General features: G+C 67.9%; 105 protein-coding genes (1 of these 105 running past the window's edge). 44 read left to right on the forward strand and 61 right to left on the reverse strand.

The window, feature by feature from the left end:
* A protein-coding gene (locus tag LVJ59_RS09795; protein WP_232762854.1) for an SDR family oxidoreductase crosses the window boundary here: on the forward strand, positions 1-114 show its 3' end. The gene continues 1,425 nt to the left of window position 1, outside the view; 114 of the gene's 1,539 nt are visible here — the last part of the coding sequence; its start codon lies off the left edge, out of view; its stop codon occupies positions 112-114.
* 4 nt (positions 115-118) lie between these two features.
* Here LVJ59_RS09795 and LVJ59_RS09800 read toward each other — a convergent pair whose 3' ends face one another.
* The 8 genes from LVJ59_RS09800 to LVJ59_RS09835 form a co-directional block, all read right to left on the reverse strand.
* On the reverse strand, positions 119-2,119 hold the full coding sequence (locus tag LVJ59_RS09800) for a BCCT family transporter (protein ID WP_232762855.1): 2,001 nt from the start codon (positions 2,117-2,119) through the stop codon (positions 119-121).
* A gap of 137 nt (positions 2,120-2,256) precedes the next feature.
* Positions 2,257-3,987, reverse strand: a complete 1,731-nt coding sequence (locus LVJ59_RS09805) for an AarF/ABC1/UbiB kinase family protein (protein WP_232762856.1) — start codon at positions 3,985-3,987, stop codon at positions 2,257-2,259.
* Positions 3,988-4,035: 48 nt separating this feature from the next.
* Entirely contained in the window at positions 4,036-4,716 is a 681-nt protein-coding gene (locus tag LVJ59_RS09810) for a PadR family transcriptional regulator (RefSeq protein ID WP_232762857.1), read from the reverse strand.
* 43 nt (positions 4,717-4,759) lie between these two features.
* Positions 4,760-5,731: an ROK family protein gene (locus LVJ59_RS09815; protein WP_232762858.1), complete on the reverse strand. Its 972-nt coding sequence runs from the start codon at positions 5,729-5,731 to the stop codon at positions 4,760-4,762.
* Positions 5,728-6,411 (reverse strand): putative N-acetylmannosamine-6-phosphate 2-epimerase, encoded by a 684-nt coding sequence (locus LVJ59_RS09820; protein ID WP_232762859.1) that lies wholly within the window; start codon positions 6,409-6,411, stop codon positions 5,728-5,730. Before LVJ59_RS09820 ends, LVJ59_RS09815 begins: the two co-directional genes overlap by 4 nt.
* Positions 6,408-7,274 (reverse strand): carbohydrate ABC transporter permease, encoded by an 867-nt coding sequence (locus LVJ59_RS09825; protein WP_232762860.1) that lies wholly within the window; start codon positions 7,272-7,274, stop codon positions 6,408-6,410. Before LVJ59_RS09825 ends, LVJ59_RS09820 begins: the two co-directional genes overlap by 4 nt.
* A complete protein-coding gene (locus tag LVJ59_RS09830; RefSeq protein ID WP_232762861.1) occupies positions 7,261-8,229 on the reverse strand; it encodes a carbohydrate ABC transporter permease in 969 nt (322 codons plus the stop codon). The genes LVJ59_RS09825 and LVJ59_RS09830 overlap by 14 nt, the downstream gene beginning before the upstream one ends.
* 10 nt (positions 8,230-8,239) lie before the next feature.
* Complete coding sequence (locus tag LVJ59_RS09835; protein ID WP_232762862.1) at positions 8,240-9,529, reverse strand: ABC transporter substrate-binding protein; 1,290 nt, start codon at positions 9,527-9,529, stop codon at positions 8,240-8,242.
* Between the two features lie 129 nt (positions 9,530-9,658).
* On the opposite strand from LVJ59_RS09835, the gene LVJ59_RS09840 reads away from it, so the two are divergent.
* Complete coding sequence (locus LVJ59_RS09840) at positions 9,659-10,375, forward strand: GntR family transcriptional regulator (RefSeq protein ID WP_232762863.1); 717 nt, start codon at positions 9,659-9,661, stop codon at positions 10,373-10,375.
* Positions 10,376-10,447: 72 nt separating this feature from the next.
* Positions 10,448-11,950: a DUF4127 family protein gene (locus LVJ59_RS09845; RefSeq protein WP_232762864.1), complete on the forward strand. Its 1,503-nt coding sequence runs from the start codon at positions 10,448-10,450 to the stop codon at positions 11,948-11,950.
* A gap of 72 nt (positions 11,951-12,022) precedes the next feature.
* On the opposite strand, the gene LVJ59_RS09850 is transcribed toward LVJ59_RS09845, so the two are convergent.
* The 7 genes from LVJ59_RS09850 to LVJ59_RS09880 form a co-directional block, all read right to left on the reverse strand.
* Positions 12,023-13,414: an HNH endonuclease signature motif containing protein gene (locus LVJ59_RS09850; protein WP_232762865.1), complete on the reverse strand. Its 1,392-nt coding sequence runs from the start codon at positions 13,412-13,414 to the stop codon at positions 12,023-12,025.
* Between the two features lie 97 nt (positions 13,415-13,511).
* Positions 13,512-14,381: a 3-methyl-2-oxobutanoate hydroxymethyltransferase gene (gene panB, locus LVJ59_RS09855; protein WP_232762866.1), complete on the reverse strand. Its 870-nt coding sequence runs from the start codon at positions 14,379-14,381 to the stop codon at positions 13,512-13,514.
* Positions 14,378-15,265, reverse strand: a complete 888-nt coding sequence (panC, locus tag LVJ59_RS09860) for a pantoate--beta-alanine ligase (RefSeq protein ID WP_232762867.1) — start codon at positions 15,263-15,265, stop codon at positions 14,378-14,380. Before panC ends, panB begins: the two co-directional genes overlap by 4 nt.
* Positions 15,262-16,113 (reverse strand): DUF2520 domain-containing protein, encoded by an 852-nt coding sequence (locus LVJ59_RS09865; RefSeq protein WP_232762868.1) that lies wholly within the window; start codon positions 16,111-16,113, stop codon positions 15,262-15,264. Before LVJ59_RS09865 ends, panC begins: the two co-directional genes overlap by 4 nt.
* 223 nt (positions 16,114-16,336) lie before the next feature.
* Positions 16,337-17,755 (reverse strand): MFS transporter, encoded by a 1,419-nt coding sequence (locus tag LVJ59_RS09870; RefSeq protein ID WP_232762869.1) that lies wholly within the window; start codon positions 17,753-17,755, stop codon positions 16,337-16,339.
* A gap of 99 nt (positions 17,756-17,854) precedes the next feature.
* Positions 17,855-18,421, reverse strand: coding sequence for a TetR/AcrR family transcriptional regulator (locus tag LVJ59_RS09875; protein ID WP_232762870.1), 567 nt, complete (start codon positions 18,419-18,421; stop codon positions 17,855-17,857).
* 65 nt (positions 18,422-18,486) lie between these two features.
* Complete coding sequence (locus LVJ59_RS09880; protein ID WP_232762871.1) at positions 18,487-18,795, reverse strand: helix-turn-helix transcriptional regulator; 309 nt, start codon at positions 18,793-18,795, stop codon at positions 18,487-18,489.
* Between the two features lie 82 nt (positions 18,796-18,877).
* Between LVJ59_RS09880 and LVJ59_RS09885 the strand changes: the two genes are divergently transcribed.
* Positions 18,878-20,107 (forward strand): MFS transporter, encoded by a 1,230-nt coding sequence (locus tag LVJ59_RS09885; protein ID WP_232762872.1) that lies wholly within the window; start codon positions 18,878-18,880, stop codon positions 20,105-20,107.
* A 19-nt stretch (positions 20,108-20,126) separates the two neighbouring features.
* On the opposite strand, the gene LVJ59_RS09890 is transcribed toward LVJ59_RS09885, so the two are convergent.
* Together LVJ59_RS09890 and LVJ59_RS09895 are read right to left on the reverse strand one after the other, a co-directional pair.
* Positions 20,127-20,642 carry a hypothetical protein gene (locus LVJ59_RS09890; protein WP_232762873.1) on the reverse strand — a complete coding sequence of 172 codons (516 nt, stop codon included), beginning with the start codon at positions 20,640-20,642 and terminating at the stop codon, positions 20,127-20,129.
* Between the two features lie 115 nt (positions 20,643-20,757).
* The gene (locus tag LVJ59_RS09895) at positions 20,758-21,273 is read right to left on the reverse strand and encodes a hypothetical protein (protein ID WP_232762874.1); all 516 of its coding nucleotides are present in this window, start codon (positions 21,271-21,273) and stop codon (positions 20,758-20,760) included.
* 152 nt (positions 21,274-21,425) lie between these two features.
* Between LVJ59_RS09895 and LVJ59_RS09900 the strand changes: the two genes are divergently transcribed.
* The 6 genes from LVJ59_RS09900 to LVJ59_RS09925 all read left to right on the forward strand — a co-directional run bounded on the left by LVJ59_RS09900 (position 21,426) and on the right by LVJ59_RS09925 (position 32,180).
* Positions 21,426-22,715 carry a hypothetical protein gene (locus LVJ59_RS09900; RefSeq protein WP_232762875.1) on the forward strand — a complete coding sequence of 430 codons (1,290 nt, stop codon included), beginning with the start codon at positions 21,426-21,428 and terminating at the stop codon, positions 22,713-22,715.
* A 142-nt stretch (positions 22,716-22,857) separates the two neighbouring features.
* Positions 22,858-24,996 carry an AAA family ATPase gene (locus LVJ59_RS09905; protein ID WP_232762876.1) on the forward strand — a complete coding sequence of 713 codons (2,139 nt, stop codon included), beginning with the start codon at positions 22,858-22,860 and terminating at the stop codon, positions 24,994-24,996.
* 8 nt (positions 24,997-25,004) lie between these two features.
* Entirely contained in the window at positions 25,005-26,225 is a 1,221-nt protein-coding gene (locus LVJ59_RS09910; protein WP_232762877.1) for an McrC family protein, read from the forward strand.
* Positions 26,226-26,281: 56 nt separating this feature from the next.
* Positions 26,282-27,850: a type I restriction-modification system subunit M gene (locus LVJ59_RS09915; protein WP_232762878.1), complete on the forward strand. Its 1,569-nt coding sequence runs from the start codon at positions 26,282-26,284 to the stop codon at positions 27,848-27,850.
* Positions 27,847-29,079 carry a restriction endonuclease subunit S gene (locus LVJ59_RS09920; RefSeq protein WP_232762879.1) on the forward strand — a complete coding sequence of 411 codons (1,233 nt, stop codon included), beginning with the start codon at positions 27,847-27,849 and terminating at the stop codon, positions 29,077-29,079. The genes LVJ59_RS09915 and LVJ59_RS09920 overlap by 4 nt, the downstream gene beginning before the upstream one ends.
* Entirely contained in the window at positions 29,076-32,180 is a 3,105-nt protein-coding gene (locus LVJ59_RS09925; protein ID WP_232762880.1) for a type I restriction endonuclease subunit R, read from the forward strand. The genes LVJ59_RS09920 and LVJ59_RS09925 overlap by 4 nt, the downstream gene beginning before the upstream one ends.
* A 3-nt stretch (positions 32,181-32,183) precedes the next feature.
* On the opposite strand, the gene LVJ59_RS09930 is transcribed toward LVJ59_RS09925, so the two are convergent.
* A complete protein-coding gene (locus LVJ59_RS09930) occupies positions 32,184-32,810 on the reverse strand; it encodes a MerR family transcriptional regulator (protein ID WP_232762881.1) in 627 nt (208 codons plus the stop codon).
* 70 nt (positions 32,811-32,880) lie between these two features.
* Here LVJ59_RS09930 and LVJ59_RS09935 point away from each other — a divergent pair, with 70 nt between their 5' ends.
* The 4 genes from LVJ59_RS09935 to LVJ59_RS09950 all read left to right on the forward strand — a co-directional run bounded on the left by LVJ59_RS09935 (position 32,881) and on the right by LVJ59_RS09950 (position 35,503).
* Positions 32,881-33,396, forward strand: coding sequence for a DUF4188 domain-containing protein (locus LVJ59_RS09935; protein ID WP_232762882.1), 516 nt, complete (start codon positions 32,881-32,883; stop codon positions 33,394-33,396).
* A gap of 73 nt (positions 33,397-33,469) precedes the next feature.
* Positions 33,470-34,429 (forward strand): hypothetical protein, encoded by a 960-nt coding sequence (locus tag LVJ59_RS09940; protein ID WP_232762883.1) that lies wholly within the window; start codon positions 33,470-33,472, stop codon positions 34,427-34,429.
* Positions 34,430-34,598: 169 nt separating this feature from the next.
* Positions 34,599-35,120 (forward strand): hypothetical protein, encoded by a 522-nt coding sequence (locus LVJ59_RS09945; RefSeq protein ID WP_232762884.1) that lies wholly within the window; start codon positions 34,599-34,601, stop codon positions 35,118-35,120.
* Between the two features lie 17 nt (positions 35,121-35,137).
* On the forward strand, positions 35,138-35,503 hold the full coding sequence (locus tag LVJ59_RS09950; protein WP_232762885.1) for a hypothetical protein: 366 nt from the start codon (positions 35,138-35,140) through the stop codon (positions 35,501-35,503).
* Between the two features lie 20 nt (positions 35,504-35,523).
* Here LVJ59_RS09950 and LVJ59_RS09955 read toward each other — a convergent pair whose 3' ends face one another.
* Positions 35,524-36,105 (reverse strand): TetR/AcrR family transcriptional regulator, encoded by a 582-nt coding sequence (locus LVJ59_RS09955; protein ID WP_232762886.1) that lies wholly within the window; start codon positions 36,103-36,105, stop codon positions 35,524-35,526.
* A gap of 75 nt (positions 36,106-36,180) precedes the next feature.
* Between LVJ59_RS09955 and LVJ59_RS09960 the strand changes: the two genes are divergently transcribed.
* Positions 36,181-37,182 carry an SDR family NAD(P)-dependent oxidoreductase gene (locus tag LVJ59_RS09960; RefSeq protein ID WP_047523662.1) on the forward strand — a complete coding sequence of 334 codons (1,002 nt, stop codon included), beginning with the start codon at positions 36,181-36,183 and terminating at the stop codon, positions 37,180-37,182.
* Between the two features lie 61 nt (positions 37,183-37,243).
* Here the strand turns inward: LVJ59_RS09960 and LVJ59_RS09965 are convergent, their stop codons facing one another.
* Positions 37,244-37,540 (reverse strand): hypothetical protein, encoded by a 297-nt coding sequence (locus LVJ59_RS09965; protein WP_232762887.1) that lies wholly within the window; start codon positions 37,538-37,540, stop codon positions 37,244-37,246.
* Between the two features lie 72 nt (positions 37,541-37,612).
* Here LVJ59_RS09965 and LVJ59_RS09970 point away from each other — a divergent pair, with 72 nt between their 5' ends.
* Positions 37,613-38,008, forward strand: coding sequence for a VOC family protein (locus LVJ59_RS09970; RefSeq protein WP_232762888.1), 396 nt, complete (start codon positions 37,613-37,615; stop codon positions 38,006-38,008).
* Here LVJ59_RS09970 and LVJ59_RS09975 read toward each other — a convergent pair.
* The 6 genes from LVJ59_RS09975 to LVJ59_RS10000 all read right to left on the reverse strand — a co-directional run bounded on the left by LVJ59_RS09975 (position 37,995) and on the right by LVJ59_RS10000 (position 42,053).
* Positions 37,995-38,471 carry a hypothetical protein gene (locus tag LVJ59_RS09975; protein WP_232762889.1) on the reverse strand — a complete coding sequence of 159 codons (477 nt, stop codon included), beginning with the start codon at positions 38,469-38,471 and terminating at the stop codon, positions 37,995-37,997. The two genes, LVJ59_RS09970 and LVJ59_RS09975, sit on opposite strands and share 14 nt — an antisense overlap.
* A 77-nt stretch (positions 38,472-38,548) precedes the next feature.
* Entirely contained in the window at positions 38,549-39,481 is a 933-nt protein-coding gene (locus tag LVJ59_RS09980; protein ID WP_232762890.1) for a hypothetical protein, read from the reverse strand.
* 96 nt (positions 39,482-39,577) lie between these two features.
* Positions 39,578-39,736, reverse strand: coding sequence for a hypothetical protein (locus LVJ59_RS09985; protein WP_153243347.1), 159 nt, complete (start codon positions 39,734-39,736; stop codon positions 39,578-39,580).
* A gap of 35 nt (positions 39,737-39,771) precedes the next feature.
* Entirely contained in the window at positions 39,772-40,494 is a 723-nt protein-coding gene (locus LVJ59_RS09990; RefSeq protein ID WP_232762891.1) for a 3-keto-5-aminohexanoate cleavage protein, read from the reverse strand.
* Between the two features lie 47 nt (positions 40,495-40,541).
* Entirely contained in the window at positions 40,542-40,769 is a 228-nt protein-coding gene (locus LVJ59_RS09995) for a hypothetical protein (RefSeq protein ID WP_047523674.1), read from the reverse strand.
* A 96-nt stretch (positions 40,770-40,865) separates the two neighbouring features.
* The gene (locus tag LVJ59_RS10000; protein WP_232762892.1) at positions 40,866-42,053 is read right to left on the reverse strand and encodes a MalY/PatB family protein; all 1,188 of its coding nucleotides are present in this window, start codon (positions 42,051-42,053) and stop codon (positions 40,866-40,868) included.
* A gap of 262 nt (positions 42,054-42,315) precedes the next feature.
* On the opposite strand from LVJ59_RS10000, the gene LVJ59_RS10005 reads away from it, so the two are divergent.
* The 10 genes from LVJ59_RS10005 to LVJ59_RS18090 all read left to right on the forward strand — a co-directional run bounded on the left by LVJ59_RS10005 (position 42,316) and on the right by LVJ59_RS18090 (position 54,489).
* Positions 42,316-43,338, forward strand: coding sequence for a LacI family DNA-binding transcriptional regulator (locus tag LVJ59_RS10005; RefSeq protein ID WP_232762893.1), 1,023 nt, complete (start codon positions 42,316-42,318; stop codon positions 43,336-43,338).
* Positions 43,339-43,641: 303 nt separating this feature from the next.
* Entirely contained in the window at positions 43,642-44,523 is an 882-nt protein-coding gene (locus tag LVJ59_RS10010) for an ROK family protein (protein ID WP_232762894.1), read from the forward strand.
* Positions 44,520-46,358, forward strand: a complete 1,839-nt coding sequence (locus LVJ59_RS10015) for a class I mannose-6-phosphate isomerase (protein WP_232762895.1) — start codon at positions 44,520-44,522, stop codon at positions 46,356-46,358. The genes LVJ59_RS10010 and LVJ59_RS10015 overlap by 4 nt, the downstream gene beginning before the upstream one ends.
* Positions 46,359-46,487: 129 nt before the next feature.
* Positions 46,488-47,756, forward strand: a complete 1,269-nt coding sequence (locus tag LVJ59_RS10020; RefSeq protein ID WP_232762896.1) for an ABC transporter substrate-binding protein — start codon at positions 46,488-46,490, stop codon at positions 47,754-47,756.
* A gap of 8 nt (positions 47,757-47,764) precedes the next feature.
* The gene (locus LVJ59_RS10025; protein WP_047523679.1) at positions 47,765-48,640 is read left to right on the forward strand and encodes a carbohydrate ABC transporter permease; all 876 of its coding nucleotides are present in this window, start codon (positions 47,765-47,767) and stop codon (positions 48,638-48,640) included.
* Positions 48,640-49,452: a carbohydrate ABC transporter permease gene (locus tag LVJ59_RS10030; protein WP_047523681.1), complete on the forward strand. Its 813-nt coding sequence runs from the start codon at positions 48,640-48,642 to the stop codon at positions 49,450-49,452. Before LVJ59_RS10025 ends, LVJ59_RS10030 begins: the two co-directional genes overlap by 1 nt.
* Before the next feature lie 32 nt (positions 49,453-49,484).
* Positions 49,485-51,602, forward strand: a complete 2,118-nt coding sequence (locus tag LVJ59_RS10035; RefSeq protein WP_232762897.1) for a hypothetical protein — start codon at positions 49,485-49,487, stop codon at positions 51,600-51,602.
* Positions 51,603-51,651: 49 nt separating this feature from the next.
* Positions 51,652-52,839 carry a DUF4185 domain-containing protein gene (locus LVJ59_RS10040; RefSeq protein WP_232762898.1) on the forward strand — a complete coding sequence of 396 codons (1,188 nt, stop codon included), beginning with the start codon at positions 51,652-51,654 and terminating at the stop codon, positions 52,837-52,839.
* Positions 52,836-53,564, forward strand: coding sequence for an SGNH/GDSL hydrolase family protein (locus tag LVJ59_RS10045; protein WP_232762899.1), 729 nt, complete (start codon positions 52,836-52,838; stop codon positions 53,562-53,564). The genes LVJ59_RS10040 and LVJ59_RS10045 overlap by 4 nt, the downstream gene beginning before the upstream one ends.
* A 274-nt stretch (positions 53,565-53,838) precedes the next feature.
* Positions 53,839-54,489 (forward strand): TetR/AcrR family transcriptional regulator, encoded by a 651-nt coding sequence (locus LVJ59_RS18090; RefSeq protein WP_153243340.1) that lies wholly within the window; start codon positions 53,839-53,841, stop codon positions 54,487-54,489.
* Between the two features lie 6 nt (positions 54,490-54,495).
* On the opposite strand, the gene LVJ59_RS10055 is transcribed toward LVJ59_RS18090, so the two are convergent.
* The 5 genes from LVJ59_RS10055 to LVJ59_RS10075 are packed head-to-tail and all read right to left on the reverse strand — an operon-like array spanning position 54,496 to position 62,356.
* A complete protein-coding gene (locus tag LVJ59_RS10055; protein ID WP_232762900.1) occupies positions 54,496-57,612 on the reverse strand; it encodes a cellobiose phosphorylase in 3,117 nt (1,038 codons plus the stop codon).
* Between the two features lie 41 nt (positions 57,613-57,653).
* A complete protein-coding gene (locus tag LVJ59_RS10060; protein WP_047523687.1) occupies positions 57,654-58,475 on the reverse strand; it encodes a carbohydrate ABC transporter permease in 822 nt (273 codons plus the stop codon).
* The gene (locus LVJ59_RS10065; protein ID WP_081997053.1) at positions 58,475-59,395 is read right to left on the reverse strand and encodes a carbohydrate ABC transporter permease; all 921 of its coding nucleotides are present in this window, start codon (positions 59,393-59,395) and stop codon (positions 58,475-58,477) included. The genes LVJ59_RS10060 and LVJ59_RS10065 overlap by 1 nt, the downstream gene beginning before the upstream one ends.
* Positions 59,392-60,672 (reverse strand): sugar ABC transporter substrate-binding protein, encoded by a 1,281-nt coding sequence (locus LVJ59_RS10070; protein WP_153243338.1) that lies wholly within the window; start codon positions 60,670-60,672, stop codon positions 59,392-59,394. Before LVJ59_RS10070 ends, LVJ59_RS10065 begins: the two co-directional genes overlap by 4 nt.
* Before the next feature lie 58 nt (positions 60,673-60,730).
* Positions 60,731-62,356 (reverse strand): glucoamylase family protein, encoded by a 1,626-nt coding sequence (locus LVJ59_RS10075; RefSeq protein WP_232762901.1) that lies wholly within the window; start codon positions 62,354-62,356, stop codon positions 60,731-60,733.
* Positions 62,357-62,618: 262 nt separating this feature from the next.
* Between LVJ59_RS10075 and purL the strand changes: the two genes are divergently transcribed.
* Positions 62,619-64,949: a phosphoribosylformylglycinamidine synthase subunit PurL gene (purL, locus tag LVJ59_RS10080; protein WP_131493049.1), complete on the forward strand. Its 2,331-nt coding sequence runs from the start codon at positions 62,619-62,621 to the stop codon at positions 64,947-64,949.
* Positions 64,946-65,086 (forward strand): hypothetical protein, encoded by a 141-nt coding sequence (locus tag LVJ59_RS10085; protein ID WP_165875457.1) that lies wholly within the window; start codon positions 64,946-64,948, stop codon positions 65,084-65,086. Before purL ends, LVJ59_RS10085 begins: the two co-directional genes overlap by 4 nt.
* Before the next feature lie 15 nt (positions 65,087-65,101).
* Here LVJ59_RS10085 and LVJ59_RS10090 read toward each other — a convergent pair whose 3' ends face one another.
* Complete coding sequence (locus tag LVJ59_RS10090; protein WP_308191512.1) at positions 65,102-65,644, reverse strand: AAA family ATPase; 543 nt, start codon at positions 65,642-65,644, stop codon at positions 65,102-65,104.
* A 152-nt stretch (positions 65,645-65,796) separates the two neighbouring features.
* Positions 65,797-66,369: a TetR/AcrR family transcriptional regulator gene (locus LVJ59_RS10095; protein WP_131493047.1), complete on the reverse strand. Its 573-nt coding sequence runs from the start codon at positions 66,367-66,369 to the stop codon at positions 65,797-65,799.
* A gap of 69 nt (positions 66,370-66,438) precedes the next feature.
* Between LVJ59_RS10095 and LVJ59_RS10100 the strand changes: the two genes are divergently transcribed.
* The 3 genes from LVJ59_RS10100 (at position 66,439) to LVJ59_RS10110 (ending at position 69,915) form a co-directional block, all read left to right on the forward strand.
* Complete coding sequence (locus LVJ59_RS10100) at positions 66,439-68,985, forward strand: MMPL family transporter (protein WP_232762902.1); 2,547 nt, start codon at positions 66,439-66,441, stop codon at positions 68,983-68,985.
* Between the two features lie 104 nt (positions 68,986-69,089).
* Positions 69,090-69,440 (forward strand): TraR/DksA C4-type zinc finger protein, encoded by a 351-nt coding sequence (locus LVJ59_RS10105; RefSeq protein WP_232762903.1) that lies wholly within the window; start codon positions 69,090-69,092, stop codon positions 69,438-69,440.
* 37 nt (positions 69,441-69,477) lie between these two features.
* Positions 69,478-69,915, forward strand: coding sequence for a VOC family protein (locus LVJ59_RS10110; protein WP_232762904.1), 438 nt, complete (start codon positions 69,478-69,480; stop codon positions 69,913-69,915).
* A gap of 80 nt (positions 69,916-69,995) precedes the next feature.
* Here the strand turns inward: LVJ59_RS10110 and LVJ59_RS10115 are convergent, their stop codons facing one another.
* The 12 genes from LVJ59_RS10115 to LVJ59_RS10170 form a co-directional block, all read right to left on the reverse strand.
* Complete coding sequence (locus LVJ59_RS10115) at positions 69,996-70,625, reverse strand: TetR/AcrR family transcriptional regulator (RefSeq protein WP_232762905.1); 630 nt, start codon at positions 70,623-70,625, stop codon at positions 69,996-69,998.
* Complete coding sequence (locus LVJ59_RS10120) at positions 70,622-71,389, reverse strand: tyrosine-protein phosphatase (RefSeq protein WP_232762906.1); 768 nt, start codon at positions 71,387-71,389, stop codon at positions 70,622-70,624. Before LVJ59_RS10120 ends, LVJ59_RS10115 begins: the two co-directional genes overlap by 4 nt.
* Positions 71,386-72,255 carry a phosphonate ABC transporter, permease protein PhnE gene (gene phnE, locus LVJ59_RS10125; RefSeq protein ID WP_232762907.1) on the reverse strand — a complete coding sequence of 290 codons (870 nt, stop codon included), beginning with the start codon at positions 72,253-72,255 and terminating at the stop codon, positions 71,386-71,388. Before phnE ends, LVJ59_RS10120 begins: the two co-directional genes overlap by 4 nt.
* A complete protein-coding gene (locus LVJ59_RS10130; RefSeq protein WP_232762908.1) occupies positions 72,239-73,135 on the reverse strand; it encodes a phosphonate ABC transporter ATP-binding protein in 897 nt (298 codons plus the stop codon). The genes phnE and LVJ59_RS10130 overlap by 17 nt, the downstream gene beginning before the upstream one ends.
* Positions 73,132-74,034 carry a phosphate/phosphite/phosphonate ABC transporter substrate-binding protein gene (phnD, locus tag LVJ59_RS10135; protein WP_131493034.1) on the reverse strand — a complete coding sequence of 301 codons (903 nt, stop codon included), beginning with the start codon at positions 74,032-74,034 and terminating at the stop codon, positions 73,132-73,134. Before phnD ends, LVJ59_RS10130 begins: the two co-directional genes overlap by 4 nt.
* A gap of 149 nt (positions 74,035-74,183) precedes the next feature.
* Positions 74,184-75,269: a tartrate dehydrogenase gene (locus LVJ59_RS10140; protein WP_232762909.1), complete on the reverse strand. Its 1,086-nt coding sequence runs from the start codon at positions 75,267-75,269 to the stop codon at positions 74,184-74,186.
* A 101-nt stretch (positions 75,270-75,370) separates the two neighbouring features.
* Positions 75,371-76,396, reverse strand: a complete 1,026-nt coding sequence (locus LVJ59_RS10145; protein ID WP_232762910.1) for an ABC transporter ATP-binding protein — start codon at positions 76,394-76,396, stop codon at positions 75,371-75,373.
* Positions 76,393-77,400: an ABC transporter ATP-binding protein gene (locus LVJ59_RS18095; protein WP_232762911.1), complete on the reverse strand. Its 1,008-nt coding sequence runs from the start codon at positions 77,398-77,400 to the stop codon at positions 76,393-76,395. The genes LVJ59_RS10145 and LVJ59_RS18095 overlap by 4 nt, the downstream gene beginning before the upstream one ends.
* On the reverse strand, positions 77,397-78,299 hold the full coding sequence (locus LVJ59_RS10155; RefSeq protein ID WP_131492742.1) for an ABC transporter permease: 903 nt from the start codon (positions 78,297-78,299) through the stop codon (positions 77,397-77,399). Before LVJ59_RS10155 ends, LVJ59_RS18095 begins: the two co-directional genes overlap by 4 nt.
* A complete protein-coding gene (locus tag LVJ59_RS10160; RefSeq protein WP_232762912.1) occupies positions 78,296-79,261 on the reverse strand; it encodes an ABC transporter permease in 966 nt (321 codons plus the stop codon). The genes LVJ59_RS10155 and LVJ59_RS10160 overlap by 4 nt, the downstream gene beginning before the upstream one ends.
* A gap of 43 nt (positions 79,262-79,304) precedes the next feature.
* Positions 79,305-81,005, reverse strand: a complete 1,701-nt coding sequence (locus tag LVJ59_RS10165; RefSeq protein WP_232762913.1) for an ABC transporter substrate-binding protein — start codon at positions 81,003-81,005, stop codon at positions 79,305-79,307.
* Positions 81,006-81,124: 119 nt separating this feature from the next.
* Entirely contained in the window at positions 81,125-82,969 is a 1,845-nt protein-coding gene (locus tag LVJ59_RS10170; RefSeq protein WP_232762914.1) for a S9 family peptidase, read from the reverse strand.
* A gap of 162 nt (positions 82,970-83,131) precedes the next feature.
* Here LVJ59_RS10170 and LVJ59_RS10175 point away from each other — a divergent pair, with 162 nt between their 5' ends.
* The gene (locus LVJ59_RS10175) at positions 83,132-83,848 is read left to right on the forward strand and encodes a TetR/AcrR family transcriptional regulator (protein WP_232762915.1); all 717 of its coding nucleotides are present in this window, start codon (positions 83,132-83,134) and stop codon (positions 83,846-83,848) included.
* A gap of 200 nt (positions 83,849-84,048) precedes the next feature.
* On the opposite strand, the gene LVJ59_RS10180 is transcribed toward LVJ59_RS10175, so the two are convergent.
* From LVJ59_RS10180 to LVJ59_RS10190, 3 genes are all read right to left on the reverse strand, one after another.
* Positions 84,049-85,155 (reverse strand): M20 family metallopeptidase, encoded by a 1,107-nt coding sequence (locus LVJ59_RS10180; RefSeq protein WP_232762916.1) that lies wholly within the window; start codon positions 85,153-85,155, stop codon positions 84,049-84,051.
* Positions 85,152-86,027 (reverse strand): alpha/beta fold hydrolase, encoded by an 876-nt coding sequence (locus tag LVJ59_RS10185; protein ID WP_232762917.1) that lies wholly within the window; start codon positions 86,025-86,027, stop codon positions 85,152-85,154. Before LVJ59_RS10185 ends, LVJ59_RS10180 begins: the two co-directional genes overlap by 4 nt.
* A 166-nt stretch (positions 86,028-86,193) precedes the next feature.
* Entirely contained in the window at positions 86,194-87,852 is a 1,659-nt protein-coding gene (locus LVJ59_RS10190; RefSeq protein ID WP_232762918.1) for a hypothetical protein, read from the reverse strand.
* Between the two features lie 230 nt (positions 87,853-88,082).
* On the opposite strand from LVJ59_RS10190, the gene LVJ59_RS10195 reads away from it, so the two are divergent.
* Both LVJ59_RS10195 and LVJ59_RS18100 read left to right on the forward strand, forming a co-directional pair.
* On the forward strand, positions 88,083-89,204 hold the full coding sequence (locus LVJ59_RS10195; protein WP_232762919.1) for a substrate-binding domain-containing protein: 1,122 nt from the start codon (positions 88,083-88,085) through the stop codon (positions 89,202-89,204).
* Positions 89,205-89,253: 49 nt separating this feature from the next.
* Positions 89,254-90,606 (forward strand): mannitol dehydrogenase family protein, encoded by a 1,353-nt coding sequence (locus tag LVJ59_RS18100; RefSeq protein WP_232762920.1) that lies wholly within the window; start codon positions 89,254-89,256, stop codon positions 90,604-90,606.
* 76 nt (positions 90,607-90,682) lie between these two features.
* Here the strand turns inward: LVJ59_RS18100 and LVJ59_RS10205 are convergent, their stop codons facing one another.
* The 7 genes from LVJ59_RS10205 to LVJ59_RS10235 form a co-directional block, all read right to left on the reverse strand.
* On the reverse strand, positions 90,683-91,588 hold the full coding sequence (locus tag LVJ59_RS10205) for a carbohydrate ABC transporter permease (RefSeq protein WP_081997056.1): 906 nt from the start codon (positions 91,586-91,588) through the stop codon (positions 90,683-90,685).
* Positions 91,585-92,565, reverse strand: a complete 981-nt coding sequence (locus tag LVJ59_RS10210) for a carbohydrate ABC transporter permease (protein WP_231555067.1) — start codon at positions 92,563-92,565, stop codon at positions 91,585-91,587. Before LVJ59_RS10210 ends, LVJ59_RS10205 begins: the two co-directional genes overlap by 4 nt.
* Positions 92,565-93,842 (reverse strand): extracellular solute-binding protein, encoded by a 1,278-nt coding sequence (locus LVJ59_RS10215; protein WP_232762921.1) that lies wholly within the window; start codon positions 93,840-93,842, stop codon positions 92,565-92,567. Before LVJ59_RS10215 ends, LVJ59_RS10210 begins: the two co-directional genes overlap by 1 nt.
* A gap of 234 nt (positions 93,843-94,076) precedes the next feature.
* Entirely contained in the window at positions 94,077-94,940 is an 864-nt protein-coding gene (locus tag LVJ59_RS10220; RefSeq protein ID WP_232762922.1) for a Gfo/Idh/MocA family protein, read from the reverse strand.
* Between the two features lie 15 nt (positions 94,941-94,955).
* Positions 94,956-95,987 (reverse strand): Gfo/Idh/MocA family protein, encoded by a 1,032-nt coding sequence (locus LVJ59_RS10225; protein WP_232762923.1) that lies wholly within the window; start codon positions 95,985-95,987, stop codon positions 94,956-94,958.
* Positions 95,988-96,021: 34 nt separating this feature from the next.
* Positions 96,022-97,023, reverse strand: a complete 1,002-nt coding sequence (locus tag LVJ59_RS10230; protein ID WP_232762924.1) for a Gfo/Idh/MocA family protein — start codon at positions 97,021-97,023, stop codon at positions 96,022-96,024.
* Positions 97,024-97,067: 44 nt separating this feature from the next.
* On the reverse strand, positions 97,068-98,084 hold the full coding sequence (locus LVJ59_RS10235; RefSeq protein WP_232762925.1) for a LacI family DNA-binding transcriptional regulator: 1,017 nt from the start codon (positions 98,082-98,084) through the stop codon (positions 97,068-97,070).
* Positions 98,085-98,222: 138 nt separating this feature from the next.
* Between LVJ59_RS10235 and LVJ59_RS10240 the strand changes: the two genes are divergently transcribed.
* The 6 genes from LVJ59_RS10240 to LVJ59_RS10265 all read left to right on the forward strand — a co-directional run bounded on the left by LVJ59_RS10240 (position 98,223) and on the right by LVJ59_RS10265 (position 104,572).
* On the forward strand, positions 98,223-99,005 hold the full coding sequence (locus LVJ59_RS10240) for a 6-phosphogluconolactonase (RefSeq protein WP_232762926.1): 783 nt from the start codon (positions 98,223-98,225) through the stop codon (positions 99,003-99,005).
* Positions 99,002-100,186 (forward strand): N-acetylglucosamine-6-phosphate deacetylase, encoded by a 1,185-nt coding sequence (locus LVJ59_RS10245; protein WP_232762927.1) that lies wholly within the window; start codon positions 99,002-99,004, stop codon positions 100,184-100,186. Before LVJ59_RS10240 ends, LVJ59_RS10245 begins: the two co-directional genes overlap by 4 nt.
* A complete protein-coding gene (manD, locus tag LVJ59_RS10250; protein WP_232762928.1) occupies positions 100,183-101,421 on the forward strand; it encodes a D-mannonate dehydratase ManD in 1,239 nt (412 codons plus the stop codon). Before LVJ59_RS10245 ends, manD begins: the two co-directional genes overlap by 4 nt.
* 43 nt (positions 101,422-101,464) lie before the next feature.
* The gene (locus LVJ59_RS10255) at positions 101,465-102,340 is read left to right on the forward strand and encodes a hypothetical protein (RefSeq protein WP_232762929.1); all 876 of its coding nucleotides are present in this window, start codon (positions 101,465-101,467) and stop codon (positions 102,338-102,340) included.
* Positions 102,337-103,218 carry an SDR family NAD(P)-dependent oxidoreductase gene (locus LVJ59_RS10260; protein ID WP_232762930.1) on the forward strand — a complete coding sequence of 294 codons (882 nt, stop codon included), beginning with the start codon at positions 102,337-102,339 and terminating at the stop codon, positions 103,216-103,218. Before LVJ59_RS10255 ends, LVJ59_RS10260 begins: the two co-directional genes overlap by 4 nt.
* Positions 103,219-103,567: 349 nt before the next feature.
* Positions 103,568-104,572, forward strand: a complete 1,005-nt coding sequence (locus LVJ59_RS10265) for a magnesium and cobalt transport protein CorA (RefSeq protein ID WP_047523995.1) — start codon at positions 103,568-103,570, stop codon at positions 104,570-104,572.
* Here the strand turns inward: LVJ59_RS10265 and LVJ59_RS10270 are convergent.
* Genes LVJ59_RS10270 through LVJ59_RS10290 form a run of 5 tightly spaced genes read right to left on the reverse strand, consistent with a single transcriptional unit; the run spans position 104,550 to position 109,397 of the window.
* Positions 104,550-105,014 (reverse strand): hypothetical protein, encoded by a 465-nt coding sequence (locus LVJ59_RS10270; RefSeq protein WP_232762931.1) that lies wholly within the window; start codon positions 105,012-105,014, stop codon positions 104,550-104,552. The two genes, LVJ59_RS10265 and LVJ59_RS10270, sit on opposite strands and share 23 nt — an antisense overlap.
* Complete coding sequence (locus LVJ59_RS10275) at positions 105,011-105,919, reverse strand: LssY C-terminal domain-containing protein (protein ID WP_232762932.1); 909 nt, start codon at positions 105,917-105,919, stop codon at positions 105,011-105,013. The genes LVJ59_RS10270 and LVJ59_RS10275 overlap by 4 nt, the downstream gene beginning before the upstream one ends.
* A 37-nt stretch (positions 105,920-105,956) precedes the next feature.
* Positions 105,957-107,753, reverse strand: coding sequence for a glycoside hydrolase family 15 protein (locus tag LVJ59_RS10280; protein ID WP_232762933.1), 1,797 nt, complete (start codon positions 107,751-107,753; stop codon positions 105,957-105,959).
* On the reverse strand, positions 107,750-108,226 hold the full coding sequence (locus LVJ59_RS10285; protein ID WP_131492822.1) for a cytochrome C5: 477 nt from the start codon (positions 108,224-108,226) through the stop codon (positions 107,750-107,752). The genes LVJ59_RS10280 and LVJ59_RS10285 overlap by 4 nt, the downstream gene beginning before the upstream one ends.
* A 4-nt stretch (positions 108,227-108,230) precedes the next feature.
* Positions 108,231-109,397 carry an MFS transporter gene (locus LVJ59_RS10290; RefSeq protein WP_232762934.1) on the reverse strand — a complete coding sequence of 389 codons (1,167 nt, stop codon included), beginning with the start codon at positions 109,395-109,397 and terminating at the stop codon, positions 108,231-108,233.
* A 195-nt stretch (positions 109,398-109,592) separates the two neighbouring features.
* Between LVJ59_RS10290 and LVJ59_RS10295 the strand changes: the two genes are divergently transcribed.
* Entirely contained in the window at positions 109,593-110,315 is a 723-nt protein-coding gene (locus LVJ59_RS10295; protein ID WP_232762935.1) for a GDSL-type esterase/lipase family protein, read from the forward strand.
* 10 nt (positions 110,316-110,325) lie between these two features.
* Here LVJ59_RS10295 and LVJ59_RS10300 read toward each other — a convergent pair whose 3' ends face one another.
* Entirely contained in the window at positions 110,326-110,721 is a 396-nt protein-coding gene (locus LVJ59_RS10300) for a MerR family transcriptional regulator (RefSeq protein ID WP_232762936.1), read from the reverse strand.
* Positions 110,722-110,777: 56 nt separating this feature from the next.
* Between LVJ59_RS10300 and LVJ59_RS10305 the strand changes: the two genes are divergently transcribed.
* The 3 genes from LVJ59_RS10305 to LVJ59_RS10315 all read left to right on the forward strand — a co-directional run bounded on the left by LVJ59_RS10305 (position 110,778) and on the right by LVJ59_RS10315 (position 113,911).
* Positions 110,778-111,653, forward strand: a complete 876-nt coding sequence (locus tag LVJ59_RS10305; protein ID WP_232762937.1) for an alpha/beta fold hydrolase — start codon at positions 110,778-110,780, stop codon at positions 111,651-111,653.
* Between the two features lie 165 nt (positions 111,654-111,818).
* Positions 111,819-112,559 carry a peptidase E gene (locus LVJ59_RS10310; protein WP_232762938.1) on the forward strand — a complete coding sequence of 247 codons (741 nt, stop codon included), beginning with the start codon at positions 111,819-111,821 and terminating at the stop codon, positions 112,557-112,559.
* Positions 112,556-113,911 (forward strand): anaerobic C4-dicarboxylate transporter family protein, encoded by a 1,356-nt coding sequence (locus LVJ59_RS10315; protein ID WP_232762939.1) that lies wholly within the window; start codon positions 112,556-112,558, stop codon positions 113,909-113,911. The genes LVJ59_RS10310 and LVJ59_RS10315 overlap by 4 nt, the downstream gene beginning before the upstream one ends.
* Positions 113,912-113,967 lie beyond the last annotated feature (56 nt).

Below are 113,967 nucleotides of genomic sequence, written 5' to 3' on the forward strand. Positions count from 1 at the left end.
TTCCCCCGCGGACTGAGCGGACGCCTGTACTGGCTCGCCGTGCTGCCCTTCCACGGGCTGATCTTCGCCGGGATGGCCGCCCGCATCACCGCTGCCGCCGAGGAGGCGTCCTAGCGGATCAGTCCGTGCGGGGCTGGTCCGGGGCAGCCGTCGGGTCCGGGGCGGCCGTCGGGTCCGTGATCGACGCATCGACGACCGCATCCACCTCGGCGGGCGGGATGATGTCGATCGCCTCGGTCGCGGCCTCGTACACCTCGGCGAGCGTCTCGTCGACGGTCGACTCGTCGATCCAGTCGAGGTCGTCCTCGGAGTGGTCGTACTCGACCGGCACGAGCGCGAAGTCGTCGCCGTACTCCTCGAGACCGGCCATGACGCTGTGCCGGACGGCCGCGCGGGCATAACGCTCACGAAGGATCAGCGGATCGCGTCGAAGATCCTTCATGAAGGCGATCATCATGAACCCCATGATGATCGCGAAAGGCAGCGCGGCGATGATCGTGACGTTCTGCAGCGATCGCAGACCACTGCCCTCCTCGCCGATGACGAGCAGCACGGCGGCGATCGCTCCGACCAGCACACCCCACACGACGGCGACCCAGCGCGACGGCTCCGGCCTGCCCTGCTGAGACAGCGTGCCCATGACGAGGGAGGCCGAATCCGCTCCCGTGACGAAGAAGATGGCGATCAGCACGATGAGGATGATGCTCGTGATGAGCGAGAACGGCAGGTTCTCGAGCACGCCGAACAGGACTTCCTCCGGCGGGTCGACCGTGAGGTTCGCGCCGTCCATCTGCTGCTGGATCGCCGTGGTGCCGAAGATCGCGAACCAGACGAGAGAGATGGCCGACGGCACCACGATCACGACGGAGACGAACTGACGAAGGCTGCGCCCGCGCGAGATCTTGGCGATGAACATGCCGACGAACGGCGACCAGGAGATCCACCACGCCCAGTAGAAGATCGTCCAGCCCGACAGGAACGTCTCAGCCGCTTCGCCCTGCGATGCCGAGCGGCCGATCATCTGCGGGAGGTCGCCGATGAACTGCACGGCGACCGACGGGATCACGTTGAGGATGAGCAGCGTCGGCCCCACGAAGAACACGAAGAAGGCGAGCAGGAGCGCGACGACCGCGTTGATGTTCGACAGCGCGCGGATGCCCTTCGAGACCCCCGAGACGGCCGACGCGATGAAGCAGGCCGTGAGCACGGCGATCACGGCGATCAGGACCCCGTTGCCGAGCGGACCTGCGCCGCTGACGATCTCGACGCCGTGGCCGATCTGCAGAGCGCCCAGCCCCAGCGACGCTGCCGTGCCGAACAGCGTGACGATGATCGAGAAGACGTCGATCGTGCGGCCGAGCGGACCGGTCGTGCGCCCCTCGCCGAGCAGCGGCGCGAAGATCGAGGAGATGAGGGGCGTGCGGCCGCGGCGATAGGCGCCGTAGGCGATCGCCCCACCGACGAGCGCATAGAACGCCCAGGCCTGCGGGCCCCAGTGATACAGCACCTGCGTCTGCGCGGTGTGCATGGCGTCGAGGGTATTCGCCTCGACCGTGCCCGGCGGCGGGCTCTCGAAGAAGGTGAGCGGCTCGGCGGCACCCCAGAACACGAGGCCGATGCCCATCCCGGCGGCGAAGAGCATCGAGATCCAGGAGAACATCGAGTACTCGGGCTCTTCGTCGTCGCGCCCGAGCGGGATGCGCCCGTAGCGGCTGAAGCCGATGAACAGCATGAACACCAGAATGACGGTGGCGATGGTGGTGAAGAAGAATCCGAAGTACTGGACGACCCAGTCGAGGACCGTGCGGGTGGTGCCGGCGAGGTTGTCGCCCGCGAACACGCCCCAGGCGATGAAGGCGAGGGTCAGGGTCGCCGCCACGCCGAACACGAGCGGGTCGGTGCGGTACGTGCGACCGGTCTCCTCGACCGAGACGCCCGGGACGAGCGCCGGATGGACGCTGCGCGGGGGGACCGCCGCGATGTCGCGGACGATCTTCTTGGCGGTCTCGGTGGCTTTGGCCGGCAGTCGGTTCACGCCCGTGCCGACGGCGCCTGTCCGGGTGCTCGGAGGGGTCTTTCCTGCGGAGCGTTCATCGGGCTTCTCGTCAGGGGTCTCCATGGCATCCCATCCTGTCACGCGCGGCGCCGCCCCCTCATTGTGCGATATGCCGGAACATCCGCCCGATCCCCGGCGCGCCGGGCCTCCGGGGGCGCGAGTGCATGCTCGACGGTGCGGGTTTCTCGGGCGTGCCGCGCCTACCGCGGGCCCCGTCGGCCGACGCCGGCGAACAGGGAGTGCAGCAGGGGGAGCGCCGAGACGCAGATCAGTGTGATGCCCAGCGCGGGCACCGCCGGCACGAGCAGTGCACCGCCGATGAGCATCGCCGCGAAGAGCACGCCCGAGGCGATCCGCCGGGCGATGCCCTCGAGCCGATCGAGGCGGCGTTCCAGGCGCGAAGTGTCGAACGAGACGGTGCCGTCGTCGACGCGGGTGATGATGTCGTCGATGCGCTTCGGCAGGCGCCAGGTCGTGTTCATCGTGTCCATCGCCTGGCTCGCGAACGCCTGCACGATGTTGCCGCTCTCGTCGCGCAGCAGACGGCCGGCGTAGGGTTCGGCGGCGTCCCAGACGTTGAACGCGGGGTCGAGGCTGCTGCACATGCCCGAGGTCAGCGAGACGGCGCGGATCAGCAGCAGCATGTTCTCGGGCAGTTGCAGCGGGAGCGAGCGCACCATGTCGCCGAACTCCTCCGCGAAGTCACGGAACTCGCGGGGGTCGACCTTGCTGAGCTCGGCGAAACCCATGCCCCCGAACCGGGCGAACAGGGCGGTGAGGGCGCGTTCGAGTTCGCGGGTGTCGGCGGAGGGCAACAGGACCCCGATCTCCTGGGCCGCCGCGACGAGGCCCCGGCTGTCGCGGCCGGTGACCGCGATCAGGAGGGTGCGCAGGCCGTCGCGGAGGCTCGCCGGGATCTCGGCCATCATGCCGAAGTCGATGAACGTGAGCCGGAAGCCGCCGGGCGTCGCATCTGTCGTATCCGCCGTCGGCGTGGTCGGCGGGGTCGGAGAGGTCGGCGTGACGAAGATGTTGCCGGGGTGCGGATCGGCGTGCACGAAACTGTGCGTGAAGACCTGGTCGAACATGACCTCGGCGAACACCTCGGCGACCTGGGCGGGGTCGATGCCGGCGGCCCGCAGCGCATCCGTGTCGTTGATCTTGATGGCGGTGACGTCGGACAGCGTGAGCACGCGGCGGGTCGATCGCTCCCACACGATCTCCGGCATGCCGACCCGGGGGTCGTCGGCGAAGTTCTCGCGGAACCGTTCGGCGCTCGCGGCTTCGTGCAGGTAGTCGATCTCCTCGCGGCTGGTCTCGGCGAACTCCTCGACGAGCGCGGGCGCGTCGACGCGGTCGGCGACGAGGCGCACGCGGGTCAGCCAGCGTGCGACCCGACGGAGCGCCGCGAGGTCGACGGCGACGATCTCGTCGATCCCGGGGCGCTGCACCTTGACCACGACGTCTTCGAGGCCGGTGTCGGCCGCGTCGAGTGCGGAGAGTCGGGCACGGTGCACCTGGCCGAGTGAGGCCGCCGCGACCGGGGTGTCGTCGAACCAGGCGTAGGCGCGTTCAAGCGGGATGCCCAGTTCGGCCTCGGCGAGCGCGCGGATCGCCGAGGTGGGGACGGCGGGGACTTCGTCCTGCAGCCCTTCGAGCTCCTTGGTGATCTCCGGAGGGAGCACGTCGAGGCGCGACGACATGAACTGTCCGACCTTGATCATGAGTCCGCCGAGTTCCACGGCGAGCGTGTGGAAGCGGCGCGCGAACGTCTGCATCCGTGGCCCGCGTGTGCGCTCGGCGACCCTGCTCATGCCGAGGCGCGGGAGGACGAGCTCGAACCACCAGATCTTGAGGAACTCCCGGCCGGCGAACGACAGGATGCGGCGGTACCGGGCGCGGTGGGCACCCCGTGCCGCAGCATCCGTCATCGTGTGGCCCTTTCGCAGGTCCTCACTCGATGCCGCCGCACTGCGCGGTCAGTCCTGCGCGAGGATCGAGTACAGCCTACGGCGGGCTTCGTCGAGGACCTCGATCGTCTGCTGCACCTGCTCGGGCGAGCCGCTTCGTCCGACCTGGGCGGCAGCGGCGGCGAGGTCGACGCCCGCCTTCGGGAGTGCGTTGAACCGGGCGCTGTCGCGGTGTCCGTCCTTGCCGGACGACGACTCCCACGGGGCCGGGGTCTCGGAGCTCTCGTCGGCGACGGCGCGACCGGCCTCGGTGAGCGAGTAGGTCTTGCGGCCGTTCTGCTCCTCGGCCTCGATGAGTCCTTCGTCGGCGAGCAGCTGCAGAGTGGGGTACACGGAGCCGGCGCTCGGCTTCCAGGTGCCGCCGCTGCGCTCGGCGATCTCGTTGATGATCTGGTAGCCGTGCATGGGCTTCTCGGCGAGGAGTGAGAGCACGGCGGCGCGGACGTCGCCGCGGGCCATGCGCGAGCCGCCGGACGGGCGGGACTCGAACGACTTGCGGAGCTGGTCCATTGCTTCGACGATCGCGGCGGCGGGCCCGCCGGGGCCTGCGCCGAACCCGGAACCAGATCCGAACCCGGAGGCGGATCCGAACCCGGAGCCGCCGAAGATTCCGCCCGGTCCGCCGGAGCCGCCGTTGTTCCCGGAGCCGCCGTTGCCGCCGAACGGGTTGGAGGGGAATGCGTTGTTCATAATGACCTCCTGCTGTGGTGAACGATACTCAACGATATATCGTTCAGGCTGGAGGTTGGGTGGGAGTTTCCCTGCTGCGCTCGACCAGTGCAGCCCCCAGGAGTGCGGCTCCCGTGAGCGCGGCGTCGATCCCCAACTCCGCCGGCACCACGTGCGCCCGTGACGGCCCGGGCATCGCCGCCTCGCGATAGGACAGTCGAACCTCTGCCACGTAGCTCTCGCCGATCTCGGCCACGCCTCCGCCGACCACGATCGTCCCCACATCGAGCGCGGCGTTGGCGCTGGCCAGTGCCCGTCCGAGGTAGCGCGCGCCGTCGAGGATGATCCGTTCGGCGAGCGCATCCCCACGGGTCGCCGCCGCATGCACCTCACGCAGCGGGAGGAAACCGCCGCTCTCTTCGAGGTACGTCTGCTCCAGACCCGGCCCCGAGGCCACTGCTTCGACGTGCCCGACTCCTCCGCAGGGACAACCACGCTCGGCGAGCTGCGGGGGAAGCGACAGCTCCATGTGCCCGACGGATCCCGCTGTGCCGGTGACGCCGCGACGCAGACCGTCGGGCAGCACGACCGCCCCGCCGACGCCCGTTCCGACGGCGACCATGAGGATCCCGCCGGCGCCTCGTCCTGCCCCCTGTTCAGCCTCGGCGATCCCGGCCGCGTGCACGTCGTTGACCACCGCGACCGGCGCTTCGAGGGCGTCGGCCAGCGCCTCGCGCAGCGCGAATCCGACCCATCCGCTGATCGCGTCCGTCGCCGACGTGATCGAGCCGTCGGGGCCGACGACACCGGCCGTGCCGACTCCGACCGCCTCGACCGCCTCGACCGACACGACCGGCGACAGCCCCCGCACCTCGCGCACAGCCTGCACCACCGCCGAGACCACCGCCGGCCCACCCGCCCGCGACGGGGTGGGAAGCGTACGCACCTCGGTGATCCTCGTCAACCGATCGCGCTCATCGCCCGCGAAACCGGCGACCGCGATCTTCGTGCCGCCGATGTCGACGCCGATGATCATGCGGGACTCCGCACCGCCGGGGTCACCGCGACGAAGCGTCGGGTGATCGCGATCGGATCCGTGATCGCACCGCCGACCACCACGGCGAGCGCACCGGCGTCGAAGGCCGCGCGCACCTGATCGGGAGACTGATACCGCCCTTCGGCGATGGTCGGGACACCCGCCGCCGCCAGCTCCGCGACCAGCTGAAGATCGGGACCCTCCTGATGCGCGGAGTGCGGCGTGTACCCCGACAGCGTCGTACCGACCACCGCCGCCCCTGCCTCCCACGCGCGCATGCCCTCGTCGAAAGTGGAGACGTCGGCCATCACGGGTCGGGCCGTGGCCTCGCCGATCTCGCCCAGCAGGGCGAAGCTCTCGCCCAGCTGCTCGATGGTGGCATCCACGGCGATGATGTCGGCACCGGCCTCGGCGAGGCCCGCGGCCAGAGCGACGTCGGGCGTGATGATGTTGCGCACGCCGTTCCACACCTTGTGCAGTCCGATGATCGGCGCCGACGTCGACGAGCGCATCCGCCGGATGTCGTCCGGGCTGTTCAGACGCAGACCGCTCGCGCCGCCGAGCAATGCCGCGCCAGCGAGCGCGGCGATCACCTCGGTGTCGCGCACCGGGCTCCCGGCCGGCGCCTGCACGGACGCGATGAGACGCCCGGCGATGAGTTCGAGGGGGGCATATGTCATTTGAGAGCTCCTGCGCTGGCACCGCCGATGAAGAACTTCTGGCCGATGAGGAAGATCACCACGGCCGGCAGCGTGAACATGACGCACGCGGCCATCAGCGGCCCCCAGGCGACATCGTTCTCACCGAAGAAGGCGTACAGACCGATCGAAAGCGTATAGGTCGACTGGTCGTTCAGATAGATGAGGGGATTGAGGAAGTCCGTCCACGCCCAGACGAACTGGAAGATCGCGGCGGTCACGATCGCGGGGCGGGCGAGCGGCAGCACGATCGTCGCGTATGTGCGGAACTCGGAGGCACCGTCCAGACGCGCGGCTTCGATCAGCTCATCCGGCACGGCGAGCAGGAACTGACGGATCATGAAAATGAAGAACGGGGTGCCGAGGAACGCGGGGACGATCAGCGGCAGGTACGTGTTCGTCGCCTCGAGTCCGTTCCACACGAGGAACAGCGGGATGAGCGTGACCTGCGGCGGGAGCATCATGGTGGCGAGCACCAGGACGAGCAGCGGACGGGCTCCGGGCCACCGCACCTTCGCGAGCGCGTAGGCCACGAGCGGACACGAGATCACCGTGCCCAGGATGCTCATCCCCGAGACGAACAGCGTGTTGCCGAGGTAGCGCCACACCGGGATCTGTTCGAACGCCTCCGCGAAGTTGTCCATGGTCCAGTCGGCGGGCAGCAGCGACGGCGGCGACGAGAACACATCGCCCGGGGTCTTGAACGCGGTCGACAGCATGACCAGCAGCGGAAACAGGAACAGCAGCGCGAGCAGCGCCACCGACACCTGCTGTCGGATCCTCCGCATCGTGCGGCGCGTCCGACGCGGGCGCTTGCGGATGACGGTGGCGTCAGCGTGTGCCATCGTGCACCCACTTCCTCGAGGTCGCGAGCACGATCAGGCTCACGACCAGCGTGATGATGAACAGCGTCCAGGCCATGGCTGAGGCGTACCCCATCTTCAGGAAGACGAAGGCGTTCTGATACAGGTACATCGCATACGAGAGCATCGACTGCCCGGGCCCTGAACCCGCTTGGTTGAGCCGCTCCTGCGACAGGATGTACGGCTGCGTGAAGATCTGCAGGAAACCGATGATGCTCACGATCACCTGGAACAGGGTGACCGGCGAGACGGTCGGCCAGGTGACGCTGGTGAAGCGGCGCCACATTCCGGCACCGTCGAGTTCGGCGGCTTCGTAGAGTTCCTTCGGAACCTCCTGGAGCGCCGCGAGATAGATGATCATGGTGCCGCCGACGGTCCACAGCGACATCAGGATGATGGCCGGCTTGGTCCATTCGGGCTGCTGCAACCATGCCGGGCCGTCGATGCCGAACCACGACAGGAAGTAGTTGATGAAGCCGTACTGCGCGTTGAGCAGCCAGCGCCAGAGGTAGCCGCCGACGACCACGGGGACGATCGAGGGCAGGTACACGAGCGCGCGGTACAGCGGCTGCCCGCGCACCGGGGTGTTCAGCAGGTGCGCTCCGGCGAGCGCGATGCCGATAGCCAGCGGCACTCCGAAGACCGTCAGGACGGCTGTGTTCGCGAGCGACTTCCAGAACACGCCGTCGTTGAACATCTGGACGTAGTTGGCGAGCCCCACCCATTCCGGAGACTGGAACAGGTTGAAGTCGGTGAAGCTGTAGTACGCCGATGCCGCGATCGGGTAGGCGAAGAGGAAGAGGAAGCCGACGATGAACGGCGCCGCGAAGGCGAGACCGATCAACGTCGACCGGCGGCTGCGCCGACGTCGGGCGCGACCGCCGGGTCCGGCAGGAGTGTCGTCCTGCCGGACCCGCAGTGCTGTTGCAGAGGTCACGTGGCCTCGATCACTTGGTGGAGTAGTTGGCCATGCGCTCTTCGACCGTCGCAATCGCCTCTTCGGGGCTGGCCGTGAGACGTACGACCTCGTCGAAGGCGGTCGCGAGGTCGGTAGCGTACTCAGCGCTGTACGGAAGGCTCGAAAGCGACTTCGCGTTCGGGGAGGATGCCGCGTCGGCCCATACATCGAAGTCCTGCAGGCTGTCGAAGGCAGCACTGCCGGCGAGCGACGTGCGTCCGGCGAGGTTGCCGAGGGCGACGGCGAACTTCTCCATCGGCTCCGGGCTCACGAGGTAGGCGAGGAACGTGGCTGCCTCCTCCTTGTGCTTCGAGTTCGCGGGGATGAACAGCGTGCTGGCAGTGACCTGCGTGCTGTTCTCCAGATCGGCGGATGCGGCGGGAATCGCGGTGACGCCCCACTCGAAGTCCGGGGCCACCTTCGCCGCACTGGCCGAACGCCACTCGCCGTCGATGATCATCGCGACCTTGCCGCTGAAGAACGGGTCCTGTGCCGAGAGATACTCGCCCTGGCCCGAGACGAAGGTCGCCATGGCCTCCGCGCCGACGGGTTCGATCACGTTGTCCTGATACCACTGGAGGGCTTCGAGGTTGCCGGGGTCGGCAGGTGTGGGCCCGTCCTCCCCGTCCCAGCTGCCGCCGAACGCGTAACCGAGGGTGGTCAGGGTTGTGCTGTCGTTGGCAGATCCCAGACCGAGCTGGGTGATCTTGCCGGAGTCGTCGACCACGGTGAGCTTTTCGATCGCGGCGGCAAGCTCGTCCATGGTGGTCGGCGGGGTGACGCCCGCCTCGGCCAGGAGCTGCGTGTTGTAGAGCAGCTGGAAGCTGTGGATGGCGATCGGCAGCGAGTAGATCTTGCCGTCGTAGGTCATCTGCTCCATCGCGCTGGGTACGAAGTCGTCGACGTCGATGTTCTCGGCCTTGATCGCATCGTCGAGGGGCGCCAGGATTCCCTTCGACGCCCAAGCACCGACCGTGTTGCCGAAGTTGTCGGAGATGTCGAACGACCCGTTCGACGACGACATCGAGGTGAGCTGCTTCTGCGTGTCCGGGCTGGAGACCCCCTTGACGACGATCTCGTCCTGACTGTCGTTGAAGTCGGCGATGATCTGCTCGAGCGCTTTGGCCTCCTCGCCGCCCCAGAGGTACGAGAACGTGATCTCGGTGGGGCCGTCGGCGTCGCCGCCTCCGGTACCGCATCCGCTCAGGGCGACGGCCGTGGTTGTGGCCAGAGCGCCGGCGACCAGGGCGCGCCGTCGCATGTGCTGCTTCATGTGCATGGGGATTCTCCGCTCATCGTTGACCTTGCAAAAGGATTGGAATAGACCAATTCGGAACCGCTGAGAACAGACATTGACACATCCGGGGGTGATCGTCAAGATTGGGTTAGTCCAAATGAGGAGGAGTGCATGTCGTCGATCGAAGGCGTGACGAAGCACGAGCGGGTGCGGCGGCACCTCGAGGAGGTCATCCAGCAAGGGTTGGCCCCGCACGAGAAGCTGCCGACGGAGCGGGATCTCGCCGAGTCGCTGGAGGTCAACCGTCAGACCGTGCGGCGCGCTCTCGACGAGCTGGAGCGTGACGGGGTCGTGTATCGCCTGCAGGGGGCTGGCACGTTCGTGAGCGCCTCCCGCATCAGCAAGACCTTCGAGCTGACCTCGTTCTCGGAGGACATGCACACGCGCAACATGCGTCCGGGGTCACTGTCGGTCGACGTCGCCACGGCATCCGCAGGGCAGACCGCGGGTTACGCCCTGAACCTCAGCCCGCAGTCGCTCGTCGTCCGCATCCGCCGGGTGCGCACGGCCGACGACATCCCCATCTGCCTCGAGGTCTGCTCGATCGCCGCCGAGACCGTGCCCGGCCTTGAGGACGGCATCCTCGGAGACTCGCTGTATGAGGATCTGCGCTCCCGCTTCGGCATCTCCGCCGTCCGCGCCGACCAGGAGATCCACGCCGTCGTCCTCGACGAAGAGCAGGCGGCCGCGCTGCAGACCCCGCCGTACTCCCCCGCCTTCCTCGTCAAGCGCACGACGTACGACGCGCGCAGCCGTCCGATCGAGTACGCCGAGTCGGTGTACCGCGGGGACCGCTACTCGTACCTCGTCTCGATCTCGCGCCCCTGATATTCCCGACGCTCCTCCGCACTCCCGTACTCCCGTACTCCCCGGCCTCCGGCCCGATGAAAGGCAGTCCCCATGCCCGAGACGCTCCCGCGCCCCCGCATCGCCCTCCTTCCGCTCGACGACCGACCGGTGAACGTGCGGCTCCCCGGCGACGTCGCCGCGGTCGCCGGCGTCATCCTCGACGTGCCGCCGGCCGAGATCCTGCCGTCCTATCGCGAGGCCGGCGATGCGGACGCGCTGGGAGCGTGGCTGCTCGATCGCGCAGCCGATCCGGAGACCGTGCACGTGGTGGTGTCGATCGACATGCTGCTCTACGGCGGACTCATCGCGAGCCGGACGAGCGCCGACACGACCCGCGAGGTGCTGGCGCGTCTCGACGTGCTTCGCGAAGTGCGTCGCCGTCGCCCCGACCTCCCGATCTCGGCCGTCTCCCTCGTGACCCGGGCGAGCAATTCCTATTCGGCCGCCGAGGAGCCGCCGTACTGGACGACGCACGGCAGGGAGATCCACGCGCTCGGCGGTGACGCGCACCGACTGCTCGATGACGCCGACGTGCTGCCCCTGTCGGAGCTGACGTCCGTGCCGGGCGAGATCGTCTCCGATTACTCGATGCGACGTCTGCGCAATCACATCGCGAACCTGTCGACGCTCGGACTCGTCGAAGATGCGACGCTCGACTTCCTCGCGATCACCGCCGACGACACCGCGCCGTTCGCCGCGGGTAGCGCGGAGCAGGTGTGGTTGCGGCACTGGATGCGGATGCTGCCGTCGGGCCGCGAGGTGCTGATGTATCCCGGTGCTGACGAGGTCGGCGCCGCATTGGTCGCCAGGGCTCTGGCCGCGAACGCTGGCGCGACCGCATCTTTCACGGTCGCCTGCGCAGACGCGGAGGGGATGACGCGCATCCCGCCCTACGAGAACATGTCCCTCGCCGCATCCGCGAGCCGGCAGATCCGTGCTGCCGGGGCCGCCGAGGTCGCCGAGCACGGAGATGTGACTCTCGTCCTGCATGCGCCCGACCCCGCGCGGCATGACATGTTCCGCGGGCGTCCGGAGACTGTGGATACGGATGCCGTCTCCGGCACGGTCGCACTGATCCGCGAGCGACTCGACGCGGGAGAGCACGTCGCGCTCGCGGACGTGCGCTATCCGAACGGAGCGGACGAGGCGCTCGTGCGCGCCCTCGCGGACGCGGATCTTCTGGGCCGCCTCGAGGCGTTCGGTGGCTGGAACACGGCCGGCAACACGCTCGGCAGCGTGGTCGCGGTCGCGGCGGCGGCGGTCGTCGGCCGGGCCACCGGCACGTTCGATGAGCGCGCTGCCCGCATCGCCCTGCTGACCCGGTTGCTGGACGACTTCGCCTACCAGGCAGTCGTGCGCACCGACACGGGACCCTCGCTCTTTCCCGACATCTACCCGATGGACGACGACGCGCTCGTCGCGACTGCGGAACGCACCATCCGCGACGAGCTGGCGGCGTTGCTCGCATCGATGCTCCCCGCCGAAGACGTGCGCATCCAGGAGCTCACCCTGCCGTGGCGTCGATCGTTCGAGATCGGGCTCGTACTGGGCTGAGATCGGGCTCGGGCTGGGCTGAGATCGGGCTCGTACTGGGCTGAGATCGGGCTCGGGCTGGGCTGAGTGGGGTCACGCCGCGGCGGTGACGCCCCCGGCGATCACGGTCGCGCGAGTCTGCTCTTCAGCAGCGACGTCGAAGCGCGCTCGCCCGCCGAGCCTGGGGGTCCGTTCCGGGTCGACGTAGCCGGGCGGGATGAACCACACCCGTCCGACCGAGACGCCTCCGTCGATGCGGATCTCCCACCCGTTGTCGTGGATGCGATGGTGGCACGTCTCACACAGCAGCACCCCGTTGGACAGGTCGGTGGGCCCGTGATCGCGGCGCCACCAACGGATGTGATGCGCCTTCGTCATCTCCGGCGGCAACCCGCACATCGCGCATCCGCCATCTCGTTCGACCAGCGCCAACCGTTGCGCCCGGGTGAACAACCGCTTCTCTCTGCCCCAGTCGAGCACTTCGCTCGCGGCTCCGAGCACGCACGGGATCACGCCTCCCCCAGCCGCCATCCGCCGAGCCGCACCCACACTCACGGGCTGATCGATTCCGTCGATCGTCGCCGCCCCGGCGCCGGCCCCCAGGTCGTCCAGCGTCATCCGCACGACGATAGTCGCACCGGCGACCGGCATCCGCCTATCGCAGTCGAGCACGTGTCCGCAGAACACCGCCAGCGCATCCGCCTGGATCATCGGCACGGTCCGCCGGTCGGCATCCCCTGCGCCAGCATCCGTCGCATCGCGTCGCGCCGCGAACGCCGCCGTCACGTATCCACGGATCGCCGTCACCACCGGAGCAGCCGTCTCGGCATCTAGCACCGCATTCAGATGCACCATGCCGTCGCGTTCGAAGATCGACAGCGCACGCTTGCCACGACGCTCTTCTTCTCTCGACTCCACTCCATCGGGATCGAGCCAGGGTTCGGCTCGCAGGACGAGCCTCCGCACGTCGTCGAGCGCCAAACCCGCAGCCTTCTCGACCAGCACCCGCTCCGCTTCGGAGGTGCGGGCAACACCCGCCGCGACCCTGCACCGATCCAGCAGCGCGACGATCACAGCCGCCGCCTGCGCACTGAGCCCGCCGGAGGCGAGAGCTTCCTGCACCAGCGGATACTTCGCCGGGAGCCGCGCACCGAGAAGATCAGCACGCGGCGCCGTCGCCTCGCCGACCTTCACCAGGCGCAGCGCCTCTCCTGTCGAAACCCCCGTCGCCGCGGCGATCAGCTTCGCCGGCGTTCGGAACCCCTGCTGTTTCGCCAGGCTCTCGGCCCCGAGCTCGGGGCGCGACTCCCGCGAGATTCCCGCTGCCACCCCGACGTGCACGGCATCCAGCTGCCGCTGCACCAGACCGATCGCGTGGTTCACCGCAATGAGCTGCGCGCGCGACAGATCACCCGAGTCTCCGGCACCCGACCAGGCCGCATCAAGGCGAGCGATCGCCTCGTGTAAGCCGGTGAGTGTGGACATGCCTCATTCTATCCCGGCGACCCCTGACATTCGAAGTTTTGTACGATATGAATTCCGGAATTCCAGCATGACCGCGCACCCCGCGAGCAGCACCCCTTCATCGCGTCGCGAGCATCTCCTCCAGGCGCGCCGCCTCACCGCGCGCCATCGTGTAGCCGTGCTCCGCCGAGGGATACACACCGCTGCGCACCTCCCGCGCGTATGCCTCGACGCCGTCGATGGCCGCACTGCGCAGATCGGCGTAGCGCTTGACGAACTTTGCTGCCCCGCCGTCATAGAGCCCGAGGAGGTCGTGGAAGACGAGCACCTGCCCATCGGCATCCGCTCCGGCGCCGATACCGATCACCGGGATGTCGAGGCGCGGCATGAGGACTGCGGTCACTTCGGAGGGCACTGCCTCGATCACGAGCATCGCGCACCCGGCATCCTGCAGGGCGAGGGCATCATCGATCACGGCGAGCGCGGCTTCGGCGGTGCGGCCCTGCGCGCGGTAGCCGCCGAGAGCCGTCGCGGTCTGCGGGGTGAGTCCGACGTGCCCGACCACGGGAATGCCGGCTCGCACCAGGGCCCGAGCGCGGTCGACGGTCGTGCCGCCGCGCTCGATCTTCACGAGGTCGCAGCCGGCCTCCTTGATGAAGCGCTGTGCCGTCGCGAGGGCGAGTTCGTCAGAGGCTTCATACGACCCGAAGGGCAGGTCGCCGATGAGCAGCGGGGAGGTCAATCCGCGGCGAACAGCCTTGGTGAGCATGAGCATCTCGTCGACCGTGACCGGCACCGTGCTGTCGTAGCCGAGCACGGTCATCGCGGCCGAGTCGCCCACGAGAACGATGTCGACCCCGGCAGCTTCCACGATCTGCGCGCTGGGGTGGTCATACGCGGTGACCATGACGAGCGCTTCGCCCGCGTCCTTCTTCGCGGCGAGGGTAGCGAGGGTGACACGGGGGTGGGAAGCAGCTTGGGCACTCATGCGCGGACCTCCGTCGCGGTGGGGCCGGCGGCAACGTCGCCCCCGGAGAGGATGTGGTTGTCGATGAGCCGAGCGGCCCCGATGTGCGCAGCCACGGCGAGAAGAGCGTCACGGTCGACGCGCGCGAGAGGGCGCAGAGTCTCGGCATCGCGGAGCTCGAGGTACTCCGGATCGATGTCGGCCTCGTCCAGCACGCGACGAGCGGTCGACAGGATGCTGCCGGCGTCACGGGCACCGCCGTCGAACACCGCGGTCGCTTCGTCGAGGGCACGGTTGAGCGCAGTCGCCTGAGTACGGGCGTCCGCATCGAGGTAGACGTTGCGCGAGCTCATCGCGAGCCCGTCGGCCTCGCGCACGATCGGGCAGGCGACGATCCGCACGTCCAGGTCGAGGTCGCTTACGACGCGGCGGACGACCAGCACCTGCTGCGCATCCTTCTGTCCGAAGTAGGCGGCATCAGGGCGGACGATCCCGAACAGCTTCGTGACGACCGTGGCGACGCCGTCGAAGTGATGTGCGCCGCGACTCGCACCGTCGAGAACATCGGTGAGGCCGGCGACGTGGATGTTCGTCGCGAACCCGTCGGGGTAGATCTCGGATGCCGCGGGGGCGAAGAGGATATCCACGCCCTCGGCTTCGGCGAGCGCGGCGTCTCGCGCCTCGTCGCGCGGGTAGGTGCTGAGGTCTTCGTTCGCGCCGAATTGCGTCGGGTTGACGAAGAGCGAGACGACGACGAGATCAGAAGCCGTTCGGGCCGCACGCATGAGCGAGAGGTGCCCGTCATGGAACGCCCCCATCGTGGGGACGAGCCCAACTGACGAGTCCGTGCGCCGAGCGTCGCGAACGGCCGCCCGAACCTCGGTGATCGTGCGGAGGATCCTCATACAGAAGACTCCTTCTCTTCGCCGGCAACATCTCGCGACGCCATCTCACCCGCCCCCTCCCGGGGCACCCCCTCCCGCGACACCGCCTCCCGCGACGGCACCCCTGGCGACCCCGCCTCCCGCGAGGCGATCGTTCGGGTGGCCACGGCGAGGGCGTCGAACAGTGCCTGAAGGTCGTGTTCCTCCGCAGCTGACCTCTGACGCGCGACCGTGGCTTCATCTCCTCGGGCGATCGGTCCGGTGAGAGCGTCCTGCGCTCCGACGCGTGCCCAGTTCTCGATGGTGCGACCGACGAGCGGGGTGAGGAGTTCGCGGGCCTCACCCTCGGGGATACCGGCGGCGACGGCGAGTTGCTCGGCCGCATCGAGCACCGTCAGCACGAAGTTCGAGGCGAACGATGCGGCCGCGTGATAGCTCACGCGGTGCTCGTCGTCGACCGTGAACGGACGAGCCCCGAGCACGCGGGCCAGCTGCTCGGCGACAGAGCGGGCTTCGTCGGTGCGGCCGGCGACTGCGGCGCCGATGCCGTGGAACACGTCGGGCGGCTCGGTCCCCGTGAAGGTCTGCAGGGGGTGGAAACGGAAGTCGACGTCGTCGAGCGAGGTGGCACCCGAGACGTGTCCGACGAACCGCACATGCGGTCGTGCGACGAACGCGACCGCCGGGATGGCTCGGTCCGGCACGCAGAGCAGCGCGATCTCCGCTTTCGGCATCGATTGGTCGCGCCGGAGGGGTCCGAGGACGTCGAACCCGGCCGCGCGCAGAGCCCCGGCGAGCACACGTCCGACACGACCGGCGCCGACGATGGCGATGGTCGTTCCTGGCGCGAGTGCGGTGGAGGTCTGCATGTCGATTCCCCCAGCCGATTCACGACGGCCGGGATGCCAGAAGTATCCGCCCATCTCGGCATCCGTTCCAAATCTGAGGCCAGAATGACAAACAAACCGCAACGAACACTTGTCATTACCGTGAACCTCAGCGATCTCAGACGGTCATTTCGATCCCGCCCACGCGAACGAGCCCGTGGAGAACGTGCCCTGCGCCGTCGTCCACGGGCTCGCTCCGACACCCTCAGTCGCGTCGCCAGACCGCGACGATCGCCGCGCCGACGACCGCCAGTCCTGCCGCGCCGAGGAAGAGCCAGGAGAACCCGCCCGTGAGGGCCTCGGCGTGGGAGGACTCTTCCGCCGAGAGTGCCGCGGTGCGGAGCCCGGCCACCGCGCCGAGCACCGCGAGCCCGATCGCGCCACCGAACTGCTGGCTGGTGTTGACGAGTCCACCCGCGAGTCCGGCCTCTCCGCCCTCGACGCCGTCGACGGCGAGCTGGGTGGTCGCGACGACCGCGCCGCCGAGTCCGACGCCGATCAGGAGAGTCGGACCGAGCAGGTGCGTGAGGAACGCGGCATCCGCCGGAGATGCGGAGAGCCACACGAGCCCTGCCGCGAGGAGGAGCAGCGCCCCGATCAGCACCGGCCGTGTGCCGACGCGGGCGATCACGGCAGGGACCACGCCGGCGACGAGCACGAGCACACCGGCGAGGGGCAGCTGCGTGAGGCCTGCGGTCAGGGCGTCATAGCCGAGCACGGCCTGCATGTAGACCGAGAGGGCGAAGAAGAGGGCGACCATGGTGGCCCCGCCCAGCAGCATGACGATGTTGCCGAGCGCGAGGTTGCGGTTCCGGAACACGCGGAGCGGGACGAGAGGAGCGGCGGCGAGGCGCTCGATCGCCACGAAGACCCCGCCGAGCACCAGCGCGAGGGCGAGCAGACCCAGCGGCAACGGATGCACGAACCCGACCTGCTCGACCGCGCTCAGGGCACCGACGAGCGACACCAGTGCGGCAGTGACGGTCACGGCGCCGGCAACGTCCAGTCGACCGGAGACACGGAGGCCGTCGCGGGTGATGAGCAGCGGGATCGCGATGAGCACGAGCGCACCGATCGGCACGTTCACGAAGAACACCGACTGCCAGCCGAGGGTCGCCGCGAGCACGCCACCGAGCAGCACCCCTGCGGCGGATCCGGCGCCGGCGACCGCTCCCCACACGCCCAGCGCCTTGGTGCGTTCGGCGTCGTCCGGGAACAGCTGGGTCAGCAGCGCGAGGGCCGCCGGGGCGAGGAGCGCGGCCGACACCCCCTGCAGGGCGCGGGCGGAGAGGAGCATCTCGCTCGAGAAGGAGAAACCGGCGAGCGCGGATGCTGCCACGAACCCGGCCGCTCCGAGGAGGAACACCCGGCGGTGCCCGTATCGGTCGGCAAGGCGTCCACCGAGGAGGAGCAGGCCACCGAACGCGAGCACGTAGGCGGTGATCACCCACGAGAGGGTGGCGGTATCCATGCCCAGCTGCCGCCCGATGACGGGGAGGGCGATGTTCACGATCGAAGCGTCGAGCACCACGAGGAATTGGGCGAGGGCGAGGACGCTGAGGGCGAGCCAGCGACGCGTGCCGCGCGGTGCGGCGACCGCGGGGAGGGAAGTGAGGGTGGTCATGACGTGCTCCGTTCTGGATTCTTGTGGGTGGAGGAGGTGCTGAGTGATTGCTCACTCACTCTTGAGGACGCGGAAAAGGACCCGCCTCCGACAGAAGCATCAGTCGGGGTGCGTGATCCCCTTGGTCAGCAGGGCGACCCAGTCCCCCGGGCGCCCGTCGAGCTGCGTCGTGACGATCAGGTGACAGAGCTGCCCGTACGCGATGAAGCGCTGCACGTCGTCGTCGCTCGCCCGAGAACGGGTCTTCGCGAACGTCGTGACGCGTTCGAGCCCTTGCCGCAGCGCCCCACCGACGGCGGGGATCTCGGCGACCGATTGCGCGTGCACCTGCAACATCAACAGCGTCCGGTCGGAGATGAGGTGCGCGTAGGCGTCACCCATCGCGTCGAGCACGCCTTCCGGCGAGGTGTCGGCGGCGGCATCCGCCCCTTCCTCGAGGGCGGCGAGGATCGCGTCGAAGCAGGCTTCGAGCGCCACGACGAACAACGCCTCCTTGCCGGAGTACAGCTTGAAGACGTAGGCCGGCGAGATCTTGGCCTCGCGAGCCACGTCGGCGACGGTCGTGCCGTGATAGCCACCGCGCGCGAACGCCGCCAGCGCTGCCGCGGCGACGAGGGGTCGACGGGCGTCGGCTGTCGAGAGGATGGAACTGCGAGTGCCGGACATATGAGTGACTATACACTCACTCTCACGGGTGGGCAAGATATCCCGGCTCGACGACCGGCGGGCGATCACGGAGCGCGCAGCACCGAATCCAACAGGCCCGGGAAGAGCGCGTCGAGGTCGTCGCGTCGGAGCGTCAGCATCCGCCGGCGTCCGTTGGGCTCGTTGCGGATGACTCCGGCTTCGCGCAGCACCTTCATGAAGTGCGACTTGGTCGACTTCGGGAGGTTGGGATCAGTGGCGTGGCAGGCGGCCATGTCGAGCGGTCCGTCGGCGAGCTGGCGCGCGATCGCGAGGCGCTCGGGGTCGCTGAGCGCGAAGAGCACATCCGTGAGCTGGATCTCGGAGCGCTCCGGGTGAGGGAGATCGCCAGGCATGGTTCGAGAATAGTTGAACGATCGCGGGATGGCGAGTACGCTCCGATAGTTCGATGATTCTCGAACCTTATGAGGAGTCGCCATGACCAGCACCGCGCCGATCATCCGTCCGTCGATGGCAGGCAACACCGCGCCCGGCGCAGTCCCCCGGGCGCGGTTCGGGTTCGTGCTGGCGATCGTGGCGCAGATCCTGATGATGGTCGGGGCGAGTGCGCCGTCGCCGTTCTATCCGGTGCTCGCGCAGGACATCGGGTTCCCGGCTGTGGTGATCAGCGCCGTGTTCGCGGTGTACGCGGTGGCGCTGCTTCTCACACTCCTCACCGCCGGTTCGGTCTCGGATCACGTGGGTCGTCGTCCGGTCGCGATCGCCGGGTTCCTGCTGCTGGCCGGGAGCATGTTCCTCTTCTGGCACGCCGATGCCGTCGCGGTGCTGTTCCTCGCGCGCATCCTGCAGGGCGTGGCGAGTGGTCTGCTGATCTCGGCCCTGTCGGCGACGGTGCTCGACTTCGCACCGGGTGGGCGCGCCGGGGTCGCGGCGCTGTGGAACGCACTGAGCCCCGGGATCGGACTCGCGCTCGGGGCACTTGCGTCCGGGGTGATGCTCGACGTGAGCGGCGAGGCCCTGCTCGACGTGTTCGCGCCCTTGAGCTCGGTCTACCTCGTACTGGCGGCGCTGTTCCTGCTGGTGCCGGAGACCGCGCCGCGCACGCCCGGAGTGTGGGCGTCGCTGAGCTTCCGACTGTCGATCCCTCCGGCGATTCGGGCCGACTTCTGGCGTGGAGCTCCGGCCGTGATCGCGGGGTGGGCGACGGGTGGACTCTTCCTGTCGCTCGGCGCGAACATCGTGCGGGGCGAGCTCGGCGGGGAGGCGCACGTGTGGCAGGGGCTCGGCGTCGTGCTGCTCGCCGGTGTCGGTGCGGTGACGGCCTTCGTGCTGCGGCGGATCTCCGCGCGATCGATGGTGCTGTTCGGCACGTCGGCGCTCGGGGTCGGGACACTGCTGTCGCTGATCGCGCTGGGGGTGGGGTCGCTGCCGTTCTACCTCGTCGCGGCGGCGGTCACCGGCATGGGCTTCGGAACCGCGTTCTCAGGAGTCGTCGCGTCGTTGGCTCCGCGGATCCCGGCGACGCAGCGGGCCGACACCTTCGCCGTCCTGTATGTGCTGGCGTATCTGGCCTTCGGAGTGCCGGCCGTGGTCGCCGGTGCGCTGGTCGGGGTGTTCGGGCTCGAAGCGGTGTGCGTCGGGTACGGGATCGTGGTGATCGCGCTCGCGGGGATCGCATTCGGACTGCGGGTGCGAGCGGGGCGGTAGCGAGGTCGGCGCCCGATCATCACCAGCAGAAGTCTTCTGCGAACCGCTCGAATTCCTCGGGACTCACGACGGGGTCATCCGAAGAGTCGTAGATGTCGGACGCGAACATCCCGATGGGCGTGAGCACCTCGCCAGGTTTCACGGCCGCCAGCTCGCTCGCGCTGAAGAGGCCGGACTCCGCGTTCTCGCCGTTGTCGCCGAACGCCTTCACTGCGAAGAGGACGTCTTTCCCGAGTGTCTGCTCGCGGAACGGCATCGCCACCTCACCCTCGCCGCTGATCGGCTCCGACAGGTTGAACTCCTTCGTCTTGACGTTGGTCCACCCATCGGGATCGCCGTCTTGGTTGGGAGGGAAGGAGTTGACGGCACGGAGCTCGAGGAAATCGACCGAGCCGTGGCACAGGCGCACGAGGACTTCGAGTGAGCCGTCCCGCTGCCGGAGCAGGCCCAGGGTTCCGGTGGCGGCAGGCGTGCACGCCGTCACTGCCAGCATCGGCGCAAGGAGCAGGATCGCAATACCGCGCCGACGTTTCATGAAGGCACGCTAACCTGACGCGTGCGCCCGAGGCGTGAACGTGCCGCAATCGTGATGGCGGGCTTTCGAGTGCCCGAAGATCCGATCTAGAGGTAGAACACCTGCCGCCCGGGCGTCAGGGCCCCGTCATCGGCTCAGTCACGACGTCGATGACCCCGAGTGGGAAGGGGCTGAAGACGGACCAGGAGCCGGACGAGAACTGCTCGAGCGGAATCAGCTGGAACCACACGTGCGAGACCACGAGGGCTATGGCGACGAGCAGGCCGGATCCTTGGATCGCACGTTCCAGTGTCCTCAGGGCGGCACGCTCATCCGATGCCTTGGTGACGCGCCCAATCGCGATCAGGACGATCAGCGCGATGCCGACATAGACGAACACGCTGGGACGGAGTGCCAACGAGACGCACATCGGAGCCTGCTCGACCGACCGACCCTCGGCGTCGATGAACCCGCCCTCAGCATCGATTCCTCCCGGGCAGAATCCCTTGCTGCCGCTCGTGAAGACGGAGTAGAGGACTCCCGCGACGAGGGCCCAGATGAGGAGCCGTCGGATGCCTATGATCACCACAGCTCCGGGGAGCCTGGCAGCAGTGGTTTCGGGCTGCGGCGCCGGGGGCGAGGTGAGTGACACGGCGGACTCCTTCGAGGTCGGTCCTCTTCATCATGTCGGAGGAACCGGGGGTGGGGGAAGGGCGGCAGGAGGTGCGCAGTGTCGCGTTGTCGTGCGCATACGCCATGATCTTCATAGGCGCGCATGGGGTTTCGCACGAAAGGGCATCACGTATGGACGACGTAGATCTCTCCGAGATCGAGCTGATCACCGACGGGGATGGGCTCGCGCTGATCGGCCCAGCGTCCAGCGTGGAACAGTTCTTGACATCCAATCGCCTCGAGTCTCGCGATCTTGAACTTCCGCGGCTTGGGAGCGCCTTCGGAGGTGGCGCCGCTGCTCTCAAGGCAGGCTCCGAGCTCACAGCGAACTCCGGGCGCTGGATGAAGCTGACTGAGGAGTCGTGGGCTGCTGCTCAGAAGCTACCCAAGGTGACGAACTCCTCAAGCGGAAACCTGCACGCAACTCTCCGTGCTCCCAATGGGCAGTTCGCGAAGAATTTGCAGTTTCTCAAGACACCGGGATCGATGCTGACTAACCCAGCCATGCTGGCGGGCGTCGCGGGAATCATGGCCCAGGTCGCGATGCAGCAGACCATGGAAGAGATCACCGACTATCTCGCCGTCATAGATGAGAAGGTCGATGACGTGCTCCGAGCGCAGAAAGATGCTGTGCTCGCGGACATGATCGGCGTGGACATGATGCTCGAAGAGGCGCTGACCATCCGAAAGGAAGTCGGTGGCGTTTCAGACGTGACTTGGTCAAAGGTGCAGGGATCGGCGATGACGATCGCGCGCACCCAGGCATACGCCTTGCGCCAGATCGATGCCCTTGCGGAAAAGCTAGAAAGCAAGTCCGTCAATGAACTCGCCGACCTGTCGAAGAACGTCGACCGTCACGTGCAGGATTGGCTCGCTGTGCTCGCACACTGCTTCTACCTGCAGGAGGCGACAGGGGTCATCGAACTCGACCGCGTCCTCCAGACATCTCCCGAGGAACTCGACCGTCACCGAATCGCGCTCCGGACGGCTCGCGCCAACCGCGCGGAGGTGATCACACAAGCCACGCGGCAGCTCCTCAATCGCATGGATGTGGCGGCGTCGCTTGCGAACTCGAAGGTGCTCTTCAATCCGATCGAGTCTCCGGCGATTGTTCGGTCGAGGAACGCAGTCAATGACTCTGTCGGAACTTTCCACGATCGCCTCGGCGTCGAAGCCGCCCCAGACGAGCTTGAGTCCCGGCGTTGGTCGGCCGCAGTTGCGGACACCCGCGATGACTTGCTCCGAGCCGGCAGCGACGGCGTAGACACTGCGCTCCGCCTCGGCACCGAAGGCATCGAGGCGGCGACACGCATCGGCGCTGAGGGCGTGGACAAGGCCAAGGAGATCGCGGGATCGTTCGCCGACTTCGCCGGACGCACATTCAGACGCCGCAGCGCGAAGGGCGAGGTGGGCGAGTCGTGAGCATTGCCAAGCTGAGATCCGGCGGTGAGGCGCAGCGCCTCTAGCGCGGCTACCATCGGCAGCCGCCACCGATTCGAGGCCCTGAGCGGCGCGACGTTCGAGCTCTCCTAGACTCGCAACCATCGGAACAGTGAGGAGCACGATGGACAAGGACGTCAAGCGCGCGGAGCGTTCCCGCGCCGTGTTGGAAGTCCTCGCGGAACAGGCGCCCGACGGTAGCTACCTTCACCTCGCAGACCTCTGGGCTGCCTGCGTCGATCGGTTTCCGTTGACGCCGCATGAGGCCGAGATCGGCTCGCACGATCGACCACGTGGCGAAAACGATTGGCGTTGGGCGAGCGCTTATCTTGTTGCGGCAGGTTGGTTGCGTAAGAAACCGTCAGGGAATGGTGAGTGGGCGATCACGCAAGACGGTCTTGCCGCTCTGCGTAGCCATGCCGGAAACGGACTCCTGCAGGAGGCACAGCGGATCTACGCGACCGAACGGGCCCGGTTGCGCGACGAGATCGAGCTGTCCCTTCCCGAAAGGTGGGTCAGTACTGACCCGGCTCAGCGCAAGCTGCTCGCTGCCGCCGAGGTGATCGTCGAAGAAGGGCTTCGCAAAGGCCTCTCCGCGTTCTCACCCGGTCGCGAAATATGGACCAGCGCGAACGTTCTGGCACTCAACGAGTTGTGGCGATCTGCGAAGGCTGTTGATGGCAAGAGCTTCAACGCGAATCTCGCGATCCAGCTTGCCGACACGAGCGACGACCTGAGGCTGCTCATGGCCGAGATCATCGCATTTCAACTGCTCCCCATCGCGCGGGTCATGGGACACGCGAAGAAACGAGAACGGGTCGAGTCGGCGCTTGGCACGATGACCCACCCCGTCGAGATTCCGCAGATCTTCGACGATGCGTTCAGCGGCGGTGCCTTCAACCCGGGTCAAGGAATGCAATCGCATATCCATCACGCGATTACGGTTGTTCTCGATGTCCTCCTCGGGTGGACGGAGCTATCGGAAGATGAACAGCAGGCGGCTCTCGATGACCCGCTCTTGTGGCGCCACCTCGTGATGGGTCTCGATGAAGACTTTCCGACTCAGCGATACGCCTTGCTCTACCTCGTGCATCCTGGTTTCTTCGGCCCCATCGTTTCGACCGACCATCGCACGCGCATCCGAGAGACGTTCATCGGTGAGATCGGCGGCGATTTCTCGGAAGATGCGGATGTCGATCTGCAGAAGATCGTGATCGCTCTCCAACTGAAGTCGGGCAATCCGATCGACTTCTACAGCGACGCTTTGGAGTCGCGCTGGCACAAGAATCCGCCTTCCATCAGCACTCCATCCGTCAGCACTCCGTCCGTCAGCGACGAGGACTCTGCTCCTGACCCACGCGGCTTCGTCCCGAGCGAAATCGACCTCGCCGAGCTCGCCGGCGCGACCCATCTGCATGAAGCATGGCTCGGAAAGGTCACGAGCGCCCTCCACCGCCGCGGTCAGGTGATCCTCTACGGCCCGCCTGGCACCGGCAAGACGTACGTGGCTCGCGCGCTAGCCGACCGGCTCGGCAAGCCCGGCAGCGTCGTGAAGCGCATTCAGTTCCACCCGTCTTACACGTACGAAGACTTCTTCGCCGGCTACCGTCCGGTGACAGATGCAGCGGGACAGTTGTCGTTCTCCCTCACGCGCGGGCCGCTCCGCGAGATCGCAGACGAGGCGCGCAAGAACCCCGATGTTCCGCACGTGCTGATGATCGATGAGATCAACCGCGCGAACCTCAGCAAGGTGTTCGGCGAACTGTACTATCTGCTCGAGTACCGCGACGACGCGATCGACGTGCTCTATGCGGGGTCTGGCGACGATGGCGGGAAGTCGTTCAGCCTGCCCGCGAACGTCTTGATCATCGGCACTATGAACACGGCCGACAGGTCGATCGCGCTGCTCGACTCAGCGATGCGCCGCCGCTTCGCATTCTTCGAGCTGCATCCGGACGTCGCTCCGGTGAAGGGCATCCTGGGGCGGTGGTCCGAGCAACATCCGCAGTCGCTGCCGGTGGCTGCGCTGTTCGAGCTGTTGAACGAGAGCATCCGCGACCGTGAAGACCGCATCGGCCCGAGCCACCTGCTCCGGGCCGACGACCTCAGTCTGGAAGACCTGCGCGCTGTATGGGAGGAGAGCATCCTGCCCCTGCTTGAAGAGCGGCACATCGGCACGGGCGTCGACGTGCACGTGAAGTACGGCCTGGACATTCTGCTCACCAACGTCTCCACGGGCACGGACGCAACGCCCGAGACATGAACTCGGTCATGGTCGAGCCTCGCGTCGAGGACATCGCCGAGAACGGCGAGTCCTTCGTCGCGCTCACCTCGTCGCAGGCTGCACGCCTGCAGGAGCTGAAGTTCTGTCGGGTCTCACCGACGTCGGATTCGGGCGTATGGCGCGTCACGGACGTGACGCGCGTCGGTGTGGTCGCAATCGATGACGTGCGTTTGATCGTGCGGCCGAAGACGCCGCTGCGGAGTCTCATCTTCATGGCCTCGTATTCCGGCCTGCAGGCCGAGGTGGATGACGCGTCATTCGCGTTCGAAGCCGATCAGGATCTGCCTGCCGCGCTCGCATTGGCACTAATACAGGCGGTGTTGAAGGCGACGGCTCGGGGGCTGCTCAAGGGATACGTCTCGGTCGAAGAGACAGGTACTGTAATCCGCGGTCGCTGGGACATCGCGCGGCAGCTCAAGGCGCGTCCGGGTATCCCCGTGCCGGTGGAACTCACCTATGACGACTACACCGAGGACGTCGCGGAGAACAGGATCCTCAAGTCAGCACTGCGCGCGTTGGTACGGCTGGAACAGCTACCGCGGCGGGTCGTCGACAAGCTCGGACCGCTGCTCGGGCTGTTCTCCGAGGTGACGGACCTGCGTGCAGCAGGGCCTGTCCTGCTGCCCGCGGAGTCCCGATTGAACGCGCACTACCAACCGGCGCTCCGGCTCGCACGATGGGTACTCGAGGCAACCTCGTGGGCACACGCGGAGGGTGCGAGCTCGGGCTCCGCCTTCTTGCTGAACGTGGCGAAGGTCTATGAGGACTTCTTCGGGCGCGTTCTTCAGGCGACGCTCCGTCCCGAGGGATACGACGTCGATTTGCAAGTTTCAGACTGGCGGTTGGACACCGAAGGAAAGATCCTGATGCGACCGGACATCGTGATCTCGCGGCACGGGCGAGTGGTTGCAGTCGCAGATACGAAGTACAAGGTTTGGGGCGCGAACGACGGGTCGCCACCCAACGCGGATGTGTATCAGGCGCTCGCGTACGCCGTGACGGCGGGGGTGCGGGAGGTGCACCTGCTGTATGTGTCGGGGGATGTGGAGCCGCGGCGGTATGAGATTGCCGCGACGGGGACAGTGGTCGTGGCGCATGCGATGGATGTGAGCGGAAAGCCGGGGGAGCTGGTGACGCGGGTCAAGAAACTCAGCGCGACGCTAGCTCCCGCTGTGGCACTCCCGCCTGGTGTCCGTATCGACCGATAGCTTGGGTGTGAGCGTGACTATACGAATCGCGCCACCCTGCGCAGGAGATGAACACCATGGCACCGACCACCAAAGAGGGCCAGCGCGCCGAGCTACACAAGACGATCTGGCGGATCGCGAACGATCTTCGTGGATCCGTCGACGGCTGGGACTTCAAGTCCTATGTGCTCGGCATGCTCTTCTACCGATTCATCTCCGAGAACCTGACGGCATATATCAACAAGGGCGAGCACGAGGCGGGCGACGCTGAGTTTGACTACTCTCGGCTCCCGGACACTGCTGCCGAGTTCGGTCGGGCAGAGACGGTGGCCGAGAAAGGCTTCTACATCGTCCCGTCGGAGCTCTTCGCGAACGTCCGCGCCCGGGCGGCGTCGGATGAGAACCTCAATGAGACTCTGGAGCGGGTCTTCAGGAACATCGAGGGCTCGGCTCTCGGCACGGACAGCGAAGATGACGTCAAGGGGCTTTTCGACGACCTCGACGTCAACAGCAACAAACTCGGCGCGACGGTGCCGAAGCGAAACAAGACGCTGGTCAAACTGCTGGATGCCATCGGGGATCTGCCACTCGGTGATCTTCAGGACAACTCGATCGACCTGTTCGGCGACGCCTACGAGTACCTCATGCAGATGTACGCGGCCAACGCCGGAAAGTCGGGCGGCGAGTACTACACGCCGCAGGAAGTCTCTGAGCTGCTGGCACGGATCACCGTGCTCGGCAAGACCTCAGTGAACAAGGTCTACGACCCGGCTGCCGGTTCAGGCTCGTTGCTGCTGAAGTTCGCGAAGGTGCTCGGCAAGGAGAACGTCCGCGACGGCTTTTTCGGTCAGGAGATCAACCTGACGACGTACAACCTCGCGCGGATCAACATGTTCCTCCACGACATCAACTACTCCGACTTCAACCTCGCGCACGGCGACACTCTTATCGACCCGGCTCACTGGGACGATGAGCCGTTCGAGGCGATCGTGTCCAATCCTCCGTACTCGATCAAGTGGGAAGGCGACGCAAACCCGCTCCTGATCAACGACGAACGGTACGCGCCGGCCGGTGTGCTCGCGCCCAAGTCAAAGGCCGACCTGGCCTTCACAATGCACATTCTCAGCTGGCTCGCAGTGAACGGCACCGCTGCCATCGTCGAGTTCCCCGGAGTGCTCTATCGCGGTGGAGCGGAGCAGAAAATCCGGAAATACCTCATCGACAACAACTACGTCGATGCCGTCATTCAGTTGCCGCCGGACCTCTTCTTCGGCACGACCATCGCAACGTGCATCATCGTGCTCAAGAAATCCAAGACGGACAACTCCGTCCTGTTTATCGATGCCTCGGCTGCGTTCACTCGCGTCGGCAACAAGAACAAGCTGACGCCTGACCACCAGCAGAACCTTCTGAAGACCCTCGAAGGCCGCGTCGAGGAAGCGCACTACTCCGCTCTGGTCTCGAATACCGACATCGCAACTAACGGGTACAACATTGCCGTCTCGTCCTACGTCGAGGCAGAGGACACTCGCGAAGTCGTAGACATCACGGAGCTGAACGCCGAGATCGCTCGGATCGTGGCTCGCCAGGCGGAACTCCGAGCGTCGATTGACACGATCGTGGCGGACCTGGAGAGCTCCAGGTGAGTCGCATCGACGAACTGATGGCCAAACTCGCCTCGGGCGCAGTTGAATATAAGCGGCTTGGTGACATCGCCGAGCTTGTGCGCGGAAACGGGATGCCGAAGGCCGTTCTGACCGAGGAGGGAGTTGGAGCGGTTCACTACGGGCAGATCTACACTCGCTACGGCGCCTGGGCAACCGAAACGGTGTCGTATGTGTTGCCCGAGACGGCAGTCAAGCTCGCCAAGGTGGATCCAGGCGACCTGATCATCACAAACACGAGCGAGAACATCGACGACGTTGGCAAGGCAGTCGCCTGGCTCGGCAAGCGACAGATCGTTACGGGCGGTCACGCAACCGTGATAAAGCACCAGCTCGAGCCGAAGTACCTGGCGTACTGGTTCGCTTCGGAATCGTTCGACCGCCAGAAGCGCAAACTCTCGTCCGGCACCAAGGTCATCGACGTGTCAGCAAAGCAGCTCGAGAAGGTCCACATTCCCGTGCCGCCAGCGGAGGTGCAGCGCGAGATCGTGCGGATACTAGATCATTTCACAGATCAGTTCACAGAGCTGGAGGCGGAGCTGGAGGCGGAGGTGGAGGCCCGTCGGCAGCAGTACGCACACTACCGGGACTCACTGGTGGCTGCCGTCGATGGTCGAGCGATCGCAATGGGCGAGATTGGGACGTTCATACGAGGTCGGCGGTTTACCAAGAACGACGTCGTAGATGAAGGAATTCCGAGCATCCACTACGGCGAGATCTACACCGACTATGGCGTGTCCGCGTCGCGCGCGAATCAAGAAGTCCGTTCAGAAATGGCCAGCCAACTTCGGTACGCACAGCCGTACGATGTGATTTTTGCAGGCGTTAGCGAGACTGTCGAAGACGTTGGTAAGGCGGTCGCGTGGTTGGGAGATGGGCCGGTCGCGGTGCACGATGACACGTTCTCGTTCACATCGAAGCTCGACCCGATGTATGTCGCTTACGCGGTTCAGACCAACGATTTCCATAGACAGAAGGCGAACTACGTTGCACGCGGCAAGGTGAAGCGACTCTCCTCAGCCGGACTCGCCAAGATCACGATCCCCGTACCGAGCGTCGCGGAACAGAAGCGCATCGTAGCGACACTCGACTCATTTGACGCCCTCGTGAACAAGCTCAGCAGCGAGCTCTCCGCCGAGCTCGCCGCTCGTCGTAAGCAGTACGAGTACTACCGTGACAAGCTCCTAGCCTTCCCCGTGGCAGCGTCATGAGCGACGCACGTGGCCGCAAATACGAACAGATCGCCGTCTCCGCGGAGAGCACGGTCGTTGCGGAGTATGTTCCTGATCCGACCCATGGGACGGCATATCAGTCGGAGGCTGATCTCGAACGCGAGATGATTCGCCTACTGCAGTCGCAGGCGTACGAATGCCTTCCGATCACGACGGAGGCGCAACTCATCGCGAACCTCCGCACGCAGCTGGAAGCGCTGAACGGCCTCACGTTCAGTGACTGGGAGTGGGACGACTTCTTCAGGAACAAGGTTGCGAGCCAGAACGACGGGATCGCCGAGAAAACGATCCGCGTCCAGGAGGATCACATTCAGATCCTGACGCGCGAAGACGGTTCGGCAAAGAACGTGATGCTCATCGACAAGAAGAACATCCACAACAACCGGCTGCAGGTCATCAACCAGTACGAGATCGGACAGAACGAGGGTGGCGCGACACACGCCAACCGCTACGACGTCACCGTGCTCGTCAACGGGCTCCCGATGGTGCACGTTGAGCTCAAGCGCCGCGGCGTCGACATCCGTGAAGCGTTCAACCAGATCAACCGCTACCAACGGAACAGCTTCTGGGCCGGTTCCGGTCTCTTCGAATACGTCCAGCTGTTCGTGATCAGCAACGGCACGCTGACGAAGTACTACTCCAACACCACTCGCAACCGTCACATCGACGAGAACAAGAAGAGCTCAGGAAGCAAGAGGAAGACCAGCAACAGCTTCGAGTTCACGTCGTGGTGGGCCGACGCGCAGAACCGGCCGATTCAGGAACTCACCGCATTCGTGAAGACCTTCTTCGCGAAGCACGCGCTGCTGAACGTCCTCACGAAGTACTGCGTGCTCACCGTCGACCGCGACCTGCTGGTCATGCGCCCCTACCAGATCGTCGCTACCGAGCGGATCCTCCAGCGCATCGACATTGCGACAAACTACAAGCGCCTCGGCACGGTGGACGCCGGCGGCTACGTCTGGCACACAACTGGTTCGGGCAAGACCCTCACGTCGTTCAAGACCGCGCAGCTCGCATCGAAGCTGGCCAGCATAGACAAGGTGCTGTTCGTCGTCGACCGAAAGGACCTCGACTATCAGACGATGCGCGAGTACGACCGCTTCGAGAAGGGCGCCGCGAACTCGAACGCGTCGACCGCTGTGCTGAAGAAGCAGCTCGAGGACTCGAACGCGCGAATCATCATCACAACGATCCAGAAGCTCTCGAACTTCATCCGCGCAAACAAGGGCCACGAGATCTACTCGGGCCACGTCGTGATCATCTTTGACGAGTGCCACCGCTCGCAGTTCGGCGACATGCACAGCGACATCACCCGCGCGTTCAAGCGCTACAACCTCTTCGGGTTCACCGGCACCCCAATCTTCGCCGCGAACTCAGGGACGGGTGGCAATCCCCAGCTCAAGACCACCGAGCAGGCATTCGGCGACAAGCTGCACACCTACACGATCGTCGACGCGATCACGGACAAGAACGTCCTGCCGTTCCGGATCGACTACATCAATACCGTCAAGATCGGCAACCCAGACGACAAGCAAGTGTCGTCCATCGATACCGAGAAAGCACTACTCGACTCACGGCGTATCAGCGAGATCGTCAGGTACACGCTGGAACACTTCGATCAGAAGACAAAGCGTGCGTCGAGCTACGAACACTCCGTTGTGACGAACGTCGCTGAGTCGGTCCGCACCAGTCGGCGTGCTGAGGCATTGCGGGAGAAGAAGCGAGTCCGCGGCTTCAACGCGATCTTCGCAACAGCATCAATCGAGGCCGCCCGCCGCTACTACAACCACTTCCAGCTTCAGCAGCAGGACCTGACACCGGATCGTCGCCTGAAGGTCGGCATCATCTTCTCCTACGGCGCCAACGACGCTCCGGATGAGGACATCCTCGATGATGAGGCGTTCGACACCGATGCGCTCTCGACTGACAATCGCGAGTTCTTGGAAGATGCGATCCAGGACTACAACGACACGTTCGGAACGAGCTACGACACGAGTGCGGACAAGTTCCAGAACTACTACAAGGACCTATCGCAGCGGATGAAGAACCGCGAGATCGACCTGGTCATCGTCGTCAACATGTTCCTGACTGGCTTCGATGCCACGACGCTCAACACGCTCTTCGTCGACAAGAACCTCCGGTCGCACGGCCTCATCCAGGCGTACTCGCGCACAAATCGCATCCTGAACTCCGTCAAGACCTACGGCAACATCGTCTCGTTCCGGAACCTCGAGGACGCGACGAACGCTGCCCTCGAGCTATTCGGCAACAAGGATGCCCGCGGAGTCGTTCTCCTCAAGCCGTACCAGGACTACTACGGCGACTACGTCGAGAAGGTCACGGAGCTCTTGCAGCGTTTCCCGCTCGGCATCCAGATCATCGGCGAGTCCGCACAGAAGGACTTCATTGCGCTGTTCGGTGCCATCCTTCGGCTCCAGAACATCCTCACCTCGTTCGATGACTTCGCCGGTCAGGATCCACTGACCGAGCGGCAGGCGCAGGACTATCGCAGTTGGTATCTCGACTTCTACGCAGAGTTCCGCAGAGACCGTGACTCGGACAAAGAACTCATCAACGACGATGTCGTGTTCGAGATCGAGCTGATCAAACAGGTCGAGATCAATGTCGACTACATCCTGATGCTCGTCGAGAAGTACCGCGCCAGCTTCGGGGACGGCGAAGACAAGGAGATTCGCGCAGAGATCTCCCGGGCGGTGGATGCCAGCCCGAGCCTTCGTAGCAAGCGCGACCTTGTCGAGGACTTCGTCGACTCGGTCTCTGTGACCGGCGCCGTTGACGAACAGTGGAAGGCGTTCGTGGCCGCGAAGCGCACTGCGGAGCTTGAAACACTGATCGCCGACCAGAAGCTCCGACCCGATGAAACGCGTGCGTTCATCGAGGCAGCGTTTCGCGACGGTCAGCTCCGGACGACGGGAACCGCCATCACGAGAATCCTTCCGCCGGTATCACGGTTCGCTGCGGACGGTGGACACGGCGAGAAGAAGCGGACTGCCGTCGAAGCGCTTGCGCGCTTCTTCGACCGATTCTTCGGGTTGGGCTCGGGGAGCGACTCCTGAGATCTAGCGATCGCTAGCGACCCGAACACCCCCAAACCGCTCCCCCGAGCTCACCTGCTGCGCCACCCGCCGCAGGGCCAACAACAACGGCTCCACCAGCACCGACCCCAGCACCACGTACCGCACGGCCGCTTCCGCAGACTCCTCGGGCACCCCGGCGATCTCCGCGTCCGCGATCCGCCGCATGCTCGCGAGGTACTCCGCCATCACCGCGTCCGGCACGGTGAACCCGACACGCTCCAGCCCCTGCATCGCGCGCGCGACCGCGTGCAGCACCGCCTGATCGCACATCCCCGGCTTCCACCCGAGCCCGGCGACCAGCGCCTCCGCTTCCGCCAGATCCAGTGAGTCCTCGACCGGCGGAGTGATCGCCGCGTGCGCCGTGCCGAGCAGGTCATGGGCATTCGCCGGCGGATCGCCCAGCGCCCCGAGCACCCGCCGCGTCTCGGCGATGCTCACCCCGGCGTCGAGCAGCGCCCGGATCACCCGCAACCGCTCCACGTGCTTCTCGCCATAGGCGGCCTGCGTCGGCGACGTCCGCTCGCCCTCGGGCAGCAGCCCTTCGCGCAGGTAGTACTTGATCGTCGGCACGGTCACGCCGGCCTCGGCTGACAGTTCGGAAATTCTCATGGCCACCTCTTGACATCGATAGTAGCGCTATCCATTATGGATAGTGACGCTATCTAATCAAGGAGACTCCATGTCGAAAGTCATCACGGGTCGCATGACCCACCGCCACGAGGGCGAGCTCGTCGTGTTTCACATCGGGATGCAGATCAACCGCTGGTGGCGCCCCGACCTGTGGATGCCGGCCTTCGTCGCCATGCCTCGGATGCTGCGCGAACTCAGCACCGACCCCGACTCGGGCCTGCTCGGCTACCACCTGCTCCTCGGCTCGGGCGGACCCTACGTCGTGCAGTACTGGTCGTCCGTCGACAAGCTCTACGCCTACGCCTCCAGCCCGAACCAGGAGCACCGCCCCGCCTGGACCGCCTTCAACCGCGCAGCCCGCAAGGCTCCGGGAGCCGTGGGTGTCTGGCACGAGACCTTCCGCGTCGACACCGCAGAGAGCGTGTACGTCTCGACCAAGCCGATGGGGCTGCCGAAGGCCACAGAGCTGGTCCCCGTCGGCAAGCGGCACGACCGGGCCCAGGCGCGATTCGCGGACGGACGCACCGCCGCCTCAACCACCACTCCAGCCACCGCCGGATCCTGACGCCGAGTCCTGACGCAGCTCCCGTCGGCAGCACCCCTTCCGGAGCACCCGGAGTTCTGCCAGCATGAGCCCCATGACGGCGGACACCCCTCCCACCTCTGAGTCCAAGCCTGCGCCCGGCCGGCTCGAAAAGCTCCACGACTGGCTGACGAGCCCCGGCGGACGGGTCCTCCGCTACCTCCTCGTCCTCGTCATCGTCGGGCTGGCCGTCTACCTGTCGCTCACCGGATGGTTCCAGGTGTGCGAAGTGGTCGACTCCGAGAAGGACGGCATCACCCGCACCTGCTCCGGCCCGAATCTGACGAGCGCGGGTGTGCTCGCCGCGGTGATCTTCGTTCTCCTGCTGCTCTGGCCCGACCTCTCGGAGTTCAGCGCGTTCGGCGTCACGCTCAAGAAGCTGGTCGAGAAGGTCGAGGAGAAGGTCACCGAGACCCGTGACAAGACCACCCACATCGACGACACGACCACCGCCACCCGGTCACGCCTGGAAGATCTGCAAGCCACCGTCACCACCCAGGGCGGGGACATCAGCGAACGCCTCTCCCTCATCCAGTCCGGCCTGACGTCGCTGAACGAACGCGAGGCGGAGCGCGAAGCCGCAGCGCCACCCCACACAGAGACCGTCGGGGTTCCCTCAGACCCTCCTCCGCTCGCCCCTGCACCGCGGTGGGACGCCTTCGACCGCGACAACTTCGTGCACGCCTGCGAGGAACTCTTCGATGCGGAAACGCTCGAGAGCGTCCTGGCGAGCCTGGACGAATCCGTCGATCGCCAGACGTGGGAGCGCGCCGCGGCGGCCGGGATCGACACCGGCACCACCACCTATGCAGGAGTCACTCTCGAACTATTCCGCTCGTTCCGTGAGCACTGGGACAGGATCCGGCACGACCGCCCGCACGCGCGCCAGGTGGACGGGATCCTCCGTTCCATCGAATGGATGCTCCTCGCAATGGTCAGCGGAAGACGCGTAGACGACAAATCGCTCCGCTTCGCTGCCGCAGCACTCGTCCTCTTCCACCGGTACGAGCTCTAGCTGCGCGCTCCAGGCCGTCCTTGCAGGTATCGTCTCGATATTCTGGCATGCTGTCGTCGCACGTATTGTTTATGTCCTCATATGTGTCTTAGATGTGAGTATCACTCGATGACGGAAGCCTCCGCCTCCGTCTCCCGATCTCCGAAGAACACGAGGCAAAGGGGTCGTCTTGTCCGCTCTCACCCGCTATTCCGGCCGCCGCCGTTCCCTACTCTTCGCCATCGGCGTCCTGTGCATCGGCGTCTTCACGATGGCCACGACTCAGACGGCGGATGCGGCCTCGTACCGCTACAACGTCATCAGCAAGACATCCCAGAAGAACTACACAGGCGCGGTGTTCGCGAGTTGCAAGATCACGTCAACGGGCGGGACGTGCACGATCACCACCGGCAAGACAGTGACGAGGACGATCGGGGTGACCCTCGGAGCAACCCGAAGCGAGGTCTCGCTCGGATTGAACATCAGTTCCGCGGACAGCGTGACGACCACGGTGGCATGCGCCTCCCCCGCCCTCAAGGCCGGACAAGTATGGAAGGCACGCGCGATGGGCACCCGTTACACGTACAAGGTGCAGAAGCAGGAGGGGATCCGACCTCGAATCGGGGGAGGAGTGATCTGGAACACCATCGGAACGAGCGGAACCCTGTCCGCCTTCGACCCCTCACGCTCAGCGATCTCGTGCGGTCTGTAGTCAGAGCGTCAGCAACCGTGGCCGTCACCATGACCCTCATGGTGACGGCCACGGCCTGCTCGGGAGAACCGGCCGTGGAGACCGGCGAGGCCGTGGGGCAGCCCCTCAGTTGGGTGACGGAAACCGCGCCCACGGACACGGAGTTCCTGATCCAGGACTCCTCCCCGCGTGTGGGTGAATCCGCATCCTTCAACCTCTCGACGTCGGATCCGACGAAGTGGATCGTCGTGGCGATCTGCGCCGACGATCCTCACCTCGACACTGCAGGTGCCGCCGAGATCTCGATCATCCCGAAGAGCGCGTACACGGCATCGGTGAAGGTCGAGGTCGAAGACGGAGAGTTCCGCGATGCCGTGACGTGCGAGGGCCTCACCCACCGCTGACGGCCACCGTCGCTGGTCACTCAACCGGCGGAACGCGCCGTGATCCCCCGCAGCAACACCGCCACCGTCGCGTCCACCTGTCCATCGCTCAACGGACGGCCGAGCAACGCCGCATAGCTGGCCATCGCGATGAACTGATCCGCGATGGCCGCCGCATCCGCATCGGCCCGCACGTCTCCGGCTTCGACCGCTCGCGCGACCCGCGCCGCGACCCACTCGCGGATCGGCGCCGCGAGCTTCTCGTTCAACGCCAGCCCGAGGTCGGGATCCGACGCGGTCACCAGGATCAACGCGCGAGCCACCGCGACGCCCTCCGGATCCGCCAGCGCGGCACTCATCGCCGAGAACCACGCCCGCAGGTCCGCCCCGAGATCGGCCGTCATCGGGACCGACACCTCGGCACCCGGCAATCCGCCCTCGAGCAGCGCCTCACCGAGGATCGCGGCCTTCGACGGCCACCACCGGTAGATCGTCTGCTTCGAGACCTCCGCAGCCTCCGCGAGCCCTTCGATGGTCACGGCGTCGTAGCCACCCGCGGCGAGCGCGCGCCGCATCGCCTCCAGCACGGATTGGCGGGCTCTTTCACTACGAGGACGAGGCACCTTCCGAGCGTACTCAGGCGTACACTGGAACATAAGTAGACGCACCGTTGCGTAACCCGAACAAGGAGAACGAGCATGGCCCTCACCGCACACTCCACCATCGGCGACTGGATGAACGACCCGACCGGCGGGCCCCTCATCCGCGGACTCTTCGAGAAGACCGGCGCCGATCCCGAGCTCCTCACCCCGGTGCTCGGCCTCCCCCTTCAGCAGCTCGTCGCAATGAGCCAGGGCCAGCTCCCCCAGTCGGTCGTCGACGACCTCGTCCGCGCGGCCAACGGCGGCGAGATCCCCGAAGACGACGCCTCCGAGGGCTGGACCGAGAAGCCCACATCCGGTCGCTTCGCCGGCAAGACCGTGATCGTCACCGGCGCAGCCTCCGGGATCGGCAAGGCCACCGCCGCGCGCATCGCCCGCGAAGGCGGACGCGTGATCGCCAGCGACATCGCCGCCGAGAAGCTCGACGCCCTCAAGACCGAACTTCCGGACGCCGACATCGTCACGGTTGCGGGCGATCTCACGAAGCAGGACGCGATCGACGCCGTCCTCGCCGCCGCCGGCGACCGCATCGACGGTCTCGCCAACGTCGCCGGCATCAACGACGACTTCTCCCCCGCGGGAGAGACCCCCGACGCCGTCTGGGACCGCGTGATCGCGATCAACCTGACCGCTCCGTTCAAGCTCATGCGCGCGGTCATCCCCGTCATGGAGGCGGCCGGTCGCGGCGCGATCCTCAACGTCTCGAGCGAGGCGGGCCTGCGCGGCAACGCCTCGGGCAACGCCTACACGGCCAGCAAGCACGGCATCATCGGCGTCACCAAGTCGGCAGCCTTCATGTACGGGCCGAAGGGCATCCGCGTGAACTCCGTGGCCCCGGGCGGAGTCGCGACCGGCATCCCGATGCCGCCGCACATGTCGGAGTACGGCTCCGGCCGCCTCGCCCCGTTCCAGCAGGCCATCCCGACTGTGGCGACGGCCGAGCACCTCGCGGCATCCATCACTTTCCTGCTGTCGGACGATGCCGTGAACATCAACGGCGCGATCCTCGCCTCGGACGGCGGATGGTCGGTGCAGTAAGCCGCACCCGCGAGACCGACGCCCCCGCCGACCCGAACGGCGGGGGCGTTTCGCGTCTGGGCTAGGAGGAGCGCTTCGTCGTGAGCACCGCGGCAGTGAGAGCCGTCGCGGTCAGACTGAGCAGCCCGACGCTGAGCAGCACGAGGCCGGCGGGCCAGACGGCGAGCATGACGACGTCGTACATGTCATCGCCGAGCGAGTTCCACTGCTCGATCGTCCCGGTGCTCGTGAGCGCGATGCCGACGATCGTCGCGATCAGCGGAAGGCCGACGGCAACCGTCCACGACCAGCGGCGGATGATCGTCCGCTGCGCTTCCTCCGCTGAGACGGTCGCTGCATCACCCTGTGTCGCTTCCATGCCTGCACCCTATCGGGGGCGAGGCGCGATTTCGCCGATGTGACCAGGGCAGGCCCGCCCTACACTCGACCCATGCTGAAGCTCACGTCGATCGTGATCCGCGTCGAAGACCTCCCCGCACAGATGCACTTCTGGAAAGAAGCGCTCGACTACATCGAACGCGACCCGGCGGAGGATGACTGGGTAGTGCTCAAGCCTCGCGATGCCGAGACTCCGTGCATCTCCCTCGACGCGCACCACTCCGAACGGGCGCTGCCGCCGCGTATCCATCTCGACATCTACGCCGACGACCAGTCCGCCGAGGTCCAGCGGCTCACCGGACTCGGCGCCCGTGAGGTGCATTGGGATGGTCGCCCCGCCGACGCCGACTACGTGATCATGGAGGACCCGGAAGGCAACCGCTTCTGCATCGTCGACCGCGCCGACTGGACCGGATGGGAACCCTCGCGCGACGTCACTCCTGCGTGAGTCGCACCGTCATCGTCGTCCCCATAGCCGTGACGTCGTAAGACAGCTCACCGTTGTCGAACGTGAACGTCTTGGTGTCATCACCCGAGGCGAGAATCGCCGAATCGGTCTTGCTCTTGTCATTGGCCGATTCCCACGTGAAAGACGTCGAACCGTCTTCCGGAACCGCGACCGTGCCCGCCCAGTAGAGCGACTTCGTATCCGGCGCGTTCCAGAAGACCTCGATCGTGTCGTCGGTGATGGTCGCCGTCTGGAAGCTCTCCGGGTCGTTGGAGTTGGTCTGCTTCCACTCACCGGTCAGGTCCACGGGCTCAGGCACCTCCTGCTTCTCTTCCACGGTCGATGACTTCGTGTCGCCCTTGGTCCCGTTCGATGCCGGCTCGCCGGAACACCCCACAGCGCCCACGCCCAGCAGAGCAAGGAGGGCGAGAGCGGACACGGTCTTGGCAGCGGCAGCGTTCATGGTTTCTTTCTGGGGAGGGAGTCGAGCGACGTCTGCGACGCTAGCAGACCCCGGGGGAGTACCTATTCCCGGCCCTTTCAGAGCACGCGCTCGCGGGCGACCTCACGCGGACGGTCGCGCTCCACCACCATCCGAACCACCGTCCCGACCACCGCGATCACGAGAGCCACGACCACCGGCAGCCACACCTCCGCGAGCACCATCGGGAACAACTGCACCGAGACCCGTGCCATTTCTGCGACATCACCGTCGAGCACCCGCATCCCGAGCCCGTACTGGATCGCCGTGAACAGCGCGGGCACCAGCCACAGCGAGAGCAGCGCCACCACCCACACCACGATCCGCGACGCCGGCCGCACCCCGCACCAGACGAGTGCAGCGCCGACCACGATCGCCGGGATCCACCGCAGCAGTTCGGGCAGGAACACGGGCGGAAACACCTCGCCGGTGAAAGCCAGGAACCACCGGCCGGCCCAGCTCCCGAACGGCACGGCCGCAAGCGCGACACCGAGCGCAGCGACACCGACCGAGCGGCGCGAGGTCATCCACACGCCGAGCTGCGCCAGGAGGGCGGCCACGATCACGCCGCCCAGGATGCCGGCGAAGTAGAGCATCGCGCGCGAGTCACCCCCACGGCCGAGCCCGAGCCCTCCGGCCAACACGCCGAAGCTCTGCATGATCGCGACCAGATGCACGAGCGCGACGCCGAGAGCCGCCGGCCAGACAGCGACGTCGCGGCGCCGCGCGACCACGTGCACCGCGATGCCGGCGAACACCCCGCCGAGCAGCACCAGGGAGAAGAGCAGCGTCGCCTGATATTGACTGAGCGGCAGCAGCACGAACGGCATGTCCTCCGGCATCGTCGGCGACGCCCACAAGTTCTGCAACGGCAACGTGCCGGCAATCGCCCACGGCAAGAGGCCCAGCACGGCACCACCGATGCCGAGGAAGAGCGGCAGAGCGCGCGACCGCTCGATCGGATCGGCAGCGACGACGGGCGATTCAGTCATAGAGAAGAACGTGTCACACGCAGGCCGGGCTCCCGGGAAGACACGACCGAGTCCGCCCGGGTGGCGACCGTGCAGTTCAGCCGAAGAGCCCGGAGATCAGACCTGACCCGGACGCCCGTCACGCGCCATCGCCTGCCGATGCGAGGAGAGAGCCGCACGCACGGCCGAGTAGATCACCAGCCACGAGATGAGGATGCCGCTGAGGAACACGGCCGCCCAGAACAGGATGAAGAGAAGCACGTTTTCACCGAACATGACCCCAGGATGCCCCCGAGGCGCTGCCGGGTCGGTCAGACTCCCCGCATCCGCTCGATAGCCACCCGCACCAGCGCCGCATTGCCGGGCGCCGTGCTGCCGTCGGGAAGGAGGAGCGTGTCCTCCAGCCCGATCCGTGCGGCCAGGCCGAGTTCGACCGCCAGATCGAACACGGGCCAGGTCGACCTCTCCTCGCCGTGGAGCAGGATCGGCATGTCAGGTTCCTCCAGCCGGACGTGCGCGATCATCGCCTCGGCATGCGCGCGCACGGTCTCCGCCGGCTCATCCGGCAACTCGATCAGCACCCGCAAGCACTCGCCCCGGACGGGCGAACGCTTCCACACCTCGAATCCGGACGCATCCCACAGCCCCGCTTCCACCGCGATGCCACGGCGCAGCAGCGAAGCCGCCACCTCGTCAGCACCGACCTCGTGCCAGTTCACGGAGGCATGATGGGGCGCCTCCGTCCAGGACGCGATCGCAGCCAGACGACGTTCGACATCGGGTTCCGCCCACGCCCCGGTCGTGACCCCCACCGGGACACCGGGCTGCGCCGCGCGGACGGCTGCGACCCACCGCGAGACATCCGGCGCTGCGAGGCTGTCCTGCCCGCGCGCGTTCTTCGGGTGCACATGCAACTCCTGCGCGCCCGCATCCACAGCCCGCGCCGCATCCTCGGCGACAACGCTCGCATCCGCACTCAACCACGGATGCTCGACCGGATCGCGGGCACCGTTGACACATGCCTGCAGCAGCATCCCTCCTTCGGACTCCTGGCGCGAAGGCGGATCCGAGGGCGCCCCGATCACCCGATCAGCTCACGCGGGTGGAGATCGTAGATGTGCGCCTCCGGCGAGGGCCCCTCCTCCGTGCGCACGGTGTGCGCGACCTGGCGCGCGACCGCCGCGCTGCGACCGACCTTCACCGCCTCGGCCTCATCTTCGAAGCTGCTGCCCAACGTCTGCGATTCACCCTCGATGCGGTTGAACCAGATGCCGTTGCGGTGGAACGTCTCGATATCGCCGGCGGCCATGCGGAATCCCTTCTCTCGCATTCCTTTCTACGCCAGACCACTGACACCGGCAGAGCCCCTTGACACCCTCTTGACAGGAGCTCGAGGCGGACGCCGTCAGCGCAGGAGACCGGCTTCCCGGACCGCCGCACCCATCGCCGTGACAGCCTCCGCGAGGATGGGACGGGGCGTCGCGAACACGACTCGCACATGGCTCTCCGCACCGCGACCCAACAGCCGCCCCTCGGTGAGTACGACCCCCGCCCGCTCGCGGAAGAACTCGGCGGGCGGCCCCGGGATCCGCAGGGCAGCGGTATCGATCCAGCCGATGTATGTCGCCTCGGGAATGCGGTACACCGCACCGGGCAGGTGTTCGTCCACCAGCGCCGCGAGCGCATGCCGCGACCCGTCGAGGTACGAGGTCACGTCCGACAGCCATGGCCCACCGTGACGGTATGCGGCGGTCGAGGCCACCACCCCCAGGGTCGACGCACCGTGCTGCACCGCGAAGCCGACCCGTCGATACCGCGCCTGGTCGGCGTCGTTCGAGGTGATCAGCTGCGCCGACTTCAGTCCGGGGATGTTCCACGCCTTCGAGGCACTCGTCCCCGTGACGGTGTGCGCGGCGGTGGCATCCGAGATCGAGGCATACGGCACGAACGGGGCGCCGTCATAGCGGAGCGGGGCGTGGATCTCGTCCGCGAAGACCCGTCCGCCGTGCCTCTCCACCACCTCCGCGATCGCCTCGAGTTCTTTGCGACCGAGGAGCGTGCCGATGGGATTGTGCGGATTGCAGAGCACGAGCGTGCGCGCTCCTGCAGCGAAGGCCTCGTCGATGCGCTGCAGGTCGTGGTGCCACCGCCCGTCGACCTCGACACCCGGAATCTCGATGACCGGATGGCCGATCGCCGGAAGATATGTCAGGAAGGGCATGTACGCCGGAGTGGGCACGATCACGGGCGACCCCGCGGGCGCATACTCCCGCACCGCGACGCCGAGAGCCGCCATCACATCCGACACCGGGTGCACGCGCTCCGGGTCGACCGCCCAGCCGTACTCGTCCTGCATCCACGCGGCGGTGGCCTCTCCGAGTTCTGCGGCCTGCGGGGGCGACAGGTAGCCGAGGTTCTCGTCATCGATCGCACGGTGCAGGGCGTCGGCGATCTCGGGCGCGATCCCGAAGTCCATCTCCGCCACCCACGCGCCGATCCGACCGGGATGCAGGCTCCACTTGCGGCTCTGCGGACGATCGAGGTGCACTCGAGTGCGCGCATCGAACGGATGCGACGGACAGTCGTCAGGCATGGTCTCCTCCCGGGCAGGATCCGACCAATCTACGGACGGCCGCGCGCCGGTGCAGGTCAGATTTCGGTGCGTGACGACGTCCGGGGCGTGGGGCTCGGGTCTGCAGCGTTCACAACTCCGCAAAATTCAGCCCATTCGGCGCAGAGCAGGGCGGGGAAGACTGCAACGACAGGATTCTTGAGGAGTTGTGAACGCGACGCGCCGCGGCTGCCCCGCTGGTAACGTTCCCTTGATCGGCGACACCACACCTCGGAGGGCAGTGATGAGCGAACGAGCGCGCCGCCCGACCGTCAAGGAAGTCGCGACCCGAGCGGGCGTGAGCCCCATGACCGTGTCGCGCACCCTCTCCGGCGGACTCAACGTGAAGCCCGACGTGCAGCAGCGCGTCATGGAGGCCGTCGCCGAGCTCGGCTACCACCGCAACGAGAACGCCCGCAGCATCCGCCCCGGCCACAGCAGCGGACTCATCGGCGTCGCGATCACGAACATCGCCAACCCGTACTACAGCACCTTCGCGCTGGGCGTCGAGGAGGAAGCCGCCCTGACGGGCCGTCGCATCCTCCTCGGGAACACGTCCGAGGACGCCGCACGCGAGGCCGACCTCGTGGGCGACTTCCTCGGCCGCCGCGTCGACGGGCTCATCGTGGTCCCCGCCGGCACCTCGTCCGCGCACCTCGCCCATTCCCAGAGTCAGGGTGTCCCCGTGGTCCTCGCCTCCCGCCGCATCGAAGGACTCGCCGCCGACAGCGTCGTGCTCGCAGACGACGACGGCGCCCACCGCGGAACCAGCGCGCTCATCGAGCACGGCCACACCCGCATCGGCTACCTCGGCAACGCGCTCTCGATCTTCACCGGTGAGCGCCGCTACGCCGGCTTCGTCCGCGCCCTGTCGGAACACGGTCTGACCGTCGACCCGGACATCGTCGCCACGAACCAGCAGACCGTCGACCAGGCCCGCGACGCCACCCGCGCCCTCCTCGACGCCGCGCATCCCCCCACCGCGATCTTCTGCGCCAACAACCGCAACGCGATCGGTGCCTTGAAGGAGATCAGCGCCCAGTTGAACGCCGGATCCCGTCGTGCCACCGACTTCCCGGAGATCGTGAGCTTCGATGACTTCGAGCTCGCCGAGCTCTCGCCGGTGCCGATCAGCGTGATCGACCACGATCCGCGCGAACTGGGCCGAGCCGCCACGCGTCTGTTGCTCGACCGTCTCGACGGGGGGAAGCTCGACGCCTCGACCCGCGAGATCGAGCTGCCGGTCTCACTCCGCGGCGTGCGCTGACTCCCTCCGCGCACCTCGCCCCTCGCACCTCGCCCCTCGCCCCTCGCCCCTCGCCCCTCGCCCCTCGCCCCTCGCCCCTCGCCCCTCGCCCCTTCCGGATGCATGATCCCGCACCGGATGCATGAGCGTGCGCTCACACCGCGTCATGCACGCGTCCGCGAGTCATGCATCCGGCACCGAACCACCGACACCAGCGCCACCGCACCCGCACCCGCCCCCGGCACCGACACCGCCACCGGTACCGAGGTGTTGACACCCCTCCACCGCATTGATAACGTTACCAATCATCGACGAGGAGGACCGATGGAGCTGTGCATCGACTTCGGGGGCACCGAGATCAAACTCGCCCTGATCGACGGCAGCCGTGTCGTCGCAGCACGCAGCGTCCGCATCGAAGGAACGACCGCCGACCTCTCCGTAGCCGCCGCGCAAGCCCACCGTCTCCTCGACGACGCGCACCGCCCCGCGGAGGCCGTCGGCATCGCGGTCCCCGGCGTCGTCGACCCGCACTCCGGGCGGATGCTGCACGCCAACGCGAAATACGACTTCCTCCGCGACTTCGACCTGAGCGCCTGGTCCCTGACCGAGTTCGGGCTCCCCGCCACGGTCGAGAACGACGCCAGGGCCGCCCTCATCGGCGAGACGTCGTCGGGCAGCGCACCCGGAGAGCGCGATGCGGTGCTCGTCACCCTCGGCACCGGGATCGGCACGGCGGCCATGATCGACGGCACACCTCTGCGCGGACGCACCGGGCACGCCGGCATCCTCGGTGGACACCTCACGGTCGACCTCGACGGGCCCCTCTGTCCCTGCGGCAACGTCGGCTGCGGAGAAGCCCTCGCGAGCACACGTGCCCTCCCGGAGGCCGTCACGATGACCGAGGTCTTCACCACCGACGCGCATGCGGCACTCCGGGCGAGGTTCCTGCACGTGTGGGGCGCGGTCGTCACGTCGCTCGCGCATTCCTACGACCCGGCCGTGGTGATCCTCTCCGGCGGGATCCTCCGTGCAGGAGACGCGGTCCGTGCGCCGATCGAAACCCACGTCCGCACACACCTCTGGCCCTCGATGACGCCCCCGCGCTTCGTCGTCCCGCCGGAGCCCGAGCTCTCGGTAGCCCGCGGACTCAGCGTCCTGGCCCGTTCGACGACCACCCACACCGCAACACCGCAGGAGGAAAAGTGACCACCCCGATCAGCGACATGCACGAAGGGCACACGACCCGAGGTCGCTACGACACCCAGCCCACCGTGGCCCTGCCGGAGGGCGAGCGCATCCTCCGAGGCGCCGAGGGCTGGGAAGCAGCGGCCGAGCTCGCCGAAGCCTGTGCACGCGTGACCGGCACCGCTCCCGTGCTCCTCGTGGACACGTACCCGGGCGTCGACCTCCCGACCCTGACGGCACAGGTGCGATCCGCCCTGCCGGAGTGGACCGTGCAGGATGTCGAGACCGCCGCTCGCCCGGTCGCCGAGGTCGAACAGCTGATCGCGCCGAACCTCACCGACGACCGGGTCTTCGGCGTCATGAGCCACTTCACCCTCGCCGACTTCTACGACGCCGCGCAGCTCGACGCCCTCGCCGCCGGCATCACGCAGACCCCGACCGTCGTGATCGGCTGGGGCGCCGCTCTCCTGGCGCCGCGCCTGGACGGCTCCGCCGCGACGGTGCTCGTCGACATGGCCCGCTGGGAGATCCAGCTGCGCCAGCGCAAGGGTGCCACCAACTGGCGCGCCGACAACGCGGCGGAAGACAACCTGCGCAAGTACAAGCGCGGCTTCTTCGTGGAGTGGCGCGTCGCCGACCGTCACAAGCGCAGCCTCTTCGAGACACTCGACTTCGTCCTCGACGGCAACGCGATCGCCCCGGCCGAGCCGCATCCGGATTCCCCGGAGGCGGGCATGATCACGGGCACCGCCTTCCGGCAGGCGCTGAAGGATGCCGCGTCCCGGCCGTTCCGCGTCGTGCCGTTCTTCGACCCCGGCGTCTGGGGTGGGCAGTGGATGAAGAACCTCATCGGACTCGACCCCTCGAAGGACAACTACGCGTGGTGCTTCGACTGCGTCCCCGAGGAGAACTCGCTGCTGCTCGAAGGCGAGGGCGGAGTGGTCGAGATCCCCGCGCTCGACCTCGTGTTCAGCCGCCCGGTCGATCTGCTCGGCGCGAAGACCTTCTCCCGCTTCGGCGCGGAGTTCCCGATCCGCTTCGACTTCCTCGACACGATGGACGGCGGCAACCTCAGCCTGCAGGTGCATCCGCTGACCGACTACATCCAGAACACGTTCGGCATGCACTACACGCAGGACGAGAGCTACTACATGCTCGACGTCGGCGACGACGCCGTGGTCTACCTGGGTACCAAGGAGGGCATCGACCGCGCCGAGATGCTGCAGGACCTGGCCACCGCGCAGGACGGCGAGCACCCCTTCCCGGCGGAGAAGTACGTCAACTCGTTCCCGGCCCGCAAGCACGACCACTTCGCGATCCCGGCGGGCACCATCCACTGCTCGGGCGCGAACTCGATGGTTCTCGAGATCTCGGCGACGCCGTTCATCTTCACCTTCAAGCTCTGGGACTGGGGCCGTGTCGGCCTCGACGGCGTGCCTCGTCCCGTGCACCTCGACCACGGCGCCCGCAACATCCAATGGGACCGCGACACGACGTGGGTCGGCGACAACCTCATCGACCAGGTCGAGACCATCCGCACCGACGGTGACGTCATCGAGGAGAGCACCGGCCTGCACGAACTGGAGTTCATCGAGGTGCGCCGGCACTGGTTCGAACAGGGCGCCGACCACGACACCGAGGGCACGGTCAACGTGCTCAACCTGGTCGAGGGGGACGAGGTGCGCGTGGTGAGCCCGACCGACGCCTTCGCGCCCTTCGTGATCCACTACGCCGAGACGTTCATCGTCCCGGCCGCGGTGGGCGCGTACCGGATCGAACGGACCGAGAACTCGCGCAGCGCCCGCTTCGCGACCGTCAAGGCCTACGTGCGCGGCTCGCGCACGAGTGACAACTGAACACCGCGCACCATGCAGCATCCATCGCCGGGGACTCCCACCACAGGAATCCCTTGCACCGCATCCATCACCTTGGTAGCGTGAATCCAGATTTCTGGTAACGATACCAAACGAACAAGGGAGTTCTGAATGATTTCGCGACGCACGATCGCCGCAGCCGCGGCCGGTCTCCTCCTCGGCACCCTGGCGCTCGCCGGGTGCGCCGGCGACTCCGGTTCCGGAGAGGCCGGAGAGGTGACCGGCACGCTCAACTTCTACACCGACAAGGCAGCGTGGAAGCCCGACTTCGAGTCGCTCAACGAGGTCAGCGGCGACGCCGTCGACATCACGCTGAAGACCACCGGGTACTCCGACGCCAACCAGTACGACGCCTTCATCAAGCAGTCGTTCCGCACCGACAAGTCGCCCGGCCTGTTCACCTGGCACACCGGTGACTCGCTCAAGCAGCTGGTCGACGAGGGACTGGTCGCCGAGACCACCGACATCTGGTCCCAGGCCGTCGACGCGGGCTGGGTGAGCGAAGACCTGCGCGACAGCTACACCTTCGACGGCAAGCAGTACTGCGTGCCGATGAACATCGCCTACTGGATCATGTTCTACAACAAGGCCGCCTTCGCCGACAACGGCGTCGAGGTGCCCACCACCTGGGACGAGCTGAACACCGCCGCCGAGACGCTGAAGGAGGGCGGGGTCACCCCGTACTACCAGACCAGCGTGCTGTTCACCTTCCAGTGGTTCCAGCACCTGGTCGCCTCCACCGATCCCGACCTGTACGCCGGGCTCACCACGGGCGACGTCAAGTACACCGACCCCGAAATCGTCGACATCATGAACGTGTGGCTCGACGAGCAGAAGGCCGGCTGGTTCAGCGACGCGGGGAGCACGACCGACCCCGCCGTCGGCCTCAAGCAGGGCGACTACGCCATGATCAACTTCGGCACGTTCTTCGCGGGCAACCTCGAGGGCGCCGGCATGACAACCGATGACTACGGGATGTTCGCGATCCCGGCCGTCAACGACAGCCTCGACACCACTCCGGTGGCGGTCGAGTCCGGTCCGATCTGCACGGCCGAGAACTCGAAGCAGCGCGACCTCGGTCTCGCCTACGCCGAGTGGTGGATGTCGCCCGATGCCCAGACGGCCTGGAACGATGCGCACGGCGACGTCGCGTTCAACCCGAAGGCCACGGTGTCCGACCCCGCCCTGGCCGAGATCGGGGAGCAGATCGCCGGCGACGGCTATTCGCTCTACGACCGGTTCTTCGAAGCCATGCCCACCGAGATCGTGACCACCGCGATCGAGCAGTTCGGCGCCTTCAACGCCAACCCCGGTGACCCGATGCCGTTCCTGGAGAAGATCCAGGCCACGGCGGACAAGTACTGGGCAGAGCAGGAGTAAGCGAGCGGATGGCGCACCAGAAGACGCCGTACCAGTGGTCCGCCCGGGGCTTCGTCGCCCCGGGCGTGATCCTGGTCGCAGTCCTGCTCTACCTCCCGCTGCTGTGGACGGTGTTCCTCAGCTTCACGAAGTACAACGGGCTCGGCAGCCCGACCTGGATCGGCCTCGACAACTATGTCGAGATGTTCACCGACGGCGACTTCGTGGGCTCGGCCCTGAACACCGTGCTCTGGGTGATCGGCACCCTGATCATCCCGGTCGGCATCGGTCTCGCGATCGCTCTGCTCACCTGGAACCTCGGCGGCGGCATCTGGCTGCGCCTCCCCTTCCTCATCCCCTACGCCCTCTCCGGTATCGGCGTCGGCGTGGTGTGGTCATTCATCCTCTCCTCGGGCGGCGCGCTCGACCAGGCGCTCGCGGCGTTCGGCATCACGGACCCGCCCCGATGGCTGCTGGATGCTCCGCTCAACACGATCGTCATGATCATCGCCTCCTCGTGGCAGGGCGTCGGCGTGAACGCGCTGCTGTTCACCATCGGACTGCAGGCGATCCCGAAGGAACCGTTGGAGGCCGCACGCATCGACGGCGCCGGCGGTCCGCGCCTGTTCACCAGCATCCTGTGGCCGATGCTGCGTCCGCTCACGGCGGTGGTCGTCGGACTCTCGATCGTCGCGAGCCTGAAGACCTTCGACATCGTGTGGGGCATGACCAAGGGCGGACCGGGCACGGTCTCGGAGACCCTGGCGCTGACCATGTACAAGGAGACCTTCGTGAACAGCGACTACGGACTCGGCTCCGCGATCGCCGTGTTCCTGACGGTCATCACCCTGATCGCCTCGGTGCTGTACCTGCGCCAGCAGCTCTCCCCGAAGAAGGAGATGTGATGTCGAAGATCATCAGAACGGCCGTGCTCGTCCTCCTGGGGATCGTGTGGCTGCTGCCGGCGTACCTCCTCGTGGTGAATGCGATGAAGGACCCGCTGACCTTCACGTCGAAGGAGTCCTGGATCCCGACCGACTTCCACCTGTTCGAGAACTTCGGCCAGGCGCTGGAGCTCTCGGGCATCGGCGACAGCATCGTGAGCACCCTCATCTACTCGATCGTCTCGCCGACCATCGCGGTGCTCGTCGGTGCCGCCGCCGGGTTCGCGATCGTGGCCCTGCGGCTCAAGCGCGGCTTCCTCTGGTTCGTCGTGATCTTCGGCGGAACCGTGTTCCCGCTGCAGATGGTGCTGCTGCCGCTGTTCGACGCGTACTCCCGCACCGGCCTGTTCGACACCCGCCTGGGGATGATCATGATCTACACCGTGATCTCGATCCCGTTCTCGGCATTCGTGATGCGCAACTTCTTCACCGGCGTCGCGCACAACGTGTTCGAGGCCGCGGTGCTCGACGGTGCCACCACCTGGCGCATCTTCACGCGCATGTACCTGCCGATGGCGTCGAGCGCCCTCGTGGCGATCTTCATCCTGCAGGCGACCTTCGTGTGGAACGACCTGCTGCTCGGCCTCACGCTCAGCCAGTCCGACGACATCCGCCCCATCATCACGACCCTGTCCGGCATGCAGAGCACCTACGGCGGTGCGCAGATGTCGGTCGTGCTCGCCGCGGCCGTGCTCGTCTCGCTCCCCACCGTAGTGCTGTTCCTGTGCACGCAGCGCTTCTTCGCCAAGGGCCTCGCACTCGGGCAGTACTGACCCCACACGCTTCCCGCCCCTCGAAAGGCATCATGCATCCCCTCATCCCCACCGTCGATGACCTCGCCGCCGATGCGGTGACCCACCACTTCGACGACATGATCGCGCCGACCGGCCTCACCAACATGCTCGGCACGGTGCGCGTGGACCACGATCTGACCGCGGTGAGCGCCGTGCAGTTCCCACCCGTGTCGCAGGGACTCACCCAGACGGCGGTGCTGTTCGTGGACGGCCGACTGTTCGCCTCTTGCGGAGCGCCCGTCACGCACGAGTGGCGTCCGGACCGGGTGGTGCGGCGGGCGACCGTCGGCGACCTGGAGATCGAGACCACCACCGTGTGCGTGCCGGGGAGGACGGCGGTCGCGATCGACATCGTCGTACACAACACCGGGGCGATGGACAGGGTGGTGCGACTCGGACTCTCGGCCGCCGCTCGGGCGACGCGCTCGGACACAGCCTGGCTCGACGCCGAGTCCCCCTCGGAGCGCGACACCGCGACCGTCGACGGCGAGCGCCTCGTGTTCTCCTCGGCGGATGGCACGGCGTGGAGCGTGCAGGGGATCGTGGGGGGATCCGCTGCCCTGAGCGGTGTCGCCGAGCTGCCGGACGCCTTCGACGCCGGCATCGGAGGCAACGGCCGCGGCGGAGAGCTCACCGCGTCGCTCGCCGTGCCGGCCGGAGGAAGCAGCCGCACCGGATACGTGCAGGCGATCGGGACCTCCGCGGCCGACGCCACCCGCACCTTCGACCTCGTCACGGCCGACGTCCCCGGCGCGGTGACCGACGCCGAGGAGTTCTGGAATCGCCAGCTGCACGCCGCTTTCGACCCCGACGACGCAGAGTTCACCGGCGCGCTGCCCGTGCTCGAGACGACCTCCGCTCCGCTGCGGCGCCTGTACTGGTGGGCCGCTCTGGGCGTGATCTGGTTCCGCCGGGACTTCGCGGGCAACGTGCTCGGGCGCTCGTACGACACCCTGATGCCCAACTACTGGGGCACCACCACGTTCATCTGGGACTACAGCCTGAGCTCCGTGAGCCACGCACTGCTAGACCCGGGCGAGATGCGCTCCCAGCTGCGGCACTGGATCTCCCTCGACATCCACTCGCACTTCGGCACCTCGTCCCTCACCGGCGGACCGGTCGGCCGGTGGTATTCCGTCAACGACTACGCGATGACACGGCTCGTGCACGACTATGTGCGCTTCACCGGGGACACGGCGTTCCTCGACGAGGTCGTCGGCGGCCAGACCGTCGCCGAATCCGTCCGGGAATGGGCGACCGCCTGGAAGGACCTGCGCCGAGGGACACCCCTGGCCGACTACGGAGAGATCGACAACCTGCTCGAGTGCGTGAGTTCGTACACGCACGAGGTCGCGAGTCTCAACGCCGCGAACGTGTGGAGCATGCGCACGGCGGCCTCGCTCGCCGAGCTCCAGGGCGACGGCGCCTCCGCGGCCGACCTGCGCGCCGAGGCCGAGGCCCTGCTGCCCGCGGTGATCGCGCGCTACGTCCCCGGCGAGGGCATCTTCACCGCCGGACAGCCCGACGGCACGCAGCTCCCGGTCCGGCACTGCTACGACTTCAGCGTGGTCGGGACCACGATCGCCGACGACCTGACCCCCGGTGTGCGCGACGACATGGTCTCGTTCTTCCAGCGCGAGCTGCAGACCGACAACTGGATGCGCGCCCTCTCCCCGTGGGATGCCGACGCCAGCTACAGCCCGAGGCCCGACCACCAATGGAACGGCGCCTACCCCGCCTGGCCTGCGGATGCCGGTCGCGCGCTCGCCGCCCTCGGTGCCCCCGAGGTGCTCACCTCCTGGGTCGAGGGCTTGTCGCGCACCGCGAACCAGGGTCCGATGGGGCAGGCGCACTTCGTCGAGGAGGCCGTGCCCGGCATCAACGGCGGCGCCCGCAAAGCCCCGCCGCAGCTGCCGTACATCATCGACTGGTCGTGCTCCTCATCCGGCGCCTGGATCGAGCTCGTGATCGAGGCCCTGTTCGGCGTCTCGGTCGCCGCGGACGGGACGGTGCGCGCCGCGGGCTGCGTCGCCGCGCTCGACCCGCAGGCGGTGCTGCGAGGGTTGCGCGTCGGCGAGCGCCACTACGACATCCACGCCTCCGGAGGCATCACCGAGACCGCGGGCTGAGCCCCCGACCACCACGCAGTACCCACACGAACACGAAGGAGTGATCGAGATGAGAAGACGCATGATCGCGGCCGGCCTGGCCGTCGCCTCCCTGTGCGCGGGAGCCCTGTTCGCCGCCCCGGCGAGCGCGGCCGTCCCCGCCGGCGGAGGGCACGGCAACGGGCACGGACACGGCACCGGGAACGGGCAGTGTTCGCTGGTCGACAAGACGCTCACGGCGACGGCGAGCGTGAACCAGGATCTGACGGAGACGTTCACGACGTACGGGAACACCGGTGGGGAGTGGACCGGCGGTGACAGCACCTACTCGCTGCCCCTCGGCAAGGGGAAGACCGGCTGGTTCTTCTCGGACACCTTCCTCGGCACGGTGAACCCCGACGGATCACGTCCCACCGACTCGCCCTTCGTGAACAACTCCGTCGTGGTGCAGGACCGCCGCGGCGACCTCACGACCATCACGGGCGGCACGCCGGAGGACCCGGCCGGCATCATCCCGCCCGAGCCCGACGGCAAGTGGTACTGGATCGGCGACCCGACGCCCGGCCGTCACGGCACCGTGCAAGTTCCGCTGCTGCAGTTCGCGCGCACCGGTACCGGGCAGTGGGACTTCGCGTGGACGGCGAACAGGCTCGCGACGCTCGACGGGCGGACGCTGCAGCTCGACAGCATCGTGGATCTGCCCTCGGCGACCGGCATCAACTGGGGATCGTGGACGCTCGAGGAACGCGGCACGACCTACATCTACGGCATCGCCGACCCCGGCGGGGTGCGCTCGGCCTACGTCGCCAAGGTGCAGGGCAAAGACGGTCTCACGGGCACGTGGACCTACTGGAACGGTACGGCCTGGTCGGCGTCCGAGGCCGATGCCGTACCCGTGGTGCCGTATGTGGCGAACGAGTTCAGCGTGGCGCCGTTCCGCGACGGCTACCTGCTCGTCACGCAGGACACCTCCGAGCTGTTCAGCACCCGCATCGTCGCACGCACCTCCTGCTCGCCGACCGGACCGTTCACCGATCCGGTCGAGCTGTACCGCACCCCGGAGACCGGCGCGCTCGGCAGCTACGCAGACCCCGACGTGTTCACCTACAACGCGCACGAGCACCCGAACCTGCGACACGGCAACCGCATCCTCGTGTCGTACAACGTGAACACCTTCGACAACGTCGGCGACGTGTACGACGACGCCTCGATCTACCGTCCGCGGTTCATCGACGTGCAGCTGAAGGTCACCGGATGACCGATGACCTTCCGGTGCTCCGGGGGCTGCTCGCCTCCGGAGCACCGCTCACCTGGGTGTTCACGGGCGACTCGATCACGCACGGCCTCATCCACACCCGCGGCGCCCGCAACTACGTCGACCACCTGCACGAGCTGATCCGCGGTGATGCCGGTCGGGTGCAGGACACGGTGCTCAACACGGCGATCACGGGATGGCGGGCCGACCTGATCCTCGGCGACTTCCCGCGCCGTGTAAAGCACTGGCGGCCCGACGTCGTCACGCTCATGATCGGCACGAACGACTGCACCACACAATGGCTCGACCCCGTGATCGAGGTGACGGCGTTCGCGGCCGCGATCACGGAGGTCGTCCGGCGCGTCCGGGACGACGGCGGGATCCCCGTGCTGCAGACCCCGCCGACCGTGGACCTGCATCACGCACCCGACCGCGCCCGCATCGGCGAGTTCGCGCAGGCGGTCCGTGACGTGGCCGCGCGCGAAGGGGTGATCCTGGTCGACCAGCACGCCGCGTTCACCGCCTTCTCCGAGGGGACCGGCCCCGGCAACGACGACATGGCGTGGGGGCTGCTCGACGACGCGTTCCACCCGAACGCGGCCGGACACGCACTCCTGGCGCTCGGGTGGGCCGATGCCCTCGGGTTCGACGCCGCGTCCTCGCCCGTCCGCACGGACCTCGCCGCACGCGTGGCCGTGGCCCGGCATCCGCAGTGGCCGCCCGCGTGACGGTCTCCGCGCGGCCGCGTGCATAACTCCTCAAAAACGTGCGTGTTCGACGCCGGATGGCCGTCTGCAGACCGAAGCGACCCCGCACTTGAGGAGTTGTTCACCGCGACAGCCGTTCACAACTCAGGAAGAGCGTCGCCCTCCTCCCCGGATCGACCCCCGCGGGCTAAATCGGCGCGACTTTTCCTGAGTTGTGAACCGCGGCATCGGGCGACCGCTGCAAAGCCGTTCGGGTGTTAGGTTTTGAGTCGGGTATCGAGGCGGGAGCGCAGCGGTGGACAAAGGCGACACGGAGCAGCGGGGAACCGCGGCGGAGCAGCGCAAAGGCTACGCGAAGGGCCAGGCGCGGCGGCAGGCGATCGTCGACGAAGCGCTGGAGCTGTTCTCGCGCACCGGGTATCGAAACAGCTCGATGCGTGAGATCGCCCGGCGGGTCGGGCTCACTCAGTCCGGACTGATGCACCACTTCGCCGACAAGGAGGAACTCTTCGCCGAGGTGCTGCACCAACGCGACGAGACCGTCCGCGGAGCCGCAGGAGAGCCCGCCGAGCACACGCTCATCGATCAGGCCGGCAAGGTCGTCGCGCACAACCAGTCATCCCGCGGCCTCGCATCGCTGTATGCGATCGTGTCGGCGGAGGCCTCCGACCCGGATCACCCCCTGCACGACGAGTTCGTCGACCGCTACCGCTCTGCAGCCGACCGGGCGGGAGACCTCCTCCGCCGGGCGCAGGAGGCGGGCGAAGTGCGCACCGACCTCGACCCGGACCTCGCGGGGCGGCTGATCAGTGCGGTGATGGACGGGATCCAGCTGCAGTGGCTGCTCGACGAGTCCGTCGACATGGTGCCGCTCTTCGAGGAGTTCGTGCGCGGATACTTCCTCCCGTCGGATGCCCCGGAGGAATCGCCCGCTGCGGAGGGGTGACAGGGATCAGCCCACCTCGATCGTGAGCCGCACCTCACCGGCCTCCTGCGCCTCCCAGGTCGCGCGCGGAATCAACACCCCGCCCCGCCGGTATCGTCGCGGCACAGGGGTCGTGTCGACGGGGCGTCCATCGAGCAGCACGCGCCGCACACCGTGCCCTTCCCCCGTGACCCGGTAGGTCGCGATGACGTCTCTGCCCCCGCACCGTATCTGCGCCGAGGAGCCGTCGAACACCTCGGGGAGCACGGGGTCGACCTGCAGCCCGTTCACGGTCCACCGGCATCCGAGCACCTCTTCGACCAGGATCCGCAGGATGAGCCCCGGCCCGGACGAATACACACGCCACCCTCCCTCAAACGAGAACTCCGGATCGAAGAGACGGTCCGGGTGCTCCTGCGCCTCATAGCGGTCGGCGAACCCCGCATCGGAGGACGAGTAGTAGCAATCCGACTGCCGCGCCGCGGCTCCGGGCACAGCCGATCGCACCCCCTGCGGTATCAGCAGTTGCAACGCGTTCCACGCCCGGTCCGCCAACCCGAGTCGCAGCAGCGCCTGCACCCACCGGATGTGGGCATGCGAGTACATGAGGCCAATCTCGCGCCCCCAGAACGACGCCGCCTCAGCCCGCAGGAACGTCCGCGTGACACCACCGTGATAGGGAAGGGGCCGGTCGAAAAGGTAGATGCCGGTGGGGCCGTCGAGGTGCCGGTCGACGAGGGCGAGGTGGTGCGAGGCCTCCTCGGGGGTGAGCAGCTCGTCGCCGATCGCGTGGATCACCTGCAGGGATCCGTGCCCGATGTGCGTCCGGTCGTCCGCGGGGTGCACGAGCGGCTCGAGTCCGTCCGAGGTGATGATCGAGTACCCGCACAGCTCCCCGTCCACGAGGAGGCGCTCGCGAAACGCGCTGCGCGTGCCGGCCGCGAGCGACGCCATCTGGTCGGCCAGTTCGGGGGCGGCATCGGCGAGACGGGGTCCGAGCGTCTCGAGTGCCTTGATCTCCAGCTCGGTCGTCCAGGTCGAGCACAGCGAGGCCGCGAGGGCGGGGCTGGCGGGCTGAAGGGCGTCGTTCCAGTCTCCGTGCCCATAGGCAGGCAGGCGCGGGTCGGCGCTGCGGCGTGAGGCCAGTCGTCCGAACGCCGCCTCCACGTGATCGAGGATCGATGAGGGCGGCGACAGCTCGTCCGTCCCGACGGACGACACCCGCTCGTGCAGGATGCCGTCGTCCCCCGTCGCCTCCAGGTACTCCCCCAGCGCCAGGAGCGGCCAATAGACCACGTCGCCGTGGCTGTCCCGATGCCCGGGTGCACGGTGGTCACGGAGGTACTGGAACCACTGGGGCCAGTCACCGTCGGTCTGCTGCGCGGAGAACACCGTGAGCAGCACGTCGCGCAGCACTGCCGGACTGTCGGTGGCCAGGAGCAGTCCCACCGGGCCCTGACTGACGTCACGGGTACCCCATGCGCCGCCCGTGAACTGCTCGAGCCCTCGCGGCGCCTGGTAGTGAACGGCCGCGTCCGCGACGAACGACGGCAGGATGCGGTTCAGGCGGCGGATGCTCTCGTCATCGCCGTGAAGCTCGGGGGCACGCCACAGCGCCTCACGCTCACCCGCGTCCGCCTGATCGACGAGCACGATGCGGTGCCGGAAGACCGTCCCCGAGGGGTGGACGCTCGCCCGCCACCGGTCGTCACGGCTGCGGCCGTCGGCGAACAGCGAGCCGTCCTCTCCGGAGGCCGTGACCGCATCGGCATGGGCCGATACGAGGAGCTCGATGGGCGGGCCTTCGACGACCTCCACCTCGACGATCAGCTCCCGCAGGGTCAGTGTGCTGACCACCTCGATGCGCCGTCCATCCCACCGATAGACCCAGCGGACCCGGGGGCCGTCGACGATCCACGCGCTCGGGGTGCCGAGCATCAGCCACGGGCCGGTGGTTCCGCGGACGAAGAGCCGCAGCCCATCCGCGCACTTGAGCCCGACGGCGCTGCGCCGCACCGAGAGGAGCGGCGCAGCGCTGGCATGCCCGATCGTGAGCTGCGAGGCGAAGACACCGTTCATCCACGCCGTGGAGGCGACCGTGAGATCAGCGGGATGCGGGCCCGCCGACACCCGCGAGATGTGACCGTGCGGACGCATCACGGCACGCTCCTTCGGGCCGGACACGACGTGGCGGCCGCCCGCCCAGTACGCCCAGGCGCCGGCCGGCCCGTCTTCCACCCCCTCGGCGTGCGCGCCGCCCACCGCGAGGAAGTCCTCCTCGGACAGGTCCTCGACGATCGCCGTGCGCGCCGGGCTGAAGAGCGTCGGCACGACGGCGGCGAGGGGTCCGAGCTGCGGCGGCTCCGTTCGCCACGGCGTTCCTCCATCGATCGCGTCCACGAACGCCAGGTCACTCGCGTCCGTCCGGCCGGGATGGTCGTCCACGACCACGACGGGAAACCTCAACGCACGGGTCTCGCCGCACGCCAGCGTCCGAGTCTCCGTCTGCAGGCCCAGCAACGTGTGCTCGCCCTGCAAGCGGCGGGACGGAAGGTCCCGCGAGAGATCGAGTCCTCCGTCAGGGAACGCCAGTTGTCGGGCATCCGTGCACCACCCCACCACCCGCTCAGTGCTCCCCACGGCCATCCACGGATTCCTCGGTCCCGGCATGCTCTGCCGGACGGCGAGCCACGCGACCTCCGGCTCGCCGAGCGGCTGGACATCGAGGTAGTTCGACACGTAGAACTCGTTCTCACGCAGGCTCTCGGCCGCGGTCAATGCCGGATCGATCAGGTGCACGACGTCCAGCGCGACCGGCTCAGACCCGGCGTTGCGGAGGTGGACGCTCCAGCCGGCAACACCGTCTGCGGGGTGCTCCCACCACACCTGCCACTCCACTCCGCGGATCGTCCCCGAGACCAGCGCCGAGCCGTCACCGCGAGCGACCCGGCCCTCGCACGCGGGACCGGTGAGCGGATGCGCGTGCACCCCCTCCGCGCTGCGGAACCGGAGCCAGACCTGGTGCGGCCCCGGTTCGAGCTCGCTGGCCGGATACTGCAGCAGACTGAGGGGCCCGGCCTGCAGAGAGCCCAGGGCTCCTGCCGACGTGAACTGCGCTCGGATGACGGGGAGGGAGTAGTGCACTTTCCTTCAATCTCTCTGAGGTGTGGGCGGCGCGACGACGATCACTTGATGCCGCTGGTGGCGATGCCCTCGATGATGAATCGCTGGAAGAAGAGGAAGACGACCAGGACCGGCAGCACGACGACCGTCGCGCCCGCGAGCAGCAAGCCGAAGTCCGTCGCGTTCTGCCCCGTCGACACCAGCGACAGCGCGACCGGCAGCGTGTAGGTCTTCTCACTGCTGGCGACGACGAGCGGCCAGAGGAAGTTGTTCCAGGAGCCGAGGAAGGTGAGGGTCGCGAGCGTGGCGATGGCGGGGCCCGCCAGCGGCAGGTACACACGGAAGAAGATCCGGAACTCCCCCGCGCCGTCGAGTCGCGCCGCCTCCAGGAGGTCGCGCGGAGTGCCCAGGAAGAACTGTCGCATCAGGAACACCCCGAACGCGCCGGCGAGGAACGGGATGAACAACGCCGTCAGCGTGTCGGCGAGTCCGAGATTGACCACGAGGACGAACTGCGGGATGAACACGACCAGCCCCGGGATCATCAAGGTGCCGAGCACCGCGATGAAGATCGCCTTCTTGCCCGGGAAGTCCAGCATCGCCAGTGCGTACCCGAGCATCGAACAGAAGAGGATGTTGCCCGTGGTGACGACGACCGCCACGGTCGCCGAGTTGAAGAAGAACCGTCCGAAGTCGAGCCGCTCGAACAGTCGTACGAAGTTGTCGAACGTCGGGTTCGCCGGCCACCAGGTCGGCGGCGACGCGAGGAGCTCGCCCTGAGTCTTGAACGCGCCGAGCACCATCCAGAGGAACGGCATCACGACGATCACGAAAGCGAGGATCACCGCGATGTAGATCCACACCCTGTTCCGGGATGCGCGCATCAGCTCTTCTCCCTACTCACACGGAACTGGATGAAGGTGACGACGATGACGACGATGAATGTGATGTACGCCATCGCGCCCGCGAGCCCGAAGTTGCCGAATCCGAACTGCCGGTAGGTGTACAGAGACACGGAGAGGGTGCTGTTGAGCGGACCGCCGTCGGTCATGACGAACGGTTCCTCGAAGAACTGCAGATAGCCGATCGTGGTGGTGACGACGACGAACAGCATCGTCGGCCGCAGCGTCGGCAACGTGATGTGCCAGAAGCGCTTCCATGCTCCGGCGCCGTCGAGGGAGCCTGCCTCCAGGAGCGACGGCGGCACAGCCTGCAGGCCCGCGAGGAAGATGATCATCCCGGTGCCGAAGTTCCGCCACACAGCCATGACGATCAGCGATGCCAGCGCGGTGCGCTGGTCTCCGAGCCAGTGCGGCCCGTCGATCCCCACCCACCCGAGCACCGTGTTGATGAGACCGTTGTCCGGCTGATAGAGGAACTTCCACACCACCGCGACCGCCACGATGCTGGTGATCACGGGCGTGTAGAAGCCCACCCGGAAGAAGTTGCGGAAGCGCTTGATGCCCTTGTCGAGCACGACGGCCGCGAGCAGCGCCACCGCTATCGTCAGCGGGACCCCGACCGCCACGAACACGGCGGTGTTGGTGGCGGCGCGTAGGAACAGCGGGTCTCCGAGAGCCTTGGCGTAGTTGTCCAGGCCGACGAAGCCGACGTTGAACGGAGTCTTGATGTCGGTCACCCGAGTATCGGTGAAGCTCATGAACATCGACTGGAACACGGGCCAGACGGTGAAGACCCCGAACAGGAGGCAGAAGGGGAGGGCGAGGATCAGGCCCGCCCGTGCCTCGCTCGAGCGGAAGCTCCTGCTTCGACCCGAGCGAGGCTGCCGAGCGGCGACGGTCATTCGCCGCCGAACCCGATCGATGTGGCCTCCTGCTGCACGGCTCGGAGCGCCTCCGCCGGATCCGACCCGGTCTTGGTGACGGCCTCCACCTGCGCGTCGAGGCTCGTCGCGATCTGCTCCCAGGTCGTGATCGACGGCGGTGCCTTCGCGGTCTCGAGCTGCGTCCCGAAGACGGCGAGCTTCTCATCCGACTTCAATGCATCGGTCGTCCATGCCCCCTTGACGGAAGGCAGGTCGCCGACGATGTCGAACCACGAGGCCTGGGTCTCCTCCTCGGTGAGGAACTGCACGAGCTTCCACGCGGCATCCCGGTTCTTCGTGTTCGAGAACACGCCGAGGTTCGAGCCGCCGACGAACGAAGCCTCCTTCTGGGCAGAGGGCATCACCGCGACGCCGTATTTGTCAGCGAACCCCTCGCCGCCCAGCGCTTCGACGCTGCCGATCATCCAGGGACCGGAGATGAACATCGGCACACGGCCATCGACGAAATCCGCCTCCGTCGTGCCCTCGGTGGGGGCGCTGTCGGCGAGACCGTCGGTGAAGAACGACTGGTAATAGGACAACGCGTCCGCGTTCTCCGGAGAGTCGAACGTGAACTCGGTCAGGGCGTCGTTCGTGATGTCGCCGCCCGCCTGCCACATGAACGGGAGCAGTGTCTGCCAGGAACCGGTTCCGCCGGGCTGCAGGCTGATGCCCCAGTCCACTCCCGGCTGCGTCTTCATGGCGGCCGCCATGTCGTGCAGTCCGTCCCAGTCCGTCGGCGGCTCGGTGATGCCGGCGGCCTCGGCGATGTCGGTGCGGTAGAACACGACGCGGGTCTCGACGTACCACGGCACGCCGTAGGAGACGCCGTCCACCAGGTTCGTGGCGTTCGCGCCCTCGAAGAAGACGCTGTCGTCGATCTGCGCGGGCACCGGGTCGAGCGCGTTCAGGCCGGCGAACTCACCCATCCAGGTCGTGCCCACCTGAGCCACGTCCGGTGTGGTGCCTGACGCGATCGCGGCGATGAACTTGTCGTGCGCAGAACCCCAGGGCACCGCGGTGACCTCGACGTCGACGTCGGGGTTCTGTTCCTCGAAGGTCTTCGTCAGCTCGTCGAGGTTCTCCCCCTCGGCTCCCATGGCCCAGACCGTGAGGCTACCGGTGGCTGGTCCGTCGGAGATGTCCTCCGCTCCTCCGCCCTCCGCGGGCCCGGCATCCGCCCTCCCGCAGGCCGTCAATGTCGCCAGTGTCACGCCGACGAGCGCGAACGCCGCCAGTCTCTTGTTGATTCTCATGTGATCGCCTTCCGATCTGATGGGGTCTTGCTTCTCGTCGACGCCTGGCGGACGCTGCTCAGGCGCGTCCGGCACCGAACCTCTCGATACCGATGACCGGGCGGAGCCGGCTTTCGACGGCCCGCGTCGCGAAGCCTCGACGGACGACGCCGTCACAGAGCACGTTGCCGATCGCGCCCATCACCATCGCCTGATCGAGCGAGAGGTGACGACGGGCGACCGTGCCCGATCGCACGGCGACGGCGTCGAAGAAGCCGCCGCGCCCGTACGCGTCGAAGTCCCGCTGGATGTTCACGAGGTTCGTGAACGCCTCCGCCGGCTCGTGCATCATCGCGAGGAACGCGGCGTGCGGGGTGACCACGCCGTCTCCGTACGTCGGTTTCGGGTTCGTCGCCGGCCGGCAGTCGCCGAAGCCGGGGTCGAAATTCGTTCCCTCCTGGTCGGACAGGTAGCCGTCGGGATTGAGTCCGAGCGCGTCGACGCCGTACTCGCGGTACCCGCCTGCGGGGTTGCTCGACGGGCTGAACCCCCAATAGCCGTAGCCGGCCTCTTCGAGACCGTGCTCGCGCTGCGCCCGCACGTGCAGCGGGTGATTGCGCCCCCAGCTCCCGGGTGCCCACCGAGCCTCCGGCACGAACACGTCGGGCATGAGCTCCTCGAACATGCTGCCGCCCCAGCCGGGCACGATGCGCATCCCGCGGTAGGTGTACGCGCCTTCGTAGACATCGAGACCGAAGTAGGTGCGACTCTCACCCACGGGCTGCATCTCGTGCCACGACCAGTCACAGGAGGCCGGGAAGGTGCGCCAGGACGCGTAGTACTGCTTTCCGGGGATCTGTCCCGTGATGATCCCGAGATAGGTGGTGATGCGCGTCTCGGACACCACGGTGTCGTAGTGGTGCGTGGTCAGCCACACCGGTTCGCGGCCGACGTGCGTGCCCCGGTAGACGCCGCCCGGCCGGTCGTGGTCGAAGGGGAAGAAGCCGCCGTGGATGAGTCCGCCCTCGCGCACCGGGTGCTCGGGGTCGCTGTTGTCGTTGTAGAACGCGTCCCAGCGCATCCGGTCGAAGACCTTGGACGCCCAGTGCGCCGCGCCCCGATCCGCGTTCTTCACCGTGAGCAGCGCGGCACCCAGCCATCCGTTGTCGACGCTGGAGCAGAAAGGATGGATGGCATCGCCCGAATCGGGCCACGTTCGCAGCGCCTTGCCCGTGGCTTCGTCGTACCAGTTGTAGTACATGCCGCTCGGGGCGTGATGCTCCATGCGGTCGAGGGTCTTCAGGGTGCGGATGAGACGCCCGGTCGCTTCGCCCCGCGAGATGAGGCCGAGCTCTCGGGCGACGAGCGTCGACCACAGATAGCCACCGATGTTCGTCGGAGACGTGTAGCCGGAGCGCTCCCCGGCGCTGAGTCCCTCGGTGATGTTGTCGGCGGGGAGGCCGGTGCTCCGGTCGGTCATCGCGACGAGGCTCCGCCAGGTGTCGGCCGCCCACCCCCGCACCTGGCGCGTGTCGAATCTGCGTGTCTGCGCGTTCAGGCCGCCGCGAAGAAGAGCGGGCGCCGCGACCGGCGACTCGACGGGTGCGGCAGCAGCCGGGAGCGCGGGAGTCATCGCGACGGTCGCCAGCGAGGCCGCCCCGGCCACGAGAAAGGTGCGCCGGTCGAAGGCTCGACGGTCGTTCATGTGCTCTGCTCCGTTCCACAGGACAGCTCTGCCCCGCTCAGGCGACGCCTCGCTGCGCCGTGCACCGACCATAGCGTAGAAAACCGTTCATGTGAACGGTTTTCTCGCTACAACCCCCATTCCAGGGGATCCGTCGACCCGTGGCGGGATCGAAAACGCTCCGGACACGGCCTTCCACGGAGCGTTGTTGCACCCGCAATGCACGCCGAACCCGCGCCGGTAGACTGAACATGCCCCGCCGGCCCCTTCCCTTGGAGTGCGCGTGACCACCGCCCCTGCACCTTCCCCCCAGCACGTCCCCGACTCCGTCGAGAACGCGATCGCGACGCCCGAGAAGGAGCAGCCCTACGGGGCCCTCGGACTCAAGCCCGATGAGTACGAGCGCATCAAGGAGATCCTCGGCCGTCGCCCCACTTCGGGCGAGCTGGCGATGTACTCCGTGATGTGGTCGGAGCACTGCTCCTACAAGTCGTCGAAGAACTACCTGCGCCGCTTCGGCCAGAAGGTCTCCGACGAGATGAAGGAACGCCTCATGGTCGGCATGGGCCAGAACGCGGGCGTCGTTGACGTCGGCGAGGGCTGGGCCGTCACCTTCAAGGCCGAGTCGCACAACCACCCGTCGTTCATCGAGCCCTTCCAGGGTGCGGCGACCGGCGTCGGCGGCATCGTCCGCGACATCATCTCGATGGGCGCCCGCCCGGTCGCGGTCATGGACGCCCTGCGCTTCGGTGCGGTCGACCATCCTGACACCGCCCGCGTCGTGCATGGTGTGACCAGCGGCATCAGCTTCTACGGCAACTGCCTGGGCCTCCCGAACATCGGCGGCGAGACGGTCTTCGACGCCGTCTACCAGGCCAACCCGCTCGTGAACGCGCTCGCGGTGGGCGTCCTGCGTCACGAGGACCTCAAGCTCGCCAACGCGACCGGCGTCGGCAACAAGGTCGTCCTGTTCGGTGCCCGCACGGGTGGCGACGGCATCGGCGGCGCGAGCATCCTCGCCTCCGACTCCTTCGACTCCACCGGGCCGACCAAGCGCCCCGCGGTGCAGGTGGGCGACCCCTTCGCCGAGAAGGTGCTGATCGAGTGCTGCCTCGAGCTGTACCGCGGCGAGCTCGTCGAGGCGATCCAGGACCTGGGCGCCGCCGGCATCTCCTGCGCGACCAGCGAGCTGGCGGCCAACGGCAACAGCGGCATGAAGGTCTCGCTCGACAACGTCCTGCTGCGCGACCCCACGCTCACGGCTGAGGAGATCCTCATGTCGGAGTCGCAGGAGCGCATGATGGCGATCGTCGCGCCCGAGAAGCTCGACGCGTTCCTCGAGGTCGTGAACAAGTGGGAGGTCGAAACCTCCGTGCTCGGCGAGGTCACCGGTGACGGACGCCTCATCATCGACTGGCAGGGCGAGCGCATCGTCGACGTCGACCCCTCGACGGTCGCGGTCGACGGCCCCGTCTACGACCGCCCGGTCGCGTACCCGACATGGATCGACGCCCTCCAGGCGGACGCCGCCGAGAACCTCCCCCGCTCGAACGACCCGGAGACGCTGCGCGAGCAGTTCCTCGACATCGTCGCCTCGCCGAACCTCGCCGACACGAGCTGGATCACCAACCAGTACGACTACTACGTGCTCGGCAACACCGCACTGAGCTTCCCCGACGACGCCGGCATGATCCGCGTCGACGAGGAGTCCGGCCTCGGCTTCGCGGTCTCGACCGACGCCAACGGCCGCTACTGCCAGCTCGACCCGTACGCAGGAGCGCAGTTGGCCCTCGCCGAGGCGTACCGCAACGTCGCCGTCACCGGTGCTGTGCCGACCGCGATCACCGACTGCCTCAACTTCGGCTCGCCCGAGAACCCCGAGGTCATGTGGCAGTTCGGCCAGACGGTCGACGGCCTGGCCGACGGATGCTACGAGCTGGGAACCCCGGTCACCGGCGGCAACGTCTCGTTCTACAACCAGACCGGCGACGTGCCGATCCACCCGACCCCGCTGGTCGGCGTGCTCGGCATCATCGACGACGTCTCGCGCCGCATCCCCTCCGGCTGGCAGGACGAGGGCCAGAACATCTACCTGCTCGGCACCACCTCGACCGAGCTCTCGGGTTCCGCGTGGGCGGACGTGGTTCACCAGCACCTCGGCGGTCTGCCGCCTGCGGTCGACCTCGCGGCGGAGAAGCGCCTCGCCGGTCTGCTCTCCGCAGCTCGCGACGAGTGGCTGATCTCCTCGGCGCACGACCTCTCCGAGGGTGGCCTCGCGCAGGCCCTCGCCGAGGGCGTCATGCGTTTCGGCGTCGGCGCCCGCGTCTGGCTGAACGAGATCATCGAGCGCGATGGGGTGGATGCCGCATCCGCGCTGTTCTCCGAGTCGACCGGCCGCGTGCTGGTGACCGTGCCCCGTGAGGACGACGTGAAGTTCCGCGGCCTCTGCGAGGGACGCGACTACCCGGTGATGCGCATCGGCGTGACGGACGACGAGGGCGCGAAGCTCGAGGTCCAGGGCGTCTTCACCGTCTCGGTCGCCGAGCTCCGCGAGCGCTCGCAGGCCACGCTCCCGTCCTACTTCGGTCCGACCGTCACGGAGGTCAGCGCATGAGCGACAACCTGAGCGAGGACTACGGCGACCTCGGCGAGAAGCGCAACCGGCGCATCCGCATCGTCGCGTGGACGGTCATCATCGCGCTGATCCTCGCCGGTGGCGGCGCGACGGTGCTGACGCTGCTCCTCGGCTGAGGACGAGCCCGCCTGTCACTTGCCCAGCGATGGTAGAGCTACGACGTTGACTCCGTCCACACGCCATCCACCGACGGCCATACGGGTCAGAAGACCGTCGAAGTCGAGAGGTGCCGCACCCTGCCGCGGGGCCTCCCCAGAAAGAAGACGACGGAGGGACACAGCAGCGTCGCCGTCGGCGCTTTCCGCGAGCGTCATCGTCCTCATCCGCAGTCGAGCGAAACGGCCGGCCCCTGAATGCCTGCGTGCGTCCGACGCCGGGGCGGTCGAGCCGGTCAGGATGAATTGTCCTCGTCGCGATCTCTCGTCGACTTCTCTCCGTACGGCGTCCCAGAGCCTCGGTTGCAATTGCCATTCATCCAGGAGACGAGGAACTTCGCCTTCGAGAACCAGCGAAGGATCCACCGCCATCTGTGCGGAGACGGCGGGGTCTGCATCTATATGAACGACGCTGTTCGCCCGGCGCTTTGCCGTAGCTGTCTTCCCACACGCTTTCGGGCCTTCGATGAGAACAGCACCCGCGCGCGACAGCGCGGCATCGAGCTCTTCGTCGACGATGCGATAGCAAACGAGTCGTCAGTTTGAGAGGCTATCAGTCGTCAGTTTGGGAGACAATCAGTCGTCAGTTTGTGAGATCTTGACAGGCCGAATCCTCGGCTCGGGTCGTCACAGGGTGGTCGGCAATCACATCCGCACGGCACGCGCGCGACTCAGCGCGTGAAGAGGTACCGGATCAGCTCGATGATCCCGCCGGGTCCGTGGCTCTCGCGGCCGAGCGACTCCACGATGATCGCCCCGAGGATCGCCCGACCGATCTGCGTGACAGGCGCGTCTTCCGGCAGCTCGCCGTCGCGGATCCCGCCGCGCAGACGCTCGGAGAGATGCTGCTCGACGCCGAGGCTCCCCCCGAGGTGAGCGCCGACCGCGGCATCCTCCGCGGCGGCGGCGACCAGCGACTGCAGCAACGCCTGACCCTGCGTCGTCTCGAGGATTCGGAAGACCGACTGCAGCCATGCTTCGACGTCGGCGAACAGGTCACCCGTGTCCGGCACGACGAAATCGACGGGGATGAGGCGCCCGTCGACCAGGCAGTCCGCGATCAGCGCACCCCGCGACGGCCACCAGCGGTAGATGGTCTGCTTGCCCACCCCGGCTTCCTTGGCGATGCCCTCGATCGTGAGCCGGTCGTACCCCTGGGCGTGGAACAGGCGGGAGGTCGCGTCGAGGATCGCTTCGCGCGCCGCTGTGCTGCGCACGGGCCCGCTGCGATGCTCGTTGACCATGGACTCAGGATAGCCACAGATCCCTAGACGAGACGTGCCGTATGATCTTTGAGTCTGAAGGAGACCACTGTGGCATCACTGCTGTACCGTCTGGGTTCGTTCGCTGCGCGCAAGGCCTGGAAGGTGATCGTCTCGTGGGTCGTGATCCTCGGCCTCGGCGTCGGTGCCTTCCTCACCCTCGGCGGCACGCTGAGCAACAGCTTCGACATCCCCGGCACCGCCTCCGGCGCCGTGACCGACGAGCTCGCTGACAAGCTCCCCGACACCGCCGGCGGCACGGGCACCGTCGTCTACCGGACCGAAGACGGATCGCCGTTCACCGACGAGCAGAAGCAGGAGATCTCCGACCTCGCCGTGAGCGCGGAGGACCTCGACGGCGTCGCCCGGGTGATCGACCCCTTCGACGCGCAGCAGCAGCAGGACGAGCAGGCGCAGAAGCTCGCCGACGGTCAGGCGCAGATCACCGACGGCCGCACGCAGCTGGATGCGGCCCAGACCCAGCTCGATGACGGCAGGGCTCAGCTCGATGCCGGGATCGCGCAGCTCACCGCCGCCCGCGCCCAGGCGGAGCAGTCCGGAGCCGGCCCCGAGCAGCTGGCCGCCCTCGATGCGCAGCTGGCCGCGCTGAACGCACAGGTGGCCGAACTCGAGGCCCAGCAGGCGACTCTCGCGTCGAAGAGAATCGAACTGGACGAGAACTCCGATCAGGTCGAGCTGGGCACGACCCTCCTCGACCTCTCGGACGGCATCGGCGTGGTCTCCGAAGACGGATCGACCGCCATCGTCAACATCTCCTTCGTCGACCCGCGTCTCGAGCTCTCCGAAGAGGTGAAGCAGGGCGCGATCGACCACTTCGAGTCCGCACCGATCGACGGCGTCGACGTCGACTTCGGCACCGACATCGCACAGGGCGTCCCGGAGATCTTCGGCGTCGGAGAGGCTGTCGGTCTCGCGTTCGCCGCGATCGTCCTCATCGTGATGCTGGGCTCGCTCCTCGCCGCCGCCCTCCCGATCGTCACGGCCATCGTCGGTGTGGGCGTCGGCGTGACGGCATCCCTCGCGTTCTCGGGCGTGGTGAACATGGCCTCGGTGACCCCGGTCCTCGGTGTCATGCTCGGCCTCGCGGTGGGCATCGACTACTCCCTGTTCATCGTGAACCGACACCGCAAGCAACTGCTCGCCGGTGTCCCGGTGCGCGAGTCGATCGGGCTCGCGACGGGAACCTCCGGCACGGCCGTCGTCTTCGCCGGCACGACCGTGATCGTCGCCCTCCTCGCTCTCAACGTCACCGGCGTCCCCTTCCTCGGCCTCATGGGAACGGTCGGCGCGGTGTGCGTCGCGGTGGCCGTGCTCGTCGCGATCACCCTCGCCCCCGCCATCCTCGGCCTCGTCGGTCCGCGCCTGCTCAGCCGCCGCGCGCGCGGCACGATCGGCGAGGAGCACGCCGCGGGCAAGCCGGTGAAGCGCATGTCGACGCTCCGAGCCGTGGTCACCGCCGTCGTGAGTGTCGTCGCCCTGCTGATCATCGCGATCCCCGCGATGTCGATGCGACTCGGACTGCCGGACGGTTCGAGCGAGCCGAGCGACTCCACCAGCTACCGCGCCTTCCAGACCGTCGACGAACAGTTCGGCGCGGGCGCGAACGGCCCTCTGCTCGTCACCGCGACCCTGGACGATGCGGTCAGCGACGACGACCTGCTCGCCACGCAGGTCACGATCGCGCAGGCCATCGCCGACCAGGATGACGTGGTCGCCGTCGCACCGATCGCGACCTCCGACGACAACACCCTGCTCGCGTTCCAGGTCGTGCCGGAGGAGGGACCGAACAGCGCGTCGACCGAGACACTCGTGCAGGACCTGCGCTCGATGCCGGCGATCGACGACGGGATCACCCTCGGTGTGGCAGGTCAGGCCGCGATCAACATCGACATCTCGGAAGCCCTGGCGGGAGTCCTGCCTCTGTACCTCGTGGTCGTGGTCGGGCTCTCCCTGCTCATCATGATCGTGGTATTCCGGTCGCTGCTCGTGCCGATCATCGCCACGGGCGGGTTCGTCCTCTCCCTGTTCGCGACCTACGGGCTGATCGTGGCCGTGTTCCAGTTCGGCTGGGGCGCCGAGATCATCGGGCTGCACAGCACCGGACCGATCCTGAGCTTCCTGCCCGTGATCCTCGTCGGCATCCTGTTCGGGCTCGCCATGGACTATCAGCTGTTCCTCGCTTCCGGCATGCGCGAGGCGTATGTGCACGGGGCCTCGGCGCGGGATGCCGTCGCCCAGGGCTTCCGCGCCGGCCGCTCGGTTGTGATCGCTGCCGCGCTCATCATGGTGTCGGTGTTCGGCGGGTTCATCTTCTCGGAGTCGACGATCATCCGCTCGATCGGATTCGGGTTGGCGTTCGGCGTGCTGCTCGACGCCTTCGTGGTGCGGATGCTGCTCATGCCCGCCCTCATGCACCTGCTCGGACGCTCGGCGTGGTGGCTGCCGCGCTGGCTCGACCGCCTGCTGCCGAACGTCGACATGGAAGGTGCCGCGCTCGAACGCGACCACCCCGGCATGAAGGCGGTGGCCGTGCCGACCACGACCGACTCGGTACCGACGCGAACCCCGACGGTGTAGCTTCTCCCGCCGTTCGAATCGCGTGAATGGTTCGATCCCGGCGCAGTATCGAGCCCGTTGCGCGATTCGAGCCGAGGGCAGCCCCCGGTGCCTAGAGTGGTCGAATGACCGCCGACGCCCGTGATCGCCTGCTCGCACTGCGCGCTCGGGCCGAGGCGCGCGTGCAGGCCACCGCTGCGACGCTCGACGAGCTCACGCACGACCGTGAGGGCTCCAACGACGACGACGAGCACGACCCCGAGGGCGTCACCCTGTCGTCGGAGTGGTCGCGCCTGACCGGACTCGCCGAGGCCGCGGCATCCGAACTCCGGCAGGTCGACGACGCGCTGGCCCGGGTGGGTGCCGGAACCTACGGCCTCTGCGCGAACTGCGGACGCCCCATCCCCGCGGGCCGCCTCGAGGCACGGCCCTTCGCCGAGTACTGCGTCGCCTGCGCCGAGAAACTCGGAGGCTAGCCCTGACGTGCGCGGCGATCCCGAGTAGCATCCCGTCATGCCCATCACCCTCGAGAACGTCGGCATCGCGGTCCGCGACCTGGAAGCCACCATCTCCTTCTTCACCGACCTCGGTCTCACCGTGCTCGGCCGCGACGAAGTCAGCGGAGAGTGGGCGGCGACCGCCGTCGGGCTCGACGGCAACCACGCCAAGATCGCGGTACTGCAGACACCGGACGGACGCGGCCAGATCGAGCTGTTCGAGTACATCCACCCCGATGCGATCGACACGAACCCGACGCTTCCGAACGAGATCGGGATGCACCGTATCGCGTTCTCCGTCGACGACATCGACGAGTCCCTCGCCATCGCCGCCCGCCACGGATTCCACCCGCTCCGCGGCGTCGCGACATATCAGGACCTCTACAAGCTCACGTACCTGCGCGGCCCGAGCGGCATCCTCGTGATGTTCGCGCAAGACCTTACGAAGAGCTGAGCGCGGCCGTTGCGGGATCAAAACCGCACCGGAAACCCCCGGCGGAGGCGCGTTTTCGATCCCGCAACGAGGCACTCACGTCAGGCAGCGACCATCCCGCGCCAGATCACCTCGATCGCGGCGCGCATCCGCTCGACCACCGCAGGATCGCTGACCCGGTCGCCGCGCACGACGAGCTGGTAGTACGCGACACCGGCGATGGCGTCGAAGCAGGCCTCCACATCGAGGTCGGCCCGCAGCTCGCCGCGCGCGATGCCCGTCCGTAGCGCGTTCTGCAGCGGTACCCGGCGCCGCGAGACATGCGACTGCCAGTACGTCTTCTGCAGCGCACGATCGGCCATCACCAGACGGATGCGCTGCCGGAATCGCGCCTCGGAGTAGCCGGGGGCCGAGGGCGCCACACCGTCGGCCCCGAGCCCGAGCCCCGCGAGCAGGATCTCGTGCAGATCGGCATCGACCGGGTACTCCGGCGGCACCTCGCGCCCGACGTCGAGCGCGGCGGCGATCAGCAGCGTCAGAGAGGGCCAGCGTCGGTACAGCGCCGCCCGACTCACTCCGCTGCGGGCGACCACACGCGACACCGTGACCTCCTCGCCCGCATCGATGATCTCGAGCGTCGCCGTGACGATCTGCCCATCGAGCTCCTCGTCACGCGGTCGACCGGGGCGGCGGCGGACCGCAGCCCCGGCCTCCCTCTCCAAGACGGTCACGCGGCCAGGGCCTTGGCACGGAGTCGGGCGATCGTGGCATCGGAGAGTCCCGCGGCGCGCAGCGGCGTCAGCGGGTCACCGTGCTGCGCGCGGAGGGTGTCCAGCAGACTGCGCATCGACACGTCCATCGAGCCCTCCAACAACGACGACGTCTTCTCGAGGGCATCGGCGTCGAAGCCGAGTGCCTTCCACATCGCCCCCATCACCGGGGCCGTGCGCGCCATGATCGCGACCATGTTGTCGCCGGTGCGCGCGTAGTCCGCGACGATGTCGTCGTCGGCCGCGCCGAGCACGAGCAGCAGCATGGCCGCGAGCACACCGGTGCGGTCTCGGCCGGCGGCGCAGTGGAAGGCGACCGCACCGGGCGTGTGCGCGATCACGTTGAGCGCGATCACCAGCTGGGGCGCCGCGCTCTCGGCCATGCGCTGATACATGAGTCCCATCGCCTCATGCGTGAGCGCCGGCTGCTCGCGATCCATCGTCTCCCCCACATCCGCGATGAGCGGCAGGTGGTGGTACGCGACCGGATGCGCGCCGAGCGGGCCACGGCCGGTGAGGGAAGCCTCCCGCGGCGAGCGCAGATCGATGATCGCGGTGAGCCCACGATCGATGAGCTGGTCCGCGGCCTGCGGGGTCACGTAGGCGAGGTCGTCGGCGCGGATGGCGACCCCCTCACGGAGCACACCGCCGTCGATCGCGATGCCTCCGAGATCGCGCAGGTTGACCGGGGCACTGAGGACGAGGTCGGTGTCGATGAGGGTCATGTGATTCTCCTTCGGATGAGGGCGCTGCCCTGGTCGATCACCGTGACGAGCACGATGATGCAGATGATGATGGCGCTGAGGTGGCCGTAGTCGTACATGCGCATGGCCGTGGTCAGTTCGAGCCCGATGCCTCCGGCGCCGACGAGTCCGAGGATGGTCGCGCCGCGCACGTTGCCCTCGAACAGCAGCAGCGTGTAGGAGGTGAGCAGGGGCGCGGCCTGCGGCAGGACGCCGTACTGGATGACCTGCCGCTTCGAGGCGCCGACCGCTTGCATGGCGACCACCGGTCCGCGGTCGACCTGCTCCATCGCCTCGGCGAAGATCTTGCCGATCGACCCGATGGAACCGAGCGTCATGGCCAGGATGCCCGCGAACGGACCCAGCCCGACAGCCGAGACGAACATGAGCGCGAACACCAGGTCGGGGACCGAGCGGATGATGTTCATCACCCAGCGTGTGGGGTAGTACAGCCACCTGGGCGCGAGGGTCGACGTGGCTCCGAACGCGACGATCAGCGAGAGGACCGCACCGAGGACCGTGCCGACCACGGCCATCTGGAACGTCTCCAGCAGGAGGGCGAGGATGGTGCCGATCTTCGAGAAGTCGGGCGGGAACAGGCGCGACAGGAACTCGCCCATGTTGACCGCGCCCTCACCAAGTTTCACGAAGTTGAACTGGGCGCCGTTGAACGACCAGATCAGCAGCAGGACGGCGACCGGCAGCCCGATCAGGAAGCGGGCGCGCGGCACCCGGAACGCCGCTTCGAGGCGGGCGCGCTCCGCCGAGTCGAGGTGCGGACGGTCGGTGCGGTCGGTCCGGTCGGTCCGGGGTGTACCGGGTGTGCGGGGCTCAGTGGTCGTCGTCATCGCCGTGCTCCTCGTCGTCGTACAGGGCTTCCAACGCCGTGGCATCCAGCCCCGAGGTTGCCCCGGATACGAGCATCTCGCCGTGGCGCAGTCCCACGATCCGGTCGCTGTGCGCGAGGGCGAGGGGCAGCACGTGCAGGCTCACCAGCACCGGGATGCCGTCCTGCGTCGCGATCTCCCGCAGCAGGTCGAGCACCGAGCCGGCGAGCCGGGGGTCGAGCGAGGCGACCGGTTCATCGGCCAGGATCACCGTGGGCTGCTGCATGAGCGCTCGGGCGATCGCGACGCGCTGCTGTTGCCCGCCTGAGAGCGAGCGCGCGGGAGCGGACGCCTTGTGGGCGATGCCGACCCGATCGAGGAGTTCGAGCGCCCGTCGGCGATGGGCCCCGGTGAAACCGCCGGCGAGGTTGATCGGTCCCGCGCCGTGCAGTGCCCCCGTGAGCACGTTCGTCATCACGCTGAGCCGCGGGATCAGGTTGAACTGCTGGAACACCTGGCCGACCCCCGAGCGGAGGGTGCGCAGTTCGCCGCGACCGAGGTTCGTGACGTCATAGCCCGCGACCCGCACTGTGCCGGCCGAGATCGGGGCGAACCCGGTGAGGCTGCGCATGAGTGTCGACTTGCCCGAACCCGACGCACCGAGCAGGGCGACCATCTCGCCGGGGAACAGGTCGAGGTCGACTCCGCGGAGCACCGTCGTCGTGTCATACGCGACTCGCAGGCCGCGCACCGTGACGACGGGCCCTTCGGCGCGGGCGTCGGTGCCGAAACGCAGATCAGTTGCGCGCGCCTGGGCGTGTCGATCCGCAACACGCCCGTCGGCGGCGGAACCCTCTCCGTTTGCGCCGCGCAGCCGCGCGGCCGGGGCGGCCACCGTCACTTCAGGTCCTCGAGCTCGACACCCGCAACCGCGGCGATCTCGGCGAACGAGGTGAAGGCGGATGCCTTCGGGTCGACGGTCTGCGGGGCGGCGGCGAAAGCCCCGTACGCGCCCAGACGCTCGGCGTTGGCGGGCGAGAACACCTCGGCGATGCCGTCCTGGATGACCTTGCGCGTCTCGGCGTCCAGGGACGGACGCCCCAGCACGGCTCCCTGGATGTCCATCGCAGGGCTCTCGCCGACCGCGCGCCACTCGCCATCCGCGAAGGGGAACATCGGCGCACCGAGTTCGGTGAGCATGATGGCGGTGCACGCGGCGTCCACCTGCCCCTGCTCGAGCGCGGCGAAGCTGCCCTCATGTCCGCCCGCGAAGATCGCCTCGTAGTCGGTGCCCTGCTCGAGTCCCGCTTCGTGCAGCATGTACACGGGCATGAAGTAGCCGGAGCTGGAGGCCTGGTCGGCGAAGGCGACGGTCGCACCCTCGAGATCCTCGACGGTCTGGATGGGCGAGTCCTCCCGCACCACGCAGGTCGAGACCGGCTTGCCGTCGCCCTCGAACGCGACCAGCGCATCCACCTCACCCGTGTTCACGGCGAGTGCGGACGGGAAACCGCTCATGATGCCGATGTCGACGTGATCGGCGCGGATGGCCTCGACGACGCTGAGGTAGTCGGGCACGTCGGTGATCTCGACCGTGCGACCGGTGGCCTCTTCCAGCAGCTCGGCGAACACCTCGATCGGGTTCTCGGCGGTGGGGTCGTCTCCGACCGGGATCGTGGCGATCGTGAGAGGGGCGTCGGGATCGGCGGGTGCAGCCTCGGCGGTCGAGCCCTGGCAGGCGGTGAGGGTGAGGGCGGCCACGCCCAGGAGGCCGACGACGGGCAGGGTGAAGCGGCGCATGATGACCTTTCGGGAGGGAGATGCCTCGGAATTCCGAGAACATCGGTATTCCAACTCCCGAAGGTGACGGGCAATTACGAGACCGCCGTACTCCGAAAGGAACGATTCGTGAACGGCTGGTGTCGGCCGGTCGGCGTGCAGCGATCCGCTCAGACGGTGGCGACGGCCTCCGCGATCGCCGCGCCCAGCTCCGTCGTCGTGGCCGTGCCGCCGAGGTCCGGCGTGAACGGTGCCGCATCCGCGCCACGAGCCAGCACGTCTTCGATCCCGGCGAGCACGGCGGCCCCGGCCTCCGGATATCCGAGGTGGTCGAGCATCATCGCGCCGCACCAGATCTGGCCGATCGGGTTGGCGATGCCCTGGCCCGCGATGTCGGGCGCGGAGCCGTGCACCGGTTCGAAGAGGCTGGGGAAGACCCCTTCGGGGTTGATGTTGGCGCTCGGGGCGATGCCGATCGTGCCGGTGCAGGCGGGTCCGAGGTCGGACAGGATGTCGCCGAACAGGTTGCTGGCCACGACCACGTCGAACCAGTCGGGGTGCAGCACGAAGTTCGCGGTGAGGATGTCGATGTGGAACTGGTCGCGGCGCACGTCGGGGTAGTCGGCACCCACCGCGGCCACCCGCTCGTCCCAGTACGGCATCGAGATGGAGATGCCGTTGCTCTTGGTCGCCGAGGTCAGGTGCTTCGCCTCACGGCGCTGCGCCAGGTCGTACGCGTAGCGCAGCACCCGGTCGACGCCGGTGCGGGTCATCACGGTCTCCTGCAGCACGAACTCACGGTCGGTGCCCTCGAACATGCGTCCGCCGATCGAGGAGTACTCGCCCTCGGTGTTCTCGCGCACGACGTAGAAGTCGATGTCTCCGGGGGCGCGTCCGGCGAGCGGGGAGACCACCCCGGGCATGAGCCGGACCGGGCGCAGGTTCACGTACTGGTCGAACGCCCGGCGGAACTGGATCAGACTCCCCCACAGGGACACGTGATCGGGCACGACATCGGGCCAGCCGACCGCGCCGAAGAAGATCGCGTCGAATCCGCGGAGGGTCTCGAACCAGTCGTCCGGCAGCATCTGTCCGTGACTTTGCCAGTACGCGGCACTCGCGAAGTCGAACTCCTCGAACTCGAGCGCGATGCCGAAGCGGGCGGCCGCGGTTCGCAGCACCCTCAGCCCCTCGGGCATGACCTCGGGGCCGATGCCGTCTCCGGCGATCACGGCGATGCGGTGTGTGGTCGTCATGGGTGGTTCCTTCCGGGACATTCCCTCTGCTCCGGGCGCGATATGTCACCTGATTCGGGCTTTTTGGGTGACATATCGCGACCGGAACACACGGGGCGGGGTCAGAGGACGTCGCGCTCGGCAGGGTGGTGGCAGGCGACGCGATGGGTGGGGGCGGAGGTCAGAACCGTCGGCGCTTCGAGAACGGGCACGACCTCGGCGCAGATCTCGGTGGCCTTCCAACAGCGGGTGCGGAAGCGGCATCCGCTCGGGGGCGACACCGGGCTCGGCACGTCACCGGTGAGCACGATGCGCTCGCGTGCCCGCTCGGCTCGGGGATCGGGCACCGGGATGGCCGAAAGCAATGCCTGGGTGTAGGGATGCAGCGGCCGCTCGTACAGCTCGTCGACGGGTCCTTCCTCGACGAGTCGGCCGAGGTACATGACCCCGACCCGGTCGCTGAGGTGCCGCACCACGGAGAGGTCGTGCGCGATGAAGAGGTACGTGAGCCCGAGGTCGCGCTGCAGATCGTCGAGCAGGTTGAGCACGCCCGCCTGCACGCTGACGTCGAGCGCACTGACCGGCTCGTCGAGCACGATCACCTCGGGTTCCACGGCGAGCGCCCTGGCGATGCCGAGACGCTGCCGTTGTCCGCCCGAGAACTCATGCGGGAACCGGTCGGCGTGCGCGGGGTCGAGCCCGACCTGCGCGAGGAGTTCTTCGACGCGGCGGTCGTGGTCCCCACGGTGCAGCCCGTGGATCACGAGCGGTTCGGTGAGGGTCGCCCGCACCGACTTGCGCGGGTTCAGCGAGGCGTACGGGTCTTGGAACACGAACTGCACGCGGCGACGCAGGGCCCGCAGGCGCGTCCCCTCGACCCGGGTGATGTCGTCCTCGCCGAGACGGATCGACCCGCCGTCGCTGGACTGCAGACGGGCGACGCTGCGTCCGAGGGACGACTTACCGCATCCGGACTCGCCCACGAGCCCGAAGGTCTGCCCGCCCTCGATCGACAGACTCACCTCCGACACGGCCTGCACCACATCACGGGTCCGACCGAACAGACCACCGCCGACGCGGTACTCCTTGACGAGGTCCTGCACGGTGAGGCCCGCGCTGCGGACCGGGACGCTGAGGGGCGCGCTCATGAGACGATCTCCTTCTGCCACTCGCCGACCCGCACGCAGGCGGCCGTGTGCTCTTCACCGACCGCGACCGGTGCGGGCACGGCCACGTCGCAGAGGCCGACCACGGCGTGGGCGCAGCGCGGTGCGAAGCGGCATCCGACCGGCCAGGCCGTCGCCACCGGGGGTTGCCCGGCGATCTGATAAAGCCGTTCGTCCCGCGACGCCCGCCGGTCGATGCGCGGCAGCGAGGCGAGCAGTCCCGCGGTGTACGGGTGCGCGGTCTCGTAGAACAGCGGGTCGACGTCGGCCGTCTCGACCAGCCCGCCCGCGTACATCACGAGCACGCGGTCGGCGGTGCCGGCGACGACCCCGAGGTCGTGCGTGATGAGCAGCACCGTGGTGCCGGTCCGGCGCTGGACCTCGCGCAGCACCTCGAGCACCTGCGCCTGCACCGTCACATCGAGCGCGGTCGTGGGCTCGTCGGCGATCAGCAGGTCGGGTTCGTTCGCGATGCTCATCGCGATCATGACGCGCTGCCGCATGCCGCCGGAGAACTCGTGCGGATAGCGGTCGACGCGCAGGTCGGGCGAGGGGATGCCGACCAGGTCGAGCAGCTCGACCGCCCTGGTCCTGCGCTCGGCCGCCGTCGACTCCGGCCGGTGCACGCGCACGGCCTCGATCAGCTGGTCCCCGACGCGCATGACGGGGTTGAGCGCGGTCAGGGCGTCCTGGAACACGATCGCGATGTCGTTGCCGCGGATCTCCCTGAGCTCCTCATCCGAGAGCCCGACGAGCTCCTGTCCGCGGAAACGGATCGACCCGGTGACGACGGCCTTCTTCGGCAGCAGGCCCATGATCGCCATCGCGGTCATCGACTTGCCTGAGCCCGACTCCCCCACGATGCCGACCGTTTCGCCCTCGTGCAGCACGAAGGAGACTTCTTCGACCGCTTTGGCGAGCCCGGCATCGGTCGGGAAGCTGATCGACACGTCCTCGACCGCGAGGAGCACCTCCCGCCCGCTCACAAGTTCTTCCCCTGCGGGTCGAGCGCATCGCGCAGTCCGTCGCCGATGAAATTCACGCACAGCACCGTCACGAGGATGAACAGTCCGGGGAAGTACAGCAGGTACACCTGGGGGGTTCCGACGTAGCCGGCGGCCTGGCTCAGCATCGAACCCCAGCTGGTCTGCGGCGGCTGCACCCCGAAGCCGAGGAAGCTGAGCGTCGACTCGGCGATGATCGAGGAGGCCACGGCCAGACTCATCGCGACGGCGATCACGCCCGCGAGGTTCGGAAGCAGGTGCGAGATGACGATGCGCGGGCCCGACGCGCCGATGCCCCTGGCCGCGTCGATGAAGTCCTTCTCCCGCAGCGAGAGCACCTGCGCGCGGACGACGCGGGCGATGTACGTCCACCCCAGCGCCGTGAGCGCGAACACGATCGTCGTGGGTGACGGCCCGAGCCCCTGCAGGATCACGGCGAGCAGCGCGATCGCCGGGACGATCAGGAACAGGTCGGTGATGCGCATGAGCAGTTCGCCGATCCAGCCGCCGACGTAGCCGGCGATCGCCCCGACCGCCGTGCCGACGAGCGTGGCGAGCAACGCCACCGCAAGCCCGATCGCGAGGGACACCTGACCGGCGAAGAGGATCTCGCTGAAGTAGTCGCGCCCGAGCTCGTCGGTTCCGAGCCAGTGCTCCGCCGACGGCGGCGTGGGTCCGAGGAGCAGGTCCTGCTGTCCCTGCGCATACGGCGCGATCAGACCGGCGCCGAAGCACGCGATCACCAGGACCACGAGGACCACCAGGCTCACGACGCCGAGCCGGTGCCGCAGGAAGCCCTTCAGCAGCTGGCGGGTGGGAGCCTTCTGCGGGTCCTGCTCGGTGAGCAGCTCCTCGCTCCCGGCGATGCCTGCACCACTCATGACAGCCTCACTCTCGGGTCGAGCACCGCGTAGGCGATGTCGGCGATCAGGTTGCTGAGGACCACCGCGACCGCGACCACGAGCATCCACGGCAGCAGCACGAACACGTCACCGGCGACCAGGGACTGCAGGAACAGCCGCCCCATGCCGGGGATCGCGAAGATCTGCTCGGTCACGACGAGTCCGCCGATCAGGATCGCGGCATCCAGCGCCACGACCGTCACGAACGGCGCGAGGGAGTTGCGCACCGCATGCCGCCAGATGACCTGTCGTCGCGGGACGCCCTTGGCTCGTGCGGTGCGCACGTAGTCGCTCGACAGCGCATCGAGCATGGCCGCGCGCCCGAACCGGCTCCACGACGCGACGAGCGCGATCATCAGCGCGGCGACCGGCAGCACCAGATGGCGGATGTAGTCGAGCGCTCCGGTCTGCCCCGGGGAGTGCAACCCGATGAAGAACAGGGGCGGCTCGCTGAGCCCGAACTGCTCCTTCGGCCACACCGCGAAGGTCTGGATGAGGATCAGCCCGAACCAGAACGCCGGCATCGCGATACCGATATACGAGGCTCCGGTGAGCAGGTTGTCGCCGAGCGAGTACTGCCGCACGGCCGAATAGACGCTCACGCCTCCGGCGATCAGCACGGCCACGACGAGCCCCCAGAACGCGAGCTGGAGCGTCGGCCACAACGCTTCGCCGATCAAGGGCAGCACGGGAGTGCCGGTGCGGGTGCTCACCCCCCAGTCGCCCGTCACCATCGCACGCAGCCAGAGGAAGTACTGCTCGGGGATGGAACGGTCGAGCCCCAACCGCTCGATCTCCCGGGTGATCGCTGTCGGATCCTGCGCCTGCCGGAGCTTCGCGAGCGGATCGAACGTCGAGCGCACGGCCCAGAACAGGATGAACGAGGCGACGAGGATCACCGGCACCGAGTACAGCACTCGCCGTGTGATGAAGGTGATCACGTCGTCGCCCCGTCCCTGTCCTGGCTCTCGAACCCGGTCGGCGTCAGCCGGCCAGACCCCATTCGGCGAGGTTCCAGAACGGACCCTCGACCGGGTTGATCTGCAGGGGGCCGCCGACCGTCTCACTCCACAGCAGCACGTTCGGCACCGTGTCCAGCGGCAGCGACGGCACGTTCTCCGCGATCAACGCGTCCCCCTCGTGCGACGCCGCGATGCGGGCATCCGTGTCGATCTCGCTGTCGACCTGGCCGAGCAGGTCATCGAGGCCCGGGATGTCGACGCGGTAGAAGTTGATGCCGGAGTAGCCGTTCGCCTCACTCGGGATGTTGACCGAGGAGAACGTCGAGCTGAGCGTGGGGTCCGGGAACGTGTCCACGAGAGCCCACAGGCCGGCCTGGAAGTCACCCTGCGGCGCGGTCGTGCCGAACAGGTCGGCGGGCGTCACCTGGTCGATCGTCATCTCGAACCCGGCATCCGCGAGCTGCGACTGCAACACCTGCACGGTCAGGTCGCGGCGCTTGTTGCCGGCGAGGGTCTTGACCGCGAAGGTGGCCGTCTCGCCGTCCTTCGCCCACACGTCGTCGGAGTTCTTCGACCACCCGTCGCCTTCCATCAGCTCGTCGACCTTGTCGAGGTCGAGCGTGTACCGCGAGAAGTCGTCGGCGGCGAACGGCGCGACCATCGGGGAGTTGAAGCTCTGCTGGGCTTCCTCGATGCCGAGGCTTCCGAACAGGCGCTTCACGATCGCGTCGCGGTCGATCGAGTACGCGAGCGCCTGACGCACCGCGACCGAGTCGAAGGGGGCGGCGGCGTTGTTCAGCCAGATCGCCTCGAGGTTGCCGCTGCGCGCATCGACCTGGGACCGGATGCCGGGCAGACCCGCCTCGATCTGGGTGAGCGCGTCGAGCTGCGGCGAGGGGTAGAGCGCGCTGACCTGACCGCTCTTGAGCGCCTGGAACGCCGCGGTGGTGTCGGGCAGGAACAGGAAGGTCACCCTGTCGAGGTGCGGCTTCTCACCCCAGTAGTTCTCGTTCGGCACGAGGGTGACCGAGGTGCCGCGGGTCCACTTCTCGATCTTCCAGGGGCCGCCGCTGAAGTCGTAGCCGTCGGTCATGAGTGCGGCGCGGTCCTGCCCTTCGAGCAGGTGCGACGGCATGATGCCGTAGACGCTGAACAGTGTGCGCCATCCGGCATACGCGGAGTCGAGCGTGACGACCGCGGTCTGCGGATCGCTCGTGTCGACGGCGGTGATGCGGTCGTAGCCGGTCTTGTCGAAGATGTCGTCGCCGTCACGGATCTGCAGCGCGGTGTAGGCGAAGTCTGCCGAGGTGATGGGCTCGCCGTCCGACCACACCGCTTCGGGGTTGATCGAGTAGGTGATGGTCTGCGTGCCGTCGGCAGCGACCTCGGCCACCGGCTCCTCGGTGACGAGGTCGGAGGGGACGGGCACCCATTCCTCATCGACCTGGCGGGTCTGGAAGACGGCGGGCATGGTCGGCACCTGCATGACGTAGGTGCCCCAGATCGACCCGGCGCACGTGGCGATCCAGTCGGTGCAGTCGGGCTCCTGCTCGGCGCCGATCACGAGCTCGCCACCGTCGACGACGGCGACCTCGCTGGGTTCGGGCGTCGCGGACGACGGTGCGCAGGCGGCGAGGGAACCGACCAGCGCGGTGACGGTCAGCGCGGCGATGAGCACGCGGCAGGATGCGGGTACAGCGGTGCGAAGCAGTGATTTCGACATGGACGGATCTCCAGTGATCGTGCGACTGAGGGACAGTGCGAACGTGCTGTCGTGCGGGTATTGGTCCGACTCTAGGACTGACCGGAAAAGATAGCAAGCCTTTTAGTCAATGTTCGTGACTAGTGGAGAGATTCGTTGTCCCAACGCTCGCCGGCGAGGGTCCGCAGGGCGAGTTCGTGCATGCGACGCTGGTCGTGCGAGGCACCCTTCAGACCCGTGGGCTCATGCCCGCCCTCGAAGATCTCGAGCACGGCGTCACCGCCGCGGGCGCGCAGGCGATCGACGTAGCCCTGCACTCCGATGACCGGGGTGCGGGTGTCGACGGAGCCCTGATTGACCCAGACGGAGGCCGTGACGTCGTCGAGGTAGGTGATGGCCGAGAAGCGTTCGACGAGCTCGGGCGGGACCCATGAACTCCACACCGTGCGCACCGCGGGGTTCATGGCCTCGATCGTCACCGACCAGTCGGCGACCGCCACGTGGGCGAAGCCACCGGCGAACAGCCCGGGGAGACGGCCGACACTGAGCAGCGTCATGTGCCCGCCGTAGGACGCCCCGGTGATGAACGTGGAAGCCGGATCCGCGAGGCCCTGCGCGCGCAACCAGTCGATCGCCGCAGCGACATCCTCGATCTCCCGGTCGCCCCCGACATTCCAGAAACCTTCGCGGAACGCACGCCCGAACGTCACCGAGCCGCGGTAGTTGAGCGACGCGTAGGCGAAGCCGGCATCCATCCAGGCTTGCGCGGACGGGTTGTAGTGATCGACGGCGACCAGGTTGGGGCCGCCGTGGATCTCGAGCACGGTGCCGATCGGTGCGCGCCCCGCGGGACGCCCCGACCACAGCTGCACCGCGGTGCCGTCGGCGCTCGTGACGAGGGTCGACGTGAGCGGCTGCCCGGGAGGGACCTTCGCGGATGCGATGAGGGTCGCCTCGTGCCCGTCGGCGGAGACCTCGGTCACTCGCAGCGGCACGTCCCAACTCGAGCGCAGCGCTCGCACGGTGCCCCCCGGTGCGTAGTACGACGTCCAGTAGTACGGATGCAGGCTCGCGACGTCCGGCTCCGCGAAACTCCCTCCTTCGAGCACGCTCCGTGCCGTGCCGTCGGCTTCGTCGAGCTCCAGCAGCCGATGGATGCCGCCGTCGACGTGCAGCGCGAGCACCCGCCCGGCAGCGGCGTTCCAGTCGAGGGCGATCACCTCTCCGGCGAGGTGGGGCAGGTCGAAGTCGTGCCGCTCGCCCGTGCGGACATGCCAGATGGCCGGACGCGAGAAACCGCTGCGCTCGGTGTTGAGGAGCAGGCGTTCATCCTCGGCCTCCGAGGAGAAGCCGACGGCGCGGACCGGCCCGGCCGGCAGGTCGTCGAGCGTGGCGACGGGCGTGCCGCTCACGGCGTCGACCACCGTGATCAGCGGACGACGGATACCGGGGTTGTGGGCGGTCGTGTCGATCGAGACCAGCGAGGCGTCGGCCGACGGCCGACCGAACCAGGCCTCGACGGGGTGGGAGTAGACGACCTTCGGCTCACCCCACGGAGCCGCCGGGATCACCAGCACGTGGAAGCCGTCTTCATCGACGACGGTGGCCACCAGGGCGGAGCCGTCGTGCGACATCGTGAGGCCGCGCAGGACGTAGGGCTCGCGGCCGGGGGTCAGTGCGACGCGCTCACGACCGTCGAGCGAGGTGGCGACGAGGGTCCCGACCTCGGAGCCGCCGCCGTCGTCGAGGTCGACGATCCACCGTCCGTCGTTCGTGACGATCGCGCCCGTGCTGACTTCGAAGGGCAACGGCTCCCCCGGGGCGTCGGGTGCATGCCAGAGGCGTCCGCGAGCACCGTCCGGATGATTCTCGATGACCAGGGCAAGGTCTTCCGCGCCCGAGGCGGGGCGCACGGTCATGAGGTACGGCACGGCGAAGCGCTCCTCGACCGCATCCGTCGTCGGCTCTTCCGGGCTCTGCAGCATCCTTGCTCCTTCTCACCTGGTCAATGACGTTGACTATAACACTGGCTAGTCGATACGGATAGTGTCCCGCCACCTTGTCGATGCCACTGACAGACACCGTGACGACGGTGGGGTACCGTGATCTCTGCGTGACCGATACGCGACGACGAACGGAGTGCCCCGATGGCGACACGGAAGGCCGCGGAACCGGCGAAGACGCCGACACGCGCCACGAGCTCGACCACCCGCCCACGCCGCGCCCGCGATTCCCTGAGCCGCGACATCATCGTCGCGGCCGCCGACCGGGTGGTCGAACGGGAGGGGCTCGACCGGCTCACCTTCCAGGCGATCGGCGAGGAGCTCGGCGCCCACCCGACCTCGATCTACCGGCACTTCCGCGATAAGGACGAGCTGCTCCTCGCCCTGATCGACACCCTCCGCGCCCGCTCCTACAGCGGCGGCCTGGTGGCGACCGACGACTGGCTCGACGACCTGCGACGGCAGGCGCACCTGATCCACGACCACTACATGCGCTACCCGGAGTTCGCGTTGCAGATGGCGCTGCGCCGCCCTACCGACTTCTCGTCGATGGAGTTCTCGATCGGGGCTCTCCGCCGCGGCGGGTACGACCGTGAGCAGGCTGCGCTGTACGCCCGTGCGCTCGGGCAGCTGATCCGCTCGGCGTCCAGCATCCAGGCCGCCCTGACCGCCCTCCCCTCCGACGTCCAGGACTCCGACGAGCTGACCTGGCAGATGGACTTCCGCCGGCTCGACCCGGAAGAGTTCCCCGCGATCACCTGGGCCGGAGACACCCTCCCCGCGGTGCGCGATCCGCGTGCCTGGGAGACCGCCCTCGACCTGCTGCTGGAGAGCATCGAACGGCACGCTCCCGGGACCTGACACCCGAGCCCGTGTGCGCGCCTGGAGGGACACACGCCCTGAAGGAGAACACACATCCCGAAGGAGAAGACACGTCCTGAAGGAGAACACACGCCCTGAAGGAGAACACACATCCCGAAGGAGAAGACACGTCCTGAAGGAGAAAACACGTCCTGAAGGAGCGTTCTGGGCTAGGAATCCTTCATAGCGAGAGATCTCCTTCAGGATGCGGGCGTGCGAGCGGATGACAGCTCGTCGAGCATGCCGGCGAGCAGGTCGATCCGCTCGATCATGGAGTCGATCGAGACCCACTCGTGGTCGGCATGCGCCCCGGCACCGCGGGGTCCGAGACCATCGAGGGTGCGAGCACCGACGGCTGCCGTGAAGTTGCCGTCGGAAGCACCGCCGGCCGACACCGCCTCGACCTCCGGATGACCGAGCCGTTCGGCGACGAGCCGCGCGCAGGCCAGCAGGTCGACCGATGAACGCTCCTCCATCGGCGGACGGTTGATCCCGCCGCTGACCTCGACCCCCACTCCCTCGGTATGCGGGTCGAGGTCCTGCATCGCGGCATCCACCCGCTCCAGCTCGTCGAGCGTCCAGGCCCGGACGTCGACGCGCACCTCCGCGTGCTCGGGGATGACGTTCGTCGCGGTTCCCGCGTGGGCGACCGTGGGGCTGACCGTGGTGCCGCGCTCCTCGTCGGCGAGCTCGGGCAGCGCGAGCACGTGGTGCGCCAGCTCGATGAGGGCACTGCGCCCCTTCCACGGCTCGAGTCCGGCATGTGCCGCGCGCCCGGTGAGCGCGACGCGGTAGATGCTTCCGCCGCGGCGGGCGATCTTCAGCGCCCCGTCGAGGCTCGGCTCCAGCACCAGCACGGTGCCTGCGCGAGCGGCTTCGCGTTCGATGAGGGCGCGCGAGGTGAGCGAGCCGACCTCCTCGTCACTGGTGAGCAGCACCGCGACCTCACTGGGATGAGCGACGCGTTCGAGCGCCGCGGCCATGATCACGATGCCGGCCTTCATGTCGAAGACCCCCGGGCCGGTCGCGCGGTCGCCCTCGAGCCGGAACGGCCGGTGCCGGATGGTGCCCTGGGGGAACACGGTGTCGAGGTGCCCGAGCAGCAGCACCGACGGCGCGGACCCCCCTCGCCACAGCAGATGCTCGACCCCGTCGACGCTCTCGATCTCGCCGCGCACCCCGAGCACGGGGTCGATCCAGGAGCGCACCAGAGCCTGCGCCTCGGCGAGCGCAGCGACATCCCCGGTCGGCGTCTCGATGGACACGAGTGCGTCGAGGCGTTCGATCGCCTGGGTGCGGACGTTCATGCCGCGACCGCCTCGGCGAGGAAGACCCGGAGCGCGGCCGCCGTGGCCCGCGGCGCCTCTTCGGCGAGGTAGTGATCCGCGTCGACCGGTGCGCCGGTGACCGCAGGCGCGTAGGGAGTCCACGCCGCGCGCACATCGAAGTTGCGCCCCACGTAGCTGTGCTCTCCCCACAGCGCGAGCACGGGCACGTCCACTCTGCGCCCTGCCATGCGGTCTGCGCGGTCGTGGTCGAGGTCGATGCCCGCTGCCGCGCGGTAGTCGGCGCCGGATGCGTGGACGGTGTCGACGTCGAAACAGCGGAGGTACTCCGCGTAAGCATCGGGCAGCCGATCACCGTCATGTCGGCGTCCGGTGAAGCGGCTGCGCAGCCAGGTCTCGCGGTCGGCGGAGATGAGCGCTTCGGGCAGCCCGTCAGCGCGCGCGAGGAAGAACCAGTGGAAGTAGGCGGTCGCCATCTCGCGGTCGACGTTCTCGAACATGTGCAGCGTCGGCACGATGTCGAGCACGGCCAGCGCCGTCACGGCCTCCGGATGGTCGAGCGCCATCCGATGCCCGACCCGCCCGCCCCGGTCGTGGCCCACCACGGCGAAGCGTTCGAAGCCGAGCGTCCGCATCGCGAGGACCTGATCCGCCGCCATCTCACGCTTGGAGTAACGCTCGCCGCGCGGCTTCGCCGAGTCGCCGTAGCCGCGCAGATCCGTCGCGACGACCGTATGTGTGGTGGAGAGCTCCGCCGCGACCTCCTCCCACATGGCCTTGGTCTCCGGATACCCATGCAACAGCAGCACGGCGGGGCCCGATCCACGGACTTCTGCGGCGATGCCGATGCCGTCGCAGTCCAGCGTCATCGTCGTGCGGGAAGGGGTCATCATCGTCCACTCGTTCCGGTCTCGCTCGCGGACCATGCGCGGCCCAGTCATCAAGTCATTCTCGTTGACTATACCGCTGACCAGAAGAAGCGCCAGCTCCCGTCGCACTTTCGCACGCAATCGGACCGAGAGACGCGCGAAAGTGCGACGGGAGCTGAGGGTCGATCAGTCAGGGAAGCGCAGGACCGCCCGGACCCGCACCGGGCACGGGATAGTAGACCGGCGGGGCGTCGTCCCATGCCGACGGCAGCATCAGCAGGTCGTCATAGTGGTGCATCGCGATGCCGCCGAACGACGCGTCTCCCTCGAACGCCGCGTACGTCTTGTCGAGCTCACCCTCGAGGTAGGTGCGCCCCTCCTCCCAGAACGTCACCGTCTCCGGGTCGCCCGTACCGGAGAGGTCCTTCGTCTCGATGCCGACCACGACCGAGTTCGGTTTGCCGATCTGATTCGCGTAGTCGATCTCGTGCTGCGCCTGGGCGATGATCCCCGCGCCGCCCTCAGCCGTGTCGCGGTAGTCCATGATCGCGATGTAGTCGGTCATGTCCTGGACGTGATCACTGAGCGCCTTGGTCTGCCCGTTCCAGGTGATCGTCGTGCAACAGGCCGACGAGTCCAGCCAACGCGGGATGGCAGGACCGACGAGCACGGGGAGCCCCGAGGCGTCACGGCGCTCGATCAGCGTGTCGAGGATCTCGAGCCACCGATTCGGAAGGCCGCCGTTGCCCGCCTCCTTCCAGGCACTGAGGATGTACGGCTCGATGTCGACGTTGATGCCGTCGAAGCGCGCCGCCGCAGGAACGGCCAGGTTGTAGTCGAGCACCTTCTCGAACTCGTCGACCGCGAAGTGCTCGAACTGCTCCAGCGCACCGAGATACGGCGGGCGGGTGCCTCCCGCGACCGTGGCCTGCACGTGGTATCCGCGCCCCCGCGCCCACTCGACGAATGCTGCGACCTCGGCCCGCGAATCGCGCAGCATGTCGGTGGAGCCGTACTTGTCGACGCCGAGGTAGATGGTGCGGATGGGGTCGGATCCGAAGGTCACGGTGTCATCCATCACGGCGCCGAGCCGATCGCGGGCGTCCTGATCGAAGACGGCCTCGTAGGAGGCGCGCTCCCAGATCCACAGAGCCCGGTCCTGGTCGTAGACCGCCGGAGCGACGGGGGTCGCGCCGCCGAGCGCGACATAGGTCGTCGAGGAATCCGCGCTGTGCCCCGAGGAGTCCGTCGCCCGTGCCTCGATGCTCGCGAACCCGGACCCGCTCACCGGGAAGGACGCCGCATAGGCGCATCCGCCCTGAGCCGTCGCGCTCTGCCACGCACCGCCGTTCACGCGCACCTCGACGACATCGAGCGGACGGCCCGAGTCGACATCGACCTCGACGTCCAGAGTCGCCCCCGCGTACGCGCCCTCATCGGGCGAGGTGATGGTGACGACCGGCCGGGAGGCTGCGGGGTTGTCCACCTCGACGGCGAGGAACTCCGACCAGGTCGTGTAGAGCGTGGTGAGATCGCGCGCGCGGACGGCGAGGTCGAGTCGCCCGTCGACGTCGGCGATGTCGAGGTCGACGGTCCACGTGCCCTGCGTGCCGGTGACGGGGATCGGAATGAGCTCCTGCGCCCCCACCACCAGCACCAGCTCGGATGTGTTCGCGAATGTGCCCTCGACCGTGAGGGTGGACCCGCTCACGGCGTCGCCGTCGACGGGCGAGGTGATGGTGAGCTCGGTCGCGACGGCCTGTGCGGGGGCGGGTGCGCCCGCGGTGACCGCGCCTGCGGCGAGAAGGCTCGCGGCGACAAGCACCGAAAACCAGCGTGTGCGTCTCATCAGTGTCTCCTTCCGCTCCGCTGATTGCGGAGGCGTCGTGACTGCCACCGTGACCCGGCACCCGGCGAGGGTCAACGATCCGCCGCGCAGGAGGAAGGAATCGAGGAAGGACTCGGGCGTTGCGCGTCGTCCTCGTGCGGTGCGGAGAGCGTCAGATCCTTGCCAGAAGGCCCCTGAATGAATACGGTTGCATTGGAGGACGTGCGGTAGTCGGTCCCAGGGAGGGCGACATGGGAGCTTTTCCGAAGACGCAGCCGCTGTTCGTGAGCCTGGCGCAACAGCTCCGCACTCGCATCACGACCGGCGAGTGGTCGACCGGTGAGCGCCTGCCGACGGAGGCGGCGCTGGCGGCGTCCCATGCCGTCGGGGTAAACACGGTCCGCCGTGCGGTCGGGATGCTGGTCGAGGAGGGCATCGTGGTGCGCCGACAGGGCTCGGGCACGTATGTATCCACTCATGACGGACGCCCGCCCGCGGTCATCGGGGTGATCGTGCCGTCGCACGGGTACTACTTCCCCACCGTCATCGGCGGGATCACCGAGGTCACCGCGGCTGCCGGAGCGACGGTACGGGTCGAGTCCAGTGAGTACGACGACGCCCTCGAGGTCCGCCACATCCGCGCGCTGCTGACCGCGGGCTGCACGGGACTGCTCATCACGCCCACCCTGCACCTGACCGACCCCTCCGCCCGGCTCGACCTGCTGCGTGCGCTTCCGATTCCCGTCGTGCTGATGGAGCGTGTGCCCCGAGATTCCCCGCCCGACGACACCCTCTCCGCCGTGTGCACCGACGTCGTGGCGGGCGGGTATGCGGCCGTGCGCCACCTCGTCGGACAGGGGCGACGGCGCATCGGCTTCCTCGGACGCCGCGACACCGCGACAGCCGACGCGGCGTGGCTCGGGTTCTGCCGCGCCGTCGCCGACCTCGCGATCGCCGACCTCCCCCGGGCAACCGCACGTCGCGACGCATGGTCGACAGCGTCGCTCGCCGACTATGCGGAGACGGCGCACTCGCTGCATCTGGACGGGGTGGTGTGCCTCGGCGATCGCGAGGCGGTCGCCCTGCTCCCCCATTTGCATCGCAAGGGCCTCACCGTTCCCGACGACGTCGCGCTGGTGGCCTACGACGACGAGGAGGCAGCGGACGCGGTGGTGCCGCTGACCGCGGTCTCGCCGGCGAAGCGCGAGATCGGGCGCCTGGCCGCATCGACGCTGCTCCGTCGAATCGCCCGGTCGGACGGTGGTGCGCCGGTGCGGATGATGGTGCAACCCACCGTGCGCGTCCGAGCCTCGACGGCTTCTCACGACCCCCGTGGTGTGCAACCGCTTGCACCCACACCGATCGCATCCTAGATTGGTGTGCAGGGGCACACTCGGCCCCCACGCACACCAGAGGTGATCCGTGCCAGCCACCCCGAGCCGCCGCTCTCCCCGCGCCCCCGTACGCATCGTGCACCTCGGACTCGGCGCGTTCCATCGGGCCCATCAGGCCTGGTACACCGCGCACGCCGATCCCGACCGGGAGTGGGGGATCGCCGCATTCACGGGGCGCTCACCCGCCGCAGCCGCCGCGCTCGAGCGACAGGACGACGTGTACACACTGCTCACCCGGGGCAGTCGAGGGGACACCACCGAGACCATCGAGACCATCGTCGCCGCGCATGACGGCGCCGACACCGATGCCCTGTGCAACTATCTCGCCCGCGCCGAGGTGACGGTGGTCACCCTGACGGTCACCGAGAAGGGCTACCGCCGGGCGACCGGTGGCGGTCTCGACTTCGACGACCCGGAGGTCGCCTCCGACCGGAGCGTGCTCGCCGCCGCGTTCACCGCGGACACGCCGGCCGTGGCGCGGGGTGCGCTCGCGACCATGCCCGGGCGACTCCTGTGGGGACTCGAGGCACGTCGCCGCGCCCTGCCTGACGCGACCATCGCACTGATTCCCTGCGACAACATCGATGACAACGGCCCCGCCCTGCGTACCGTGCTGCGCGATCTCGCCAACACCCTCTCGCCCGCTCTCGGCGACTGGCTTGAGACACAGGTCGATGTCGTGAGCACCTCGGTCGACCGCATCACTCCGCGCACCACGACGGAGGAGATCGACGCGGCGGCGGCGCGCATGGGCGTCCGCGACGACGCCCTGGTGATCACGGAGCCGTTCCACAGTTGGATCCTCTCGGGGACGGTGCGCGGCACGCGCCCGCGCTGGGAGGATGCCGGTGCCGCGTTCGTGTCCGACATCCGCCCGTTCGAGCGGCGGAAGCTCTGGCTGCTCAACGGTGCGCACTCGTCGCTCGCCTACGAGGGGCTCCTGCGCGGGCATGAGACCGTCTCCGACGCGATCTCCGATCCCGTGTGCGCCACACGGGTGCGGGAGCTGTGGGACCTGGGGGAGGCGCTCCTGGCATCCGCAGGATCCGACCTCGACCTCGGCAGCTACCGTGACGCACTCGTGGAACGGTTCTCGAATCCGGCCATCGCCCATCGACTGCGGCAGATCGCGAGCGATGGCAGCGTGAAGCTGCGCGCACGCGCGCTCGACCCGCTGCGGCGTGCGCGGGAGCAGGGCCACGACGACGCGGCCGCTCGGGGTCTCATCGATGCATGGGCGCGCTTCGTCGTGGCCGAGACCCGCGCCGGACGCGTCCTCGACGACGTCGCGGCCGCCGAGCTGACCCGCCGCGCCCGCGCCGCGGATCCGCACCTCGCACTGCTCGACTTCCTCGCCCCCGACCTCGACCTCGGCGCCTGACCATTGCGGGCGCGAAAACGGTCCTCCGGATGCCTCCGGAGGACCGTTTTCGATCCCGCAATGCGGCGCCGGAGCGTCAGCCCTTCACAGCTCCCGCCATCATGCCCGCACCGAGGCGACCCTGCACGATCAGGAACAGGATCACGACGGGCACCGAGATGAGTGTGGCACCGGCCATGATGCCCGCCCAGTCGGTGGCCGAGAGCTCGCTGCTGAACGTCTGCAGCCACAGCGGCAGGGTGGCGTTACCGGGCTTGGTCATCACGACGAGCGCCAGAGTGTATTCGTTCCACGCCTGCAGGAACGCGAAGACGGATGCCGTGACGATCCCGGGCCCGAGCAGCGGCAGGGTGACGCGCATGAACGCTCCGAAACGACTGCAGCCGTCGACCATCGCTGCCTCCTCGAGATCGGCGGGGATGCCGTGGATGAATCCGCGCAGCAGCCACACGGTGAAGGGAACGACCGTGCCGATGTAGAGCAGCGACAGCCCCCCGACCGTGTTGAGCAGGTGCCAGCCGTCGAGCATACGGAACTGCGAGATGAAGAGCGCCTCGGTCGGGATCATCTGCACGATCAGGACGAGCAGGATGATGACGCCGCCGCCCTTGAACCGGAAGCGGCTCACGGCGATGGCCGCGAAGAACCCGAACAGCACCGCGACGACGACCACGACCGCGGTCACCCCCGCGCTCATGCCGAGGGCCGACCAGAAACCACGGTCGGCCAGAATCCCCGCGAAACTGTCGAAGCTCAGCGGGAACGGGAAGAACCGCGGTGTGCGCGAGAAGAGCTCCTCGTTCTCCGACAGTGCGGTGTTGACCATCCAGTAGATCGGGAAGACGAGCAGGAAGGCAGCCGCGACGGCCACGCCGTTCCAGGTGCGACGGCGAGTGTCGTTACGGTTGCCGAGCGTGCGACGCGCGCGCACGGGCACGACGGCGGGGATGTCGGTGGTCTTGGTCATGGTCGGGGCGCTCATTCCGAGACCTCCTTCTGCTGGGCGAACATCTTGGCGATGTACTTCCAGGTGAGCAGCAGGGTGAGGATGAGCACGATCGTGGCGAGCGCGGACGCGTCGCCGTACTCCCCCTGGCCGATGCCGATCCGGTAGATGTAGGTGCCGAGGAGGTTGGTCTCCTCGATCGACACGCCGGCCTGCTGGAGTACGTAGATTTGCGTGAAGACGCGCAGGTCCCACACGATCTGCAGGAGTCCGACGATCATGACGGCAGGGGTGATGAGCGGGAGCGTGACGTTGCGGAAACGCGTCCACGGTCCCGCCCCGTCGAGTTCCGCGGCCTCGAGCACTTCCGCGGGCACCTGGGTCAGGGCGGAGTAGATCATGAACACGATCAGGGGGAGGCTGCCCCAGATCACGGTGATCGCGGCGATCGTGAAGACACCCATCGGGGTGGACGTCCACGGGTAGCCGGCCATGTCGGGGAACCCGATGCGCGCGAGGACCCAGTTCACCAGCCCGTAGCGCGCATCGAACAACCACTGCCAGATGACCATGGTCACCAGGGCCGGGGTGGCCCAGACCAGCAGCAACGTGACCTGCAGCGCGATGCGCGCCCAGCTGCTCACCTTCGTCAACAAAAGGGCGATCAGCATCCCCATGACCATCGACAGCGAGGCGCACACGGCGCAGAACACCACGGAGCGGAAGAACACGACCCACATGTTGGGATCGGTGAGGATCTTGCCGTAGTTGGCGAGGCCGACCCATTCCGGTTCGGCGCCGAACTGTTGCGCCAGTCCGAACTTCTGCAGCGACATCAGGAACTGCTGCAGGAGCGGCCATCCCAGGGCGACCAGAACCGCGGCGATCAGCGGGGCGATCAGCAGGTACGGGAGCAGCGCTCCCCGCACGCGACGCGGACGCGTGCGGGGAGCGGGCTGCCGCGGGGCCGCCTCAGGGGCGACCTCAGCTTCGAGCACAGGGGTGGCCATCATCAGTCCGCGTTGAGGGTCTCTTCGATCTTCGCGCCGATGCGGGCGACCACGTCGTCGATGTCCTCACCCTTGGCGATCGCCGAGTACAGATCGACCGGGATGTTGTTGCCTTCGACGATCGCCCAGTTGGGGGCGGCCGGGGTCAGTGCGCTCGTCTCTGCGATCTGCTGCTGCAGCTCGGCGTCGACGATGCCGTCGGGGATCGACGAGGCGTACTCGGTATTGCCGGGCACCCAGCCGGAGTCTTCGGCGAGCTGGCTCATGAAGTCCTCGCTGAGGATGAGTTTCATCGCCTTCTTCGCGAGTGCCTGCTGCGAGGAATTCGCAGAAATGCCGACATTGGATCCGCCGAGGAACTGGTGGCTCTCGCCTCCGGCCTCCACTGGCGGAAGCGCCATCACGCCGGTGACATCCGCGAGCTCGGGAGAGATGCTGTCCTGCGCGAACACGCGGTAGGAGAACATCGCGACCTCGCCGTTGTTGTAGGGCACCCAGGGGTTCCCTGCGGTCTCCTTGGCATCGAGCGCCCCGAGTGCGGAGCCCCGCCAGATGGTCTGCATCTGCTCGAGCGCGGCCTTGGCCTCGGGGGTGTCGAGACCGCTGACCCAGGCACCGTCCTGCTCCTCGGCGTAGTTCGCACCATGCGAGAAGAGCCAGCCCTCCAGGCCGTGCACGTCGACGACCGGGAAGTAGATGCCCTTGAAACCGTCGACACCGTCGGGGTTCGCCTGCTGCACCGTCGCGGCGGCGGCAACCAGATCGTCGAGTGTCTCCGGTGCTTCGACCCCGGCCTTCTCCAGCAGGTCGGTTCGGTAGAACACCACACTCGTCCCGGCATAGAGAGGGTAGGCGTAGGTTTTGCCGTCGAGAGTCGCCTGCTCGACGAAGCTGGGGATCAGGTCATCTCCGCCGACCTCGTCGTACAGGTCGGAGATGTCCGCGAGAGCGCCGACATTGGCGAAGGTCGCGGTCTTCGTGTTGCCGATCTCGACGATGTCCGGCGTCTCGGAGGCGCTGGCCAGAGATGTCTGCAGGCGCGAGACGATGTCGTCCCACGGCTGCATCTCGACCGTCAGGGTGGAACCGGGGTTCTGTGCCGCGAACTCGTCTTCGAGCCAGGCGACCGCGTCGTCGGACACCGAGTCCTGCATCAGCCAGACGCGGAGGTCTCCGCTCTCGGCCTCGCCATCGCCGTCGCCGCTGCCGGAGCTGCAGCCGGTGACGGCGAGCACTGCGGCCAGCGAAGCGGCTGCCGCGATCAGGGTGCGTCTTGCCATTCTCGTTCCTCCATGGTCTTCCTCGACGGACGCGGAGAGGGCGCCCGATGAACGGGTGGTTCAACCGAATCTCACGCTAACGTGCAATCGGTTGCATTACAAGGGCTTCTTCATTGAAGAGGGTGTAACGGTTTTGTTTCTGTTGTATTTCCAGGCATCTTTTCACCACCGTGCACCCCGGGGTACCTCGATCATCCGCGGCTCGAGGTCCGGTTGTGCACTGCGTTGCACGCCTCACGCCGGCAGGGGCGCTCCCGCGCGGGCGACCTGCTCCAGCACCGCGATCGGTGCGAGGAGCTGCGCGTCCGCGATCGGGCGCACCCCGGTCGCGAGCATGCGGACGAAGGCATCGACCCCGGGCTGCACGTAGTCGTGTCCGAGCACGATGTCGCGACTGACGACGCCGTGTGCTCCGACCGCGGTGGCGCGGAACGGCACCTGACCCTCCCCGTCCGGACGGATGAACTCGAGCGTCACGAGCACACCGCCCACTCGGTACCGTGCGACGAGGCCGCCGCGCAGTCGCTCCACCACGACGTCCTCCGGCTCCCCAGGAACAAGACGCTGTGCGACGTCGGCGATGTGGATGCCATAGAAGAAGATGCCGCTGTACGGGCTCGCCGCATCCGCTGGGCCGGTGATGGTGACCGCCTGCAACTCGCCGATCGTCGCGAGATCCTCGGCGACGGCCTCCGTGTCGGGGACCCAGCGAAGGGCGGATGACGAGGTGAGGGTCGTACCGCCGCGATCGGCCGCGGCGAGGATCTCCCGCGCGTCGGACACGCTCGCGGCGAGCGGCTTGTCGACCCACACGGGCGTCCCCGCCTCGAGGAACGGCACCGCGTGTGTCCGATGGAGCGCGCCGTCGCGGGAGGTCACGATCAGGGCGTCGACACCACCGAGCAGGTCGGAGGATTGTGCGGCGATGCGATCGATTCCTCCGAGATCCGCGAGCTCCCGCGTACGCTCATCCTCACCCGCGACCAGTGCGACGACGCGCACCGGCACATCGGTCGGCTGCTCGACGTTGAGGTAGCGGATGATCTCTTCGGCGTGACTGTTCTCGATGCCGACGATCGCGACGTTCTTCGTTTCCATGTTCCAGATCCTCTTTCACTCGTGAAGATCGACGGGACGACCCGTGCGCGCCGACTCGTAGACCGCGAGGACGACCTGGAGCGCTCGTCGTCCGTCGTCGGTGGTGATCGCGGGACGACGCCCCTCGCGGATGGCCGCGATGACGTCGAGGTACTGCCGATGATGCGCCACGTCGACGTCGCTCCACCCCTCCGGCACGTCGTGCTCGACGAGCGCATCGGGGTCAGGCTCCGCAGCAGTCGCGGAGGCGAAGAACGACAGACCGTCGTTCTCCATGACCGCCGTCCCCGCGGATCCATGCACCGCGAGCCGGACCGGCAACCCGGGATAGGCGGCGGTGCTCGCCAGCAACAGGCCGATGGCGCCGCTCTCGAACTCGATCGTGGCGCCGGCGACGTCCTCGACCTCGATGCCCTCGTGTGCGAGGCGGCCGGTCTTCGCGCTCACCGAGACCGGGGTACCGAGCATCCACAGCAGGAGATCGAGAGCATGGATGCCCTGGTTCATGAGCGCACCGCCGCCGTCGATCGACGCCGTCCCGCGCCAGTCACCCGACTCGTAGTACTCCTGCGGCCGGAAGAACGCCGACTCGACGACACCCGAGGTCATGCGCCCGAGCGCCCCCCGGTCGATCGACCGGCGGATGAACGAGGCGACCGGTTGGAAGCGGCGCTGGCTGATCACCGAGACCGTACGTCCGGTGGCGCGCTCGGCCGCCTGGACCCGATCGGCGGCGTCGAGGGTCACGTCGATCGGCTTCTCGACGATCACATCGACCCCCGCCTCCAGCGCCTCGACGACCGCATCCGCATGGAAAGCGCTGGGCAAACAGATCGATGCGATGTCGATCTGCTCCGATCGGTACGCTTCTGCAGCCGAAGAGTGGAAGGGGACGCCGTGGGCGGCGGCGAGCGCACGTCCGCGCTCCTCGTCGAGGTCGACGACGGCCACCAGGCGTCCCTCGTCTCCGAGCGCTGTGACCAGGCGGGCATGGACGGCACCGATCACCCCCGCGCCGACGATGGCGATGCGCAGCGGTTCAGACATGATGGCTCCTGTCGTGAGGTGGAGAGACGGGGGATCAGTCGGCGGCACGTGCCCAGGCGAGCACCGCGCCGCCCTGGTCTGCAGAGGCCTGAGCCAGCAACGCCAATCGCGTCGCGAGAACCGAGGCGATCGTGCCCACATCGGGCGTGCGACCTTCGGCGAAGGCGTCCAGGGCCTCTTCCGCCGGACGGCGCGCCGGCGGAAGCTCGAGCACGCGCAGAGGCCGCTCGTCCGTCGTCACCTCGACCCGCCCACGTGCCCAGAAGAGCTCAGCGGTGCCGCGCGTACCGATCAGCCGAAGACGATAGTCGCCGTGCACCTCGGAGGCCCGAGGTGTCAGCCAACTCACTTCTGCGGAGACCACGGCGGTGGAGGTGGTGAGGGTGGCGGTGCCGAAGCGGGCGAAGCCCTCCGCTCCGTCGAGCGGGGCCGAGACCGCCCCTGAGACGGTGCCTTCGATGGCCGGAGCGAACAGCAGCGCCGCATCGAGGTCGTGCACCGCCAGATCGGCGAGGATGCCACCGTAGCTCTCACGCTCGAAGAACCAGCCCGGTCGCTCCCCCTGCTTGAGCTTGTGCGGACCCGAGGAGGTGATCCCGACGATGTCGCCGAGCTCGCCGGAGCGCACGACGGCGAGGGCGGCGAGCGTCTCCGGGTAGCCGCGCTTCTCGAGCAGGAGGTTGACGGTGCGGCCGGCCTCGGCGGCAGCCTTCTCGATCCGGTCGAGCTGCTCGAGCGACGTGCACAGCGGCTTGTCGGCAAGAACGTGCGCCCCGGCGTGCAGCGCGGCGACGACGTCGCCTGCCCGATTGCCGTAGACGCCGGCGATCACCGCGATGTCCACGCCGAGGGCGAGCAGATCCGCCGCGCTGTCGAAGGCAGGGACGCCGAAGCGGGCCGCGTGGTGCGCGGCGATCGCACGATCGGCGTCCTGCACACCGACGAGCTCGTAGTCGGCGCGGTCGGCGCGCTCCAACTCGTCGAGCACGTAGTCGACGTGCGGATGGGCGGCACCGATGATCGCGATCCGAGGCATGGGCGACAGTGAATCATGCGACCGGTTGCAGTGTCAACCGGTCCTCACGTCGTGGTCGTTCGCGCGGCGTCCGTCGTGGCGCGGACAACCAGGTGCGTGGCGATGGTCACGCGAGCATCCGTCCGCTCACCCGTGGAGAGCACCCCCAGCAGCAGCTCGGCCGCCGCGTCACCCGCCGCCGCGGAGGCGGCGGAGATCGTGGTGAGCGCCGGATGGGTGCCGGAGGCGAGCGTGTCATCGCAGCCGATGACACTGATGTCGCGAGGCACATCGACGCCACGAAGTGCGAGTCCCGCCATCACACCCTGCGCCACGACGTCGTCGAACGCGATCACGGCCGTGGCCCCCGAGGCGAGGATGCCCCCGACGGCGTCGCGCCCGCCCGCAGAGCTCGGGCGCCCCAGTTCCTGCACGATCACTTCGAGCCGCGCACGCTCCGCCGCCCTCGCGAGCGCCGCGCGCCGCTGCTGGTCCGACCACGACTCCCGCGGGCCCGAGAGGTAGACCACGCGTTCGTGACCCAGACGGTGCAGGTGCGCCACCGCCTCATCCAGCCCCCCGCTCGGATCGATGAGCACCCGGGCGAGACGCTCGATGTCGCGGTTGACGAGCACCACGGGGCGTGCAGCATCGAGTTCGCGGATGCGCTCCTCGTCGAGGCGCGGAGAGGCGAGCACGAATCCCTCGACCTGTGCACTCAGCCGCGATGTGAGGTTCGCCTCCCGGTCGGCGATCTCGTCGGAGTCGCCGAGGAACACGGCATACCCCGCTGCGTCCGCGAGCGTCTGCACGCGTCGGACGAGGGGCGGGAAGAAGGGGTTGGCGATGTCCGGGACCACGACGGCGACGTTGCCGAAGCGGCCGGTCGAGAGGGCGCGGGCGGCATGGTTGACCACATAGCCCAACTCTTCGGCTGCGGCCTTGACCCGTCGGACCGTCTCGGGGTTGAGCAGTTCCGGACGACTGAACGCGCGCGACACCGTCGAGCGTGACACTCCTGCCACGCCTGCGATGTCGCCGATCGTCACTGACCCGGATGGCGTCTTCCTCTTGGCTGTCACGACACACACACTAAGCCCGACTGCCGTCCGGCGCGCGATCACGGCCTCCTCCCCGCCGAGGCCGGCCGCGACCGCGCGCAGGAGCACCGCTCGATATGGGGCTTGACTTTGCAAGCGGTTGCATTAGTCTTGCGGATCATGAGCACGACGACGTTCGCCCTGCACACCCACGCCGACCGCACCGCGATGGGTGCCGCCGCCGCGCGCTCCGCGGCACGGACACTGCGCGAAGCCGTCGCGGCTCACGGATCGGCCCGCATGATCGCCGCCGCGGCCCCCAGCCAACTCGATGTCTACCGTGCGCTCGCCGCGGAGCCCGACGTGCCCTGGGACCGCATCACCGTGCTGCACATGGACGAGTACCTCGGGCTCGACACCGAGGCACCCCAGCGCTTCGGCAACTGGCTGCGGGCCCATCTGGTCGACGCCGTGCGCCCGGCTGCGTTCCACCCGATGCGCACAGAGCGGGGCACGCAGGCCGCCGTCGCGGAGTACACCGCCCTGCTCGACGAAGCCCCTGTCGACCTCGTGTGCCTGGGGATCGGAGTGAACGGGCACATCGCGTTCAACGATCCGCCCGACGCCGACCTCACCGACCCGTGCCCCGTGCGCACCGTGCAACTCGACCTCGCCAGCCGCGTGCAACAGGTCGACGACGAGTGCTTCGATACCCTCGACGCCGTGCCCACCCACGCCCTCACTCTCACCATCCCGGCACTGCTGGCTGGCGCGCACCTGGTGTGCGCGGTGCCGGATGCCCGGAAGGCTGAGGCCGTCAGGGCCCTCGTGGAAGAGCCGATCAGTGCCCACTGGCCCTGCACCGTGCTGCGCCGCCACTCGCGCTGCGAGGTCCACGTCGACCGCGACGCCGCGTCTTTGCTGCACCCCGCGGCACTCGAAGCCGCGCAGGCGGCACGATGAGCGTCGAGACCCTGCGCGGCCGCAACGCCCTCGGCGCGGGAGGGCTCGAGGTCGTGATCGAGCACGGTCGCATCCGCTCGCTCACGCCCCTCGCCGACGCGGACGAGAACGCCCCGTGGATCGGGCCTGGCCTGATCGACCTGCAGGTCAACGGCCATCTCGAGGGCGACGCGAACGCCGCTGACCCGTCACCTGCGCACATCTCCGCCATGGCCCTCTCGCTCGCGGTGCACGGCGTGACCCGCTTCCTTCCGACCGTCATCACCGCATCCGCCGAGGAGATGCGCGCCCGCATCCGTGCGATCGCCGACGCCGTGCGCTCCTCGACCGATGTCTCGCGCACGGTCGCCGGCATCCACGTGGAGGGACCCAGCCTGTCCGAGCAGGATGGTCCGCGCGGCGTGCACCCCGCCGCGCACATCCGACCGCCGTCGATCGCGGAGCTGCAGACCTGGTTGGATTCCGCTCCCGGCCTGTTGCGCGTGGTGACCCTGTCGCCCCATCACCCCGGTTCGGTCGAGGCGACGCGATTCCTCGTCGCGCACGGGGTGCGGGTCGCGGTTGGGCACACGCACGCATCGGACACCGAGATCGCTGCCGTGGTCGACGCCGGCGCCACACTCTCGACACACCTCGGCAACGGTGCGCACGCGGTGCTCCCCCGGCATCCGAACTACCTGTGGACGCAGCTCGCCGAGCCCCGTCTCGCCGCCGGGGTCATCGCTGACGGACATCACCTCCCCGACGCGACGCTCGCGACCATGATCGCCGCCAAGCGCGACCACGGGGTGTTCCTCGTGAGCGACGCCGTGGCCACCCCCGCTGCCCTCCGCGATAGCGGACACTCCACCATCGGCGGCGGTGTGCATCTCGCCGAAGACGGCGCGCTGCGGCATGACTCGACGGGGTTCCTCGCCGGGTCGGTGCAGACCCTCGACGTGGGTGTCGCAACCGTCGCGCGCGTGACCGGGTCGCTGGCCACGGCGATGCGCCTCGCGAGCGTGGCACCGGCCTCGGTCCTTGCCGACGGCCCGCACTGGACCGCGGGAGCGCGCGCCGACGTGCTGTCGTTCGACTGGGCTCCCGGCGATGCCCGCATCAGCCCGCGCGAGGTGCGGATCGCCGGCGAGCTCATCGAGACGACGCCCGCCGCACACGCCACCGCAGGAGGGATCGCATGACCATCGACAAGGCCGAGGTGATCGTCACCAGCCCGGACCGCAACTTCGTCACCCTCAAGATCACGACCGCGGACGGAGCGACAGGACTCGGCGATGCGACGCTGAACGGCCGCGAACTCGCGGTGGTCGCCTATCTGACCGAGCACATCGTGCCGCTTCTGATCGGCGCCGACGAGTCGCGGATCGAAGACACCTGGCAGTTCCTGTACCGCAGCGCCTACTGGCGTCGCGGACCCGTCACGATGGCGGCCATCGCGGCGGTCGACATGGCGCTCTGGGACATCAAAGGCAAGGTCGCCGGCATGCCGGTGTACCAGCTGCTGGGTGGCGCCTCACGCCGCGGCCTGCTGGCGTACGGGCACGCCTCTGGCAAGGATCTACGCGAGCTGTTCGACTCGATCCGCGCCCACCAGGAGCAGGGATACCGGGCGATCCGGGTGCAGACCGGGGTGCCGACGTTGAAAGCGATCTACGGGATCGCATCGCAGTCGGCCGACACCGGCGGCGGCGAGGCCCGCTACGACCACGAGCCGGCGCGCCGTGGCGCAAAGCCGGTCGAGGAAGACTGGGACACCCGCGCCTACCTGAACCACCTGCCCGGTGTGTTCGAGGCGGTGCGCAACGAGTTCGGCTCCGACATCCCCCTGCTGCACGACGGACACCACCGGATGACGCCGATCCAGGCCGCCCGACTGGGAAAGGATCTCGAGCCGTACGACCTGTTCTGGCTCGAGGACTGCACCCCGGCCGAGAACCAGGAAGCGCTGCGCCTGGTCCGCCAGCACACCACGACGCCGCTCGCGATCGGAGAGATCTTCAACACGGTCTGGGACTTCAAGGACATCATCCGCGAGCAGCTCATCGACTACGTCCGCGGCGCGGTCACGCATATGGGCGGCATCACAGCGTTGAAGAAGACCCTGGATTATGCCGCGATGTACCAGATCAAGTCCGGCATGCACGGGCCGACCGACATCTCCCCGGTCGGCATGGCGGCGGCGATGCACCTCGGGCTGGCCATCCACAACTTCGGGATCCAGGAGTACATGCAGCACGGCTCCCGCACCGACCAGGTGTTCCAGCAGTCGTTCACCTGGACCGAGGGATACCTGCACCCCGGAGACAGGCCGGGCCTCGGTGTCGAGCTCGACACCGAGGAAGCGGGGAGGTATCCGTACGAGCGGGCCTATCTGCCGTACAACCGCCTGCGGGACGGAACCGTTCACGACTGGTGAACTCGAGGGACGCGACGACCGTGCGCAGTAGGCTGAACCCATCATGGAAGAGTTCATCCAGGGCTTCTGGAACTTCGCCGGCAACTACTGGTGGCTCATCTTCCCGATCATGGGAATGGCCGGCGGTGCGGCGAAGGCCTGGGAGCGCAACTCCAAGCGCCGTCACGAGCGCCGCCTGGAGACCCTTCGCATCAAGGCACAGCTGAAGACCGCCGAGATCGAGGCGCGCGCGCTCACCCAGCAGAACAAGCGCCGAGGACCCTCCGTCGTCGACACGACGGCATCCGTCGCCCCGAACGACCTGGTCGCGCGTCTGTTCGCCGAGCATGACGAGATCACCGCACGCTGGCTCGACTACGAGCTGGACGTGGCGAAGCTCATCGCGTTCCCCGCCATGAGCGACGGACGCCAGCCCCTGACCGCGGCGTTCCTCCGCGCGAAGAAGACCGCGGATGCCCTGCGACCGGCGTCCGCCGATGCGAAGGTGTCGGAGCAGCAGATCACCGAGTACCTGCAGGCCGTGGGCGATTACGCCGTCGCGTTCGAGATCGCCGAGAAGGATGCCCGGCGCCTCCGCGATTCGACCTTCACGGAGCCGGAGCGCAAACGCCTCGAGAGGGCACAGCAGTTGCTCAAGGTCGCCGTCGATGAGTCCGCGACACAAGCCGAGCGCAACGTCGCCTACAAGCGGGTGCGCGAAGAGCTCGACGGACTCATCCTGCTCTCCGAAGACGCGGTGACCGTGCTCGAGAAACAGGTCGCGCGCGAGCTGCCGGCGCACGCCTCCGCTGCCCCGTCGCCTGCTGCCCCTGCCGAGAACACGCCCGAGCCGGAACCCGAGCCCGAGCCCGAGCGGATTCCCCGCGCCGACCCGCTGCGCCCCGCACCGCCGCGCCCGAAACCGCGCGACGACGCATGACCCCGGACAACGATCGAGGCCCGTCCGCGGTTTCCGACACGTCGAAGACGATCGTCCTCACGGGGGCATCCGACGGTATCGGCGCCGAGGCCGCCCGCCAGCTCGCCGCCTCCGCCCATCGCCTCATCCTGGTGGGTCGGTCGGTCGAGAAGACCCGCGCGGTCGCCCAGGAGACGGGTGCGTCGTGGTTCACCGCCGACTTCGCGCGCCTCGACGACGTGAGGGAGCTGGCCGCGAAGATCACCGACGCCGTCGGTGAGGACGGCATCCACGTGCTGGCGAACAACGCCGGGGGCATCTTCGGCGACCAGACCCCCACGGCGGACGGCTTCGAGAAGACCATGCAGGTGAACCACCTGGCGCCGTTCCTGCTCACGAACCTGCTGCTCCCGCACGTGCGGAAGGTCGAAGGCGCGGTCATCAACACCTCCAGCATCGCGCACCGCCTGTTCGGCCACATCGACGTGGACGACCTCGACAACACCCGCCGCTTCAGCCCGAACAAGGCCTACGGCGATGCGAAGCTCGCGAACGTGCTGTTCGCCAAGAGTCTGCACGCGCGGTTCCACGCCGAGGGTCTGAGCGCGGTCGCCTTCCACCCCGGCACCGTGCGCACGAACTTCGCGTCCGAGTCGTCGAGCATCATGCGGCTGCTCTACCGCACGCCGCTCAAGCGCATCATGCTCATCGGTCCGGACAAAGGCGGCGCGACACTGCGCTGGTTCATCGAAGGCACTCCCGACGAGACCTGGTTCTCGGGCGCGTACTACGACGAACGTGTACTCACGACGAAGGTCAACCCCCAGGTGAACGACGCCGCCCTCGCCGAGGCCCTCTGGCAGCGCAGCGCCGAGCTCGTCGGACTCGACACTCCCTGACGCGCCTGACGCCCGCACGGTTCTCCTTCGAGGGGGTGCGGGATCGAAAACGCGCCTGCGGGGGCTCTCCCCGGTCCCTTTTTGATCCCGCACGCATGTTCCCAGGCGACAGGAGTATGCTGGCGCGTTGGGTCGCTCGACCCGACGAGTCCCGAAAGGCGGTGATGGCGATGTCCGGTGATAGTTACGACGCCGCCTTCGCTGCGTCGCGACTCCCTGCGCTCTCGCGTTGATCCTCCGATCCGCACGCGCACGTCCTTCCCGCAGCGTCGGTGGCGTCATCCGCCCCCTGACGAATCCGCGCACGGAGCTCTCCGCTGCCGTGCGCCCGCGAGAACGGAGCCGCATCATGGCGCTCATCGACAACGGCGTGTACGTCCACGGACGTCGCGTGGAGACCCCCAAGAACCTGGACGAGACCTACCGGATGCTGGATGCGGCCGGGGGCATCGCCTGGATCGGGCTGTACCGGCCCAGCCCCGAGGAAGTGGCCTCGGTGGCCCGGGAGTTCGACCTGCACCCCCTCGCCGTCGAGGATGCGCTCTCCGGGCACCAGCGCTCGAAGGTGGAGCGCTACGGCGACACCCTGTTCGCCGTCCTCCGCCCCGCCCGGTACCGCGACAAGGAGGAGTCGATCGAGTTCGGCGAGCTGCACCTCTTCGTCGGCCCCGATTTCGTGGTGACCATCCGCCACGCCGAGTCGCCGAACCTCGCCGCCGTCCGGATGCGCATGGAGGCCCACCCCGAGCTGCTCGCGATGGGACCGGAAGCGGTGCTCTACGCGATCCTCGACGAGGTCGTCGACGGGTACGAGCCGATCGTGGCGGGGCTCCTCAACGACATCGACGAGATCGAGGACCAGCTCTTCGGCGACGGCGCCGACGACAGCGCGCTCTCCCGGCGCATCTATGAACTCTCCCGCGAAGTGATCAACTTCCAGCGGGCGGTGCATCCTCTGAGCGGGATGCTGGAGTGGCTGCGTCGCGGGTCCGAGAAGTACCGCATCGACGAGGAGCTGCAGCGGTCGCTGCGTGACGTCCTCGACCACACGATCCGCGTCAACGAGCGGGTCGACTCGTTCCGGGCCATCCTCGAGAACGCGCTGACCGTGCACTCCGCGCTCGTGGCCCGCCGCCAGACCGAGGCCGGGCTCGCACAGAACGACGAGATCAAGAAGATCTCCTCCTGGGCGGCGATCATCTTCGCGCCGACGCTGGTCGGCACGGTCTACGGGATGAACTTCGACGTCATGCCCGAGCTGCACTGGGCCTTCGGGTATCCGATGGCGATCGGCGCGATGGCCGCGTTCGCCGTCGCCCTCTACGGGGTGTTCAAGTATAAGAAGTGGTTGTGATCGAGCGGGGGTCGTTGCGCCGGGCGTAACCGCGTGCGCTCTGCGCCGACAGGGCGAGCAGCACGAGGATGTCGAGGGCCACGCTCGCGAGCGATGTGCGGAACGTCACGGGGATGCCGGCGTTCCACCAGTCGAGGAACACGACGATGATGCTGAGCGAGGCGAAGCTCATCGCCACGATGCGCGCCCAGTTGGCTCCGGCGAACACGAGCCCGGCGAGCACGCCGTAGAACACGTACCAGACGCCGAGCGCGCAGAGACCGATGACGATCAGGAGATCGGCGACGTCCCCGGGCACCGCCTCCAGGCCGTTCTCGGAAGAGAAGACCTCTTCTCTGATCGCCGCCCAGTTCAGCGCGTAGATGAGGATCGAGATGAACCCCCACACGACGCGGAGCGACATCAGCACGGCGCCGAGCCCCGTGGCCAGAGGGCGTTTCACGACAGCCCCCGCAGTTCCGTGACCGGTGCCTGCTCCTCGGGCTCCCCGGCAGAGCCCGAGGCAGGTGCCTTCATGACGCCGCGGAGATCGATGACCGGCAGGTCACCGTCGGTGTGGATGCTGTCGCCGCCGCCGTTTCGCGAGTGATAGCCCGTGGAGAAGTCGCGGATGATGACGATCCGTACGCCGCTGTGCGCGCGGCGCAGCGTCCCGACGATGTGATCGCGTTCGATATCGATGTCCGCATCGATCTTGTGGGTGATCTGGAGGGTGAAGAGCGAGAAGCCGACGGCCCGATCGAAGGTGCCGGCAGCCACCCAATCCACGCGGTGACCGCCGGGCAGCATCCACCCCTCGGGGCAGCGCCAGAACCTCACGTGGTGCCGCTTGGCCGGGTTGCCCTCGACCTCCTGCTGATATGCGAGGTCCTGCCGACGACCGAACAGGAAGAGCGGGCTGACCGGTGCCTCGTCGTAGCTGCGCCGCAGCACGGTCGACAGCACGATGCGCCACGTCGACTCCGCGGTGATGTCGTCGGCACGCGTCCATCCGGCTTCGGCCATGCACCGGGTGAGCTGCTCCTCCGAGCCGAGGACGGCCAGGTTCACCGGGTCGCCGAGCAGGCCGTCACTCGTGCGTGCGCGGCCGATGAAGTAACTGGGCACGTAGATGCGCGTGAGGATCGCGTGCAGTCTCGGCAGGACGAGGTAGGCGAGGAGCAACCAGAACGCTACCGCGAAGGCGATGGCCCACCAGCCCCACGAGAACGCTTCGGTGACGATGAGGTACGCGAGCCAGACCGCGGCAAGACCGGCGAACACGAAGAAGGCGTCATCGAGAGCCGCATTGACGGAGAACCTCTGGCGTTGGACCAGAGGATCCCGCTTCTTCACCGGTTCCGCCATGCCCACATCCTAGGAAGGGCTCGCACCGCGGGAAAGGTCAGCGCGTCCGCGGTTCCGTCCGCGACAGGGCATCGGCAGCCCGCACGAGCGCAAGATGCGAGAAGGCCTGCGGGGTGTTACCGAGCTGCCGCCCGACCACCGGGTCGTACTCCTCCGACAGCATCCCCACGTCGTTCGCCAGTGCGCACAGCCTCTCCATGAGTGCCTGCGCCTCGGCGCGCCGTCCGGTCATGGCGTACTGCTCGACCAGCCAGAACGAGCACGCGAGGAAGGCTCCCTCCGTCCCGGCGAGGCCGTCCACCCCCGTCGCCGTGCGGTACCGCCGCACCAGCCCGCCCGCCATCAGGGTCTGCTCGATCCGTGCGACCGTCGCCCGCATCCGCGGGTCGTCCGGCCGACAGTAGCCCACCTGCGGAAGGAGCAGGAGAGAGGCGTCGACCTCGGTCGTCTCGTAGTGCTGCACGAAGTGGCCGTCGACGACGCCGTCGCGATCGATCTCCTCGCGCATCCGATCCCGCAGCCCACGCCAGCGCTCGACGGGGCCGTCGAAGCCGTGCTCCTCGACCGCGCGCACCGCACGGTCGAACGCCGCCCACATCATCACCCGCGAGTGGGTGAAGTACCGGGGCTCACCGCGGATCTCCCACAGGCCCTGATCCGGACGCTCGATCTGCTCGGAGGCGAACCGCAGCAACTCACGCTCCAGCGGCCAGGAGAAGCCCGACTCGGTGAGTCCCGCCGCCCGCGCGGCCGACAGCGTCACCACGACTTCGCCGACGACATCCGCCTGATACTGGTCGGCTGCGCCGTTGCCGATCCGCACGGGCGTGGACGCCTCGTACCCGGGCAGGTGCGGCAGAGCACGCTCCGGAAGATCTCGCTCCCCCGCCGGGCCGTACATGATCTGCAGATCGGCGGGATCACCGGCGACCGCCCGCAGCAGCCACTCCCGCCACTGGCCTGCCACACCGAGGAAGCCGTGCGCGCACAGGGCCTCGAGGGTCAGCGCGGCATCACGCAGCCAGACGTAGCGATAGTCCCAGTTGCGCCTGCCTCCGATCTCCTCGGGCAGTGCCATCGTCGCCGCGGCTGCGATGCCGCCCGTCTCATGATTGGTCAGCGCCCGCAGGATCAGCAGCGACCTGACCACCTCGTCGCGGTGCGGGCCGTCGTGCGAGATCCGGTCGGCCCAGTCCTGCCACCACTGCTTCGTCGCGCCGAGTTCCTTCTCGCCGTCGAGGGTGGGAGGGAGGTCGAGGTGCGACGGGAACCAGGTCAGGTGGAGGTCGCGCGTCTCACCGGCGGTCACCGTCAGCTCGCCACGATGCTGATGGTCGATCGGCTCCAGAGCGGCACCACGCACGGCCACGGCATCGGGACCGCCCATCGCGACCAGACACGGGGCATCGTGCGAACCGACCTGACGCACCCACGGCATCACCCTGGCGTAGTCGAAGCGGATGCTCAGCCGCTGCTCGAAGCGCATCGAGCCGCGCACCCCGACGACCCTGCGGATGAGGTCGCTACGACGGATGGCGGCATCGGGGTCGAGGCCGATCGGCATGAAGTCGTGCACTTCGGCGACCGCGTCTCCGCTCTCCCACCGGGTCACGAGCACGAAGGTGTCTTCGTCGTATCGCCGGGTGCTCACGGCCCCGGGGTCTGTCGGATGCAGCAGCCAGCGACCGTGGGACTCGTCTCCGAGCATGGCCGCGAACGTCGACGCCGAGTCCAGCCGCGGAAGACACAGCCAATCGATGCTTCCTGCGCGCGAGACGAGCGCCGCCGTGCGGCAGTTGCTCAGCAGGGCATAGTCCTCGATGCGCGAGGTCATGCGTGGTCGAGCAGGTCTTCTCGGACCTCGATGCCGTCGACCTCGAGATCCTCATCCAACTGCACGAGAATCCGCGCATCGGGGAACTGCTTCGGCGCGAGGAAGGCGAGCAGCACGGCGTCGGCGAACACCACGACCGACGTGGCCTCGAGGTCATCACGCAGATCGATCTGCTCGACGACCGGCTCATCGTCGACCGCATCGTCGATCTCGGTCGCCACCTCGTCGACCACGGCCCGCCACCGGGACTCGCTGACGGACAGGATGCGCGAGATCGCAGCGATCAACGCCTCCTGGTCGATCTCGTCGTCGTGGTCGCCGTCGAACTCGGGATCGACGTTGACCTTCACCACCGTGCCCGCCGCGTCGATGCTCGCTCTCCCGTACACCAGGCCGTTCTCGGCGACCGGTTCATCGATCACGCCGCTCTCGACGATGCGGGCGAGGAGGGTGTCGAGCGCAGAAGAGGTCATGCCTTCAGTCTTTCGCATCCGCAGCGCCCGCGGGCGGTCGTCCCACACGCAGAAGCGCGGTGAGGATGACCGCGCCCGCTGTCAGGAGCACCGCGACGACGAGCACCCCGAAAGCTCCCGACCGGCCGTAGGCGATGCCGGCGAGGACGGGACCGCCTACCGCACCGATGTTCAGTGCCGCCGTCGCGTAGGCACCGCCGAGCATCGGCGCTCGGGACGCCTGCCCCACGATGCGGGCGATCAGCGCCGAGCCCACAGCGAACGACGCCGCGCCGCAGAGCACCGCACCGGCGAAAACCACCGACGCCACCTCGACGCCCGCTCCGAACGCCGCCCAGGCCACGGTCAGCACGACGGTCCCGACCGTGATCCACGCACGCTCGACGGGGGCCGCCCACCGTCCGGTGGCGGCAACGCCCAGAAGTGCTCCGGTCCCGAAGGCGGCCAGGAGCGCGGGGATCGCTGTCACCTCGACACCGGCATCCGCGCCGACGACCGCGAGGAACGTGAACACACCAAAGGTCGCGGCATTCACGAGCACGGCGAGCATCACCGCGACGAGCACCGGACCTCGGCGGAGCTCGGCCAGCTCCGCACGCACGCCGAACCGCAGCGCCGGCGGGAGCGCACCGAGCGTGCGGTCGCGGAGGAGCGCGACGACAGCGGGGAGGCACAGCAAGACGACCGCCCAGAAGGTGGAACGCCACCCGAAGGCATTCGCCAGCGCGGCCCCGGCCGGAACGCCGATGATCGTGGCGAGGGTGGTCCCCGCCAGGAGCACCGCGACCGCCCGCGTCGTCTGCGCCGGCGTCACGATCCCTCGAACCGTCGCCAGGGCGATCGCGAGGAAACCCGCATTCGCGAGCGCCGCGAGCACTCGGGTGATGAGCAGCAGGCGGAAGTCGGACGCCACCGCCCCGACCACGTGAGCCACGATGAACACCACCAGAAGGAGTATCAGCGCCCGCTGGGGGCGCCATCGGCCGGCGAGCACGACCATCGCGGGCGCACCGACGACCATGCCCGCGGCGAAGGCCGAGGTCAGCAGGCCGGCGGTCGACGACTCGACCCCCAGATCACGGGAGAGAGGGAGGAGGAGACCCGCGAGCATGAACTCGCTGGTGCCCTGGGCGAAGATCGCCAGGGCGAGGACAGGAACGAGGAAAGGCATGAGCATCCAGTCGGACGGACGCCGCACACGCCGCGAGGAGGCGGGCGGCGAAAAGGAGAAGAGGGGTCGACGGCGATGCGGGGAGCGCACGACGTGCGCTGCACCCGCGATCTACGGTCTGTCCGACTCAGGGCTCACGCCTCAACCCTAGCCGGAGCACAGACGCACGACACAGGCGCCGATAGGCTCTATGCCGTGCCGAACGCCGAATCCGCCACCGCCGACCTCCGCCGCCTCGCCGACGCACTTGTCGGCGCCGAACCGCTGAACTGGGTGATCACGGGCGATTCCATCACCCACGGCCTGGTCCACACGCAGGGGGTCCGCAGCTACTCGGAGCACCTGCACGAGATCATCCGGGGCGAGCGCGAGCGCGTGCGCGACGTGGTCGTGAACACGGCGATCAGCGGGCACCGCATCAGCGACATCCTCGGCGACTGGGACCGCCGCGTCGAGTCCTGGCGGCCCGATGTCGTCACGCTCATGATCGGCACGAACGACGCCGCGACCGGCGGCGAGCGCACCGAGGTCTCCCCCGAGGAGTATGCCTCGTCCCTGCACGACTTCGTCGTCCGCGTGCGCGGACTCGGTGCCGTCCCGGTGCTGCAGACGCCGCCCGCGATCGATGTCGCCAACGCCCCGGAGCGCGCGCGGATCGGCGAGTTCGCCGCAGCGGTGCGTCGGGTCGCCACGGAGGACGACGTCATCCTCGTGGATCAGTTCGCCCGTTTCGCCGTGCTGGGAGACGGCGGGGTGCCGTGGGGGCTGATGAACGATCCGTTCCACCCGAACGCCGCCGGGCACGCCGCGCTCGCCCTCGAGCTCACGACCGCTCTCGGTCTCCACCCGGCTGGCGCACGGAGTCGGACCCTGGCGCTGCTCGAGGGTGTGATCGTCGCCGCACGCCTCAACGGCTAGGCACCGCGGATCACGACGTCGTCGCCGGTGTGAGGTCAGCGTCCTTCATCGCGTATCGCGTGCAGTCCGGGCATCGGGTGAGGAAGTCGTGCTTGCAGCCGATCACGTGTTCGAGGAAGCTCTCCGCGTCTTCGAGCTGTGCACGCTGCGAGCGGATCCACCGCAACCTCTGTCTGATGACGTCGACTCGTCCGCCCTCGTCCCGGTAGAGCACGTGCCGGATCTCCGGGAGGCTCATCCCGATGCCCCGGCAGGCCTGGACGACGCGGAGGCGTCGGATGTGCTCCTCGGTGTAGACCCGGTGGCCCGACGCCGTCCGATCCGGGACGACCACGCCCGTCTCGTGCCAGTGTCGCAGGACGTGATCGTCCACGCCGATGCGTCGCGCGGCTTCACCGATCTTCATCGACGCCCCTGCTCTCCTCTTGACTTCAGGTCGACCTGAGGTTCTACCGTGGCCCCATGATGACACACCACCCGCCGCTGCCCGATCCGGTCCACGTCACCGTCGGAGGGGCGAGCGTCGCCACCCGGGTCCTCCCGCCTTCCGGCCCCTCGGCGGGCGACATCGTCCTGTGCCACGGCACGCCGTGGTCGTCGCAGGTCTGGGCGGATGTCGCGCGCGAGGTGAGTCGCGACCACCGCGTCTTCCTGTGGGACATGCCGGGCTACGGCGACTCCGAGATGGGCCCGACCGTGGCGACCGATCTAGCGGCGCAGGCCGCACGCCTGGCCTCCCTGATCCGGGGCTGGGGGCTGGAGCGACCTCACGTGGTCGCCCATGACATCGGCGGGGCCGTCGCCCTCGGAGCGCATCTTCTGCACCGCGTGGACTTCGCGGACCTGTTCCTGTGGGACATCGTGACGCTCGACCCCTGGGGATCGCCGTTCTTCCGCCTGGTGGCGCAACATGCCCACGTGTTCTCCCGCCTCCCGGCGAACCTGCACTCCGCGCTGGTGAAGGAGTACATCGCCGGCGCCGGCCGACTCTCCACTCAACAGGTCGAGGCACTCGCATCACCCTGGTCCGGTCCCGTCGGCCAGGCGGCGTTCTACCGCCAGATCGCCGCGCTCGACGCCGCCGACACCCGCGCCGTCGCGGAAAAGCTGGGGGCCGCGCGCTGCCCTACACGCATCGGCTGGGGACGCGAAGACCCGTGGATCCCGCTCGGACAGGCGTATGAACTGCAGTCGAGGCTCCCCGGCCGTCCTGAGGTCGTCGTGCTCGACGGATCCGGACATCTGACGCCCTGGGAAGAGCCCGAGGCCGTCATCGCCGCTCTCCGTGCGTGGCTTGCAGAGACTCGCGACGCTTCGGATGGACAAGCCACTCGGTGACCGGGGCGAGGGGTGAACCCCGGTCACCGGGTAACACGTTATCCACTACCCGAGGGCGGCGGGTGATGTACCGATATACGTTCCTCCGCCTGGGATGAAGACCCTCTGGACGCCGCGGGTGCCACCCCTCTATGGTGGCGGCACGATCTAGTCGGAGGGCGGCCGATGTCTCACGTGGTGGCTACTGGGGCCGGTAAGGCCATGATGGAGCGGCGGAACGACCCGACGCACGACTACATCCTCGGGCTCACCGGCAAGGAGCGACCCCGGGTCCTCTTCGTCGGCACCGCGACCGGCGACGACGCCGCCTACATCCTGAGCTTCTATGCCACCTACGACGCGGACCGGTGCGCACCGCACCATCTCCCGCTCTTCCATCGCGCGGTCGACGACCTGGCCGGTTTCGTGAAAGGGTTCGACGTGATCCACGTCGGCGGCGGCAACACGGCGAACATGCTCGATGTGTGGAAGCGCCAGGGCCTCGACACGATCCTGCGTGAGATGTGGGAGGACCCCGACTCGAACGTCGTGTTCACGGGAGGCAGCGCCGGAGGAATCTGCTGGTTCGAGGGCGGCACGACCGACAGCTACGGCCCGACCCTCCAGGTGCTCCCCGAGGGACTCGGGTTCCTGAACGGCAGCTTCTGCCCGCACTACGACGCCGAGGATCAGCGGCGCCCTCTCTTTCACGCCTCCCTCCTCAGCGGGGAGCTCTCCACGGGCTATGCCGTCGGCAACCTTCAGTCGCTGCACTTCGAGAACTCCGAGTTCGTCACCGCCATCAGTCCCGTCGAGAACGCGCTCGCGCTGCGGGTCGAGGCGATCGACGGGAAGATCGTCGAGACCGAACTGCCGACGACCGTGCTCACCGGGTCCGCTCCGATCACGAAGGGGCCGTCGTCATGAACGACAACGTGTGGATCCTCCTCGCACAGCTGATCATCGTCGTCGGTGCGATCTACATGGGCACGCGCACCAGCGGGATCGGTCTCGGCGTCTGGGGGCTGGTGGGCGTCGCCGTCCTCATCTTCGTGTTCGGCGAAGCGCCGGGCAACGCCCCGGTCGACGCGGTCTTCATCGTCATCACCGTGATCACTGCCGCCTCCACCATGCAAGCCGCCGGAGGTATCGACTGGATGGTGTCCGTCGCGGCCAGAGTGATCCGGCGCAAACCGAAGTCGGTCGTGTTCCTCGCCCCGGCCATGTCGTTCCTCTTCACCGTCGGGGCCGGCACGGGCAACATCTTCTACCCGCTGTTGCCCGTGATCTACGACGTCTCCTACCAGCAGAAGATCCGCCCCGAACGGGCCCTCTCGGTCTCGGCCGTCGCCTCGCAAGTCGGCATCCTGTGCTCGCCCGTCTCGGCCGCGACCGCATCGATGGTGGTCCTGCTCGCGCCGCAGGGCGTGGATCTCGGAGGACTGCTGCTCATCATGTGGCCGGCCTCCATCGCCGGGCTCTTCGTCGCCGCGCTCGTGATGATGCGTCATGGCAAGGACCTCGACGACGACCCGGAGTTCCAGCGACGCCTGGCCGACCACCAGATCAAGCCCCCGGCGGTGGACGCGCACGAGCACAAGCTCCCGCCGACGGCCGTGCTCTCGGCCTCCCTGTTCCTCGCAGGCGTCGCGGTGATCGTGTTCTTCGGGCTGTTCGAGAATCTGCGTCCGGTGATCGAGACCGACGATGCCGGCGATCCCGTCCGACTCAGTGTGACCGTCATCATCGAGGTCACGATGGGCATCATCGCCGCCCTGATCTTCGTGTTCTGCAAGGTCAAGGCCGCCGACGTCCCCAAGCAGCCGACCTTCCCCGCCGGCATCGTGGGGGCCATCGCCCTGTTCGGTATCGCCTGGCTCGCCAACACGTTCGTGGCGGCGAACCAGACCCTCATCGTCGACGGGCTCGGATCGGTGGTCTCCGGATCGTCTGCCTTCCTCGGCGCGCTGCTCTTCGCGATGGCACTCTTCGCGGTCGCCATGCTCACCACGAGCCAATCGAGCGCGACCAACGCGATCGTGCCGATCGGTATCACGATCGGGCTTCCGGCACCTCTACTGGTGGGGCTGTGGCCGTCGACCATGGGGATCTACACGCTGCCGGCGAACGGCAGCCAGGTGGCCACCGTGGCGTTCGACCAGACCGGCACGACGAAGATGGGCAAGTTCGTCTTCGACCACTCATTCCAGCTGCCGAACCTCATCTACGTGGGTGTCGCGATCGTCGTCGGGGTATCGCTCTCGTTCCTGATGGGCTGACTTCCACCCGAGCGGCCGACACCGTCCCCGGGAGCTTGCCCAACCGATATTTCGGA

The organism is Microbacterium sp. KKR3/1 (assembly GCF_021272365.1).
Taxonomy (GTDB): Bacteria; Actinomycetota; Actinomycetes; order Actinomycetales; family Microbacteriaceae; genus Microbacterium; species Microbacterium aurugineum.

What these genes read in the sequence shown, in the direction of transcription:
- LVJ59_RS09800 (WP_232762855.1), bottom strand. Translation starts at nt 2,119, where the DNA reads ATGGAGACCCCTGACGAGAAGCCCGATGAACGCTCCGCAGGAAAGACC.
- LVJ59_RS09805 (WP_232762856.1), bottom strand. Translation starts at nt 3,987, where the DNA reads ATGACGGATGCTGCGGCACGGGGTGCCCACCGCGCCCGGTACCGCCGC.
- LVJ59_RS09810 (WP_232762857.1), bottom strand. Translation starts at nt 4,716, where the DNA reads ATGAACAACGCATTCCCCTCCAACCCGTTCGGCGGCAACGGCGGCTCC.
- LVJ59_RS09815 (WP_232762858.1), bottom strand. Translation starts at nt 5,731, where the DNA reads ATGATCATCGGCGTCGACATCGGCGGCACGAAGATCGCGGTCGCCGGT.
- LVJ59_RS09820 (WP_232762859.1), bottom strand. Translation starts at nt 6,411, where the DNA reads ATGACATATGCCCCCCTCGAACTCATCGCCGGGCGTCTCATCGCGTCC.
- LVJ59_RS09825 (WP_232762860.1), bottom strand. Translation starts at nt 7,274, where the DNA reads ATGGCACACGCTGACGCCACCGTCATCCGCAAGCGCCCGCGTCGGACG.
- LVJ59_RS09835 (WP_232762862.1), bottom strand. Translation starts at nt 9,529, where the DNA reads ATGCACATGAAGCAGCACATGCGACGGCGCGCCCTGGTCGCCGGCGCT.
- LVJ59_RS09840 (WP_232762863.1), top strand. Translation starts at nt 9,659, where the DNA reads ATGTCGTCGATCGAAGGCGTGACGAAGCACGAGCGGGTGCGGCGGCAC.
- LVJ59_RS09845 (WP_232762864.1), top strand. Translation starts at nt 10,448, where the DNA reads ATGCCCGAGACGCTCCCGCGCCCCCGCATCGCCCTCCTTCCGCTCGAC.
- LVJ59_RS09850 (WP_232762865.1), bottom strand. Translation starts at nt 13,414, where the DNA reads ATGTCCACACTCACCGGCTTACACGAGGCGATCGCTCGCCTTGATGCG.
- panB (WP_232762866.1), bottom strand. Translation starts at nt 14,381, where the DNA reads ATGAGTGCCCAAGCTGCTTCCCACCCCCGTGTCACCCTCGCTACCCTC.
- panC (WP_232762867.1), bottom strand. Translation starts at nt 15,265, where the DNA reads ATGAGGATCCTCCGCACGATCACCGAGGTTCGGGCGGCCGTTCGCGAC.
- LVJ59_RS09865 (WP_232762868.1), bottom strand. Translation starts at nt 16,113, where the DNA reads ATGCAGACCTCCACCGCACTCGCGCCAGGAACGACCATCGCCATCGTC.
- LVJ59_RS09870 (WP_232762869.1), bottom strand. Translation starts at nt 17,755, where the DNA reads ATGACCACCCTCACTTCCCTCCCCGCGGTCGCCGCACCGCGCGGCACG.
- LVJ59_RS09875 (WP_232762870.1), bottom strand. Translation starts at nt 18,421, where the DNA reads ATGTCCGGCACTCGCAGTTCCATCCTCTCGACAGCCGACGCCCGTCGA.
- LVJ59_RS09880 (WP_232762871.1), bottom strand. Translation starts at nt 18,795, where the DNA reads ATGCCTGGCGATCTCCCTCACCCGGAGCGCTCCGAGATCCAGCTCACG.
- LVJ59_RS09885 (WP_232762872.1), top strand. Translation starts at nt 18,878, where the DNA reads ATGACCAGCACCGCGCCGATCATCCGTCCGTCGATGGCAGGCAACACC.
- LVJ59_RS09890 (WP_232762873.1), bottom strand. Translation starts at nt 20,642, where the DNA reads ATGAAACGTCGGCGCGGTATTGCGATCCTGCTCCTTGCGCCGATGCTG.
- LVJ59_RS09900 (WP_232762875.1), top strand. Translation starts at nt 21,426, where the DNA reads ATGGACGACGTAGATCTCTCCGAGATCGAGCTGATCACCGACGGGGAT.
- LVJ59_RS09905 (WP_232762876.1), top strand. Translation starts at nt 22,858, where the DNA reads ATGGACAAGGACGTCAAGCGCGCGGAGCGTTCCCGCGCCGTGTTGGAA.
- LVJ59_RS09910 (WP_232762877.1), top strand. Translation starts at nt 25,005, where the DNA reads ATGGTCGAGCCTCGCGTCGAGGACATCGCCGAGAACGGCGAGTCCTTC.
- LVJ59_RS09915 (WP_232762878.1), top strand. Translation starts at nt 26,282, where the DNA reads ATGGCACCGACCACCAAAGAGGGCCAGCGCGCCGAGCTACACAAGACG.
- LVJ59_RS09925 (WP_232762880.1), top strand. Translation starts at nt 29,076, where the DNA reads ATGAGCGACGCACGTGGCCGCAAATACGAACAGATCGCCGTCTCCGCG.
- LVJ59_RS09930 (WP_232762881.1), bottom strand. Translation starts at nt 32,810, where the DNA reads ATGAGAATTTCCGAACTGTCAGCCGAGGCCGGCGTGACCGTGCCGACG.
- LVJ59_RS09935 (WP_232762882.1), top strand. Translation starts at nt 32,881, where the DNA reads ATGTCGAAAGTCATCACGGGTCGCATGACCCACCGCCACGAGGGCGAG.
- LVJ59_RS09940 (WP_232762883.1), top strand. Translation starts at nt 33,470, where the DNA reads ATGACGGCGGACACCCCTCCCACCTCTGAGTCCAAGCCTGCGCCCGGC.
- LVJ59_RS09960 (WP_047523662.1), top strand. Translation starts at nt 36,181, where the DNA reads ATGGCCCTCACCGCACACTCCACCATCGGCGACTGGATGAACGACCCG.
- LVJ59_RS09965 (WP_232762887.1), bottom strand. Translation starts at nt 37,540, where the DNA reads ATGGAAGCGACACAGGGTGATGCAGCGACCGTCTCAGCGGAGGAAGCG.
- LVJ59_RS09970 (WP_232762888.1), top strand. Translation starts at nt 37,613, where the DNA reads ATGCTGAAGCTCACGTCGATCGTGATCCGCGTCGAAGACCTCCCCGCA.
- LVJ59_RS09975 (WP_232762889.1), bottom strand. Translation starts at nt 38,471, where the DNA reads ATGAACGCTGCCGCTGCCAAGACCGTGTCCGCTCTCGCCCTCCTTGCT.
- LVJ59_RS09980 (WP_232762890.1), bottom strand. Translation starts at nt 39,481, where the DNA reads ATGACTGAATCGCCCGTCGTCGCTGCCGATCCGATCGAGCGGTCGCGC.
- LVJ59_RS09985 (WP_153243347.1), bottom strand. Translation starts at nt 39,736, where the DNA reads ATGTTCGGTGAAAACGTGCTTCTCTTCATCCTGTTCTGGGCGGCCGTG.
- LVJ59_RS09990 (WP_232762891.1), bottom strand. Translation starts at nt 40,494, where the DNA reads ATGCTGCTGCAGGCATGTGTCAACGGTGCCCGCGATCCGGTCGAGCAT.
- LVJ59_RS09995 (WP_047523674.1), bottom strand. Translation starts at nt 40,769, where the DNA reads ATGGCCGCCGGCGATATCGAGACGTTCCACCGCAACGGCATCTGGTTC.
- LVJ59_RS10000 (WP_232762892.1), bottom strand. Translation starts at nt 42,053, where the DNA reads ATGCCTGACGACTGTCCGTCGCATCCGTTCGATGCGCGCACTCGAGTG.
- LVJ59_RS10005 (WP_232762893.1), top strand. Translation starts at nt 42,316, where the DNA reads ATGAGCGAACGAGCGCGCCGCCCGACCGTCAAGGAAGTCGCGACCCGA.
- LVJ59_RS10010 (WP_232762894.1), top strand. Translation starts at nt 43,642, where the DNA reads ATGGAGCTGTGCATCGACTTCGGGGGCACCGAGATCAAACTCGCCCTG.
- LVJ59_RS10020 (WP_232762896.1), top strand. Translation starts at nt 46,488, where the DNA reads ATGATTTCGCGACGCACGATCGCCGCAGCCGCGGCCGGTCTCCTCCTC.
- LVJ59_RS10025 (WP_047523679.1), top strand. Translation starts at nt 47,765, where the DNA reads ATGGCGCACCAGAAGACGCCGTACCAGTGGTCCGCCCGGGGCTTCGTC.
- LVJ59_RS10030 (WP_047523681.1), top strand. Translation starts at nt 48,640, where the DNA reads ATGTCGAAGATCATCAGAACGGCCGTGCTCGTCCTCCTGGGGATCGTG.
- LVJ59_RS10035 (WP_232762897.1), top strand. Translation starts at nt 49,485, where the DNA reads ATGCATCCCCTCATCCCCACCGTCGATGACCTCGCCGCCGATGCGGTG.
- LVJ59_RS10040 (WP_232762898.1), top strand. Translation starts at nt 51,652, where the DNA reads ATGAGAAGACGCATGATCGCGGCCGGCCTGGCCGTCGCCTCCCTGTGC.
- LVJ59_RS10045 (WP_232762899.1), top strand. Translation starts at nt 52,836, where the DNA reads ATGACCGATGACCTTCCGGTGCTCCGGGGGCTGCTCGCCTCCGGAGCA.
- LVJ59_RS10060 (WP_047523687.1), bottom strand. Translation starts at nt 58,475, where the DNA reads ATGCGCGCATCCCGGAACAGGGTGTGGATCTACATCGCGGTGATCCTC.
- LVJ59_RS10065 (WP_081997053.1), bottom strand. Translation starts at nt 59,395, where the DNA reads ATGACCGTCGCCGCTCGGCAGCCTCGCTCGGGTCGAAGCAGGAGCTTC.
- LVJ59_RS10070 (WP_153243338.1), bottom strand. Translation starts at nt 60,672, where the DNA reads ATGAGAATCAACAAGAGACTGGCGGCGTTCGCGCTCGTCGGCGTGACA.
- LVJ59_RS10075 (WP_232762901.1), bottom strand. Translation starts at nt 62,356, where the DNA reads ATGAACGACCGTCGAGCCTTCGACCGGCGCACCTTTCTCGTGGCCGGG.
- LVJ59_RS10085 (WP_165875457.1), top strand. Translation starts at nt 64,946, where the DNA reads ATGAGCGACAACCTGAGCGAGGACTACGGCGACCTCGGCGAGAAGCGC.
- LVJ59_RS10095 (WP_131493047.1), bottom strand. Translation starts at nt 66,369, where the DNA reads ATGGTCAACGAGCATCGCAGCGGGCCCGTGCGCAGCACAGCGGCGCGC.
- LVJ59_RS10105 (WP_232762903.1), top strand. Translation starts at nt 69,090, where the DNA reads ATGACCGCCGACGCCCGTGATCGCCTGCTCGCACTGCGCGCTCGGGCC.
- LVJ59_RS10110 (WP_232762904.1), top strand. Translation starts at nt 69,478, where the DNA reads ATGCCCATCACCCTCGAGAACGTCGGCATCGCGGTCCGCGACCTGGAA.
- LVJ59_RS10120 (WP_232762906.1), bottom strand. Translation starts at nt 71,389, where the DNA reads ATGACCCTCATCGACACCGACCTCGTCCTCAGTGCCCCGGTCAACCTG.
- phnE (WP_232762907.1), bottom strand. Translation starts at nt 72,255, where the DNA reads ATGACGACGACCACTGAGCCCCGCACACCCGGTACACCCCGGACCGAC.
- phnD (WP_131493034.1), bottom strand. Translation starts at nt 74,034, where the DNA reads ATGCGCCGCTTCACCCTGCCCGTCGTCGGCCTCCTGGGCGTGGCCGCC.
- LVJ59_RS10140 (WP_232762909.1), bottom strand. Translation starts at nt 75,269, where the DNA reads ATGACGACCACACACCGCATCGCCGTGATCGCCGGAGACGGCATCGGC.
- LVJ59_RS10145 (WP_232762910.1), bottom strand. Translation starts at nt 76,396, where the DNA reads ATGAGCGCGCCCCTCAGCGTCCCGGTCCGCAGCGCGGGCCTCACCGTG.
- LVJ59_RS10155 (WP_131492742.1), bottom strand. Translation starts at nt 78,299, where the DNA reads ATGAGTGGTGCAGGCATCGCCGGGAGCGAGGAGCTGCTCACCGAGCAG.
- LVJ59_RS10165 (WP_232762913.1), bottom strand. Translation starts at nt 81,005, where the DNA reads ATGTCGAAATCACTGCTTCGCACCGCTGTACCCGCATCCTGCCGCGTG.
- LVJ59_RS10170 (WP_232762914.1), bottom strand. Translation starts at nt 82,969, where the DNA reads ATGCTGCAGAGCCCGGAAGAGCCGACGACGGATGCGGTCGAGGAGCGC.
- LVJ59_RS10175 (WP_232762915.1), top strand. Translation starts at nt 83,132, where the DNA reads ATGGCGACACGGAAGGCCGCGGAACCGGCGAAGACGCCGACACGCGCC.
- LVJ59_RS10180 (WP_232762916.1), bottom strand. Translation starts at nt 85,155, where the DNA reads ATGAACGTCCGCACCCAGGCGATCGAACGCCTCGACGCACTCGTGTCC.
- LVJ59_RS10185 (WP_232762917.1), bottom strand. Translation starts at nt 86,027, where the DNA reads ATGATGACCCCTTCCCGCACGACGATGACGCTGGACTGCGACGGCATC.
- LVJ59_RS10190 (WP_232762918.1), bottom strand. Translation starts at nt 87,852, where the DNA reads ATGAGACGCACACGCTGGTTTTCGGTGCTTGTCGCCGCGAGCCTTCTC.
- LVJ59_RS10195 (WP_232762919.1), top strand. Translation starts at nt 88,083, where the DNA reads ATGGGAGCTTTTCCGAAGACGCAGCCGCTGTTCGTGAGCCTGGCGCAA.
- LVJ59_RS10205 (WP_081997056.1), bottom strand. Translation starts at nt 91,588, where the DNA reads ATGAGCGCCCCGACCATGACCAAGACCACCGACATCCCCGCCGTCGTG.
- LVJ59_RS10210 (WP_231555067.1), bottom strand. Translation starts at nt 92,565, where the DNA reads ATGATGGCCACCCCTGTGCTCGAAGCTGAGGTCGCCCCTGAGGCGGCC.
- LVJ59_RS10215 (WP_232762921.1), bottom strand. Translation starts at nt 93,842, where the DNA reads ATGGCAAGACGCACCCTGATCGCGGCAGCCGCTTCGCTGGCCGCAGTG.
- LVJ59_RS10220 (WP_232762922.1), bottom strand. Translation starts at nt 94,940, where the DNA reads ATGGAAACGAAGAACGTCGCGATCGTCGGCATCGAGAACAGTCACGCC.
- LVJ59_RS10225 (WP_232762923.1), bottom strand. Translation starts at nt 95,987, where the DNA reads ATGTCTGAACCGCTGCGCATCGCCATCGTCGGCGCGGGGGTGATCGGT.
- LVJ59_RS10230 (WP_232762924.1), bottom strand. Translation starts at nt 97,023, where the DNA reads ATGCCTCGGATCGCGATCATCGGTGCCGCCCATCCGCACGTCGACTAC.
- LVJ59_RS10240 (WP_232762926.1), top strand. Translation starts at nt 98,223, where the DNA reads ATGAGCACGACGACGTTCGCCCTGCACACCCACGCCGACCGCACCGCG.
- LVJ59_RS10245 (WP_232762927.1), top strand. Translation starts at nt 99,002, where the DNA reads ATGAGCGTCGAGACCCTGCGCGGCCGCAACGCCCTCGGCGCGGGAGGG.
- manD (WP_232762928.1), top strand. Translation starts at nt 100,183, where the DNA reads ATGACCATCGACAAGGCCGAGGTGATCGTCACCAGCCCGGACCGCAAC.
- LVJ59_RS10255 (WP_232762929.1), top strand. Translation starts at nt 101,465, where the DNA reads ATGGAAGAGTTCATCCAGGGCTTCTGGAACTTCGCCGGCAACTACTGG.
- LVJ59_RS10260 (WP_232762930.1), top strand. Translation starts at nt 102,337, where the DNA reads ATGACCCCGGACAACGATCGAGGCCCGTCCGCGGTTTCCGACACGTCG.
- LVJ59_RS10265 (WP_047523995.1), top strand. Translation starts at nt 103,568, where the DNA reads ATGGCGCTCATCGACAACGGCGTGTACGTCCACGGACGTCGCGTGGAG.
- LVJ59_RS10275 (WP_232762932.1), bottom strand. Translation starts at nt 105,919, where the DNA reads ATGGCGGAACCGGTGAAGAAGCGGGATCCTCTGGTCCAACGCCAGAGG.
- LVJ59_RS10280 (WP_232762933.1), bottom strand. Translation starts at nt 107,753, where the DNA reads ATGACCTCGCGCATCGAGGACTATGCCCTGCTGAGCAACTGCCGCACG.
- LVJ59_RS10285 (WP_131492822.1), bottom strand. Translation starts at nt 108,226, where the DNA reads ATGACCTCTTCTGCGCTCGACACCCTCCTCGCCCGCATCGTCGAGAGC.
- LVJ59_RS10290 (WP_232762934.1), bottom strand. Translation starts at nt 109,397, where the DNA reads ATGCCTTTCCTCGTTCCTGTCCTCGCCCTGGCGATCTTCGCCCAGGGC.
- LVJ59_RS10300 (WP_232762936.1), bottom strand. Translation starts at nt 110,721, where the DNA reads ATGAAGATCGGTGAAGCCGCGCGACGCATCGGCGTGGACGATCACGTC.
- LVJ59_RS10305 (WP_232762937.1), top strand. Translation starts at nt 110,778, where the DNA reads ATGATGACACACCACCCGCCGCTGCCCGATCCGGTCCACGTCACCGTC.
- LVJ59_RS10310 (WP_232762938.1), top strand. Translation starts at nt 111,819, where the DNA reads ATGTCTCACGTGGTGGCTACTGGGGCCGGTAAGGCCATGATGGAGCGG.
- LVJ59_RS10315 (WP_232762939.1), top strand. Translation starts at nt 112,556, where the DNA reads ATGAACGACAACGTGTGGATCCTCCTCGCACAGCTGATCATCGTCGTC.